Source organism: Staphylococcus sp. IVB6240 (assembly GCF_025558425.1).
Classification (GTDB): Bacteria; Bacillota; Bacilli; order Staphylococcales; family Staphylococcaceae; genus Staphylococcus.
In genome coordinates this window covers 980,418-1,095,760 of record NZ_CP094718.1, presented here as the reverse complement: position 1 = coordinate 1,095,760, position 115,343 = coordinate 980,418, and the positions used below count along the sequence as shown (strand labels likewise).

Here is a 115,343-nt window from a genome sequence, read left to right as displayed (position 1 = left end):
CATAATATTCAACACTTGAGACTGTACAGAAACATCTAATGCACTGACTGGTTCATCCGCAATAATTAGTTTAGGTTTTAAGGCAAGTGCTCTTGCAATACCGACACGTTGACGTTGGCCACCTGAGAACTCATGTGCATATTTATAGTAAGATTGTTCATTTAAACCGACACGTCTTAATAAATCTTTTACTTCGCCTTCAATTTCATTTTGAGACTTTTTATAATAATTTCGAATTGGTTCTCCAACGATGTCGCCAACCATTTGCATTGGATTTAACGATACATATGGATCTTGGAACACCATTTGGAACCCTTTACGTGCTTCTCTTAAAGCTTTCCCTTTTAAATGGGTAATATCTTGATCACAAAAATGAATTTCACCCGACGTGACATCTTGTAATCTTAAAATTGTACGTCCTGCAGATGATTTACCACATCCAGATTCACCTACTAGACCGACAGTTTGTCCTTCCTTAACTGTGAAAGAAATACCATCTACTGCTTTTACTTCTCCAACTTTACGTTTAAAGATCCCACCTTTAATCGGGTAGTATTGCTTTAAGTTTTTCACTTCTAAGACTGGTTTATTCGACATGTGCTGGACCCCCTTCTGCCATTACAGTTTCATCATACAGATGACAAGATACGTAATGAGAATCATCAATATGAATCGTTTTCAAATTTTGTTGTGTACAAACTGGCATCGCATGAGGACAGCGATTGGCAAACTTACATCCTACCTCAGGCATTTCATCCAACCCAGGTACCGTCCCTTTAATTGTTTCTAATTTATCTTGTTTCACATCTAAACGTGGGATCGCCTTAATTAACAATTGTGTATATGGATGTTTTGGCGCATTAAATATATCTTCAACACTGGCACGTTCAACAATCTCTCCAGCATACATAACAGCAACATTATCACACACTTCGGAAATCACACCGAGATCATGAGAGATAAAGATAATCCCCATATCATTTTCTAATTGAATAAATTTTAAAAGCTCTAGAATTTGTGCTTGAACCGTCACGTCCAATGCGGTTGTCGGTTCATCTGCAATTAATAGTTCTGGTGAACAAGAAATTGCCATTGCGATCATGACACGCTGACGCATCCCACCAGACAATTGGTGTGGATAGGAATTAACAACTTCATCTGCACGTGGAATCCCTACTTGTTTCAATAAGGTCACTGCACGTTCTTTCGCTTGAGCTTTATTAATATCCATATGATTAACCATCATTTCAACCATTTGATTTCCAATAGTAAATACTGGATTTAGTGACGTCATTGGCTCTTGGAAGATCATTGCCAATTCATTCCCACGTATTTTGTTGAAGTCATTCATTGAGAGATGATCGATACGTTTTTGTTTAAAGTGAACTTCACCACTATGAATTTCACCAATTTTATCTGGTAAGAGATGCATAATTGACATGCTGAGTACAGATTTCCCAGACCCAGATTCACCAACAATTCCCATGACCTCTCCCTTATTAATTGTTAAGTTAATATTTGAAATTGCATTATATCGTTGACCATTAATTTCAAAACCTGCACATAAGTCTTTCACTTTTAAAAGTTCTTTATCTTTCATAAAAGTGCCCCCTATCCCCTTGTTATTGTGTTGTTAGCGAAAATAAAGGATTGAGCAGTACGATTGCCCAATCCTTTAAACATCTTTCATCTAAGCCATTATTCTTCAACAGTCCATTCATAAATTGGGTTTGTTCCACTAAGAGATACTTCAAAGTTTTTAACTTTACTGCTTACAGCTGTTACATCTTCAAGTTCTACAATCGGAATGACAGGTACATCTTCTGCCATGATTTTTTGCCATTCTAAATATTTTTCTTTACGTTTGTCTTTATCTTCACCAACAACGTCACCGTCAACTGCATCTTCAAGCAATTTGTCAGCTTTTTCATTGTTGTAACGTGATTCATTCCATAAAGCTGTTGATTTATAAAGACCAGATGGATCCGGGTCTGCACCTTGTACCCAAGTTCTTACATAAACTTCCATGCTTTTATCCGCTTTTTCTAAGTCCTCACCGAACTTACCGAATTCAACCATTTCTGTTTTTGTTTTCAAACCAATTTTTTCCCAATAGCCTTTAAGAGCTGATGTACGTGGTTCGAATGTTGGGTTAGAACCAGCATAGTGTTTCAAGTTGATTACGAATGGTTTACCATCCTTATCTTCTCTCCAACCGTCGCCATCTTTATCTTTGTAACCCGCTTCATCTAATAATTTCTTCGCTTTTTTCACATCATATTCATAAGTTGGTACGTCGTCTTTGCCAGCACCACTCCAGTGCGCTGATGGAATTAAGCCGCTTAATGGTTTACCGTAACCGTAGTAGAATGCGTCAATCCACTCTTTACGGTTGATGGCATGTGCCATTGCTTGTCGTAATTTTTTATCTTGATACTTAGGACGTTCTTTTCCAATTGTTTGTGACTTTTTATCATAGTCATTCATTACAAAACCAACAATTGCATAAGACGTAGATGGTGCTTTTAATAATGAAATATTTTCTGCACCATTATCACTTACCTCTTTTGCAACTGGTGCTGATAAACTAGACATATCAATTTCGCCACTTTCTAATGCTTGTGCCATAGATGTTTGTTCAACTACGCGAAGGTTGACTTTATCAAGTTTCGGTTCACCTTGCCAATAATCTTTAAATTTTTCTAATGTGACTGACTCACCGTCTACAATATTTTTAACTTTGTAAGGTCCAATACCGATTGGATTTTTACGAACTTCTGGTGATTTTGCCATATCTTTTACTGGAATATCTTTGAAGATCTTTTCACTAATTACAGCGCCTGTCCAAAGTTTTAATAAGTTATTTGCTTTATTTTCTTTGAATGTTAACTCCATTGTGTAGTCATCAATTTTTTTGATACCTTCAATTGTATCCGCTTCACCTTTATGCTTTGCCTCTGCACCTTTAACATCTTGTACGTAGTCATAGCGTGGACCATCATAGTCAGGATCAGCTAGCGTTTCTAAAGTAAAGATCCAGTCATTAATTGTTAAAGGATTGCCATCATGCCATTTAATACCCTTTTTCATCTTGAATGTATATGTAAGCTTGTCATCCTTCTTTTGCTCCCAAGATACAATTTTAGGTTTGATATTTAATTCGTCATCAAAATCAACTAAAGAATCGTTGAAATAGGCAATAACATCTGAGTCACCCGTTGAGCCTGCAAAAATACTTTGGAAGTCCCCTTGAGGTGGTTCTGCAATTCCGACATTAAGTGTGCCCCCTTTTGCATCACTTTTTTCGGTTTTACTTTCGTTTTTCCCCGAATTTGAATCCCCTTTACCACATGCTGCTAAAACAAAAACCAGACAAATAAACAATATAGAAATAGAACGCCATCGTTTATTCATATTATTCCCACTTTATTTTGTGTCTATTTAATAACAATTATTGTATTAGTCTGATAATTTTGTCAACAAATTATTTAAAATTTTAATAATCTCCTTAAAAATTATAAATACCCGATATTTTCTTTATTATCGAATATAAATAAATTGTAGCAAAACACGTATATTAACTTATTAAAGGTAATATTATTGTATGGATAATAATTTTCATATCACCACTTATTTGAAACAAAATTAAAAAATGGACTGCATCATGATACAGTCCACTTACAAAATATTTTATTTTTCAATTTTTGGATACATACATGAATTTATTTATTTTACTAGGTTTATGAAAAGACAGATTCATATGAATTATTTTCAAAAGCTTTTAGTTCAACGATGCGTTGTTCTAACTCTTCAAAGTTAATAATTCTTGCTTGTCGATGCATTTCTTTGCTTTTGTAGAATAGTATTACAAACATACTAAGATTAGTGGTGAAGAAATCTACGACGGTAGGTAACTTCACTACTTTTTTATTTACTAAAATTTGCCAATAGCGCATTATTTGAGTTTATGGAATAGTAGTAGAGAGAAGTACTCCGAACAGCTCCGAGGGTCAACGAATCCGTATAAAAAACTGGAGAACTTCACTCTCCTTATTAATTCGATTTTAGTATGTTGGGTCCAGTGAGATCGTGTATGGGAAAGTGAAAAAAATAAGGGTCAGTGAAGTTAAAGCTTCTTAGATAAAAAGAATAGGAGTGATTTATATCGAATATTTTGGTATCGATGTAGGGAAAGGGAAAAGCTTTATTGCACATTATTCAAACGAAACTTTTATAGACGAGTTTGAATTAATTCATAATAAAAGCGGCTTTGAAAATCTATTGAATTATGTAAAACAATATGCAGGGATTTATATCCTTCTTGAATCAACAGGTATATATTCCAAACCGCTAGAAAGATTCTGTAATGAAAATTACATCCCTTACAGTATAGTGAATCCGTTAGAGTCTAAGTTAATGACAAATACACTTAGAACATGGAAAACAGATAAATCAGATGCTCATAAGTTGGCAAATCTTGCGAAGCATTATAATAAGCAACCATCTCAAAATATGATAAAAGATATTCACATCAAAATAAGAGAAGTGACAAGATATTATGAAGAACTTTCTAATCAAATGACATACTTAAAAAGTACATTGATTCAGTTATTAGATATGACCTTTCCAGAACTACAAATTTTATTTAAAGACAGATACTCTAAAATCGCGTTGAGAGTTGCGAAGCTATTTCCACATCCAGATTATGTAGATGTTAATAATGTATCAAAATTGAAAGAGCTAATCGCTAATAGTACTAATAAACGATTGTCAGACAAAAAGGTAAATTCATATGTGGAGAAGTTAGTTTCTTATACGAATGAAAGTTATCCATCAGTACCCGCTGATTCATTCTTCGTAGATAAACTCATCTACACAATTGATGATTTACTTAATTCAATGGAAAGACAATTAGCCATTCAAACTCAACTTATTGACTTAGCTCAAACACTTGATGAATTTAAAATATTAACATCTATTCCAGGTATTGGAGAGTTAACTGCAGCTATGGTAATTGGAGAACTAGGTGATATACGTGCTTTCACTTCTCATAAACAGCTGAATGCTTATATTGGTATTGATATAAAAAGATATCAATCAGGAAAAACACATTACAAAGACAAAATAAATAAGCGAGGAAATAAACGTGCAAGGTCATTATTTTACATCATTGTACAAAACATGTTGAAAGTACAAAGACTATATGCCAACCACATTGTTGATTACTATTATAAATTAAAAGAACAGCCTTATGGAAAAGGCCATAAGACTGCAGTTATTGCTTGTGTGAACAAGCTGTTAAAAACTATTCATCACTTAGTTATTAACAATAAAGAATACGATTATCGAATGTCACCGCACTGATAACCTATCTACCATCATAATAACACATTCCAAAAATTTTTTACTAACATAGGTTTATTTAGTGATGCCTTTTTTAGCACTCACTTAAATAAAGTGCTTGACTAATCGTAGGAACAGGAGCTGTAAACAGTGATAATTGTCCAGCAGCTTCTGGAATTTCATTTACCATGATTTGTACACTTTCCATTTCATGTTTTTTGGCCAATGCATCTACTCTTGGAAAATCAGCATGACAAACGCTGCATCCTTCTGACATAACATATAATAATAGTTTATCTTTTTTATCAATTTTATTCATCAAATCATTGTAATTGATCACTTTTTCCATTGTTTACAACTCCTTTTTAGTCTTTTTAGTTTACTACATATATTGCGCTAACACATTTTCTAGGTTAGGTTTTGGATTAAATCCTACTAAACTTTGTACTAATTGACCATCTTTAAAAATCAACAATGTCGGAATGCTTTGAATTTGATATTGAGCAGCTAAGTTTTGTTCTTGATCAACATCTACTTTTCCAATTGTTACTTTACCTTCTAAATCATTGCTCAATTCTTCTAAGACAGGTGATTGCATTTGACAAGGTGGGCACCATGTCGCCCAAAAATCGATAAGTGTGACACCTTTTTCAATTGTTTTATTAAATGTTTTTTCAGTAACTGTTACAGTTGCCATGATTCTCTCTCCTTTAGTTATATATCATATTTTTACTTTTGTTATACTAGTGATCATATGCATTTAAAGCATTGACGCTATGTGATAATGCTGAACCTGCTTTTAATGCTGTTGCAACAATGATTGCTTCAGCGACTTCTTCTTTCGTTGCTTGTGCTTTTTTCGCTGCTTTTGTATGAATATCAATGCAATAAGGACAACCTGTTGTATGTGCGACTGCAATTGCCATCAATTCTTTTTCTTTTGCAGTAAATAATCCTGCTTTCATTGCTTGTTGATCAAATTGCGCAAATGCATTAAAACGTTCACCATCTAATTGACCCATTTCTTTTAGTCTATTGAAATATGATGCTCTATACAGTTCATCATCTTCTATTTCATCATATGCATTGAGCGCATTAACACTATGTGCCATCGCTGAACCTGCTTTTAATGCTGTTGCTACGATGATGACCTCTGCCATTTCTTCTTTAGTACCACCTAATTTTTTAAACGCTTTGACATGATGATCAATACAGTGTGGACAACCTGTTGTATGCGCCACAGCAACGGCAATCGCTTCCTTCAATTTTTCGCTGAGTTTCCCTTCTGATAATGCCTGTTTATCAAATTCTGTAAACTTTCTGTATGATTCAGATGAAAGTTTGCTCATCTCAGCTAATCTTCTAAAATCAGATCTCTTATATAAACTATCATTTTGTAACATTGTCAAAACTCCTTTAATTTTTATTTATAAACTGACCAGTTGGTACAAATTATATATTAATTTTACTTTTTAAACCGTTACATGCTCTTTTTGATCATTTAATGCTTCGATATATGAGATGGCACTTTGTGCTGCAATACTACCGTCACCTGTAGCTGTGACAATTTGACGAAGACCTTTTTCACGTACATCACCAGCAACAAATATCCCTTTAATATTTGTACTCATATCATCGTTGGCAACAATATAGCCCGTTTCATTTGTGATACCTAAGTCTACAAAAGCTTCTGTGTTAGGTTTTGTTCCGATATAAATGAACAAGCCATCAGCATCTACAGTCTGTTCTGATATGTCAACTGTTGAAACAAGTGTTAATGAGCCAACTTTACCATCAATTGCATTAACAGATTTTAAAGTATGATTCCAAATGAAGTCGATTTTTTCATTTTTAAATGCACGGTCTTGAAGGATTTTTTGTGCACGTAATTCATCACGACGATGCACAATAGTTACTTTATCTGCAAATTTTGTTAAATATGTGCCTTCCTCAATTGCAGAATCACCACCACCAATCACATAAACATGTCTATTTTTAAAGAACGCGCCATCACATACAGCACAATAGCTTACACCACGTCCACCAAGTGCTTCTTCACCTGGAACACCCATTTTCTTATGCACAGCACCTGTCGCGATAATAACAGCCTTAGCTTCAACTTTGCTAGATCCCAAGTCAATCACTTTGTAGTCGCCTTTGTCTTCAATACCGCGAATATCTCCATATTGATAATCTGCACCAAACTTTTTCGCATGGTCGAACATTTTATTGGAAAGGTCTGGTCCTGAAATCATTTCAAACCCAGGGAAATTTTCAACTTCTTCTGTATTCACCATTTGTCCACCTGGCATGCCTCGTTCAATCATGACTGTATTCAAATTGGCACGTGAAGCATAAACAGCTGCAGTCATTCCTGCTGGTCCTGCTCCTAAAATTGCTACATCATATCTTACTTGCTCTGTCATTTTATCAAGCCTCCTATTTATCATTTGAAATTAGATTTTACCTACCAGTCGGTACAATTAAGGCAAACAATTACGTGATATACTCATCACGTTAATTGGTATTGCCATTTAATTGTATCAATAGCATTTTTCAAATATTGTGTATCTTGTTTTACTTTCTTCAACATAATGGCACCTTCAATTGTTGAAAAAATAGACTGTGCTTGTTTTTCAGTATCAAAGCTTTTTATATGTTCTTGCTCAGATAAAGCATCTAAGTTTTCTTTAATGGACTGTATCCATTTATCAATGAAGGCTTCTATTTTTTCTCTAAAAACTTCATCGTGTTCACTCATTTCAAGTGCTAAGTTCCCCACAGGACATCCTGCTTTTGACGCCATATCTTCATGGTATTTTAATGACCAATCCAACATCGCATTTAAATTCTCTTTAGGATTTTCACTTGTTTGAAGTCGATTTCTTAAAAGTTGTTCTGTCCATTCTTCAACAATATCATCGATGACAGCTAATCCCATATCTCGCTTTGAAGAAAAGTAATAGTAGAACTGACCTTTTCCAATATCAGCGGCATTTAATATATCGCTAATAGACGTAGCATTGTAACCTTTCGAATGAATGACGTTACGTGCCACTGTTAATATCTCTTGATTCTTCGACATTACATTTAACCTCCTTCAAAACAAAATAATGTAACTTTCCGAAACCTACCGGTTGGTACAAAATGATTTTAACTTAAAGACTTTTATTAGTCAATATTAAAGTCTTATATGAATATGATATTCAACTAAATACCTACCAGTCGGTACAATCAGTATATTAAATTAAAATATTTCAAATGTCAATACTAATGTTTTAACCCTTAAATATAAAAGCTAACACGGGATGATTTGCCCCTGTTAGCTTAAACGCAATTCTCTTATTTATGTGTCGCAATCGCTTCGTGAATATCTTGATTACCACCGATAATTTGGAATTCTTTTCCTTGAATGTCACTTTGTGTTAACACTTCATAAAGTACGCTTGCAACATCTTCACGTGGAATATGAATATCATCAGGGTTTTCAAATTGTGATGCAACTTCAATTTTACCTGTTCCTGGGTCATCCGCCAAAATACCAGGGTGTACAATTGTTGCTTTTAATGCGCTACGACGTAAATAATCATCAGCATAATGTTTTGCAATTACATAAGGTTGCAAGCTGCCACCTTCTTCAATTGCTTCTCGGCGTGAATCCCAAGTAGATACCATGACGAAATAGTCTACTTTTGCTGCCTCACTTGCATGAATTGCTTTCACTGCACCATCTAAATCAACAGCAATTGTTTTGTCAGCGCCAGTATGTCCACCTGAAACTACAGAGAAGACCACTTGATCATAGCCATCAAATTTTGATGCCAATGTTTCAACATTATCTGCCTCAACATCAATCAATGTTGCTTGAATCCCTTCTGCTTCAAGTGCCTTTTTTTGTTCTTCTTTTCGAACACCTGCTGTAAAATCAATATTTTGTGCTTTTAATTGTTGTACTAAATAACGTCCAACGCCACCATTTGCGCCTAATACAAATACGTTACTCATATGAATCCCTCCAATTAATGATAAATCCATACTAATACATTCGGAATTGAATTTCATATGATTTGCTCAAAATTGAATTATATAAAAAACAAGTGAGACATTATAAATTTATATGCTGGGAATTTGATTAACGGTGTTCCAAAAGCAGGATTTTCAGCAGAACTCCCACGATTTCAGCAAAATTTGAAAAGCAATTTTGCGCATCGTTCGGTTCTACTAAAATCCCAAACACTTTTTTCACAACCTCTTTGAATGCTAAGCTTTATATAATTTTCTGTTTAATTGAACAACATCATCATGTGTCATACCTGGTTTAAAATGCTTTCCTACCTCATCTCTTTGTTTTGGCGCTGCCTCTTTGTCTGCTCTTTCTAAAGCATCTCTCAAGTCATTTTCACTTAGTTCAGTACAATAGGCAGGTGTTCCTGGGTGATGTCGCCAAGAATTTTCTAATGAACCATTATCTACCGGATCAAAGCCCACTTCATTGATAATTCCCATCACTGTTGCTTTTTGTTCCGCATCATTACCAGATACAGCCATTCCAATTCGACCAGGCTCATTTTCAGCTTTACCACGTTCTGCAAGTGTATATGCTAATTGATTGTTAAATGCTTTCACGACATCTCTACCAATTTGTTTAGAAACCCAGACACTTTCAGGCATCCCCTCTTCAATTTCTTTCACTTGCGGATCACGGAATGGATAATAGTTTGATGTGTCTACAACAATGACATGTTTCTCTACTTTATCGATAATTGGTTTTAAATTTTCAATTACGAACAATGGTAAAGAGAGAATTAATACATCAATATCTTTCACAACTTCCTCTACTGGTACTGCTTGACCACTGATGTCCTTATCTTTCAAAAAGTCAGTTGAACGGACATCTGCAACTTTCACTGCATGTCCTGCATCGTGTAATTTATGTGACAATGTAGCGCCTATCGGACCGGCACCAATAATACCAAATTTCATAAAAACATCTCCTTAAACTTATATAATCTCATAGTATATCAAGATGTAATATTTTAAAATAAGGCAATTTTTATTGTCTTAGTACTATTTTTAGTACCTTTAATGTTCAAATGCTGCTTGGGTTTCTTCTGAAGGTGTTCCATACGCTTGACCAAAATGATCCATCATTTCAATAATTTTAGTCAATGCTTTTCCTTTTTCAGTCAGACTATACACCACTTTAGGTGGAACTTCTGGGAAAACTTCACGATGAATAATGCCATCTTCTTCTAATTCTCTTAATTGTTTTGTAAGTGATCCTTGTGAAATGCCATGTAAAAAGGATTTTATATCCGTATATCTTTTATTTTCATCCTTAAGAATCCAGACAATGATATTCTTGTAACGCCCAGATAAAATATTTTGTGTGTACGTAATATTATAAATATCTCTATGTTTATTTAACGGACATTCTGTAAATCCGTCTTTACAAATTTTTGTCATGTTATCCCTCCTGTTACCGGAATTGATGAGTAAAATCCATAAAAAAATACGCAAGACATAATGCCTTGCGTACCGATAGAATCCATGAATGCCGTAGTTTATGAGTGCTTGATCATTTTGGCCTGCTATATACAGGTGGGTGTCCTGTTTCTTGTTTAGCACGTCCTCCATTGAGGCGTATGCGCTGCAAGAAAACCAATTAGACTCCCTGATCAAAGAGTGTTAGGTCAAAATATAAAAAGCGAACTTACGAACATCCCAGACGACTATCTTATATACTTATATTAACACATCATCCATTTTTAGCAAGTAAATTGAATCATGTCCTTCAAATTGATGTGTATCAATCTATAATTAATGTTTAATACGTAATGACAATTCGTCTAATTGACGCTCTGAAACCGTACCTGGTGCATCTGTTAATAAGTCTGTTGCTGATGCTGTTTTAGGGAATGCAATCGTATCACGTAAGTTTGTTCTACCTGCTAATAACATCACAAGACGGTCTAAACCTAATGCGATACCACCATGTGGCGGTGCACCAAATTTGAAGGCGTCTAATAAGAAACCAAATTGTTCTTGTGCTGCTTCTTCAGTAAATCCAAGCGCCTTGAACATTTTTTCTTGTAATTCTCCGTCATGAATACGGATTGATCCGCCACCTAGTTCATAACCATTTAAAACGATGTCATAAGCTTGTGCTTGCGCTGTTTCAGGTGCTGTTTCTAACTTCTCAACATCTTCTGGTTTTGGTGATGTGAATGGGTGGTGTGCTGCTACATAACGATGTGCTTCATCGTCATATTCTAATAATGGCCAGTCTGTTACCCATAAGAAGTTCATTGCTTCTGGATCAACTAAACCAAGTTCTTTACCAAGTTTCACACGTAATGCACCTAAACTTTGTGCGACAACATCTTTCGAATCTGCTACGAATAAAACAAGGTCTCCTGCTTTAGCACCTGTTAATTCTTGTAATTGTGCCACATGTGCCTCTTCAAAGAAACGAGCAATTGGACCGTTTAAGCCTTCTTCTACAACTTTAACCCATGCTAATCCTTTCGCACCATAGATATTAACGAACTCTGTTAAACCATCGATGTCTTTACGTGTGTAGTCTTTTGCACCATCTTCTACAACGATTGCTTTTACTTGGCCGCCACCTTCAACAGCACCTTTAAATACTTTGAAGTCCATCGTATGACCTAGTTCAGATACATCGATTAATTCCATACCGAAACGCGTATCTGGCTTGTCACTACCGTAACGTTCCATTGCTTCAGCGTAAGTCATGCGTGGGAATGCTTCTGTTAAAGTGATGCCTTTTACTTCTGAAACAACTTCTTTAAGCATGGCTTCACCTAGTGCCATCACGTCTTCTTGCTCGGCAAAACTCATTTCGATGTCGACTTGTGTAAATTCAGGTTGACGGTCTGCACGTAAGTCTTCATCACGGAAACATTTTGCGATTTGGTAGTATTTGTCAAAACCACTGATCATTAATAATTGCTTAAATAATTGTGGTGATTGTGGTAAGGCATAGAATTCACCATCATGTACACGTGAAGGTACAAGGTAGTCACGTGCGCCTTCTGGTGTTGATTTTGTTAAAACAGGTGTTTCGATGTCATAGAAACCTGCTTGATCTAAATAACGACGAATCGCTTGTGTTGTTTGATGACGCATTTTAAATGTTTCAGCAAATTTTTCGCGTCGTAAGTCTAAGTAACGATATTTTAAGCGGATATTTTCATCGACTGTTAAGTTTTCTTCGTTTAATGCGAATGGTGGTGTTTCTGATTTATTGATGATTTTTAATGTTTTCGCTTGGACTTCTACTTGTCCTGTTTTGATTTTAGGGTTAACCGTTTCTTCATCACGTTTTGTTACTGTTCCTGTTACTTCAACCACATATTCAGAACGAACGCGTTCAGCTACTTCAAGTGCTTCTGCTGAAAAGTCTGGGTTAAAGACAACTTGTACATAACCTTCTCTATCACGTACGTCAACGAAAATTAATCCACCAAGGTCACGTCGATTGTGTACCCATCCTTTTAATGTAATTTCTTGTCCTAATAATTCTTCTGTAACTAATCCACAATAAGTTGTTCTTTGTGTCATTTTTTAAGCTCCTTTAATAATATAACTTGCAATTTCTTCAAATTTTAACGTCTCTGATTGACCTGTTTCCATATTTTTTACAGCAACTTGCTGTTGTTCTAATTCCTGATCACCGATAACAATCGTGTATTTCGCTTGCAGACGATCGGCTTGTTTCATTTGCCCTTTTAATTTACGTGACAAGTAATCTTTATCTACTTTAACACCTGCATGACGTAAATCATTTAACAATTTCACAGCATAATCATCCGCAGCTTCACCCATTGTCGCAATAAATAAATCTAGGTGATTTTCAACTGGCAATTCAATACCTTCTGCTTCAAGTGCTAGTAATAGTCTTTCGATACTTAATGCAAATCCGATACCTGTTTGTTTTGGTCCATCTAAAAGTTCTAATAAACCATTATATCGACCGCCGCCACATAATGTCGTAATGGCACCATCGTAATCTTCACTGTCCATCATTAATTCAAATGCTGTATGTGTGTAATAATCTAAACCACGAACAAGGTTTGGATCTACTTCATATGGAATACCGAGTCGATCTAAATGTGCTTTGACTGACTCAAAATAAGTTTTAGATGTGTCATTTAAATAATCTGTAATAGATGGTGCTGTTTTCATTTCTGGCTGATTTCTATCTACTTTACAGTCCAAAATACGCATTGGGTTTGTGTCGATACGTTTTTGACAATCTGCACAGTAATTATGAATAACAGGCTTGAAATGATCTCGTAATGCTTGTTGATATTCAACACGAGATTCTGCATCTCCAATACTGTTAATGACTAACTTCAAGTTATTCAAACCGAATGATTGGTAAATGTGCATCACTAACGCAAGTACCTCTGCATCGATACTTGGGTCTTCAGCACCAATCGCCTCTACACCAAATTGATTAAATTGACGATAACGTCCTTTTTGTTTACGTTCATAACGGAACATTGGACCATTATAGTAAAGTTTAACTGGTTGGTTTGGTAATCCTTGCATTTTATTTTCGATATAACTACGTACAACAGCCGCTGTACCTTCAGGGCGCAGTGTTAAACTACGATCACCTTTGTCTTTGAATGTGTACATTTCTTTTTGAACGACATCTGTTGAGTCGCCGACACCTCTCGCAAAAAGTTCTGTGCTTTCAAAAATAGGTGTACGAATTTCTTCATAATTGTATCGAGACATTAAGTCATGTAATTTTGATTCAATATAACGCCACTTTGCTGATGATTCCGGTAAAATATCCTGTGTACCACGAGGAATATTGATCATTGATATACATCTCCTTACGTTATTGCTGATTTTACTACAAAACGATTATGTGTTTATTGCTTTGTAAATTTTCCATGCTAATAAAAATACAAAACGTCCCTTATATGCTCACACATATAAGGGACGTTCATTTGCCGTGTTGCCACCCTAATTAAGATGTGAATATTCCATCACATCTCCACTCTATAGCTGATAACGTGTGCAACACGACTTTATTCTCATAAAGTACCTCTTCTTGTGTTCGGAAAGCATGCGTCAATGGTTTATCTTTCAGCCTAGGATAAACTCTCTTTGGTTTACACCACATTTGTTCATACACCATCAAGAATACATACGGTGATTATTATAAAATTCGTATACCATCATAACTGGTTTATGACATATTTTCAAGTTATTAATAAAGGAAATAATTTTTCAAGCCATCTACAATGGCTGTCTCCACAATATAGCGATGATTTTGATCATTCATTAGTATTTCATCAGTGGGATTGCTGACATAACCTAATTCCAATAATACGGCTGGTTTTTTCGTTTGTCGTAATACCTGATAGTTCTCTTGTCTGGCACCACGATCAGATAATAATACTTTTTTCTGGATACTAGCATTTAATGTTTTAGCTAAAGGCGCTTGCTTTTTATAACAATAATAAACTGTAGCACCATTAGCATTTTCAGAAGCAAGTGCATCATTATGAATACTAATAAATGCATCACCCTTCGCTTTACGATCTTCAAGGCTTACATATGTATCATCTTTACGCGTCATAATCACCTGTGCGCCTTCTTTTTCTAACATTTTTTTCAATTCTAGACCAGTTTTTAAAGTGATTTCTTTCTCGTGTGTAACACTTGACGTTTTGCTTGATGCGCCATTATCTTTACCACCGTGCCCTGGATCTAGGACAATTACTTTGCCTTTTAATGGTTTTAAATCTGGATTGACATCTTCTTTAATATCAAGATTCGTATGCCAACCGGCAATCCAACCTTTTTGATGATTTTTTGTAGAGGTTACTTCTAACCACTTGCCAGACCGTGAAATGACCTTGAACTTATCTCCCTCTTCAACATCATAAATAACAGGATATCCTGCATTTGGGCCTGTGCGTACTTCTGCATCTTCAATAAGATGTACTTGCTCATCATGATTATTAGACGTTATTGTCATTGCAGTAGCAAGTATTATGACGAATAACAATGAGATGACAGCAAGATAAACACGCTTAGGATTTAAACGTTTCTGTCTCAGCCATTGATCCAGTTTCCTCATAGAACCTTGCCATTTTCACTTTCATAAATAATCGTAACAGGTCCATCATTTTGGATATCTATTAACATATCTGTTCCGAAGTCACCTGTTTCTACATTTAGGTGATAACTGCGTAATGCATCATTAAACTTTTCATAAAGTGCATTGGCTTCATCTGGTGCCATAGCATTTGTAAATCCAGGTCGATTCCCCTTTTTCACATCAGCATATAAAGTGAATTGTGAAATAGATAGAATCTCCCCTTCAATTTGTTGAATATTTAAGTTTAACTTTCCTGCTTCATCTTCAAAAATTCTTGAATTAGCGATTTTTTTAGCAAGTACTTCTACATCTGCCTCTGTATCTCCATTACCTACGCCTACTAATAAACAGAAACCTTTTGAAATTTCGCGATGAATTGCGGCATTAGTTACTGCAGCAGACTTTACACGTTGAACGACAATTTTCATATTTAGACACTCCTAATTCCAAACTCGAGTCACAGTATAAATATCTCCAAGTTGCTTAATTTTATCAGCAACTTTATAAACTTCATGAACATTTTTAACCATGATACTTAAATTAATGACGGCATTTTTATCTATATCGGATTTACCAGACACTTTTGTCAGATGACTGGATGTACTATTTACAGCTTGAAGCACTTCATTAAGCAATCCGTTGCGGTCATATGCTGTCACTTCAAGATCCACTTGATATTTCTGTGCTGCATTTTTTGATTTTACCCATTCAACATCAATGAGACGCTCATCTTCATTTTGAATGTTTGGACAATCAGTACGATGCACCTTAATACCATGACCTTTTGTAATATAGCCAAGGATTTTATCTCCTGGAATTGGATTACAACATTTTGAAAGTTTAATTAATACGTTATCCAAACCTTCAACATAGACACCAGAATCTGTCGTAATATGGTCTTTAATTGGCACTGACTTCGTGACTTCTTGTGCTTGGTTTAAAGCACGCTGCTTATTCTCAATACGAATACGTTCTGTCAACTTATTAACGATTTGTTGAGATGTCACGCCACCAAAACCTACAGCAGCATATAAATCCGATTCATTCGCAAAGTTATATTTCTCATTCACTATTTTAATATTGGCATCTGTCAGGACTTCTTCAACTTTAAAGCCTTGTTCTTTCAATTCGGCTTCTACCATGAATTTTCCTTTTTCAATATTCGATGAACGATCTTGCTTTTTAAAGAAACTTTTAATTTTACTTTTTGCACTTGATGAACGTACGATCTTCAACCAATCACGACTCGGACCATAGGAATGCTTACTTGTACGAATTTCGACAATATCACCCGTTTGAAGTACATAATCAATAGGTACTATTTTACCATTTACTTTTGCACCAATCATTTTATTCCCAACTTCACTATGAATCGCATAAGCAAAGTCAATAGGTACTGCACCATAAGGTAATTCTATAACATCACTTGCTGGCGTAAATGCATAAACTTTATCACTTTGAAGATCAAATTTCATTGATTCGATAAACTCCTGAGCATCAGAAGACGTATGATCTGTTTCAGCAATATCTTTGAGCCAGTTGAGTTTTTGTTGATAAGTCTCACTGTCTTGTGTTACTTGCTTACCTTCTTTATAAGCCCAATGCGCTGCCACACCGTGTTCAGCAATTTCATGCATTTCAAATGTACGAATCTGAATTTCGAGTGGATCACCATTTGGACCTACAACAGTAGTATGCAGTGATTGATACATATTTTGTTTCGGCATGGCAATATAATCTTTAAATCGTCCTGGCATCGGTTTCCATAATGTATGAACAAGTCCAAGAACGGCATAACAATCCTTAATAGAATGAACAATTACACGGACTGCTAATAAATCAAAAATTTGATCGAATTGTTTTTTCTGCTTAACCATTTTACGGTAGATACTATAAATATGTTTCGGTCGTCCGTTGATTTCACCATCAATGCTCATAATATCCATTTCTTTTCTAATGTTATGAATGGCATTTTCAATATATGCTTCACGTTCACCACGTTTTTTCTTCATTAAGTTAACGATTCTAAAGTACTGAACATTATCAATATAACGCAATGCAATATCTTCAAGTTCCCACTTAATCGTATTAATCCCTAAGCGATGTGCGAGTGGTGCATAGATTTCAAGCGTTTCTTTTGAAATACGGATTTGTTTTTCACGTGGCATCGCACGCAAAGTACGCATATTATGTAGTCTGTCCGCAAGTTTTACTAATATGACACGCACATCTTTTGCAATGGCAATAAATAGTTTACGATGATTTTCAGCTTGTTGCTCTTCTTTTGAGCGATATTTTACTTTTTTTAACTTAGTCACACCATCTACAATTGTCGCGATTTCAACATTGAACATCTCTGCAACGTCGTTAAAAGTATAGGGTGTATCTTCAATGACATCGTGTAGAAAACCCGCCACAATTGTCGGTCCATCGAGACGCATCTCAGTTAAGATACCTGCTACTTGAATTGGATGCATAATATATGGCAAACCATTTTTACGGAATTGCCCCTCGTGTGCCTCATATGCTAAATGGTAGCTCTTAAGTACAAATGCATATTGCTCTTCACTTAAATAAGTTTTTGCTTTATAAAGAACTTCATCAGCACTGTATGGATATTCGTTATTCAAAAGGACACCCCCAACAAAATTAAATATTAATTCTATCATACTACAAGGCCACCAATAATTGAACTATCTAACGCATCTTTTTCATCATTGATTTCAGACACAATCCTTAATAACGTTTGCACTATATTATTGTTTTGATTTGATAAACAAAAAAGGTACTTCAATTTTAAACAACTTTTATAGGTTAACATAATATTAATATAGGGTACTTATATTTTTAATAAAGCTTGCCTGATAATGCGTTTTATTTTCTCAATTTAACCAAAAAAATGGAACAGCCATTATAGCCGCTCCATCTTTCTTCTATTCATCATATGAGATAAGGCTCATCACGTCGTAGCCTTTAATTTTTTCCATACCGTTTAAATACGCAAGTTCAATGATGAATGCGATACCTGCTACGATACCACCTTGTTGTTCAACAAGGTTAATCGCCGCTTCAATCGTACCACCTGTTGCTAATAAGTCATCTGTAATCAGAACGCGTTGTCCAGGTTTAATTGCATCTGCATGCATTGTTAGAACATTGCTACCGTACTCTAAATCATATTCATATCGAATAACTTCTCTAGGTAACTTTCCTTCTTTACGAACGGGTGCAAATCCAATACCCATTGCATAGGCAACTGGGCAACCGATAATAAATCCTCTTGCTTCAGGTCCTACAACGATATCTACATTTTTTTCTTTTGCATACTTCACAATTTGATCTGTTGCATAGCCGTATGCTTCTCCATTGTCCATAATCGTTGTTATATCTTTAAAGCTCACGCCTTTTTGAGGCCAATCTTGTACCTCAGAAACGTATTGTTTTAAATCCATCGATATCCTCCTAATGCGTGCGTGTCAGTGTTGTTTCTATCCATGTTTTAATCGCACTAAATTCATCATATAATAATTGTTTTTCAACTTCTAAACGTTGTAATCGTGCTTGATAAACACGACTTGATTCAATCGGTCGTTTATCTGTTTGTTGCACAGCTTCAATTATACCATCTTTTTGTGTAATGAGACCTAAGTCCAGAAAAACTTTCAGGATAAATTTTAAAATATCCGGTTTAATGTTTAAAAACTGACACAATGCCATCCCATCTTTCGCAAGGTTGATATGGCCTTTTTGCAACAGGGCTTTATAACATTGTTTGAACACTGATAACTGAGGAATGCCTTCAAAATAGATTGACTTCGCATGTTCAAATACGAGATAGATTTGAGAAACCTTTAATTGTTCTACAGATGTTTCTATATCTTCCATCGTTAAAGGTAAATCTCTAAATACACACTTCTCATATTGTTCTGGAATGATTTCTCCATAATAAAATTGATGTTCCGTTTCTTTGTCTCTATTTGGATGAATTAACTGACAAACATCTGATTGATTGTCAAAGTCCGGTAACTTTTTATTTTTACTCCGATAGTCTAATATTTGACGTTCATTACTTCCTATATCCGCTAATATAAATTGTGCAGAGCGATTGCCATTCCACTCATTGATTTGTAATTCACCAATCATATCGACCGATTGGCCTTCCATTAATTCAGATGCAAGCTGTCCATGACTCCAAAAAAGTGCCTGCAACGTTGTGTCTTTGAACGTGACTTTTAGATGGTTTTGTTGTTGTCCTATCGCTTTAGGTTGTTGTATTTGCAGGCCTGATAATTGTACTACTGGTTTTTGGAAGCTCATACCAAATGGCCTTAAACGGTGAATGGCTTGAATATTGTCAACAGTCACATCTTCAATTTTTAATACAGCATCGACCTGTTTCGTCGGTTGTAAGGATCCTTCTTCAAAGTTTTGTTTCATCCAATGATCAAGTGCTTCACGCAACGTATCAACATGTTCGATTTGCATAGTTAGACCTGCAGCCATATGATGGCCACCAAATTTGGTAATATATTCACCTTGCATGCTTAATGCATCAAACATGGACACTTGTTCAATACTTCTGGCTGAACCTTTTGTGTGTCCTTGTGCTTCATCAATATTGAGTACCATTGTTGGTAAGTGATGCGTTTCTACAATACGTGACGCAACAATACCGAGCACCCCTTCATGCCAACCTGATTGTGCAAGGACAAGGAAACGATCACCACGCTTAACATAGGATTCAGCCATTTGCAGTGCTTCTTCTGCAATTGTATTCACAATTTCTTTACGCTCTTGGTTAAAGTGTTCCACCTGTTCCGCTAAAAATAATGCTTCCTCATATTCATCTGCCATTAATAATTCTGCTGCTAAACTTGCATCATCCAATCGGCCTACAGCATTTAATCGTGGTCCAATTAAAAAACCAATCGTTTCTTCTGTAATCGTGTCATCATATTTAGTCTGCTCTAATAAGGCCTTGATAGATGATGGTGTCGATTCATTTAATACTTTTAATCCTTTTTTAACAATCGTTCTGTTTTCATCAGTAAGTGACACTAGGTCTGCCACTGTTCCAATAGCTGCAAGTCCCCAATAAGCATCTGGTAGTGTATCACTGAGAAGTGCTGATGCGACCTTTAACGCGACACCTGCACCACATAAGTAGGAACAAGGATAGTCCGCCTCGGGGTGCATAGGATGAACAATCGCATATGCATTTGGCATGGTTGGTCCGATTTCATGGTGATCTGTCACAATCACATCCACACCTTGTTGTTGTACCAATTCAATTTCATGATGACCTTGAATTCCATTGTCAACAGTAATAATTAAAGAAACACCTTCATCTACAGCATTTTGAAAGGCCGCTTCACTCGGCCCATATCCTTCTGTAAAGCGATTCGGAATGTACCAGCCAACCATTGCACCTAGTTTACGAAGTGTATCCACCATAATCGTCGTGGACGTCACACCATCTGCATCGTAGTCACCATATACAAGTATCGCCTCTTCATTAGCGATTGCTTGACGAATACGATCAACCGCACGTTGCATATCGCTCAGTTGAAGTGCATCGTGAATCACCATCTTGTCTTCTAGTAATGCCGCCAGTTCTGATTCTGTGACGATACCCTTTCCTTCTAGAATCTGTTGCATGATAGGCGTGATATTAAATTTTTGAATCAATGTCCGATCTATTTCTTGATGTTGTTCATTATGACACCATTGAAATTTCGATTTTATCATGATTACATACCTCTTTTCACACACCGTATTATATCTGAAAATAGCACAAATAAAAAGAGAGTGGGACTGAAAGCCTATTTATTATATAAGCTTTGTCGTCCCACCCCGATAATGTGAACAGCAGTGACAGAAATTAAATCATTATTTTTATTCCAATCACATACTACTATTCAATTTTTATTTCGACATTTATTCAATACTACGTCTCATATGATGATTAAACTAATACCTTTTCTTCATTCGTACGTTTACGTTTGTACACAACCAATTTATCATTCTCTGATTTGCGTAATTCACGTTTCTTCAGAATGCCCCAAAGTGGAACAGCTGTAAAGATAGATGAATACACACCAGAAACTAAACCGATTAATAATGCAAGCGAGAAGTTAAAGATACTTGAAGCACCAAAGATTAATAGTGCCACAACAACAACGACAACTGTTAATACAGTGTTAATAGATCGCGTTAAAGTTTGTCGGATAGAACTATTCACAATGTAGTCGATTTGTTCTTCTTTCGTAATCACTTTTACATTTGCTAACATCTCACGTACACGGTCAAACGTAACGATCGTATCGTTAATAGAGTAACCGATAATCGTTAATACCGCTGCAATAAATGTAATATCTACCTCTAAGCGTAATAAACTAAATACAGCGATAATCATAAAAGCATCATGTAATAACGAAATAATAGATGAAATACCCATGCGCCATTCGAAACGCAGTGTGATATAGATAATCATACCGATTGATGCAAGAAGAACAGCTAACATTGCATTCTTCGCTAATTCTTGTCCAATCGTTGGTGATACCGTGTTCACCGACGGATCCGCATTGTATGATTCACTAATCGTGTCTTTCAACTTCAATACTTCTTCTTTTGTCAGATCACGTTTATATTGCATTGAGGCATTTTGATCTTTATTACCACCAATTGACATTTGGTTCGGTTTTAAACCAATATCTTCCATTTTTTTCTCAATTTGTGTCTGTTTCAACGCTTGATCAGATTGGAAGTCTACACGTGTACCTGATGTAAAATCAATCCCCAAGTTCAATTTAAATATTGAGATAATGATAATACCTGCAAGAATGATGATACCACTGAATGCAAATAAAGGTTTGGCTAACTTCATAAAGTCAATTTTGTCATAAGGTGTGTGTAAATCTGGTACATCATAACCTTCGTTAATGTCATGAATGTCTTTCTTCTTAACACCAAATAACCACATTTTCTTCTTGAAGTAGTTTGAGTGTACGAGTAACGATAATAATAGTCGTGTTAAGAATACGGCTGTCACGAAACTCATTAGGATTGCTAATAATAACATTGTCGCGAATCCTTTTACAGAACTTTCACCAAAGAAGAATAAAACTGTTGCTGCCAATACGGTTGTTAAGTTGGCATCCAAAATGGTAATAAATGAACTTTTATTCGCACGTTTATACGCTTGTTTCAAGGTACGACCAATACGAATTTCATCCTTAATACGTTCATACATAATGATGTTCGCATCCACGGCCATCCCAACACCTAATACGAGGGCTGCTAAACCAGGTAATGTCAGCACACCACCGATAAAGTTAAAGGCAACCATTGTTAAATAGATGTAAGTTGTTAATGTAATTACGGCGATCGCGCCCGGAATGTGGTAGAACAATAACATAAAGGCAAAGATAATGCCGATACCTAATACAGAGGCAAAGATCGTTTTATCTAAAGCATCTTGACCAAATTGAGCCCCTACAGATGTTGAATAAATTTCTTTCAAGTCAACTGGTAATGACCCTGAGTTTAGAAGGTCAGCAATTTGTTTTGCCTCAGCAATACCATCTTCTCCTTCAAAACCACCTGAAATTTCAACACTTTCAGAGTTAATCGCTTGTTCTACAGATGCTGCAGAGATGTATTTAGGATCCTCTTTTGTTTTTTCGTCTTGGTAGCTATCTCCTTTTTGGAAGTCTAGCCATACGACCATGACATTCTCATCTTTTTCAGAGATTTCTTGTGTGACACGTGCAAACTTTTTACTGTCTTTTAATTTAAAAGTAACAGCTGGTGCATTCGTGTTTTGTTTAAATTCTTGTTTTGCAGAACCTTGTACTAAGTCTTTACCTGTTAACAAGACTTTATCGTCTGCATCACGAATGGTTAAGTTTGCCTGAGAAGATAAAATTTTACGCGCTTGTGATTGGTCTTTAACACCGGCCAATTGGACACGTATACGGTTTTTATCCTCCACTTGAATTTTTGGTTCTGAGACACCTAATACATTGACACGTCGTTCCAATGTCTTGGCAGTCGATTCGACAGCGGTACTATCAATTTTATCCCCTTTTTGCAATGGGTTAACTTGATAAAGCACCTCGAAACCACCTTGTAGGTCAAGTCCCAGGTTAACGTCTTTGATTACACTTTTGTATGTCGTTGCCATTAACCCAAAGAGCAATGCAACTACAGCAAAAAATGCAACCAACCTACTTGCTTTCTTCACATAAACACCTCTTTTTATTTTGTTTCATAGTTAACACTTTATGTCATATTCTAAGTATCTTGGGATCATCATCATTATTGATATATGAAAAAATCAATAATCAATTTCCTTTTAGCAAAAAGCGCATCATTTTCAGATGACTAAAAGTTAATATCCCACTCTCTTATCAAGTCTAACTATCAATCTTTACTATCATATCAAATTAGGCCGATTTCGTAAAAATTTTATCAAACTTCTTATATAGTGTTAAAAATGATACAAGCTGGAGCAAAATACATTGCCCCAGCTGTGTCTAATTCTACTTTTTATGATGGGTCAACTTGTTTAATCGCTTGTTTTTCAAAAGTAAGTTCTGTACCTTTGCCATTTACAGTAATAACAGCTGTTGTTTCATCTACTGCACGTACAGTTCCTTTGATACCGCCAATTGTTGTGACGCGTTGACCTGATTGTAATTGTTCCACCATTTCACGATGCTCTTTTGCACGTTTTTGCTGAGGACGAATCATGAAGAACCACATGACAACGAACAGCAATATAAGTGGTAATAAACTAATAATCGATGACATAAATCAAACTCCTATCTAGAAATTTTTCGGATTTTCAACATTGAGACCGTATTGTTCGAAAAATTCTTCTTTAAAATCTAGAAGACGATCTTCACGAATCGCTTGTCTAATGTCCTCCATTAATTTTAACAGAAAATGTAAGTTGTGATAAGTAGTAAGGCGTATACCGAATGTTTCATCCGCTTTAATCAAATGACGAAGGTAAGCGCGTGTATAGTTTTTACAAGTATAACAATCACAGTTTTCATCTAATGGTCTAAAATCATCTTTATATTTTGCATTTTTGACAACTAAACGTCCATGTGAAGTCATACATGTCCCATTACGTGCAATACGTGTTGGTAATACACAGTCAAACATATCCATACCACGAATACTACATTCGATTAAGGCATCGGGTGATCCGACACCCATTAAGTAGCGCGGTTTATCTTCAGGCATATATTGTACTGTATGCTCTACCATATCGTACATAACCGGTTTTGGTTCACCAACTGATAGACCACCAATCGCATAACCTGGAAAGTCTAACGCTACAAGTGCTTCAGCAGATTGTTGACGCAGATCTTTGTACTCTCCACCTTGAATGATACCGAAAAGTGCTTGATCTTCTGGACGTTGATGTGCTTTTTTACAACGTTCTGCCCAGCGTGTTGTACGCTCTAATGAATTTTTAACATAATCATATTCAGCTGGCATTGGTGGACATTCATCAAACGCCATAATGATATCTGAGCCTAAGTCATTTTGAATTTTAATGGAATCTTCAGGTGAAAGGAATAGTTTTGAACCGTTTGTATGATGTCGGAATTCTACCCCTTCTTCTGTAATCTTACGTAAATTACTTAAACTGAATACTTGGAAACCGCCAGAGTCAGTTAAAATTGGTCCATCCCAATTCATAAATTTATGTAGACCACCTGCTTGTTTCACGATATCATTCCCTGGTTGTAACCAAAGATGATATGTGTTACCAAGCAAAATTTTAGTATTCATCTGTTTTAATTCTTCAGGGCTCATCGTTTTAACCGTTGCTTTTGTCCCTACTGGCATGAACATCGGTGTTTCAAATGAACCATGTGGTGTGTGAACAATTCCAAGTCGTGCACCTGATTGTTTACACGTCTTAATATGTTCATATGTCACTGCTGGCATAGTGTTCTCTCCTATCATTAAATAATTATCATCGCATCGCCAAAGCTAAAGAAACGATATGATTTTTTCACCGCATGTTGATAAGCATTGAGTACAAATTGACGTGAACTGAATGCGGATACAAGCATCACAAGTGTTGATTTAGGCAAGTGGAAGTTCGTAATCTGTCCATCCACCGCTTTAAATTCAAAGCCAGGATAAATAAAGATGTCTGTCCAACCACTTGTCGCTACAAAAGCATCGTGATCTCGACGAATCGTTTCTAACGTACGTGTTGAAGTCGTTCCTACTGAGATAATACGATGTCCCGATGCTTTAGTCTCATTTAATAACTCTGCCGTTTCTTGAGACATCATGTAGTATTCGCTGTGCATTTCATGATCATCAATATTATCTACACTCACAGGACGGAATGTCCCTAAACCTACATGAAGTGTCACAAATGCAAGATGAACACCCATTTTTTTCACATCTTCTAAGAGTGCATCCGTGAAGTGTAGACCTGCTGTTGGTGCTGCCGCGGAACCTGTTTCTTTAGCATAGACCGTTTGATAACGGTCTTTGTCAGAAAGTCGTTCTTTTATGTACGGTGGTAGTGGCATTTCACCCAACTCATCTAAACGCTCTTGTAGAATCCCCTCATATTCAAGACGCATAATACGGCCACCTTGATCCAAAGTATCAATACAAGTTGCGATAATTTTACCGTCGCCGAAACTTAAAGATTGTCCCACTTTAATACGCTTTGCGGGTTTCAATAACACTTCCCAATCATTGCCTTCTACTTGATTTAACATAAGCATTTCAACTTGGGCATTTGTTTCTTCCTTCACACCGAATAAACGTGCAGGCATGACTTTCGTATCATTTAAAACAAGCGTATCACCTGGTTGGAAGAACTTTAAAATATCTTTAAAATGTAAATCTTCCACTTCGCCAGTTTGTCTATCAAGATGTAATAATCGACTTGTATCACGGTCTTTTAATGGCGTCTGAGCGATTAAAGATTCCGGCAAGTCATAATCAAATTCTTCTATATTCAACGTACAAACTCCTTACTTTTGTGAATAATTGAAATGTTCATAAGCAAATGGTGTCGCTTTTCGTCCGCGTGGTGTGCGCTCAAGAAAACCTTTTTGAATCAGAAATGGCTCATAAACATCCTCTATAGTGACACGTTCTTCGCCAATCGAAACTGCGATCGTATCTAAACCAACAGGGCCACCATTGTATTGCTCGATGATATACGCCATCATTTTATGATCGATATAATCAAGACCTTGATCGTCCACCTGCAGTAGCTGTAGTGCATGTTTCGTTGTCTCAATATAAATCATATCGTCTTCATTAACTTGTTGGAAATCTCGAATACGTTTCAAGAGACGATTCGCAATTCTCGGTGTCCCTCGACTACGCTTTGCAATCTCACGTGCACTTTCTTTATCAATCGCTGTCCCTAAAACGTCTGCCGTTCGCATAATAATATGTTGAAGATCCACTTCATTATAATATTCTAAGCGCAAATGGACACCAAAGCGATCGCGTAAAGGCCCCGTTAAACTACCAGCACGTGTTGTGGCACCTACTAGTGTAAATGGTGGCAGATCAATTCGGATACTGCGTGCCTCTTCACCTTTACCGACAACAATATCTAAGAAAAAGTCTTCCATCGCTGGATACAATACTTCTTCTACAACACTACTCAAGCGATGTATTTCATCAATAAACAACACATCCCCTGGCTGTAAGTTCGTTAGTATTGCTGCCAAATCTCCTGGTCGTTCAATCGACGGCCCGGATACAGTGCGCATATTGACACCCATTTCATTTGCAATGATGTGAGAGAGTGTGGTTTTACCAAGTCCAGGAGGGCCAAACAATAGTACATGATCCAATGGCTCTTCACGTAACTTTGCTGCTTGAATAAACACCTCTAAGTTCGATTTAATCGCTGATTGCCCAATATATTGTCGTAAATATTCAGGTCGTAGCGATAATTCGATATCATCATCAAATGTGTTTTCATGTCCATCCATCATACGGTCTTGTTCCATAACACCCCTCCTAACCAATCAATTGTTTTAATCCGAACTTAACAGCTTCATCAACAGTTTCAAATGTTTCTTTGCGCATGGCCTTTTCTACTTTTTGTAGCTCACGTTTTGAATAGCCAAGTGCATCTAATGCTAATATTGCATCTTTGTAAATGTGTTCATCGTTGCTTGATTCGACAGCAAACAAACCACTGTCAACAGGTGTATCTATGGCAACTTTGCCTTTAAGATCTAATATGATTTGACGCGCTGTCTTTTTACCAATACCAGGAAATTGCGTTAAATACGCATCATCCTCTTGTTCAATCGCACGTTTCACTTGTGCTGGTGAGCTGGCTGCTAAAATCGCGAGTGCTGATTTCGGACCAATACCTGTCACTTTAATTAAACTTAAAAACATCGTCTTTTCTTCTTGATTGCTAAAGCCATATAACAATTGGGCATCTTCTCTCACAATCAGTGAAGTATAGACGATCGCTTCTTGCTGTAATTGACTTTGGAATCGATAAGAGTTAGGTGTGAGTATCTCATATCCAATACCAGATGAAGTTTCTACAATAATATGTGAAGGTTGTAGTTCAGTCACTTTTCCTCGAATATATGCATACATTTTACTCTACTCCTTACGCATTCATTCCAATAATATCTACGTTATAGACATAGTCCATTTGACGTAATTCATTGATGATTTCATAAGCATTTAACGTCGCCTTACTTGCATTCAGTGATAAAGTAATCGATGCTTTATGATCAATCGGCACACTTTGATGAATCGTGAGCACAGATAAATGTAAAGCGGATAATTTTTCCAATACATTCGCTAAAATGCCTACCTTATCATTCACAAATAAGATAATCGTAAATGCTTCTAAATCTTGTTTCATATCTTCTAAAGGGAAAATCGTATCTCTATATTTATAAAAAGCACTACGTGAACAATCATGAAGATCCACAGCTTCTTGTATTGTCATCGTAGGATTCTCCTTAAGAGATGCCTTTACTTTCAAGACTTTTTCAACCACTAATGGTAATACATCTTCTCGAATTAAATAAAATTTAGATTTCATTGGACTGTTCCCCTTATCCGATTGTTATTCTATAAATTCAAATTCTCCGCCAAGAATACGGACAATATCTCCATTTTCTGCACCGCGTTCACGCAATGCATCATCAATGCCCATAGAACGCATTTGACGCGCAAATCGACGCACAGCCGGATCACTGTTAAAGTCTGTCATCTTGAACATACGCTCAATTGCGTTACCGCTCACAACATATGCACCGTCATCATCACGTGTAATCACAAATTTATCTTGAGATGGCGTATGTTTATATAACACACGATTTGTCTCATCAGCTGTTTCTTCTTCATTAAAGTCAATATCTTTTACTTCTTCTAAAGTATTTGCAATGGTATACAATAACTGATCGATATTTTCTCTTGTATATGAAGAAATTGGAATAATTGGTGTATCTGTACCTAACTGTTCTTTAAAAAGTTCCAATTGTTCAGCTGCTTCTGGTATATCCATCTTATTGGCAACGATAATTTGTGGGCGTTCTTCTAAACGTTGCTTGTAAGCCTTTAATTCACGGTTAATTGTTTGATAATCTTCAAATGGATCTCTACCTTCCATACCACTCATATCAATGACATGGACAATAACTTTTGTACGTTCAACGTGACGTAAGAACTGATGACCTAATCCAACACCTTCTGAAGCACCTTCAATCAATCCCGGTAAGTCAGCGAGTACAAAACTACGTTGGTCTGGCGTAACAACGACACCGAGATTTGGTTGAATCGTCGTAAAGTGATATGCCCCAATTTTTGGCTTAGCTTTGGAAACAATTGATAACAGTGTCGACTTACCAACACTTGGGAAGCCAACAAGTCCAACATCTGCAAGAAGTTTCAATTCAAGAACGACTTCTAATTCTTCACCTGGTTCACCATTTTCACTAAAGTCTGGTGCAGGGTTTTTCGGTGTCGCAAAACGTGAATTCCCACGTCCGCCGCGTCCACCTTTTGCAATCACTGCGCGTTGTCCATGTTCCACTAAGTCAGCCAACGTTTGTTCTGTTTCAACGTCTTTTACAATGGTACCTGGTGGCACTTTTAGGATCAGATCTTCAGCATTTTTACCATGCATATTACTACTCTGTCCATTTTCACCTTTTTTTGCTTTGAACTGACGTTGGTACCTAAAATCCATCAACGTTCTTAAGCCTTCATCTACTTCAAATACAACGGACGCACCACGACCGCCATCTCCTCCAGCAGGCCCACCGAATGGGACATACTTTTCACGACGATATGCGGTAATACCATTACCCCCGTCACCAGCTTTTAAAAATATTTTGACTTGATCGACAAACATCACATTCACCTCTTTTACTTTTATTTAATGAGTGATGTGTCATGATAAATATATATGTAAGACACTTTATACTTTAAGGATGAGACATCATCATTTTATACATTGAGATACTGAATATCAGTATTCGAGATACAAAAAGATATTTCTTTCATGCATGTTCTCATTTAACATAGTGTTTAAACCTCTATTTAAGCATGACACACTTTTCTTCTATTTTATGCTAAATTGTCTTGATATAAAAACAAAATCTATTAAAACTCGACCTAATAAATAAACACCAGAAGTTACCTTCTGGTGTTAAATGTCGACAGATTATTCAGCAACTGCGTATACAGATACTTGTTTTTTGTCGCGACCTTTACGTTCAAATTTAACAACGCCGTCGATTTTAGCGAATAATGTATCATCGCCACCACGACCTACGTTTTCACCTGGGTAAATCTTTGTTCCACGTTGGCGGAATAAGATTGAACCACCTGTAACAAATTGTCCGTCAGCACGTTTAGCACCAAGACGTTTTGATTCAGAGTCACGTCCGTTCTTTGTAGAACTTACCCCTTTTTTAGATGCGAAAAATTGTAAGTTTAATTTAAGCATGAGTTACACCTCACTTTAGATTTAATTTAATAAAATCACTATATTCGTCTTCGATTGTTTGTAGTGATACGAGCATCGCTTGTAAAATAAGCTGTGCTTGTTCATTGCTTGTATCAACACTTCTTACATGAAAATAGCCACCATCGTCTGCATAATCAATATCAGGTCTTTCTGATGTTAAGCCCATAATAGCATTAACGCTACCAAAGACAACAGCTGATGCACCCGCACACACAATATCTTGTCCATGCTCTGCAAAGTCAGCGTGACCATCCATCACTAAATCTGTGATTTGACCTGCATCGTTTAACGTGATATCTACATTAATCATATATTAAGCGTTAATTTTTTCGATTGTAAGTTTTGTGTAAGGTTGACGATGACCTTTTTTACGTTTAGAGTCTTTACGACGACGGTATGTGAATACTGTAATTTTTTTACCGCGACCTTGTTTGTTAACTGTCGCTGTAACTGTCGCACTTTCAACTGTTGGCGCGCCAACTTTAACAGCATCTCCACCTACAAAAAGAACTTTGTCAAAAGTGAAAGTGTCACCTTCGTTTACGTCTAACTTCTCAACGTAAATCTCTTGGCCTTCTTCAACTTTGATTTGTTTTCCACCTGTTTCGATAATAGCAAACATACTTTGCACCTCCTAATTTTAAGTCACGCCATATATAGGTGACATTACGTTCTTAAACCTATATTTGAGCGGTTGTATGTAGCTATAAACTACTCAACTATTGCATCATATCACTCTGATTATTTGATGTCAATACTTGTATTCACTTTTGTTTTTCTATCTAAGAAGAAATAAATGAAAATCAGTAATATCGCATTTAAAAAGATCGTAGGCAGTAATCTTAATAAGAAAACTTGTACAAGTTGGAATGAGATAAATCCAAGGATGCTATAGACAGTAGCTACAAACAATTCTAAAAAGACTAATCCTAAAAGTATCATACAATAAACCATTGCATGATCTCTATAAAATGGTTTTAGAAACTTATCAGCAATTAAAATTGAAATAAGATAGCCGAATAAATATAAGCCATAGATTTGCCCGAAATAAACATCCTGCATAATCCCTAATAAAATACCTAAAATTAGTGCGGTACTCGTATTTCGATAGACTGTTAATAAAATAAGGAAAAGGAAAACGACATGTGGAACAATAATAAACTTCAATTGCCCTATTTGTATTGGTGATATAAAAGTGAGCAACGTATCAACGTAGAAACATAACAATGCACCTACGACATATAGAATAGCTTTCCTCACTCTTCAGCGCCCCCATCGTCAGTCATTGTTTTGGGATCTCTCTTCGCAACATAAACGTGCATGATTTGATTGAGATTTGCCCCTGTCTTGATTGAGACTTGCTTTGAAAGGCCATATTGGTCATTCTGTACTTTTTCTACTTCACCAACATATAAACCTTTTGGCAATTGATCACCAAGTCCACTTGTAACGACCTTATCGCCCTTTTCAACCTTATCTTTATTATCAATATCACTGATGATAAGACGATTATTTTTTTCATCAAAATGATCAATCAATCCGAATACTTCATTATCATCGTGCATAACATTAACAGATAGTCGATTCAAACGCCCCTTAGTTGAAACAAGGTTCACCTGTGATGAAAATTGATTCACTTTTGTGACTTGACCGACTAAGCCATCCGTTGTCATCACTGCCATATTAGGCTGAATGCCATCCTTTTGTCCTTTATCAATGATAAGAGAATTAATCCATTGATCAGGTTGACGAGCGATGACTGCAGCTGATACAGGCTTATACTTAGATATGTCTTTCATGTCGAGTTCTTTTTTTAATGCTTTATTCTCTGATTGAAGCCGTTGATTATCAGCTTCTAGTTGTTTCGTTTGATTCGTTTCAGGTTGTTTGTCAGAAATGAAACTTGCAATGGATCCAGTGACTAAATGCATCGGATAAGAAAACACACGCTGTCCGAATGAAGTTGTATCACTGACATACTGTTCAGGAACAGATTGAACATTAGATCGAATGGATAAACCAATCAAACCGATAAATAAAATTAATGCACAAAACAACACAACTAGTTTGTTGTTTCTAAAAAAATTGGACAACCTCAACACCTCAAGTTACATGTATTTGTTTGTATCTATCTATTTTATATCAGTCCATTTGTTAAATAAAGTAGCAAACGTACTTTTATCATATAATTACAATGAATTTCTTCTGTATAAACTTTTTGGAAGTAAAAATTAATATTCATTTTATTTTTATCCTATCAATATAACTAGGACAGGGATAGAAACCCTAAATCATTATATCGCATTGTTTTTGGAACTTCATACTGATTACATAAGATATGTATATCGAGTTTGCCTTCCTTGCACTTGATTTACTTAATAACAAAGGAGTACAACAGACATGTTAACCAAAACCATGTTCTATCGCACTCCCGATTCAAAAATCTATTAAATAATGTAAATGCTGTAAAATTTTTATCGTATTTGTTATATCTCATCACTTTTCAAGATCATCTTCGGTTTGAAACGACGTCTCAGGTAGTAAATCTATTTGATGCCCTAATTGATATAAATCATATTGCAAGTCATGCTCTGTTGTATAAACATGCATCTTATCTTCTCCAAAGCGATATAAGATAAAATGTGTATTTTGTTTAGCAACAAGATACTGATCATCAAATCCCATCCGTTGCAATTCATTGACCTGCATAAATTCATACTTATCAATCCAGTCAAATATATGGCGACTTTGACTTTTCGGAACATTGCGAAATAAATCATTTTCCTCTAGAACATATGTCTCACCAAGTGCAGGAACGGCAAATCCCGATTCATCGACTGGTCGAACACTTTCAATTTGATTAAACGGATTCCATGGTTGATCTTTCACACCTGGAAAAAATTTTAAAGTTGTAACACCTAAAGCGGTGAGTAGTAATAAAAGCACGGATACTTTTATAAGATTTTTAACCAACACACTTCCTCCCCTCAAATCATACGTATCAATGACAAAGCGCCATGCATACCATCTATTATAGCTTACCTTTTATGTATAAGCATCCTACTAAGGTACCAATTCAAACACAGCGCAAGTATGATGTATATTCACGTCATATCCTGTACAATATAATAAAAGGAGGCATATATTATGAGTTGGGTAACCATTTTTCTAACAATATTATTAATTGTACTACTTGTACGTTTCAGCTTAACTTTATTTAAATGGATATTTAAATTTGCAATGTTTTTATTGGTCATATATTTAGGTTATCAATTATTTTTATGGTTCATTCAATACATATAACCTGTTCAAAATGATAAATCCTAATTCATTCAATATCGCTATCATTACAAAATCAATGACATATACTTCTTTAACTCACTTCATAATCACTCATGATTGATGTGTATTTATGATCTCCAATAATAATATGATCTAATACATCTATCCCCATTGCTTCCCCACACGCCACTAAGCGTTGTGTTGTTTTAATATCTGCTTGTGATGGCGTTGGGTCCCCGGATGGGTGATTATGTACGACAATCATCGCATGCGCTGACCATTTTACCGCTTCTTTAAAAACCTCTCTCGGATGAATAATGGCACTATTCAATGTCCCGATAAACACTGTTTTTTGATGAATAATTTGAAGTTTTGTATTCAGCAATAACACGACAAAATGCTCTTGTGTATAACCACTCATTAAATGATACATCTTCTCTGCAATTTGTTCAGGTGATTCAATGGGGTCTGTCATATTTAAGTGTTTTTCTTGTTGCACACGTCCACCTAATTCAAATGCCGCCATTAACGTCAAAGCTTTGTTTATCCCTATTCCTTTAATTGCTGTTAATTCAACAATTGTTAATGCTTTTACCCGCTCTAATGTTTGATATTGACTAAGCAGGTTTGAGGCTAATTGCAGACTAGAACAACCTAGATGGCCTGTGTTAAATAAAATGGCAATTAATTCTGTGTTTGAAAGTGCAGAAGCGCCTTTTGTCATCAGACGTTCTTTTGGCTTTTCTTGTACACACATTTCGTAAATTCGACTCATAAAAGACCTCCTAACATATTTAGAAAAGTTGGATAAAATAAAGACACTATCAGAAAACTTAAATGGAAAGCTGGAACAAGCGGAAAGTATGGTGGCGTGTATATCCGTAACCAATGGAATATAGGTAATAAAAGCATGGCACACGGGAATGTAATCCATAACATGATTAAAATAAATGGCAGTGGTAAAAAGAATGAAAGAATCAAAATGATTTTAAAGTCACCCATTCCAATATACTGATGAAAACAAAAGCTACAGATAAGCAGTATACAAATAAAATAGCACTGACTTTGTGTAGGATGAAGTGGCCAACATGACCATAAAAGGCATATCGTCAATAAGAAAAGAAAACGATGTGGAACGATTAAGTACCGTATATCCTGTAATGATAATACTAATAAGATAAAAGTAATCGTATAAAACAATGTTGTATTTATGTATATCATCTTCATAATTGGTAGCATGATGATCATACCACCCAGTAATTCAGCGATGAATAAATCTTTCTGAATGATGGACCGACAATAACGACATTGTCCTTTTAATACGATATAACTCAAGACCGGTACAAGATCAAAGAAAGAGAGTACATGTTCGCATTCCCGACAACGCGAACGTAACAATAAGTTTTGGAGAGAAAGCGGTTGGATTTCTGCAAATTGCATTAAAAAGCTCATAATGCTACAGCCGAGGAAGAAAAGTAGGACTACAATCAATATTGTCCCCCTTTGAAGTTTTGATTTCTCTTTATTATATTGATATGTCCAACGGCCGTCAAATCGTCATTTATCAAAAAAAGCATCGTATATAACCTTAAAATTTTAAGGTTATATACAATGCTTATTTTTTATCATATTCTATTAATGATAGCCGAGTTTCGTTTTCACTTCACTAATAAAGTATAAACTGCCTGTAATCAACAAGGCATTACCTTCATAGTTTTGAATGAAAGAAACATAGTCGTCCACCATAGATTTTTTATCGCTCTCAATTTCGTTATATAACTTTTCCATTGGGAGCGCCTTTGGAAAATCAAATGTCGTCACATAGATATGTTGAGCGATTTCATCAAAAGCTTGCAACATGTGATGAATTGGTTTTCCATTGATCGCAGAAAATAGAACATCGACTTTTTCTAAACGATAATATTTTTCTATCGTATCAACTAATGCATTCACACTCTCCTGATTATGTGCTCCGTCTAAAATAATGAGCGGATCTGTGGATACACGCTCAATACGACCTGTCCACTTCACGAGTTCAATACCGTCAATCATCTTATTAAAGTCAATGTTGATAAGACCTTGCTCGTTTAATTCAATCAGTGCAGTAATTGCCAATGCTGCGTTTTCTTTTTGGTGCTCTCCCAACATATTCAGTGCGATATTTTCAAGTTCATAGTCTTTATATCGATACGTGAATTCATCATCTTCTGAAACAATGAGAATATCTCGATCAAATTCTAACGCTTTCGCATTCATTTTCTCAGCGGTATCACGGACTAATTTAAGCGCGTCTTCATTTTTAACAGCATATACCACAGGTACCCCTTCTTTAATAATCGCACTTTTATCTCGTGCAATTTCTAAATAAGTATTCCCCAGTATATCTGTGTGATCTAGGCCAATACTCGTTAAAATGCTTAATATCGGACTGATTACATTCGTTGAGTCATTTTTGACACCGAGTCCCGCTTCAACAATGACAAAATCAACGGGATGTATCTCTCCAAAATAGAGATACATCATCATTGTAATAATTTCAAACTCTGTAGCGACTCCAAGCTCAGTTTCTTCATCCATTGCTTCACTTACTGGTTTCACACGACTAACCAGTTCTACAATCTCATCATTCGTAATCGGTGTCCCATTTAAACTAATGCGCTCATTGAATGATTCAATATATGGAGAAGTAAATGTTCCCACTTCATAGTCATTTTTTAATAAAGCATCTCGTAAATAGGCGACTGTAGAACCTTTTCCATTCGTCCCACCTACGTGAATCGCTTGGATATTTTGTTCCGGATTGCCAAGGCGTTGTAGCATCCACTCCATACGTTTAACACCTGGTTTGATGCCAAATTTCGTACGTTCATGAATCCAATATAAGCTATCAAGATAATTCATAGTTTATGCTCCTAAGCTTTTAATTGTTCAATTCGCGCTTTAACACCATCATATTTTTCTTGGTATTTGACCTGTTTGTCACGTTCTTCTTGAATGACTTTTTCAGGTGCTTTTTGAACGAATTTTTCATTAGCAAGTTTTTTATTCACGCGGTCTAATTCTTTTTGCCATTTTTCTAAGTCTTTTTCAAGACGTGCAATTTCTTTATCCATGTCGATAAGACCTTCTAATGGTAAGATTACTTCTCCTGCTGCAACAACTGAAGTCATTGCTTTTTCAGGAATTGTCACTTCTGTATCAATTGTTAATTCACTTGGATTACAGAAACGTTCTAAGTAATCTTTATTATCGATTAATAATTGTTGAATCGTTGGGTTTTTCGCTTGAATAATGATTGGAATTTCTTTTGATAATGGTGTATTCACCTCTAAGCGTGATTGACGAACTGATTTGATAATTTCTACAAGCTGTTCCATCACATCTTTACTTTCAGGGAACATTAATTCATCATTCACTGTTGGCCAAGCGCTTGTAACGATAGACTCACCTTCATGTGGTAAGTTTTGCCAAATGTGTTCTGTTACGAATGGCATGAATGGATGTAATAAACGCATAATGCGATCTAATGTGTAACTCAATACTGAACGTGTTACATTTTTCTGTGCTTCATCATCGCCATTCATTGGAATTTTACTCATCTCAATGTACCAGTCAGAGAATTCATCCCAAATGAAGTTATACAATGCACGGCCGACTTCACCGAATTCATATTTATCACTTAAGTCTGTAACTGTTTCAATTGTTTCATTCAGACGTGTTAAAATCCATTGATCTGCCACAGATAAATTTTGAGTTAAATCAATATCTTCATACTTAAAGTCCTCGCCGATGTTCATTAAACTAAAACGAGCAGCATTCCAAATTTTATTGATAAAGTTCCAAACAGATTCAACTTTTTCTGTTGAATATCTCAAGTCATGTCCTGGTGAAGAACCTGTTGCTAAGAAGTAACGTAAGCTGTCTGCACCATATTGGTCGATAACATCCATTGGATCGACACCATTACCGAGTGATTTACTCATTTTACGACCATCTTCTGCACGTACAAGACCGTGTAGTAATACGTCATTAAATGGTTTTTGACCTGTGAATTCTAAACCTTGGAAAATCATACGCGCTACCCAGAAGAAGATAATGTCGTATCCTGTTACTAATACATTTGTAGGGTAGTAACGTTGATAATCTGCCGCTTCTTCATCTGGCCAATTTAATGTTGAGAATGGCCATAATGCACTTGAGAACCATGTATCAAGTACGTCCTCATCTTGTGTCCAGTTTTCACTATCTTCAGGTGCTTCCATACCTACATATAATTCACCTGTTTCATTGTGATACCATGCTGGAATTTGATGTCCCCACCAAAGTTGACGAGAAATTGTCCAGTCACGAATTTCTTCCATCCAACGATTGAATGTTTTCTCAAAACGACCTGGTACGAATTCAATTCGACCATCTGTTTTTTGATTATCAAGTGCTTGTTGTGCAAGTGGTGCCATCTTAACAAACCATTGTGTTGATAAATATGGCTCAACAACCGCGCCACTACGTTCAGAATGTCCAACTGAGTGCATGTGATCCTCAATTTTAATCACAAGACCTTCTGCTTCTAAATCTTTTACAAGTTGTTTACGGCATTCGAAGCGGTCCATGCCTTCATATTTACCCGCTTTATCGTTCATGCGACCTGATTCATCCATGACAACGATTCGCTCTAATTCATGACGGTTACCAATTTCAAAGTCATTCGGGTCGTGAGCAGGTGTTACTTTCATCGCACCACTACCAAATTCTTTATCAACATAAGCATCTGCCAATACAGGTAGCGTACGACCAACGATTGGTAAAATGACTTCTTTGCCGATAATATCTTGATAACGTTCATCATCTGGGTTTACGACGATTGCAGTATCACCAAGCATTGTCTCAGGACGTGTAGTCGCAATTTCAATATATCCAGTACCATCTGCATATGGATATTTAAAATGATAGAACTTACCGTTAACATCTTCATGAATGACTTCGATATCAGAAAGTGCTGTACGTGCTTCCGGATCCCAGTTAATGATACGTTCACCACGATAAATTAACCCTTTGTTGTACATATCAACGAAGACTTTACGTACTGCTTTACTTAAGCCATCATCTAATGTGAAACGTTCACGAGAATAATCTAAACCTAAACCTAACTTCGCCCATTGTTGACGAATAAATGAAGCATATTCTTCTTTCCATTCCCATGCTTTTTCAAGGAATTTTTCACGACCGATATCATGACGAGAAATACCTTCTTCACGCATTTTTGCTTCTACTTTTGCTTGTGTCGCAATACCAGCATGGTCCATACCTGGTAAATATAATGTATCGTAACCTTGCATACGTTTCATTCTTGTTAAGATATCTTGTAATGTTGTATCCCATGCATGACCTAAATGCAACTTACCTGTTACATTCGGTGGTGGAATAACGATTGTATATGTTGGTTTATCTAAATCACCACTTGGTTTAAAGCGGTTATGATCAAGCCATTCTTGATAGCGGCCTGCTTCTACTTCTTGCGGATTATATTTTTTTTGCATGTCCATTATTAAATCCCTCCATAAAAATAAAAAGAACACCTGTCCTAAAATAGGACGGATGTTCCGTGGTACCACCTATATTCAATAGTTACTTTAATAGTTAAGCTATTGCACTCATATGATTAACGCTCATGACACGCTTTAGCCTACTCAACTCAGCTAAAGAACAAGTGGGCTACCTTCTGATGAAACTCATATGCATTCTCACCAACCATGCACTCTCTATAATGAATTTTCAACATACTCTTCCCAAATAGACATATTCTATTTACCAATATAGTATAATGAATTCATTATGAAGTCAATATAGGAGTTGATCAAATGAATCCATGTGCCTTTGGTACGACAGATCCACTGTATATTCAATACCATGATGAATTTTGGGGAAAGCCCCTTTATGATTCGCAAGCACTATTCGAACTACTCGCATTAGAATCTCAACATGCCGGTTTGTCCTGGCTCACTATCTTAAAGAAAAAAGACGCATATCGCGATGCCTTTTATGATTTTGATCCGTATAAAGTCGCGCAAATGACAGACGATGACATCGATGCGTTAATGGACTTTCCAAATATTATCCACCATCGACAAAAGTTGGCAGCGATTGTGGCTCAAGCACGCGGCTACATCGAGATAGAACGTGAGCATGAGAGCTTTTCAAAATTTTTATGGTCTTTTGTGGACGATACACCCGTTGATTTCCGTTATGAATCAGTGGATCAACGTATCACAGTTAACGACACAGCAAAAGAACTTTCTAAAACTTTAAAAGAATATGGCTTTAAATTTATTGGACCTGTCACGATCTTTTCATTTTTGGAGGCAGCTGGAATGTACAATGCTCATTTACTAAGCTGTCCCCACCGACATGCATAAATTATGATGGCTTTTTAGCTCGATATTTTAAATAAATATCGATAAGTGGTGCAATCAACATCAATATAAAAAAGATACGGAATATATGGAATGAAGAGACGATTGCAACGTCTGCTCCCGTATCCAACGCAACGAGCACAATTTGTGCCATACCACCCGGTGCTGCACCTAGAAATAATGTATTGAGCGGAATTTGATTAACATGTTGTAATATCCATACCATCAATAATGTACCGGTAATCAGTAAGATATTTTGAAACGCGATCGCGATTGCAATTCGCCCTTTTAATTGATCGGTTAATCCAGCAATCTGTACACCTACTCGTACCATATAAATCACTTGTGCTGCAGCAATAATCGGAGTATCAATTGTAAAAACTTTTTCAGTTGTTAAATTCCAAATAATTAATACCACAATCGGTGCGAGCAACATTTTTGTAGGGAAGTTCACCTTTTTCATTAAAAAATATACAAGCGTGATTGCAACTGCTAATATGGCAAGATGTTGTATACCCAATGTATCAGTTAACAACGGAGTATCATTGATATGTACCCCCTTTTGTTGATCCTCTTTAAACATGACGGTTAGTAATGGCACTAAAATCACGACAAAGATAATACGTGACGTTTGTGTTAGGCTGACAACTAAGATATCAGCACGTTTATTTTCTTCTGCCATAACAAGCATTTGACTTAATGCACCTGGTATAACACTGAGTATTGCTGTTTCTTCATTTACTGACGCAATTTTACGGAAACCATAGGACACAATAATAGCCAATGCAAGCGTCAAAACATTTACAATCACAATAGATAACCAATGGCTCTGAATGTCTAAAATAACTTGTCGCGTAAAGCTACTGCCGATTTGTACCCCTAACATGATTAAGCCGAGTTCGCTTAACCAATGTGGCCAGTGAATCTCGCGCTTAAAACCTTTCACAACAATGAGGCTCCCGATAATCGGTCCGAACATCCAAGGTAATATCATATGACAACGCCATAGTACCCAACCACAGATGACTGATACGATTAACACAAGCACATTATTGATGAATATTTGTTTTTGCATCATGTGCCACCCCCAAGCGCTTTTATGTATAATTACATCTTATCAAAAATAAACCTTCAAAAAAATAATGTATTCGCATTAAAAAATGCCATGTCATTTACAAAGCTTTTTGAAATTAGATATCAAATCTCAAATGCTACTTGCTTTAACATGGCACTTAATATTCAATTATTTTGGCACAACTTTACTTAATGCAACGTCAAATGCTGCGATTGTCTTTTCAATATCTTCTTTTGTATGTGAAATAGATAAGAACATTCCTTCAAATTGAGAAGGTGGTAAAAAGATGCCTTGTTCTGTTAATTCACGATACATTTCACCAAATAACTTCAAGTCAGATTGATTTGCCTCTTCAAAGTTCGTAACAGGGCCCTCATTAATAAAGAAACCAATCATAGAACCTGCACGATTCACTGTCAATGGTACATTATGTTTTGCGAAGACTTCTTTTAAGCCCACTTCTAACATATCTCCTAATTCATTGAAGTACGTATAGCTTTCTGGTGTTAATTGACTCAATGTCCAATAACCACTTGTCATTGCGAGTGGGTTACCTGATAGTGTGCCTGCTTGATAAATATCGCCGCTTGGTGCGATGCGATCCATGATTTCTTTTCGACCACCAAACGCACCTACAGGTAAGCCGCCACCGATAACTTTACCAAGACATGTTAAGTCCGGTGTCACATCGAAGTAACCTTGTGCGCCATTATAGCCAACACGGAAACCTGTCATAACTTCATCAAAAATAAGTAATGCATCATTTTCTTTGGTAATGTCTCTGAGTCCTTGTAAGAAGTTATTAATTGGTGGTACAACACCCATATTTCCTGAAACAGGTTCAACAATAACCGCAGCAATATCATCACCAAATTGTTCAAATGCTAATTTAACTGCTTCTAGGTTATTATAAGGGACTGTAATTGTATTTTTAGCAATGCCTTCTGGAACACCCGGTGAGTCTGGTAAACCAAGTGTCGCCACACCTGAACCCGCTTTAATTAAAAGTGAGTCACTATGACCATGATAGTTCCCTTCAAACTTGATGATTTTATTTTTTCCAGTGTATCCTCGTGCTAAACGTAGCGTATCTAACGTTGCTTCCGTACCTGATGATACCATTCTCACTTTCTCAATAGAAGGAACACGTTCAATAACAAGTTCAGCCAATCTATTTTCTTCAAGTGTTGATGCACCAAAGCTTGTGCCACGTTCTAATACGTTATGCAATTCACTGATTACACGTTCATTGCGATGGCCTAGAATGAGAGGCCCCCAGCTTAATACATAGTCAATATATTCATTACCATCGATGTCATAAATACGACTACCTTTCCCACTTTCCATAAAGATGGCAGGTGTATCTACCGCTTTAAATGCACGCACAGGACTGTTTACGCCACCTGGCATTAATTGTTCAGCCTTTTCAAAAGCTTTAATTGATTTGTTATAACGCAATTCGATCTCCTCCTCAGACGATTACTTATCTAAATAGCGACAAATATCTTTCGCAAAGTATGTGATGATCATGTCAGCTCCCGCACGTTTCATAGAAATCATTTGTTCCATAACGATGCGTTCTTCATCAATCCAACCATTTTGTGCAGCTGCTTTAGTCATACTATATTCACCGCTCACGTTATAAGCAATAATAGGAATATTGCTATTGTTACGGACATCACGAATAATATCTAAATAGCTTAATGCTGGTTTTACGATCATCATATCAGCACCTTCAGCCAAATCACTCTCTAATTCACGCATGGCTTCTAAACGATTGGCTGGGTCCATTTGATATGTTTTACGGTCACCAAATGATGGTGTTGATTCTGCAGCATCACGGAACGGACCATAAAAACTTGAAGCATATTTAATGCCATAACTCATGATTGGAATATTTTTGAAACCGGCCTCGTCAAGACCTTCACGAATCGCTGCAACAAAGCCGTCCATCATATTACTTGGTGCAATAATATCAGCGCCTGCTTTAGCTTGAGAAACAGCTGTTTTAACAAGTAATGGTAATGTTTCATCATTATCCACATCATGTGTATGATCATCGATAACACCACAGTGACCATGGTCTGTATATTCACATAGACATGTATCAGCCAAAATTAATAAGTCATCATACAATGATTTTGCAATTTTCGTCGCACGTTGAATCACACCATCATCAATAAAAGCTCCTGTCCCACATGAATCTTTTTCATTTGGAATGCCGAAAAACATCATCGCACTAATACCTAAATCATACGCTGCTTTAATTTCTTCATGTAATAAGTTTAAGCTGATTTGATAAATACCTGGCAGTGACTTAATCTCCTCTTTGACGTCATCACGTTCAACCACAAATATTGGATAGATTAAGTCCTCTTTTCTTAAATGTGTTTCACGCACCATACTTCTCATTGTATGAGATGAGCGCAATCGTCTATGTCTATCAAAGTTCATAATTTAGAACCCCTTTTCTAAAATTTTATCTATCATTGCTTCAAGTGTTTGTGTCTCTGCAACAACACCTTCATAGCCATATTGTGACAAGGTGTGATGCGTTTGCTGTCCAATCACATACCAACTGTTAAACGGTATATGTGGATATGAATCAAAAAGCGCACGCACAGCAGATGAACTAGCAAAAGTGATGGCATCCACTTGGTGTGATAACAACATGTCATATACTTCTTGTACAGCAGATTTATTCACTACGACATCGTATAAATCGATCTTTGTCACTTTTCCATATCGCCGTGACAGCTCTTCAGTCAGCTTAGGTCTCGCTCGTGCACTTGAAGGCAATAAGATCTTAGCTTCCTGTTGTGCATCAAACTGCGCGAGAAGTCCATCTTGAGAGAAGTCGTCAGGGACAAAGTCTACATGTATGCCTTTCAACGCACAATATGCTTTCGTTTTTTCACCAATTGCCGCAATCTTTGCGACTCGAGTTTGTGAAAGATATGGGATGAAATATTCCACCGCATTCTTGGATGAAAAAATAAGCCAATCAAAACTTTCCTCGAGAAGTTGTTTATCAAAAGCGCATAGTACCGTATCAACAAGTGGTATGTGACACACTTCAATACGATGGTCATCATAAGCATTTGTTTGCGTCATTAACACTGTGGGTTTCATCACCAACACCCCTATTTAATGTGATTCATTGAGTGCTTCAATAATATCATAGGCACCTTGATCTTTCAGTTCTTGACTTACACGTTGGCCAACTTCAACTGGATCTGTTCCCATTGCAGTATACTGAAAACGCTGCTTTCCATCTGGCGACATGATTAACCCTGTAAAATGAATTTGATTGTCATCACCTATCACAGCATGGCCACCAATTGGCACTTGGCAACTACCATCCATTTCTTTTAAGAAGGTACGTTCAGCAGTAACACAAGCAGCCACTTCCGCATTATGTACTTTTGCTAATAAGTCAAGTAATTCTGTATCATCTGCACGACATTCAATACCGAGTGCACCTTGACCGATTGCAGGAATCAGTAAGTCGTTATCTAAATACTGTGTTACAATATCTTCTGACCAGCCCATACGTTTCAAGCCTGCAGCTGCCAAGATAATCGCATCATAATCTTCTTCTTGTAATTTTTTAAGACGTGTATCAATGTTACCTCGAATCCATTTGATTTCTAGGTTTGGAAACTGTGCCAAAATTTGTGCACCACGTCTTAATGAACTCGTACCGACAATACTACCATCTGGCAAATCTTTCAGCGCTACGTGATTTTTGGCAATATACGCATCATATGGATTTTCACGATCTGGGATACAACCAAGTGTGAGACCCTCAGGCAATTCACTCGGTACATCTTTTAAAGAATGAATGGCCATATCAATCTCTTTACTGAAAAGTTCATTTTGAATTTCTTTAACGAATAAGCCTTTGCCACCTACTTTAGATAATTGGCGATCAACGATTTGATCTCCTTTTGTTACGATTTCTTTGATTTCAATCTCTAAATCTGGCTGCACTGCTTTTAGACGATCAATAAACTGGCCACTTTGCGTTAAAGCAAGTTGACTTCTTCTTGATCCCACTATAAGTTTTCGCATATTACGAACCTCCGTTGGCATTGTATTATACTCCTGTCCACTGATGGAATGAAGAGAGTTGTGTGACTACAATTAAGTTAATCATACAACATAGAAACAACATAATATTAACATAAATTAAAAACTGCTGCTTAAACCGCTTCGTGATTCTCATAATAATGAAAGCAACATAACTTAAAAAGATTAAAAATGATGAAATCACTTTTAAATCTACAAAAATATGTGTTCCTACTGAAAAGATTCCCCATTGTACACCACAAAGTAAACTGACAAATAATGTAATCACCCCGATAAGCGTACAATAAAAAACAGCTTTTTCTAATGTAGAGACACTACCGATTCTAAAATAATTTTGATTAAAACGTTTCAATCTTAAATTTTGGTACTGCACTAAATAAAGGATCGCATTTACAAAAGCAATCGCAAAGATAACATAACTAAGTAAAGCAAGTGAAATGTGAACCGTTAACAGTTCATTGATCACCTTTAATCGTGCACCTTGATGACTGAATTGATATGGATGAAACGTATGAATCAGCATAAAGATAAAACCAAGCATATTCAGTAAGACAATTCCGATATCGAATTGTCGGAAAACAGCACAAATAAATGTAAAAGTTAAAATGAGCCAGGTCAGGACATAAAAACTTTCAATAATAGACGTTAATGGTAATTGTCCACGCCAAAGAATATACATAGTTAAAGAGATTGTTTGACAAACCCAAACAATCCCTAATAAATAGAAACCTATATTTTGAAGGCGATAATTCTTTTGAAAAACATCGAGCATCAAGCAAATGACGCAGATGAAATATAACAAGACAATCGCCTCATGAAATCTTACAAAAAACGTCTCTACCATAGGCATCACCTATTTCTAAGATTCAAAACCTAATAAACGTTGCTTCAAAATGCGTTTTTTCTTTTCAACAGCTTCCTGTTGATAATTGGTATCAACATCCAAGTCGAATATCTCTTGGAATAACTGCAATTTTGCCGCAGCATGATGGTCGTCACTAATTTCTTTCGCCTGTTTAATAGGCTGTTTTAGCATTTGATTGATAATACTTTTCGTATGTTTGGATACGACTTTACGTTCACGCTCAGATAAGTGTGGTAACTTTCTATCAATACTTGCCATCGTTTCTTGTTGGATTTCCATCGCTTGCTCTCTTAAAGCACGAATCACTGGTACAACACCGAGCATACGTACCCATTCATTATGCTTATTAATTTCATTCGGAATGCGTTCAGCGATGGCTTCAGCAGCCAAACGACGTTCTCGAATATTCGCATCTACAAGACCTTTTAAGTCATCGACATCATAAATAAAGACTTCCATATCATTTGACTCAAATGGCTCAATATCTCTCGGCACAGCAATATCCACTAATACAATTTGTGATGTTTTTTTCGTTACAGCATGTCGCATTTCTAACATGTCTTTTGTAATGACATAATTTTCTGCACTTGTTGAACTGATGACGATATCAGCAGTGGTTAACAGTTCACCTAAGTCAGACATAGGTGCTGCATGCACTTGGTGCTTATCTGCTAAAGCTTGTGCACGTGAATATGTACGGTTAAGTACAGTAATATCAGATACTTGTGCACCTTTAAGATTTAATACAGACAATTCACCCATTTCACCGGCACCAATCACAAGTGCACGCTTTTTGTTCAACTTGCCAAACATTTTTTTCGCCAATTCAACCGCTGCATATGACACACTAATTGCGTTGTCTGCAATATCCGTTTCATGATGTGCTTTTTTACTAAATGTAACAGCCTGTTTAAACAATTCATTAAAAATGGTACCTGTCGTTTGTGCTTCTTGTGCTGTTAAGAAGGCATCACGCATTTGCCCTAAAATCTGCGTTTCGCCTAACACAATAGAATCTAATCCAGACGTTACTCTGAATAAATGTTCAATTGCGTCATCCCCTAGCTTCACTTCAGCTATTTCTTTAATATCATCTATTTCAAAGTTAAATTGTCTTGCTAAAAAGCGTTGAATATAATATCGACCTGTATGAATTTGATCAACAACTGCATAGATCTCCGTTCTGTTACATGTCGATAAAATCACATTTTCTAGAATTGATTTTGTTTCAAACAATGCTTCATGCACACGAATCATATCATTATCTTGAAATGTGAGTTTTTCACGTAATGTCACATCTGCCGTACGATGATTGACACTCACTGCAATAACATACATGAACATGTCCCCCCATAAACTACAATAAAATTATTATAACATAGATAGACCGCTTTCAAATTCGTATTAAACATGATCTCATTGAAAAATATTCTTAACGTTCATCATTTATTCAAAATTTTCATCATCTAATGCAATGTATGCATCAATGCTCGCCCAAATTTCAGGTTGTTTATTCTTTGATAGTGATGAATAACTAATGATATTGTCATTAGCATCTAAATCTAAATCTTGTTTGATACGTTGAATATGTTTTTGTACTTTACCTTTTGGCACTTTGTCTTCTTTTGTCGCTACAATCAGTGTTGGAATCTCAAAGTGTTTTAAATAATCATACATGAGAATATCGTCTTCTGTTGGTGGATGTCTTAAATCGACAAGTTGAATGACAAGCTTCAGTTCTTCACGTGTCGTTAAATACATCTCAATCATTTTACCGAATGCCTCACGTTGTTTTTTACTCACTTTCGCATAGCCATATCCTGGTACATCTACAAAGATGAGTTGCTCATCAATATTATAAAAATTGAGCGTTTGTGTCTTACCTGGTTGTTGCGAAGTACGCGCCATATTTTTACGGCCAATCATACTATTGATGAATGTTGACTTCCCCACATTTGAACGTCCGCTCAATGCAACTTCTGGCAATCCCATTTCCGGGTACTGTTCTTTTTTAACAGCACTGATTATGAGTTCGACATGATTTGGATTAATCTTCATGGTTTCTCTCCTTATAACGTGTATATATTATAAATTCATTTTATCGTTCATCATTATACTTGAACAGCAAAAAAGCTTAAGACATGCGGACACATCATCTTAAGCTTTTCATCAATTATGCAGATGTTTTGCTATCGTTTAATAACTGACCTTCTTCATCATAAAGCTCAGGTGCTGTTTCATTCACAATCGTATCTTTTGTGATGACCACTTTTGTGACATTCTCAGTTGATGGAATGTCGAACATGATATCAATCAACGCTTCCTCAATAATTGAGCGTAAACCACGAGCACCTGTTTTACGTTCGATTGCTTTTTCACTAATCGCTGATAATGCTTCATCTGTAAATTCTAAAGCAACATCATCTAGCTCAAGCATTTTCGTATATTGTTTAACTAATGCATTTTTCGGTTGTGTTAAGATATTTTTCAATGCTGCAATATCTAATGTTTCAAGGTTTGCAACGATCGGCACACGTCCGATAAATTCAGGAATTAATCCAAATGATTGTAAGTCTTCAGGACGAATATGCTCTAATAAGCTTGTTTCGTCATATTTAGAAGCTTCACTGCTTGCGAAACCAATGACTTTTTCTCCTAGACGACGTTTGATGACTTCTTCAATACCATCAAATGCACCACCTAGAATGAATAAGATGTTTGTTGTATCGATTTGAATGAACTCTTGGTTTGGGTGCTTGCGTCCACCTTGTGGCGGTACACTTGCTGTAGTCCCTTCAAGAATTTTTAAAAGTGCTTGTTGAACACCTTCACCAGATACATCACGTGTAATAGACGTATTTTCTGATTTACGCGCAATTTTATCAATCTCATCGACATAGATAATCCCTTTTTCAGCACGATCAATATCAAAATCAGCTGCTTGGATTAAGCGTAGTAAAATATTTTCAACATCTTCACCAACATAACCCGCTTCTGTTAAGCTTGTTGCATCCGCAATTGCAAATGGCACATTTAATGTACGTGCTAATGTTTGTGCTAATAATGTTTTACCGCTACCTGTTGGTCCGATTAATGCGACGTTACTTTTTTGTAATTCGACTTCATCATCTTTTGGACCTAATTGGTTAATACGTTTGTAGTGATTGTATACAGCAACTGCTAATGATTTTTTAGCTTTTTCTTGGCCAATCACATAATTGTTTAATTCTTCCATAATTTCTTTTGGTGTTGGTAACTCAGTGAGTTCTTCTGTTTCTGTTTGATTGAGTTCTTCTTCTACGATTTCAGCACATAACTCAATACATTCATTACAAATGTAAACACCACTACCAGCTACTAATTTTTTAACTTGGTCTTGGTCTTTACCACAGAAAGAACATTTTAAGTTTTCTTCGTCTTCATTGAATTTAAACATATTGTATGACACCCCTATCCTCTACGACTATACTAGAAAGCATTTTATTATGCAACGATGTACCTTTCAAGTTTTTTGCATATAACAATGAAAGCGGGATAGAAATCTATGAAATGATTAGATTTCTTAATCCCGCTTTGGCAAGTTACACTTTTCAAATCACATAATACGATCATCGCAACAAGGTGAGACCCTCGTTTCTTATGCAACAGATGTCACGTTAAGATTATTCTTCTTCGCTATCAGCTGGTGCATCTACTAATTTCGCTTCTGAAATTAATAAGTCTAAAACTTTGCGTACACGTACATCGTTTTTAATTAGATCTGTGTTACCAAGTGTCTTTTTAATATCTTCTACTGAGATACCAAATTGTTCACTCATTTTTTCTAATTCTTTATCAACGTCTTCATCACTTGCTTCAATGTTTTCAGCTTTAGCGATTGCGTCTAATGTTAAGTTTGTTTTAACGCGTTGTTCAGCGTCGTCTTTCATTTGTTCACGCATATCTTCTTCAGATTGACCTGAAATTTCGAAGTATGTTTTCAAGTCTAATCCTTGTTGTTGCATATTTTGTGCAAACTCTTGGATCATGCGATCTTGTTCTTGTCTAATCATTGCTTCTGGAATGTCGATTGTAGCATTGTCAGAAGCTTTAATCACTGCTTCTTCTTTTTGTAAGTTTTCAGCATCGTTTTTCTTCGCTTCTTCTAATTGTTTACGAACGTTCGCTTTGTATGCATCTACGTTTTCAGCATCTGCATCTAATTCACTAGCTAACTCATCATCTAAAGTTGGTACTTCTTTAGCTTTGATTTCGTTGATTTTCACTTTGAATGTTGCAGCTTTTCCTGCTAATTCTGCTGCATGGTATTCTTCAGGGAATGTAACTTCAACGTCTTTTTCTTCTTCAAGTTTTAAGCCTACTAATTGTTCTTCAAATCCAGGAATGAATGAACCTGAACCAACTTCTAAGTCGTATCCTTCAGCTTGTCCACCTTCGAATTGTTCACCATCAACATAACCATCGAAGTCTAAGTTTACAGTGTCGCCTTCTTCAACAGCACCGTCTTCTTTAACAACCATGTCTGCCATTGCTTCAAGGCGTTGTTGAACAGCATCTTCAACCATATCGTCAGTAACTGTCACGTCTTGTTTTTCAATTTCTAAACCTTTGTATTCACCAAGTTCAACTTCTGGCTCAACAGTTACAGTTGCTTCAAAGATGAAGTCTTTACCTTTTTCTAATTGTTTAATGTCAATTTCAGGTTGTGCAACTGGGTTGATACCCGTTTCATCAATTGCATCGCTGTAAGCTGGTTGTAATAAGATGTCAAGCGCATCTTGGTATAAGCTTTCTACGCCAAAACGTTGTTCGAAAATTGGACGTGGTACTTTACCTTTACGGAAACCAGGTACGTTTAAATTTTTAACTACTTTTTTGAATGCTTGGTTTAATGCTTCGTCTACTTTTTTCGCAGGTACAGTTACTTCAAGTAACCCTTCATTACCTTCTTTTTTTTCCCATGTTGCTGTCATGTATAAAAACCTCCATGAAATTCGTTTTAAAATTTTTCAACTTCTTTATTATAACATAGGTAAGATGTGTTTCAAGAGACTTACTATGTATTTAACAATTTAATGAACTCTATGATTGAATCCTGTTTTGAAGTGGTTGATGCTAACCCCATCATTTCTTCAAAATAAGCAAAATAACTATCCATCCATGTTTGATCATCTGCTAATTGCGTGATATCAATTGGATAAACGGCAATATTATGTGCATTGAGATGATGATGTGCTTCTTGAACTAATGAGGGATATGTCTCTTCTAGCTTTGCAATGACTTCTGGCATAATCACCTCTGCAAAATGCGAGGATTCAAAACCAGTCAATTGCTCTGGCACAACGTCTACTTTTTGTCCATATAACTCTAACTGAACGTTTTGATTGTAACGAGCGAAACGTAAATATTCAAGCATTAAAGTTTGTACGGATGTTTTTAATTGCTTGTCTGTCAACAAATAGACAATGGTATCCACAAAATAATAAGCGCTATCGTCCATCATATTGAGCATCAGTTCTGTTTGTTGGCCAGCTGAAAGTTCTGTAAACTGTTGCAGTTGTATATGCATCTCTTCTCGACGATCATCTAACATTTTTTGTGCTTGATCCTTTATAGGTAAGAGCACCATACGAGTCTGATGGGCATTCACATTATCGAGAATTTCCTCTATCACCGTTACAACCGATTGATATTGTCCCAAAGCATACAAACTTCTAACATAAAAAATCATCAATTCATCTTGTGGTTCATAGCCTTGTTCTAATAGAATATGTGCCTCTTCACGTAATTCCAAGTAAGATTTTAATTCCCATAATACGTGACACTTCATCAATGCCAGTTCTTCTGACATTTCAAAATGCTGTTCATAGTCCATAAAACGATCATAAGCGACTTCATATTGCTGCTGATGTATCGCATTTTTAATATCTGAACATAATTTTTGTTTTAACTTTGGAAATGGTATGATTTCCGACATTCACATCACCTAATTCCATTGTTCTAAAATAAGTGCACTCCATGATTCAAACTTTGATAAGTCATTGATATCCTCCAATGATTGCCATTGAATAGATAATGTATCTGTTTCACGAACTTCTACTTGATCTTTTTGAACTTTCACTTTAAAGACAACACCTGTATGGACTTGACCCACTTCATTTGTATCGTCATTAATAAATCCAACATGTTGCAATCCTGATGTATTTTCAACAGACAATCCGACTTCCTCTAATAATTCACGACTTGTATTGTCCTCAATAATAGCCATGACATTATCTTCTCCAGGCACATCATTCATATGGCCGCCCACACCGATCGATGCTAAACCATGTAAACGTGCCTCACCTCCGCCAGATAGACGTTGGTAAACTAAAATATCTTGATCTTCATTTTCTAAAATACAATATGAAATCAATTGTTTATATGAAGGATCTTCTTCCATATCACCACGGCGTTTCACTTCATATTGATCTAATGTATTGAAAATAGCTTTACTTTTTGCATCATCTTCTCTAATAAAGCCATTAAATGCATGACTTTCATTATCAAATAAGATATCTCTCGGGACTACTATAATTTGTTCATCGAATTTTGACATAATTAACTCCTTTAATAGCGATTGTCTTTATCGTATCAAACCTTTAAGACGCAAGCAAAAGTAATCTCATGTATTGCTTCCAAATAAAAAGAGCTGGTTGCTTATTAACTAAACAATCCAACTCTTTATCAAGATTATTTTAAAGCGTCTTTCGCTTTGTTTACTAATTCAGCAAATGCTTTTTCGTCAGCGATTGCGATTTCAGAAAGCATTTTACGGTTGATGTCAATACCAGCTAATTTTAAGCCGTTCATTAAACGTGAGTAGCTCATGTCATGTTGACGAGCAGCTGCGTTAATACGAGTGATCCATAATTTACGGAAGTCACGTTTTCTTTGACGACGGTCACGGAATGAATATTGACCTGATTTCATTACTTGTTGTTTTGCTACTTTATATAAAGTGCTTTTCGCACCGAAGTAACCTTTAGCTAATTTGATTGTCTTTTTACGACGCGCTCTTGTTACTGTTCCACCTTTTACACGTGGCATAATAAATTCCTCCTCATTATCTCTTTAACATGTAGTCTCTACATATTTAGATGTATATATTCGTTCGATTAGTTTTTTTGATTATTTAACGTATGTTAATAATTGTCTTACGCGTTTTGAGTCACTCTTAGACACAAGCGCTGCTTTACGTAATTTACGTTTTTGTTTTGTTGATTTGTTAGCGAATAAGTGAGATGTGTAAGCTCTAGAGCGTTTTAATTTCCCACTTCCAGTTCTTTTAACACGTTTCGCAGCTCCGCGGTGAGTTTTCATTTTAGGCATGATGATTTTCCTCCTATTGTCATTGTTTATTTTTCGTTAATTGGCGCCAACATAAGGAACATTTGGCGACCTTCCATTTTAGGCTTTTGCTCAACAGTTGCAATATCTTTACACTCGTCAGCAAAATTCTCTAAAACGCGTTGGCCGATTTCTTTATGTGTAATGGCACGCCCTCTGAAACGAATAGAAACTTTAACTTTGTCACCTTTTGTTAAGAACTTTCTACCGTTCTTAAGTTTTGTATTGAAGTCATGTTCTTCAATCGTTGGACTTAAGCGGATTTCTTTCACATTGATGACTTTTTGTTTCTTCTTCATTTCTTTTTCTTTTTTCTGCTGCTCGAACTTGTATTTACCGTAATCCATGATACGAGCAACTGGCGGTTTTGCATTAGGGGCAACAACAACGACATCTAAGTTAAGTCGTTCTGCCATTTCCAATGCTTCTTGCTTCGATTTGATACCGAGTTGGTCACCGTTCTGACCAATAACACGTAGCTCTCTAGCGCGAATCTTTTCGTTTACTTGCGTTTGATCCTTAGCTATGGTTGACACCTCCAAAAATTTTACGAATGGTCCAAGCACGAAAAAAAGCGAGGATATAAATCCCCGCTCCTAACGTTAACATGAACAAACTCACATGTTTATATCGTTAACCTGCCAACTGCTTGCTGCGTCGCTACAGGTGAGAAGCGGGTTGCTTCTACTTGGTCCGTTTCGTATTCAACAGATATAATCATACCAAGTTGTTATCTATTAGTCAACATATTTATGAAAGTTTTTTTCGTCCATTGAAACATCTTGGCTCAAGTTCACTTTGTCCAATGGAATTAATTTCGTTTTATATCTTAATTTGTGATATAGGAAAAAGAATAAGAATACTGGAATACCCATATATGTGATAAAGAAACGTTTTGGATCGAATCCGCCACCTTGGATAAAGTCAACGTCTTGTCCAATAATAACGATCACACAGAGTACGAGTGCAAGTAATGGACCGAATGGGAACCATTTTGCTTTGTATTTCAGTTTAGATACATCGTAGTTTTGTGCGTCAAATGCTTTACGGAAGCGATAATGACTAATCGCAATACCTAACCAAGCAATAAAGCCTGTCAAACCACTTGCGGCAACGATGTACTCATAAGCATTACCATTTACTTGTTCTACAATAAAGATCAGAATAACAACAAATGCAGTAGAAAGCATTGCTACCCATGGTGTACCATCTCTATTTGTTCTACTGAATGATTTCGCTGCTAAGCCATCACGACTCATTGAATAAAGCATACGTGTACTTGCATACATCCCAGAGTTACCTGCTGATAATACAGATGTTAAGATGACTGCATTCATGAACGAGGCAGCAAATGCCAGACCTGCATTTTTAAATACAAGTGTAAATGGTGATGTCGCGATATCTTCTCCACCACCCATTAATGCTGGGTGATTGTAAGGAATTAACATACCAATAATGAATATAGCGAATACGTAGAATAAAAGAATACGCCAGAATACTTGTTTGATTGCTTTTGGTACGGCGCGTTCAGGGTTTTCTGATTCTCCTGCTGTAATCCCTACAATCTCAGTTCCTTGGAATGAGAAGCCGGCGATTAAGAATACACCGAATACAGCAAGTAAACTACCACCGAAACCGTCACCTAAAATAGGTCCATCGCCTTGTGTGAATGTATCAAAGCCAACTGCTGTACCACCCATAATACCGAAGATGGTTAATAAACCTACGATAATAAAGACAATGACAGTTGCGACTTTGATAAATGCAAACCAATATTCACTTTCACCATATACTTGAACTGAGAGTAAATTCAATCCAAAAATAATTGCCATGAAAATCAAGCTCCATGCCCATGCTGGTAAAAATTGTAATGGCTCCCAATACTCGATAACGTGAGCGGCAATGGTCACGTCAGCCGCAACTGTGATAACCCAGTTAAACCAATAGTTCCAACCTAAAGCAAATCCAAGCGACGGATCAACAAAGCGTGTCGCATATGTACTAAATGACCCAGTTACAGGTAAGTAAGTTGCCATTTCCCCTAATGATGTCATTAAGAAAAATACCATTAAACCGATAATCGCATAACCGAGTAATGCACCGAGTGGCCCAGCATCATGTACCGCTCCTCCAGATGTCATAAAAAGTCCCGTTCCGATGGCCCCACCGATGGCAATCATCGAGATATGACGATCTTTCAAATGACGTTGTACGCCATTCTCTGTTTGTAATTTTTCGTTACTCATGTTTCCTTCCTTTCTTTCACCTAGAGGTCAATCCAAAAAAACAAATCAATGACTTTACTCCTAATAAAACGAAATAAAGGTTACATCAACGTTGATGTAACCTTTACTTTATCTTCACAAATAAGTAGCACATCACGTTTGTGACAGTCTAGCATCTTTCGACCACTAGCCCAACAAGTTATGTAGATGTTCATAACTCGCTTCGGCATTTTTACCTTTTACTTGTTCAACATACGTATCATCTCTACTTCTGACAAGTGACTCATTAAAAATGCAACCTCTAACTAAATTGGATATTTAATATTTTGAATTACATAATAGTATACAGTATCAATGGAAACTACGCAATGCTATCTTTGTTTTTTTAGACGAATTTCATCAACAAGACGCCATACGAAGTCTTCTGCTTCCATTGTTTCTTGATCTTTAGAACCATATTGACGTACATTGACTTCGTGATTTTCAACTTCTTTGTCACCGACAACAATTTGGTAAGGAATTTTTTTCATTTGTGCTTCACGAATTTTGTAACCCATTTTTTCGTTACGATCGTCAATGTTCACACGCACACCTTGTGATTTTAGTGTATCATGAATTTCACGCGCGTAATCATAATGTAAGTCAACGTTTACCGGAATAATTTCAACTTGCTGTGGCGCTAACCATGTTGGGAATGCCCCTTTTGTTTCTTCAGTTAAGAATGCAACAAAGCGTTCCATTGTAGAAACAACACCACGGTGGATAACAACTGGTTGATGGTGTTCACCATCTTGTCCGATATATGATAGTTCGAATTTTTTCGGTAATAAGAAGTCAAGTTGTGCTGTTGATAATGTTTCTTCTTTGCCCATCGCTGTTTTAACTTGCACGTCTAATTTAGGGCCGTAGAATGCCGCTTCTCCAATTGCCTCTTCATATTCTAAACCGAACTCGTCAACTGCTTCTTTTAACATTGACTCAGCTTCATTCCACATATCGTCGTCATCGAAATATTTCTCTTTATCTTCTGGGTCACGATAGCTTAAACGGAATTTATAATCTTTGAAGCCGAAATCTTCATACACATTAAGAATCATTTCGACAACGCGTTTGAATTCTTCTTTGATTTGGTCTGGACGTACGAAAATATGCGCATCGTTCAATGTCATACCACGAACACGTTGTAAGCCTGATACCGCACCACTTGCTTCATAACGGTGCATTGTACCTAACTCAGCGATTCGGATTGGTAATTCACGATATGAATGCGGTTTGTTCGCATAAACCATCATATGGTGAGGACAGTTCATTGGACGTAATACCATTGCTTCATCCGCATCTAATTGCATTGCTGGGAACATGTCATCTTTGTAGTGATCCCAGTGACCTGATGTTTTGTATAAATCAACATTCGCTAATACTGGTGTATACACATGGTCATAGCCTAATGCCACTTCTTTATCCACAATATAGCGTTCAATTTCACGACGGATTGTCGCACCATTTGGTAACCATAATGGTAAACCAGCACCCACTAATTGATTGTTTGTAAAGAGTTCCATATCTTTACCAATACGACGATGGTCACGTTCTTTACGCTCTTCTAACATTTTTAAGTGTGCTTTTAATTCTTTTTTATCAAAGAAAGCTGTACCGTAAATACGTTGTAACATTTTGTTATTGCTGTCGCCACGCCAGTATGCACCAGCTGTTGATAATAATTTGAATTCTTTAATTTTTGCTGTAGATGGTACGTGTACCCCACGGCATAAGTCAGTGAATTCACCTTGAGAATACAATGTTACATTTTCATCTTCAGGAATGGCATCAATTAATTCTTGCTTGTATGGATCTTCTTTGAAAAAGTCTTTTGCTTCTTCTCTAGAAACAACACGACGTTCAATTTTATGATTTTCATTCACAATTTGTGCCATTGTTTTTTCAATTTTCTCGAAGTCGTCACTTGAGATTTTTTCCGGCATATCAAAGTCATAGTAGAAACCACCATCAATGACTGGACCCACACCAAACTTCACATCACCGTATAAACGTTTTAATGCTTGTGCCATTAAATGCGCTGTAGAGTGTCTTAGCACTTCTAAAGCTTCATCGCTACCCGGTGTAATAATTTCAATGTCGCCATCTACTTCTAGTGCACGTGTTAAATCAACCATCTCACCATTATATTTTCCTGCAACTGCTTTTTTACGCAATCCTGGGCTGATTGATTGTGCAATTTCTTCAGTTGTAATCCCTTTGTCAAACGCCTTGCTATTACCATCTGGAAAACGTACATTAATTTGTCCCATAATCATCCTCCTATTTTCATCCATATTAACGATATTTACCTTTTCAATATGTTTCGATTCAAACGAGTGTATAAATAAAAAGACCCCATCCCCACAAAAGGGACGAGGTCTTCGCGATACCACCCTAAATTCATCACACGAAATGTGCAACATCTCTACATAAGATAACGGTCTTGAGCCGAGTATTCATTACAAATACTATTTATATGAGGGAGTAACATCATGTCGCATTAACTGCACTCTCATCACCGGCAGCTTTCTGTATAATTAAAACATAACATCATATCCTCAAATTCGTTAACATGATTTATTTAATTCTATTATAACGCTATTTTACATTTTTTCAACGGTTTCTATAATTTTCGCCTTCTAATTTATAAGGTTTGGCTAATGTTTTAACACGTTCCATGATTCGTTGTGCCTTCGTCCATTCCACACCATTTTTCGTACGTGCGATATGCGCCTCTAGTTCATCAAAATCTAAATTAGAACTAAAGAACGTTGGCAACTCTTGAATCATACGATAATGCAACACAGGACCTAATACTTCGTCACGTGCCCATGGCGTCATATCCTCTGCACCAATATCATCTAAGATAAGTACTTTAGCAGAACGTATTTGTTCAATTTTTTTCGTAGTTGTACCATCTTTAAAGCCATTTTTTAAGATACGTATAAATTCTGGCACATAAATAATCGTTGTCGGTACATGGCGTTCTTTCAATTCATTGGCAATCGCGCCAAGGATGAATGACTTACCTGTACCTAGCGCGCCATATAAATAAAAGCCTTTTACTGGTTTTTGATCCACAATATCATCAATTAATGTTTTAAATTGCATCGCTAGGTCTAAACGGTTACGACGGTCCATGTAGACATCTTCTAACTTCGCATTTAATGTTTCAGGATGCATGTGGAATGATGTAATCATACTTTGAGATAGTCGCTCTTCGTCATGTCGAATTTTACACGGACAAGGTTTATAACGAATTTTTATACGCTGATGTTCAACATATAATTCTGGAATATGTCCCTTCACAAAGTTCGGACAATTTTCAAACGTGTGATTATCTGTATAATGTTTCTGCTGATCTTTATATTCTTGTAAAATATTTAAATCATTTTCAATCATATCACTTGTTATTTCAGATTGATGCGCCTCTAAAAATGCTTTGACGTCTGGATCGTTAATGACTTGTCGCTTAATTTTTTCAATACGCTTTTGAATGGCATCATTAGCGCCCATAATTTGATCAAATGGCTTCATCATTCATCACCCGCCTTTCTACTCTGTTTAAGTTCTTCCAAGAATGCATTACGATCTCGCTCTAAAGCATCCAAATCTTCATCTTTAGATTTAAATTCTTCAGGGTGTGTCATCCAACGTGGTTTTTCCTCGTAAACAGCACCTTTTGTATAGTAATTTTTTTGAGGTTGACTTTTTTTCTCATGCGCTTTTTCTTCATTCCGTTGAACTTCCATCGCTTTTTGATGCGCTGCTTTGGCATCGACAACCCCACTTTTTTTCCAAGTAGACGCTATGGCATATACATAATTTTCAGGTAAGCTATTATCGATTTTTTGCATAACATATTGCAGTAAAATGTTGATAACGCCAAAACCAAAACCTTCACGTGTCATCAATTCTTCAATCATACGCTTTTGATACAGCGGTGGCTCAGAGCCCCCATAAGACGTTAACATCACGACAGGACTTGTATTATCCATTAAGTGATACCAGTCATCCCAACTTTCAACTGAGATATCTTCATCTTGTTCCTCAGTAGATCCCGATTGCTCTGCTACTGTTTGTAACTTTTGCTTTTGTAGTGCTGGTAATGTTTGTTGGTTCATATTTAAAAAGTGTGCTTGTGCATGTTTTCGTAAGTCCACCATTGATAGCGTTTGATCACTGTTCAATGACTTTAAAATAAGTGTCTTCATCTGATCAGGAGATATACGATAAAGTGTTGCCAGTTGAACAATTAATGTTTTTGTAGGTTCTGTCAAAATTTCTTTACTAATATAGTGCGTCTGCAACATATCTGCTAAAAATTCAAAATCAAATGATACATCTGTCAAATCAACACCATGATAAGTTGATTCTGCTAAATTTTTCTCTGGCCTATAAAATGTCTGTTTCGGCACCTTAAATACATCTGTAAATTTTTTAGTGACATCTGTAAAACCTTCTGTATCCACTGGTTGAAATACAAAATGTGACTTCAATTGATGATAACGTTGCTGTCCAACAACTTGGTAAAAGTAAATAGAAAGCATCGGGTCATTGAAAAACTCATTCGGAGTCGGTGGTGGCAGTAATTCATAAATCAGTTGCGTCGTTTCTTCTGAATGACGGACATACGTACGCATGAGACCAATACCTTCTAATAAATCTGCATGTTCTCTAAAAGTGATCAAATTCATTTTCAACTCTGACATCACTGTATAATGCGTCATCCCCTCTTTCGATGACGTATCAAATTGACTTAAAAAATGATAAATCCCGATGGTTGTTGCACCAATTAAAGGGGTAAAAAGTCGGTTTAATATTTCCTCGTGCAAAGGCTGTTTATGAAATTGTTGAATCACACGAAAACCATCATGTGGACGCAATGGATTGGCCTGCATTGATAATGACATTAACCTTCACTCCGCTTATTTTCTTTTAATATACCCTGCATTGATTCCAGAAGTTGATCGACATCTTTAAACTCTCTATATACAGAAGCAAAACGTACATATGACACTTGATCGACCTTCATTAATAAGTCCATCACATATTCCCCAACATCACGAGATGATACTTCAGCGACACCAGACTCTCGCAATTGCCACTCAACTTGATTTGTAATGGCTTCTAATTGTTCAAAGCGTACTGGACGTTTTTCACATGAACGAACAAGTCCATTAATAATTTTCTCACGATTAAATTGTTCTCTCGTCCCATCTTTTTTAACGACGATCAACGGACTGATTTCTATATGTTCGAAAGTTGTGAAACGCGTGCCACATTGTTCACATTCACGTCTTCTTCTGATGGAGTTTGTATCTTCTGCATGTCTTGAGTCTATGACACGAGATTGTGTATGGTTACATTTTGGACATTTCACGACTTTGTCACCTTCTCATTAAGATTTTTGTTCCATTATACTATAAACCATGCGATATCAAAAGCAACAGGGATAGATCGTATTAAGCTTAGATTTACAGTATCACCGCCAACTTCATAATTATACGTTTATTTTGTAAAAAGTCTTTCTTACATGTTCAACTTTAATGACATGTACTTATCTCTTCCTCTTAAGAAGCCATTTCATCTTTTGCCTTACGTACAATCAGCCTTCAGCATAAAAAAGCTGAAACCTGAATCAACATTCAAGTCTCAGCCTCATATTACTATTTTTATAATAAATTATGCGATTTCTTTTGCGATTAATTGTAGCACTTCTACGACACGGTTAGAGTAACCCCACTCATTGTCATACCATGCTAATACTTTAACTTTATTATCGCCCATTACAATTGTTGATGGTGCATCAATAATTGCTGAATGTGGATTTGTCATAAAGTCATCTGATACAAGCGGTACATCCACCGTTTCAACGATGCCATCTAAGTCATTTTTACGGAATACTTCATTCACTTGTTCTTTTGTCACTGATTGTTTTAAGTCTACAACCAAGTCAACAAGTGATACGTTTTTCGTTGGTACACGTAATGCCATACCGTGTAATTTACCTTCTAATTCAGGTAATACGAGCGCAAGTGCTTTCGCTGCACCAGTTGAAGTTGGAATAATACTTTCAAATGCTGCACGTGCACGACGTAAATCTTTATGAGGGTTGTCTAAGTTCTTTTGATCATTTGTAACAGAGTGAACAGTTGTCATTAATCCATTCACAATACCAAATTCGTCATTTAAGATCTTAGCAACCGGCGCTAAACAGTTTGTTGTACAAGATGCATTACTGAAAATATCATATTTTTCCACATCTAAGTCCTTATCGTTTACACCTTTAACGATTGTTTGAACTTCTCCACCTTTTGATGGACCTGTTAAAATAACCTTTTTTGCACCTGCTTTGATATGCGCAATTGCTTTATCACCATGGTTGAATTTACCTGTCGCTTCAACAACAACATCAATACCTAAATCTTTCCATGGTAAGTTTTCTGGATTACGGTCTGATACAAGTTTAATTTCTTTACCATCCACTTTAATACCATTTTCTGTCGCTTCTACTGGCTTGTTAAAAAGACCATGAGTTGTATCATACTTAATAAGATGAGCAATTGTTTCAGGTGGGTAACTTGCATTTAAAGCTACTAGCTCAATGTCCTCATTATTTAATGCAATACGTAATACCATACGGCCGATACGACCTAATCCATTAATCGCAATCTTTGTCGTCATGTTAAAAAGCACTCCTTAGAAATGTGTTATACTTATATTCATGAGTATAGCATAATACAGAAAAAATGTAACCGTTTTCTTCATTCTTTTTATTTATAATTTATTATTTGATTGTTGAATAATAAATACCAGGTATTCGACATGCTGGATCACAACTGTCGAAAAATCTACATTAAAACACCGCTAAGTTCCTTTATTATTTAGTATGTCCATTCTCAAAAACTGTTAGCCAAATACATAAAAAAGTACACAAGCCTTTTTGACCTGCGTACTTCATCTTATTATTCTTCTTCAGCTGTATAAGGTTCTATATATCCTTTATCAATTAAAAGCTGTTCAACATTTTGTTTCAGTTCGAGCGTTGTATCTAAGTTTTCAATGACCACATCAGCCATTCTACTTTTTTTATCAATAGAAATTTGACTATATACACGTGCTTTTGCATCTTCTAAAGATAACTCATTACGTGCCATTAATCGGTCAACTTGAATAGGTTCTGACGCATAAACGAGCCATACTTCATCTACTGTATCTTCAAGTTTGTTTTCATATAGCAATGGAATATCCATTATCACATGGTGTCCTTCTGCTAAATATTGTTCTTTTTCTACTTCCATCAATTCACGCACGATTGGATGTACAATCGCATTTAATTTTTCACGAAGCCCACTATCATAAAAGATTTGTTCTCCGATATATTGGCGATCCATCTCACCTGACTCAGTGACCGCTTCTTCTCCAAACGCTTCACGCACTTGTTGCAAGCCTTTAGAACCTTTTTCTACTGCTTTTCGTGATGCAATATCCGCATCAACAATTTTAAAGCCATGTGCTGATAACAATTGTGCAACTGTTGATTTACCTGTCGCAATTCCTCCTGTTAATCCGATAACTTTTGGCATAGTTTCCCTCTTTCTAACATTGACAATGTTCACAATAGTGGGTATTTCTACCACCAATGATGGCAGTCGCTATCTCATTCCCACATACAGAACATGTTTTTTGCTTATATACTTTTAAATTATTTTGCATCGTTCCTCGCTGACCATCTGCATGGACATAATCCGAGATACTTGTTCCACCATTTTCTATACCCATTTTTAACACCTTTACAACACTATGAAACACTTTTTGTCGCTGTGCTTCCGAAAGTGTGTGTGAAATGGTATGTGGATCAATGCCTGCATCAAAGAGTGCTTCACAAGCATAAATATTCCCGCAGCCTGCAATCACTCGATGTTCCAATATCATTTGTTTAATCGGCATCTTTTGATATTTTTTATGTGCAAATTGACTAAGATAATGCGCTTCCGCTTTCTCAGTAAAAGGTTCTGGCGCTATTTCCATAATCGATGGATATTCCGATAGTTGTGCGACATTTCTTATTTCACCGAATCGTCGAATATCAGAATAAATGAGTTTCAATCCATTATCCAAATGAAAAATAACGTGCCAGTGCTTACGATAGTTCGGTATGACAATATCTTCTACATTATGTGCCACGAAAAAACCACCTGCCATACCCAGATGTGAAATCAGTGTTCGTTCATCTGCATGATGTTTCAATGTAAATAATAAATATTTACTACGACGTGTCACACTTTGAATTGTATAGCCGATACTGTATTTTTTAAACGCATCTAATGAAATACCTTTAATAATGGTTTCTTTTCCTACATCTTTTCCCGCGATAACTTTATCTGAAAATGTCACATCAATAATTTGTTGACCTGTGACATGTGGTTCAATACCGCGTTTCACATGTTCAACTTCTGGTAATTCTGGCATGGGTCACCCAACCTTCTTTCTATTTTGCATCGTACCATGTCGGTCCAAATTCAGACTCAACACTTAATGGGACATCTAATTCTAATGCATTCACCATAATATCTTCAACAAATTGGCTGAAACGTTCTACTTCATCCTTTGGCACTTCAAAGATTAATTCATCGTGTACTTGTAATAATAATTCTGCTTTAAAGTCTGTTTCTTGAACTGCCTCATGGAAATCCACCATTGCTTTTTTAATAATATCAGCTGCACTACCTTGTATTGGCGAGTTCATTGCTGTACGCTCTGCGAATCCTCGTTTGTTAAAGTTACGACTTGTAATGTCTGGAATGTAACGACGACGATGTAGCAATGTTTCTACATAACCTTGTTGTTTGGCATCTTGCACAATTGTTTCCATGTACGTTTTCACACCTGGGAAATGTGCCAAGTAATCATCGATGAATTTTTGAGCTTCTTTTCGCGTAATACCCAGACTCTGACTTAAACCATAATCACTAATACCATAGACAATACCAAAGTTGACCGCTTTCGCCTGACGTCGCATTAATGACGTCACTTCATCCGCTTCAACATTAAATACTTTCATCGCTGTTGTCGTATGCACATCTTCATTATCAATAAAAGCCTTCTGTAACGTAGGATCCCCTGTAATATGTGCTAAAACTCGCAATTCAATTTGTGAATAGTCTGCTGCTAAGATGACATAATCTTCATGTGTTGATTTAAACGCTTTACGAATTTGACGACCTTCTTCCAAACGAATTGGGATATTTTGTAAATTTGGATCAACAGAAGATAAGCGTCCTGTTTGTGCCAATGTTTGATTAAATCTTGTATGAATACGTTGATCATCCCAAATCACTTTTTGCAATCCTTCAACATACGTTGACTGTAACTTAGACAACGTACGATATGTCAGGATATTTTCAATAATTGGATGTTGTCCTTCTAACTTTTCTAGCACATCCACCGCTGTAGAATAGCCTGTTTTCGTCTTTTTAATCACGGGTAATTCCAGTTTTTCAAAAAGAATGACACCCAATTGTTTCGGTGAATTTAAATTAAACGTCTCTCCTGCTTGTTCATGTATCGTTTCAATTAATTGATCTAAACGTTGTTGAAGATCCGACTCCATCACTTTAAGTGTTTCTTTATCAGTATAAATTCCTGTATATTCCATTTCACTTAATATTTGTGCTAATGGCAATTCCAACTCAGTTAACAAATCAAGTTGCTGATGTGATTCCAGTGTTTCTGTCATTTCTGGTTTTGAGGTTGCGATGGCATCTAATATTGAAGCGATATGCGCATTGAGTACCACATCTTCTGGCACTTTATATGACTTCCCTTTTCCATATATCGCCACATCTTCTTGAACATGTGTATTTTTAAAGCGTGACATCACCGAGCTGACATCATCAATGGTTTGTGACGGATCGATGAGATAACTCGCTAGCATCGCATCAAATGACACATTTTTTAATTTGATTCCTAAACGATTCATCACGATAAATAATTTTTTCGCATCGTAAGTCACTTTAGAAGTATGTGGATTTGATAACCAGTCCACAATAGATGGATGTTCATTAAGTTTGTCAGCTGATACAACCACATAATGTGCGCCATCATAAATACCGAACTTCAAAATGTCATCTTTTAAATAGTTCGCACCTGAAACTTCAACATGAACCGTTGCTTCCTCTAATGCATCAAAATTAATCATTGAAAGATCTGTTGAAACATCAAAAGTCTTTGTTGGTCCATCATCTGACGGAGTACTATCGACTTCATCTAACAACTGACGAAATTCTAACTCTTTAAACAATGTAATTTTATCTGTTTCATCATAGCTATCAGGCAAACGTGTATCTTCTAGTGACACAGCAATCGGACTTTCACGATGAATGGTCGCAAGTTTTTTACTCAATAATGCATCATCTTGATTCGCCAGTAATTTTTCTTTAAGTTTCTTCCCTGATACAGCATCAATATCCTCATATACAGCTTCCACAGAACCGAATTGATTGAGTAACTTGATCGCTGTTTTCTCACCAACGCCTGCTACACCAGGAATGTTATCGGATGCATCTCCCATAAGTCCTTTCATATCAATAATTTGTTTCGGTTCCAAACCTTGATATTTTTCCGCAATAAAGGCAGGTGTATAATGATCTACATCCGTCACGCCTTTTTTCGTGTAGTAAATCGTTACATTATCTGATGCCAACTGTGTTAAATCTCGGTCACCTGTAATAATGATCGTCTGCATACCCGCTTCGTCTGCTTCTCGACTGAGTGTACCGATAATATCATCAGCTTCGTAGTTATCTAATTCATACGTCTTAATCGCATAAGCTGCTAACAATTGTCGAATATATGGGAATTGTTCACTCAGTTCAGAAGGTGTTTTTTGACGACCTCCTTTATATTCTGCATAATCTGCATGTCGAAATGTCGTTTTACCTGCATCAAACGCAACTAGAAAATGTGTGGGTTGTTCTTCTTTCAACACTTTTTCTAAAAGTCGAACGAATCCATAAACAGCATTTGTATGAATACCTGCTTTATTTTGTAGTAGTGGCAACGCATAGAAAGCACGAAAGCTTAAACTATTACCATCAATGAGTATCAGTTTATCCACAGTCTAACCTCCAAGAATAGTAGTGTATTTATTTTATCATAGAATGAGATGAAACCCTATGTCACAACAATTACAATCCAACGATATAAAAAAGCTGATAAGATGAGAACGCCCTTTATGACCTCTCTACCTTATCAGCAATTTGCGATACATATTTGATTAAATTTATTTTTCCTTGAATTGATTCGGTAACACGACTCTAAATAAAGAGCCTTGCCCTTCTTCTGACTCAACTTCAATTTTCCCTTGATATGCTTCTACAATATGTTTCGTAATAGATAAACCTAGTCCTGTCCCGCCCGAATCTCGGCTTCTCGCTTTATCTACGCGATAGAAACGTTCAAAAATACGATACGTTTCATTTGGGTGAATCCCAATCCCCTCATCTTTTACCTCTATAATGTGTTGTTGACTCTCGTTATAAACACATAAAGTAACGGTTTTATGATTCGGCGAATAGTTCACAGCGTTCGTCATTAAATTCACTACCACTTGCGTCATTTTATCTTCATCTGCCATCGCATATACGTCTGGTTGAATATCATCTACCAGTGTAATTTCTTTTGTATCTGCTATGGGTTTGATCATTGATAATGCACGCGTTGCAACGTCAGATAAGTCAATGACATGTTTTTCTAACGTAGGGTTCTGTTCAATTTTTGATAAGTTTAGCAAGTCTTCAACTAAAGACTGAATTCGGTTCGACTCTTTTAATATAATGTCTAAAAACATATCTAGAGAGTCCGGGTCATTCTTTGCACCATCAATTAATGTCTCTGCAAAACCTTTAATTGACGTAATCGGTGTTCTAAGCTCATGCGACACATTGGCAACAAAATCTTTACGTAAATTCTCCAGTTTTTTTAATGCTGTGATATCATGCAAAACGATAACCATCCCTTGTAGACGCTTTTTCTTACGTGTCAAAATAGGAACGCATGCCGCACCAAAGAATTTTTGATGAATATCATTTAAATGGACTTCAATTTGTTCATAAATCCCTTTTTCGATTTTAAAACCTTCAACAATTAATTTTTTCAAGTCGTTACTAAGCACTTCTTCATAATGTTGATGTTCTACATTTTCACCATTATGAAACATATCACTATAAGTTTTATTGGCCACGACGACTTCACCTTTTTTATCAATCATTAAAATGGCACTCGGAATATTTTCTAATGTCGTCAACAATCGATTTCGCTGCATTTTTTGCGCATGATTCAATTTTTCTAATCGTTTTGCCAAAATATTAATAGAGTCATAAAGGTCTTTCGTCTCTTTTACATGACTTTCTGGAATACGGACATGGTAGTTTCCTTCAGAAAGTAAATATGTCGCATATGATACATCATTAATTGGTTTGATATACGTACGATTAATATAGCGGACGATAAAATAAACAACACCGAGCGTCAACATGCCAATTAAAATCAAATATTTCCAAAACTGTAATTGTAACTCACTCACAATGTGATTGTGACCTCGTAAAAATATGGTGCGATCACCTTGTTGCAGACCATATGTGTAGACACCTGTTTGTTTGTGCAATTCGTAAAATGTTGATTGTTGCGCTAAATTTTTTTGAAGCATCTCCTTGTCAGCATTCAGTGATGGGAGCTGTTCTGGTGTACTTTGTTTGACTTGATCACCATCTATAATGAGTGTGTTAACATTAAACTGTCTTGCAAGATTATCTACACGTGCATCATTTCCATCTTGATCAGCCGCTAATATTTGTTGAGCTGACTGGTTACTAAATTTTTTCTGATGATCCATCGTTGTCATTGAAATACTATGATGCACAAAAAAGCCAAGTATAAGAAAACTTACAACAATAACCGTTGTAAGTAACAATAATAATTTATGATAAAATTTAATCATTTATTTCTCTCGCTCCAATTTATAACCGAGCCCTCGGACTGTCTTAATGAGCTGTGGCTTTTTAGGATTATCTTCTAGCTTGTCACGCAAATGACTAATATGAACGTCTACAATTCGAGAATCACCGGCAAATTCATAATTCCATACAGAGTTCAACATATGCTCACGTGTAATTACACGGCCTTGTCGTTCAATCAAATATAGCAATAGTTCAAATTCTTTTGGCGTTAACTCAACTAGTTGTCCTTCTCGATACACTTCAAAATATTCTGGGCGAATGCGTAAAGAACCGATGTAAATATCATCGTCCTCTTCTTGTTGCCATTCGGTTGATGATACACGACGTAATATGGCTTTCACACGTGCCACCACTTCACGTGGTGAGAAAGGTTTTGTCATGTAATCATCTGCGCCGAGTTCCAAACCTAATACACGATCAAAAGCATCATCCTTAGCTGTAAGCATTAATATTGGCACAGAATTTTTATTTGTACGAATCGTTTTACAAACTTCTATGCCATCTTTTTTTGGCAACATGATATCTAACACAATAATATCTGGTTTGACTGTATCAACCATTTCAAGTGCTTCTTCACCATCTTGTGCAACTTCTGTGAGATATCCAGCTTGTTCTAGATTATATTTTAACAATGTCACAATAGAATGCTCATCATCCACAATCAGTACTTTTTGACCCATAAGTGAAGTCCCCTTCCATTTAACTTATACATATTATAACTTTAATCAAACGTTACGTTAAGAAAATTCACTGTGATTTAATCATATCTTAACACGATCTTCATAATATAAATAAATGAATAAAAATAAGGATTAGACAATTTGTATGCCTAATCCCTACTTTAAATAGGTTCTTCATTTTATATGATTATAGATTTTTAATTAATTCATCAGCAAACTCTGAAGTTGACACTTCTGTTGCACCGTCCATTAAGCGAGCGAAGTCATAAGTTACGACTTTAGATGCGATTGTTTTTTCAACAGAAGCTGTAATTAAATCTGCCGCTTCTTGCCAACCTAGGTGTTCTAACATTAATACACCTGAAAGTAATACTGATGAAGGGTTTACTTTATTTAATCCTGCATATTTAGGTGCTGTACCATGTGTTGCTTCAAAGATCGCATGACCTGTTTCGTAGTTGATGTTTGCACCTGGTGCGATACCAATACCACCTACTTGTGCAGCTAATGCATCTGAAATGTAGTCACCATTTAAGTTCATTGTTGCCACAACATCATGTTCAGCAGGACGTGTTAAGATTTGTTGTAAGAAGATGTCTGCGATAGAATCTTTCACAATGATTTTACCTTCTTGTTCTGCTTTTTCTTGAGCAGCATTTGCAGCATCTTTACCTTCTGATTCTACAAGGCGATCATATTGTTGCCATGTGAATACTTTATCACCAAATTCTGCTTCAGCTAAGTCGTAACCCCATTGTTTGAAAGCACCTTCTGTAAATTTCATGATGTTACCTTTGTGAACAAGTGTTACAGACTTACGGTTATTATCTAAAGCATATTGGATCGCTGCACGAACTAAACGTTCTGTACCTTCTTTAGAAACTGGTTTAATACCGATACCTGATGATTCTGGGAAACGAATGTTTTTAGCACCCATTTCATTTTGTAAGAAGTCGATGATTTTTTTCACTTCATCAGAACCTTCTTTGAACTCGATACCCGCATAAATATCTTCAGTATTTTCACGGAAGATGACCATATCCGTATCTTCTGGACGTTTAACAGGTGATGGTACCCCTTGGAACCAACGTACTGGACGTAAGCATGTAAATAAGTCTAACTCTTGACGTAATGCAACATTTAGAGAACGAATACCTCCGCCGATTGGTGTTGTTAACGGTCCTTTAATTGCGATTAAGTATGACTTGATTGTGTCTAAAGTTTCAGCTGGTAACCATTCGCCTGTTTCATCAAATGCTTTTTGACCTGCTAATACTTCTTTCCAAGCGATTTCTTTCTTACCGTCATACGCTTTCTTCACCGCTTCATCAATCACACGGCTTGCTGCTTGCCAGATATCTGGTCCAATACCGTCCCCAATAATAAATGGGATAATTGGTTGATCCGGTACTTGTAATCCACTGTCTGTTTTAACGATTTTTTCACTCATTGTTAAATAACCTCCAAAAAGTAGTTTAATTGTTTAGTTTGAAAATATTTTAGCGATTTTCGATTGGTTCATACTTACGTTTTGTTTCACCAACATAGTTCGCACGTGGACGGATAATGCGGTTATTTGCAAGTTGTTCAATGATATGTGCAGTCCATCCAGAAGTACGGCTCACTGCAAAGATTGGTGTAAACAAGTCATGGTCGATACCCATGCTGTGATAAACAGTCGCACTATAGAAGTCAACGTTTGGTAAAAGTCCTTTTTCTTCTTTAATAATGTCAGCAATTTTCACAGACATTTCGAAAAGTTCTTTTTGACCTGTTTCTTCTGTAATTTTACGACTCATTTCTTTTAAGTATTTGGCACGTGGATCGCCATTTTTGTATACACGGTGACCAAAGCCCATAATTTTTTGTTTGTTTGCAAATGCATTTTCTAAATACGCATCCACTTTGTCAATTGAACCAATTTCAAATAACATGCGCATTACTTGCTCATTTGCACCACCATGTAATGGTCCTTTAAGAGAACCGATAGCCGCTGTTACACCAGAATACATATCAGATAATGAAGACACCGTACAACGTGCTGTAAATGCTGAAGCGTTCAATTCATGGTCAGCATGTAAGATAAGTGCCTTGTTAAAACCTTCAACTTCTACATCTGTTGGTTTTTCACCACGTAACATGTATAAGAAGTTAGCTGCATAGCTTAATGATGGGTCAGGCTTAACTGGCTCTTTACCTTCACGAACACGTGAGAAAGATGTCACTAAAGAAGCCACTTTCGCTTGAATACGAATCGCACGCTCTCTGATCGCTTCTTCATCATTTTGATCTGCATTCTCATCAAAATGTGCAAGATAAGATAATGAAGTACGTAGCGCCGTCATTGGGTGTACTTGATCAGTTGTGTACTCCTCAAAATGGCTGTACATACGTGGATTCAAAGTCATATATTTATATAACTTTTCTTTTAATTCTTTCAGTTCTTGCTCGTTTGGCAAACGATAATTCCATAGCAAGAACATCACTTCTTCAAATAATGCATTTTCAGCTAAATCATCAATATCATACCCCGCATATGTTAATTGACTATCAATGATCGAACTAATTTTTGTTTCGGCTGCAATAACCCCTTCTAAACCTCTGATTAATTCTGCCATAGTAATTTCCCCTTTACTGTATATTCGCTCTAATGTAACGGCTTTCATAAACATATTATATCTAATTTTAGCAAATTTGTGAACAACTTAAGAACTAACATCTTCAGAATTATCTAATAATATTGTCTATTATGAACCTTATATGCCTTGCAAACGGGATATTATCAGGTTTTCTATATGTTTTCATACACGATCCAATCACATTTTGTACGCCTTTTCATTTATTTATCATAAACTATAATTAAATATGATATTAATAAAATATGCTTTTTTAGCTGTTCAAAATATTATAAAGTAATACCAAAAAAGCAGTTGTAAAACCATTTTATATAGGGTTACAACTGCTTAATATTAAAATACATTGTTTCAATTATAGAACGTTTGCATATCCTTCAAATACTTTACCTTGTGCAGCATCTACTGTGACAAATACGTTATCAGGAATAACTGATGTAACATCTTGTACACCTACGATTGTTGGCAATGATTTTTCTAAACCAATAATCGCACTTGGTGACGTTAAGCCGCCTTCTTCAGTAACTAATGCTGCTACACCATCTAAGTAAGGTACAATCGCATCATCCACTGAAGGTGTGACGATAATGGCACCATCAAGATTTTTACCTTCTAATTCTGATGCATCGTTAACAACGACTGTACGACCAACTGCTGATGTACGTCCGATACCTTGTCCACTTGCTAAATCCTCACCAATCAAGTGAAGTTTCATTAAGTTAGTTGTACCTGACTCACCTGTAGGGACACCTGCAGTGATGATAATTAAATCACCATTTACAACACGTTCTGTTTCAACAGCTGTTGCAACTGCATTGTTCAACATTTCATCTGTTGTGTAAATACCTTCACGGATCACTGGGTAAACACCCCAAATTAATGAACATTGTCTCGCAGTTGTTGCTCTTGGTGTCACTGCAATAATATCTGATTTTGGACGATATTTAGAAATCGTACGTGCTGTATGACCACTTTCAGTAGCAGCAACGATCGCTTTTACATTCAAGTTAAGTGCTGTATGCGCTGTTGACACACCAATGGCATTAACAAGTGATGTTTCAACAAGTTTTGTACGATCAGATAGTAATTTTTTGTAGTCTTGTGCTTGCTCTGCTGCAAGTGCGATGTTATTCATCGCGATAACTGCTTCTTCAGGGTAAGCCCCAGCAGCTGTTTCACCTGATAACATAACCGCATCAGTACCGTCATAGATCGCATTAGCAACGTCAGATGCTTCCGCACGTGTCGCACGTGGATTACGTTGCATAGAGTCTAACATTTGTGTCGCTGTAATAACTGGTTTTCCAAGTTTATTACATTTACGGATCAATTCTTTTTGAACAACTGGTACTGCTTCTGGTGGAATTTCTACACCCATGTCACCACGTGCAATCATTAAACCATCAGATACTTCTAAAATTTCATCGATGTTATCGATACCTTCTTGGTTTTCAATCTTAGGAATAATGGTGATATTGCTGTTATTTTCTTCTTCTAAAATACGACGAATTTCTAAAACGTCACTTGCACGACGAACGAAGCTTGCTGCGATGAAGTCAACATCTTGTTCAATACCGAAGCGAATATCCGCTGCGTCTTTTTCAGTGATACCTGGTAGGTTTACGCTCACACCTGGTAAATTAACACCTTTTTTATTTTTAAGTTCACCAGTGTTTAAAACGGTACAATGTACTTCACCAGCTGCTTTATCAATTTCTTTAACAACAAGTTCAACTAACCCATCGTCAAGTAGGATATATGATCCAATTTCGATATCATCGATTAACTGTGGATATGTTACTGAGAATTTTTCTTCAGTTCCTTCTACTTCTTGCATGCTTACTGTGACGTCAGTCCCTTTTTGTAGCATGATTAAGCCATTTTTCATATCATGTGTACGAATTTCTGGACCTTTTGTATCAAGCAAGATACCGATGTTTTTATTTAATTTTTTTGCGACTTTACGAATTGTTGCGATACGTGCAGCATGTTCTTCATGTGAACCATGAGAGAAGTTTAAACGCGCAACATTCATACCTGCTGTCATTAATTTTTGTAACATCTCTTCAGATTCAGATGCTGGCCCGATCGTACATACAATTTTTGTCTTTTTCATTAAGATTGCCTCCTAGAGTTATATCGATAGTTCTTTTGTTAATTCAAGCATACGTTGATTAATTTTTCTTTCTTCAGTCGGATTGAAGATAGTATCAAATTCCGTAGCAGTCATGTGGTTTTCTTTAATACCTACACCTTTTGATGTTTCGCCTTGCATCAATAATTCTACTGCATAGCCACCTAAACGAGATGCAAGCACTCGGTCTTCACCTGTTGGGCTACCACCACGTTGAATGTGTCCTAGCACAGATACACGTGCATCTACATTGATATATTTCGTTAATTCTTTCGCACATTCTTCGCCAGACATACAGCCTTCAGCAACAATAATAATTGAGTGTTTTTTACCACGATCAATACCGTGTTGAATTTTCTCAGCGATATCTTTAATATCCACTTTTACTTCAGGAATAATAATTGTTTCTGCACCAACAGCAAGTCCTGACCATAATGCCAAGTCCCCACAGTCACGTCCCATTACTTCAATGATAAATGTACGTGCGTGACTTGATGCTGTATCACGGATACGGTCAACAGAATCAATAATTGTATTAAGTGCTGTATCAAAACCAATTGTAAAATCAGTACCGTTAATATCATTATCAATTGTTCCTGGAATACCGATTGTTTGAATTTCTTTACATTCTTCACTAATGCGTTGTGCACCACGGTAACTACCGTCTCCACCGATAACAACAAGACCTTCAATTCCGCGTTTTAATAAGTTTTGAATCCCCTTTTCACGTACTTCTGGATCTTTAAATTCTGGACAACGTGCTGAATATAAGAATGTACCACCACGTTGAATTGTATCGCCAACAGAGCCTAATTCAAGTTTGTGAATATCATCGTTAATCAATCCAAGATAACCTTGGTAAACACCGTAAACTTCGATATCATGATAGATCGCTTTACGGACAACTGCTCTGACTGCTGCGTTCATACCTGGTGAATCTCCACCGCTTGTTAAAACTGCAATTTTTTTCATGTAGACATACCCTTTCTTGCTTAATTCTTATGTTAAAAATAACACAAATCAATTTTGCATTCCATTAATATTAGAACGTCAAAAGAATGAAAACGGTTTAAAACGATAATTTCATAAATTTGACACGAAAAACCTGATTACTGTTAATATTTGCATCAATTTTGCTTAGTAAACATTGCCTTATTCCACTGTAACATATATTTAAATTGTATGATTTGAAGCACTCATTAAGAACCTAAAAAAACAGCTATTGTGCTATTTCTTAACACAATAACTGTTGATTTTCTATGATTCAATGTATGTACCAATATGTCTATATTTTTGAAATCTATCTTCTCGTATTTCTTTTGGACTTAAGTGATTGAAGTCCGCCATTTGACGCTCGATTGCTGATTTAATACAACTTGCTTGTGTCTCCACATCATGATGTGCGCCACCCAGTGGTTCTTTGATAACTTCATCTGCTACTTGTAACTCGAGCAAATCATATGCAGTGATTTTCATCGTTTCTGCTGCGATTTTGGCAAAACTGCTATCTTTCCATAGAATACCCGCAGCCCCTTCTGGAGAAATCACAGAGTATGTACTGTTTTCAAGCATGAGTAAACGATTGGCAACACCCAAACCAAGCGCGCCACCGCTTCCTCCTTCTCCAATGACAATCGCAATGACTGGAACCGTTAATGCAGCCATTTCAACAAGGTTTCTTGCAATGGATTCACTTTGACCACGCTCTTCAGCAGCTTTTCCTGGATATGCACCCTTTGTATCAATAAATGTAATAATCGGTCGTTGGAACTTCTCTGCTTGTTTCATGAGTCGCAACGCTTTTCGATAACCTTCTGGATGCGCCATACCAAAGTTACGATAAATATTGTCCTTTGTATCTTTACCACGTTGCTGTCCAATAACAGTCACCGGCACACCGTTCAAATAGGCTAAACCACCAATCATTGATGGATCATCTCTAAAATTACGATCACCATGCAGCTCTATAAAGCGATCAAAAATATATGGGATATAGTCCAGCAAGGTTGGTCGTTCTGGCAAACGCGCCAGTTGCACACGATCCCATGATTTTAATGATGTATATACTTTTTCTTTTTCATTCTTTAGTGCCGCTTCTAACATCTCTATTTCATCGGAAAGATCGACATCGTTTTTGATTTGTGTCTCTTCTAATGATTGAATTTTCTTTTGGATGGCTTCAATTGATTTTTCAAATTCTAACATTATTTTTTCACCTCACGATGCATCTCAAACAGTGTCGAAAGAGTTTCTTTCATTTTACTGCGATGCACGACTTTGTCTAATTGACCATGTGCGAGTAAAAATTCTGCTGTTTGGAAGTCGTCCGGTAATTTTTCATTGATTGTTTGCTCGATGACACGACGACCAGCAAAACCAATTAATGCTTTTGGTTCTGCTAGATTGATATCGCCCACTGATGCAAAACTTGCAGACACACCACCCGTCGTTGGATGTGTCATATAAGAAATAAATAATAATCCTGCTTCTGAGTGGCGTTCTAACGAAACAGATGTTTTCGCCATCTGCATCAGTGAAATAATCCCCTCTTGCATACGGGCACCACCAGAAGCGGTAAACAAAACAAATGGTAAACGGTGTTCTGTACAATAATCCACAATGCGACAAATTTTTTCACCGACAACAGACCCCATGCTTCCCATTCGGAATCTAGGATCCATCACACCAACACCAAAAGGCATGTCATTTAATTTTGCTATACCTGTTACAACTGCTTCATTCAATCCTGTTTTCTTTTGATCTTTTTCAACTTTTTCTTCATAACCTGGAAATTCCAATGGATTTGCAGAGGTCATACCTTGGTCAAACTCTTCAAAACTACCTTCATCTACTAAGGCTTCTATACGTCCATATGCTGAGAGTTGAATGTGATGATCACAGTTAAAACAAACATTTAAGTTTTCTGTGAGTTCTTTCGTGTACATAATTTTTTTACAGTTAGGACACTTCGTCATAATGCCATCTGGGACATCATTTTGCTTTGAATCTTGAACCGTTACATACTTTTTCTTTTTCGAATTTCGATTAAAAAAGTCTTTAAACATATTATAACCTCCACAACTCGGTGAAAATGGAATATGTAATACATTTAAGCTATGTATTTTTACGCAATTCCCATGTCACCATTAGGTACTACATGTACGTTGTTTCGTACATGGAACCTGTTCATTTATTTCAGAATATATGATTATCGTTTTAATTTATTGATTCTCTTTTAACTCAGAAAGTTCAATTGTTTTGCGATATACATCTTCTGGATCCACTTCAATTCGCGCAACACCTGATTCCATCGCAGCGCGTGCTACTTCTCTTGCGACAGATGGTGCCACACGATAATCGAATGGGCCTGGAATAACGTAGTCTGCATGACGTTCATCTTCTTCTATGAGGTTGGCAATTGCTTCTACAGCAGCACGCTTCATATCTTCATTAATATGTGTGGCACGTACATCAAGTGCCCCACGGAAAATCCCTGGAAACGCTAAAACATTATTAATTTGGTTTGGAAAATCTGAGCGACCTGTACCAATGACTTTCGCACCCGCAGCTTTTGCTTTATCTGGTGTAATTTCTGGGTTCGGGTTAGCCATCGCAAAAATAATCGGATCTTTTGCCATGGATTGAACCATTTCTTCACTTAATGCATTGGCTACAGATACACCAACAAAGACATCTGCATCTTGGATAACATCCACTAATTTGCCTTCTACTTTATCTTTATTCGTCCATTTTGCCACGGTTTCCTTTGTTGGGTTCATACCATGTGGACGTCCTTCGTAAACGGCACCCTGTGAATCACACATAATCATATTTCGTACACCATATGAAGACAATAACTTAACAATGGCAATACCGGCTGCACCTGCACCATTTAGTACGACTTTAATATCTGACATTTCTTTACCAACAATGCGCAGAGCATTCACTAAACCAGCAACTGTTACAATCGCTGTTCCATGTTGGTCATCATGAAATACAGGAATTTTCGTTTCTTTTTTAAGTCTTTCTTCAATTTCAAAACAACGCGGCGCTGAGATGTCTTCAAGATTGACGCCACCAAAGTTAGGCTCTAACAGTTTGACAGTTCGAATGATTTCTTCTGTATCCGTTGTCGCTAATGATAAGGGGATACCATCAACACCTGAGAAACTTTTAAACAACACGGCTTTCCCTTCCATGACAGGAATACTTGCTTCTGGTCCAATGTTGCCAAGACCTAACACAGCTGTCCCATCCGAAATAACAGCAACTGTATTGCTTTTCATTGTATAGTCATAAACTTTATTAGGGCTTTCATGGATATCCTTACATGGCTCTGCAACACCAGGTGAATAAGCTAGACTTAACTCTTCTTTATTCGTTACCTTCACTTTAGGACTTACAGCTAGCTTTCCATGATTTTCTAAGTGCATCTGTAATGCATCATCTCTTAAAGACATCTCGTATCATCTCCATTTTACTTATCTTTGGGGTAAACTTTCTTGAAACGTATGTAATCGCTCTAAAAGCTAAAATGAGGCGCTCCCAATACGTTTATAAATGATTATCTTACTATAGCACAACTCGGTTTGATATCGCCACAATCAACCTGAGCGCTATGATTTAATAAATTCATACTTTAGAAAACCGATTGTCATTGTTTGAAAAGCATGAATTTCAACAGAATGGGGAGCACTACAGAAAACATAAGATTTTCGCCATTGTGCCCCAGTAAAGTTGATTAGATATGTGGAAAGTCTTCAGAGGCATAAGCACATATCAATCAACTAAGACACACCATTCGACAAAATTAAAAATCCATTTTGTTCATTGTCTCAATCATTCTCACTTACTAAACGCATCTCCCACAATCTCATGTCACATTAAAACCATATGCCATACAATCTTCACAACCATCATCTAATTATGACTAAAAAGAATTGTCAAACTTTCCGCCGTAACTTTTTCGTCACAATTTCTATATCATTATAATAAACGGATATGGTTTGGTTCAAATAATTGTATAAAAGCGTTTAATTGTTGTTGGTCATTTTCAATCCATCCTACCTGTGACATTTGATTCGTCTGCTCATCGAATATCATGACTGGAATGCCAGATTGGGACACATTTGTTAAATAATGTTGCTTTATTTCATCAGACAAATGATGGCGAATTACAATCTGTCGAATTCGCTGTAACTTCTCTGATTCAAATTGATTTAAAGGTAAAAGTTGATTCACAATGATTTGATGTTGCTGTTGACGTCGTTCAAACTTTCCAAATATGACATAAGGTTCTTGCGCCTCTAACTTAAATGATAGTTGCTGGTACACATTTGGGAATACGACAGCTTCAATCGTGTGCTGACCGTCATTCAATGTGAGAAAAGCCATCTGTTGTCCTTTTGATTTTGTTCGAATAATTCGAAGGCGTTCAATCATCACAAGTATTGGTTGATTCACCGCTTGTTTATGTATGCGATGAATACCTAAATATTGTTTTTTCAAGAATAGCTTTTCAATCGGATGCATCGATACATAGAAACCTAAATATTCTTTTTCATACGCACTTAATTGTTCATCCGGCATTTCGACTGTTTCATGATATTCTTTTTTCACAGTAACAAAGTCTTGAATGAGTGATTGATCCACTTCAGAGCTTGTATCCGCAATATGATCAATTGACTGTAATAAAGTCGCTCTATTTTTGCCAAAACAATCTAACGCTCCAGCGAATATAAGTGATTCCAACAATCGTCTCGTCTTTACTCGATTAGGAATGCGATCACAAAAATCAAAGAAGTCTTTATAGGGACCATTTTCAATGCGTTCACCGATAATCGCTTGAACACTTTGATATCCCACACCTTTGATCGCACCAAGCGAAATATACATACCTTCTTGCGTCGCAACGTAACGCCACTGACTTTTATTGATATTAGGAGCATGAATATTGATTTGATGCTGTTTTGCTTCTTGAATAAATTGTGCTGTTTTCTCTTCATTATTGATCACATTTGTTAAAATATTAGCATAAAAATACGGCGCAAAGTGCACTTTTAGATAAGACATAATGTAGGCAATTTTTGAATAACTGACTGCATGTGCACGTGGGAAACCATAATTCGCAAACTTAAGAATTAAATCGAAAATCTGTCCACTTAATTCACTCGCATAACCTTTTTTCGCTGCACCATCTATAAAATGTTGACGTTCATTTTCAAGGACTGAACGATTTTTCTTACTCATCGCACGTCTTAAAATATCTGCTTCGCCGTAACTAAATCCGGCGAACTGACTAGCAATTTGCATAATTTGTTCTTGATAAATAATTACGCCATACGTCCGTGATAAGATAGGCTCCAAGTCTGGATGTAAATATTGGACTTGAGTTGGATCATGACGACGGGTAATGTACGTTGGAATTTCATCCATTGGACCTGGACGATAAAGTGACGTAACAGCAACAATGTCTTCAAAATGTTCTGGTTGCAATCGCTTCAGAACATCTCTTACGCCTTTAGATTCAAGTTGGAAAATACCAGTCGTTTCTCCTCTTGATAACATTTCAAAAACTGCTTGATCATCAAATGGAATTTTTTCAATATCAATATGAATCCCTCTATCACGTGCTACTTGCTTAATAATTTGATGAATAATCGTTAAGTTCTTTAGGCCTAAAAAGTCAATTTTTAATAGCCCTATCTGTTCCGCTTCCGTCATCGTCCACTGTGTAAGCAAGCCTGTATCCCCTTCTGTTAAAGGGATAGACTCGTATAATGGACGGTCATTGACAATCACACCCGCCGCATGGGTCGACGTGTTACGTGGCAATCCTTCAAGTTGGCAACAAAGTTCATACCACTTTTCATGCAAGTGATTGCGATTCACAAACGTTTGAAATGGCTCAAATTGGTAAGCTTCTGCTAAAGTCGGCTTGCCACTCATTGAAATGAGTTTTGACGCCTCATTCAGTGTTGATTCATCAAAGCCGATCACTCGCCCCACATCTCGCGCTACTGCTTTGGCGAGTAAATGTCCGAATGTAATAATACCGGAAACCCGATAATCACCGTATTTCTCTTGAACATAGCGAATCACTTTTTCACGTTGTGTGTCCTCAAAGTCAATATCAATATCCGGCATCGTCACACGCTCAGGATTTAAGAAACGTTCGAATAACAGATCATAACGCAAAGGATCAATGGTTGTAATATTTAAGAGATAACTCACAAGTGATCCTGCCGACGACCCACGCCCTGGTCCTACCATAATGCCATTGTTTTTGGCGTAACCAATTAAATCACTAACGATCAAGAAATAATCGGCATAGCCCATATTTGTTATGACATCAAACTCATAACGCAGTCGTTTTTCATAGGCTTCCGTTTTCAACTGACGTTCAGCCAATGATGTTGTCAGCTTTTGCCATAAATAATCGTTGGCCGTTTCTCCATTAGGTGTTTTAAACTCTGGTAACAATGATTGATGATATTGAAGATGAGCGTCGCAAAGTGCAGCGATTTCCTCCGTTTGAGACAACATGCTTTCTGATATATGGCGCTCGTTCAACGTGTGTACATCAATAATATGTTTTGCTGTTTCATTCTGTTGTTCAATTAAATTGACTTTCGTATTATCACGGATAGCTGCTAATGTTTTAAGTGCTTCTTTATCTTGTGGATTCGCACAGTAAGCCGCACGTGCCCACACTTGAGGATAACGCTCTGAATGAGTGGATGTTTCTTCAATATACACCGAAGTCGAAGCAGGCATATTCGACAACCAAGCCATTGTGTCTTCATGCATATTTTTAAAAATAACAACGGTATCTTCTACATAACTTGGTAATTCTGTAAGATCCACTTCTGTTAAATGCTGTACTTTAATATCGGAAGAGAGTTTGAATAAGCGCTGTAATCCATGGTTATTTTTAGCGATGACAATGGCTTCTCGCTGTGTTAAATGGTCGGTCACATGAATCGTCATACCTAGTAATGCTTTTATACCCGCTTCTTGGCAGGCGTTATAGAATTGTGGTATGCCGTACATGACATTTAAATCGGTTAATGCAACTGCTGTGTAGCCAGCCTCTTTTGCACGTGCAATGGCATCCTTTACAGTCAACGTTGAATTCAACAAATCATATGCTGAATGAATATTCAAATGTGCAACCATTTTATTCACCTCTCTTAATCTATTATGCAGACATTTGTGCTTTGGCTCTCAATTTATCCGCCAACTGTTCAAATGCATCCCAGTTATCTATAGATACACCAGACGCATTTGGATGACCACCGCCACCAAAGTCTGCTGCAACATCATTAATCACAACGCCTTTAGAACGAATACGACAACGAATATCTTCTCCTTCATCTACGGCAAACACCCATACTTTTAAACCTTTTAAATCAGCAATAGTATTTACAAATAATGACGCTTCTGATGCACTCACATTGAACTGTGTTAACACATCATGTGTAATTTTTACATAACAAAAGCCGCTCTCTTCAAGGTTAAAGTTTTGTAGTACATATCCTTGGAATGGCATTAAGTGTGGATCTTTTTCGCCAAGTTGGTTTAACAGTGCTGTATGTTCGATATTGAACTTTAATAATTCACTTGCAACTGCCATTGTACGAGGTGATGTATTATTGAATAAAAAGCGACCCGTATCACCTACAATACCTAAATATAATGCAGATGCGATAGATGCATTCATCAGTGACAATCCCTCAGTTGCCTCAATCATGTTAAAAATGATTTCACTTGTCGAAGAAGCTTCAGTATCGACATAATTAATGTCACCATATTGGTCAACGGGCGGATGATGATCTATTTTAATCAATGTTTGCCCATTCGCAAAACGGTCATCATCGACACGTGGTGAATTCGCCGTATCACAGACAATCACAAGCGCATCTTGATACGTTTCATCATTAATATCATCAAGTGTCCCCATAAAAGCTAAAGAAGGTTCCATGTCACCTACAGCATAGATATTTTTATCAGGATACTTCGCTTGTAAAAAACGCTTCAAACCAAATTGTGATCCAAATGCATCAGGATCTGGTCGCACATGGCGATGGATAATAATTGTGTCGAATGCCTCAATTTTCGAGATAATTTGTTCAAAAATATTCATTATATTTCCTCCTAGTGATCTAACAATTGGCACATAATCAATGCTTTTGCGACAGGTGCTTGATTACTCTGCATCGTCACTTCTATCTTCGCAAAGTTTCTTCCCATGTCTAGAATTTGATAATGTACTTCTATTTCATTTTCAATTTGTACTGTTTTAATGTAAAAAATATTTAAGCTTTCAATCATTACTTCAACTTTTTTATATTTTCGCATCACAGATCGGATTGTTTCTTCAATAATCGCAACAGACACCGACTTGCTCAATGTACCGAATTGGTTTGAAAGTTGAGGTGTGATTTCTACAAAAATTTGATGATTTCTAATTTCAATATGCTTTGCGACTTGATCATTGATCGTTTCGCCCACCTGAGGCTGTCTTCCAACTACTTGCATCGCTTTTAATACGTCTTCACGTGTAATCACGCCGAGCAGTTGCTTGTCAGCACCTGTCACCGGTAAGAGCTCAATACCTTCCCAAATCATAATATGTGCACAACTTGCTACAGTCGTATGCATTTGAACGCTAATCGGTGGTTTCGTCATCACTTGAGATAGCACTTCCATCGTATCTCTGTTAATAATATCCTTCGTTGTGATCAAACCTGTCAGTCTTACATGTTCATCAACCACTGGAAATCGAGAATGACCACTTTCTCTCGATTTTTCACGCACATCTTGCACAGTTAACGTTTCTAATATATACGATGTTTCTTCAATTGGAATGACGATATCTTCTACAACCATGATTTCTTTTTTAATCATCTTATTATACATCGCACGGTTAATCATATTCGCAACCATAAACGTGTCGTAGTTAGATGAAATAATAGGTAATTCCTTTTCATCTGCCATTCGTTTTATTTCACTCGATGTATCAAATCCTCCCGTAATTAAAACGGCACTCCCCTTTTCTAATGCAGCCTTTTGTACATCTAATCTATTTCCAACAATGAGTAATGTATTTTTAGATACGAAATGGACAACATTATCTAATTCCATCGCGCCAATCGCAAATTTAGTCAGCGTTTTAAATTGCCCCGAACGTCCGCCGATAATTTGTCCATCTATGATTTTTGCGATTTCACCAAATGTGAGATTATCCAAATGTTGACGTGCTTTTCGTTCAATACGGACCGTTCCAACACGATCAATTGTCGCAACGAGCCCACGCTGCCCTGCATCTTTGATCGCACGATAAGCTGTTCCTTCAGATACATCTAAATATTTTGCTATTTTGCGCACCGAGATTTTTTGACCCACTGTCAAATTTTCAATGTGCTTTATAATTTGTTCATGCTTCGTCATGACGTTATTCACACCTCTTTATTTTGCACAAAGCCATAGTTAAATTTATGGATTGTGATTGGGCTCTTTACCATACACTCATGATGTTTTAAACCCTATGAATACAAACAGATACTTATGATGAGAAACTATATTTTTACAATAGTTTAAGGAATATTCCATTTTATATCACTTGTTTACATTTTTATAAATCGAAATTTGTATACACCTTATCTATTATAACTTTATTTACTGCTTCTTTGCACGTGTATAAGCTAAAGCTATCATGTATCATTCTTAGAAATTTCCTGGAATGCATGGCATTTTAATAGGAGATTGTTTACACTAGTAATAGGGAGGTTGATTGAGATGCACAAAAATATACTACTCGCAGTCGACGCAGATTTAAAAAATGCAAAAGCACTACAAGAAGTTGTAAAACTTTCAGGAGATGACACAACTGTAACGTTATTAAACGTTATCGGTGAACAAGATGCTCAAGCGTCTGTCAAAATGGGAACACATATTAATGAACTAGAAGCTATCCGTCATGAAAAGATGGCACCTACGCGTGAGACATTAGAGTCTAACGGTATCTCATACGAAGAAATTTTAGAACGTGGCAACCCGAAAGATAAAATCGTCACATATGCGAATAGTGGAAAGTATGACATTGTTGTTTTAAGTAACCGTAAAGCTGAAGCAAATAAAAAGTTTGTTTTAGGCAGTGTAAGTCATAAAGTTGCTAAACGTGCAAAAATCCCTGTATTAATCGTAAAATAATTAACAAAGTGAGCCTATCATTTCGTATGACGACAGGCTCACTTTTTCCATTTATTTATTAAATTTGTACTGCTTCACCTGGTTTTAAAATTTGTACCTCACCATGTGTTACAGCCGCTTTAAAGTCTTCTGGATTTTGTTCAATCAATGGGAATGTATCGAAATGAATCGGTACAGTCACTTTAGGTTGGATAAATTGATTAATCGCATAACTTGCATCCTCAATACCCATTGTAAAATTATCACCGATTGGAATAAAGCAGACATCAACCGGATGACGATCAGCAATCAATTTCATATCGCTAAATAATGCTGTGTCACCAGTGTGATAAATTGTTTTACCTTCTAACTCTAAAATCACACCCATTGGCATACCAAGATACACGGGTACACCATTCTCATCTAGTAAACTTGAACTATGGAAAGCTTGGACAAACTTCAACTTACCGAAATCAAATGTCCATTGACCACCAATATTCATTGGATGTACATTTTCAATCCCTTTTGCTGTTGAAAGATAGTTAGCAATTTCAGCTGTAGAAATCACTGTCGCACCTGTTCTTTTCGCAAGAGACAATGTATCTCCAAAGTGATCTTCATGACCATGTGTTAAAACAATATAATCCACTTCTAACGTTTCTGCATCTAAATCACTTAAGTCATTTCCAGAAATAAACGGGTCAATAATCCCCTTTTTCCCATTTGCTTCAAAATAAACTGTTGATTGTCCGTGAAATGATAACTTCATTGTGACATCCTCCTTTTATTCTCGTTATTTTTACTATACCACGTGTGTTCCTTCAATACACATCGTTGACTATTTGAATTTTTAAAAAAACTCACTTACAATAAATATGATATTACAAAGGAGGATTATCATGACAAAAATAGAAAAATTAACACAAACACTCCGCGAACAGCAAGCTGATGCCGCATGGGTTTCTGATCCTATCAACATCTTCTATCTTACTGGTTTCAAGAGTGAACCACATGAACGCTTATTTGCACTACTCATTACAAAGGAAGGCACACAAACATTATTCGTACCACAGTTGGATGTTGAGGAAGTAAAAGCATCGCCATACGAAGGGGAAATTATTGGCTATCTTGATACTGAAAATCCTTATGCAAAACATTCAGCACAATGTCCTAAAATGTTAATTGAAGAAACACATTTAACAGTGAAACGTGCACGTGAACTTGAAACAGAATTTGGTGTTAAAAACTTTGAGTCTTTAGATTTAACATTAAAACAATTAAGAAATGTAAAAACTGAAGATGAAATCGTACAAATGCGTCGTGCAGGTGAACTTGCCGATAAATGTGTAGAAATTGGTGTTGCCTACTTAAAACCAGGTGTGACAGAACGTGAAGTTGTGAATCATATCGAAAATGAAATCAAAAAACACGGTGTGAGTGAAATGAGCTTTAACACAATGGTATTATTTGGTGATCATGCTGCTGCACCACATGGTACACCGGGTGATCGTACTTTACAAAATGATGAATATGTCCTCTTTGATTTAGGTGTGATCTATAACCATTATTGCAGTGATATCACACGTACCATTGCATTTGGAAATCCTAGCAAGGAAGCAAATCGTATTTATGAAGTTGTAAAAGAAGCGGAGCAAGCAGCCATCGATGCAATTAAACCAGGTGTGACAATCCGTACACTTGATGAAATCGCACGTGATATTATTGAAGAAGCGGGATATGGAGAATACTTCCCTCACCGTCTCGGTCATGGTTTAGGCCTTGAAGCACATGAATATCAAGATGTTTCTAATACCAACGAAAACCTCCTTGAAGAAGGTATGGTTATTACAATTGAACCAGGTATTTACGTACCAAAAGTTGCTGGTGTCCGTATAGAAGACGACATTTTAGTAACAGCAGATGGCTATGAAAGTCTATCAAGCTATCCAAAATAATATTTTATGATAATTTATTAAAATCCTGCTTTGATCACACTGTTTAACAGTTTCTCAGAGCAGGATTTTTTATTTCATAGTGATATGATTCTACCTTTTAAGAAAACACATCGGATTTTATATCCATTTTTCAAAATAACATACCAAAAAAGCCCCACAGCTTTTAAAACTGTAGGACTATTAAAACTTAAAGATTATGATAATACTTCAGTCACTGGTGTGTATTCACGATCAAATGTTTCAGCAACCGCTTTGTTTGTTACTAAACCATTGAATGTGTTTAAACCATGTGATAAAGGTACGTTATCATTTAATGCTTGTTTGTAGCCTTTATTAGCAAGTTGTAATGCATATGGTAAAGTTGCATTACTTAAGCCGATTGTAGAAGTACGTGGTACCGCACCTGGCATGTTAGCCACCGCATAATGAACAACACCATGTTTGATGTATGTTGGATCATCATGTGTTGTAATTTTGTCTGTTGTTTCGAAAATACCACCTTGGTCAATCGCAATATCAACGATAACTGAACCTGGTTTCATTTGTTTAATCATATCTTCAGAAACAAGTGTCGGTGCTTTAGCTCCTGGAATTAATACAGCACCAATAACAAGATCACTTTGTTTAACGTTTTCTTCAATATTTAATGGGTTTGACATAATTGTATGCACACGACCATCAAATAAATCTTCTAATTCTTGTAAACGTTTTGCATTTACATCAAGAATTGTAACATCTGCACCTAAACCAAGTGCAATCTTAGCAGCGTTTGTACCTGCTTGACCACCACCGATGATTGTTACTTTTCCTTTTCGAACGCCTGGAATACCGCCTAATAAGATACCCATTCCACCGTTGAATCTTTGTAAAAATTGTGCACCAATTTGTGCTGACATACGCCCTGCCACTTCACTCATTGGTGTTAATAATGGTAATGAACGGTCAGCTAATTGAACTGTTTCATAAGCAATTGAGATTACTTTTTTCTCAACTAATGCTTCAGTTAACGCTGGTTCATTTGCTAAGTGTAAATATGTGAATAATACAAGACCTTCTCTGAAGAAGCCATATTCTTCTTCTAAAGGTTCTTTAACTTTGATCACCATATCTACATCCCATGCCTCAGCAGCAGTATCCACAATTTGCGCACCTACTTCGACATAATGATTGTCTTCAAAGTAAGATCCCTCACCTGCGCTCTTCTCAACAAGAACTGTGTGTCCTGCTTCTACTAGGGCATGCACCCCACTCGGTGATAAACTCACACGGTTTTCATTATTTTTAATCTCTTTAGGAATTCCAATTTTCATACTCCTACACCTCCAACTCAATAATAACGCATGCGTATTGTAAGCGCAATCATAACGATCCCATTTTTTATAAAATTATGGTATAATAAAAGTGAAATAAGAAAGGGGTTTTTGCTATGCTAATGTACAAAAACATTTTAATCGCAGTCGATGGATCTCATGAAGCAGAATGGGCATTCAACAAAGCCGTTGCCGTTGCAAAACGTAACAACGCTAAGCTGACTATCATCAATGTCATCGATTCAAGAACTTACACATCATTTGAAGTATACGATTCACACTTCACAGAAAAATCAAGAACATTCGCTGAGAAATTATTAGACGGTTACAAAAAAGTAGCAACTGACGAAGGTGTCACTGACGTAGAAACTCGTCTTGAGTTCGGTTCACCTAAGTCATTAATCCCTAAAATGGCAAGCGAAGAACAACTTGATGTAGACTTGATAATGTGTGGTACATCAGGTCTAAATGCTGTTGAACGTTTTATCGTAGGTTCTGTATCTGAAGCAATTGTTCGTCATGCAACTTGCGACGTATTAGTTGTACGTACTGAACAAATCCCAGAAAACTTCGAACCAAAAGTAGCAACTGAAGATTTTTTAAAGGACTTCAACATTTAATTGGGAGAGACCAACTTGCTCATTTCTGAGCAGTTGGTTTTTTTGATTTAGCAAGATTATTATTTAATTGCTTTTTAATACGAATGTTCTGTTGGGATATTGTGCAAATATCGTAATGACTTTGACAACCTCCTTTACTTTTCTAACGTCCTTTTCGTCGATAGATTTCTAAAAATTATATGCAAAAATTACTGAAAATTTTATATAATAAAACTGAAAAAATAATAGATTATCAGTTTAATGCTCCGTTGAAATATCTATTAAACAATCCCTAAATGAAAGGATATGTTATTTTGAAAAAATTATTAGTTTTTATGTTAACCTGTACACTCATATTAGCAGCATGTAACCATGAAGATAATCAGGCAAAAGACAAAGAATCTGAGAAAAAAGTAGAAAAAACAAAACAACAAACAAAAAAGAAATCTGAAACTCCAGAAACAAACAATGAAGAAGAACAAAACACTATGCCTTCAACTCAACAAAATACATATGACTCTATTGACAATAATATTGAGCCTATGCAACAAACTAATCAAAATGTTCAACATCAAGTTGTACAAGAACAGCAACAACAAATATCACAACCTCAACAAACTTATAAAAGACAAAAGGTAGATTTAAATAGTCAACCCCCTTCTGGATTCAGTACAGAAGGCTTATCAGAAGAGGCACAACAGCAAATAAATGATTTAGGAATACAAAAAGATTTTTATGGTTTATCTCAATATGAATTTAATGATAGGTTTTCAGATATTATTAATAATGATATACAGTAGGTTTGACAATTTTATAGTTAACACGTCTTATTTTATAACCTTTTAAACATCTCCAACTACGTTAAAAATGCATCTTAATACGTCAAGATAAAATCCTACTTGCTTAGCAAGGATTAATAAATTTTAAGGTGTTTACTATATAATTATATTTCATTAGGGGGTAATTTAAAGTGGCTTTATTTAAAAATGATCCTTTTAAATCACATGAGAAAACTGTAAAAAAAGCAAATAAAATTATAAACAATCAAAACTTAAATCAAACTACAGAGGAAATATCTATAGATAAATATTTTAAAAAACGTCACATGACCGAATTTTCAAATGAAATGTTGCCTATTGTAACAAATTTAAAAAATAGACAGATGTATAGTAACGGTACTAAATGGTTTAATGCCTTTATGCATGGAGGAAACGATAGTGGTACAGTTCTAACAGTGAGCTTTCTAAACGATTTAGTTGACCAAAATTACGCTATATTGCACGAACTTGACCAGCATAATAAAAATTTCAAAAGAATAGTTGAACAAAATGATGAAATTATTGAATTATTAAAAGTTATCGCAAAAAAATAATTTGATTTATGTTTAACTAAAATGTGTACCCTTCTATGGATTATTATTGCTTGTACATACGCCATATGTTACAGTTAAATTATAAAAGGGGCATGCGTCTACATGCCCCACTGAGCCCGTTAAAAAGACGGTGGCTTTCATTATTTTTGAACCATCTAATTACTCGCCAAAGTATTGATTAGATGGTTATTTTTTATGGTTGTTTTGATTCATCATTACTATGCTAATAATTGTTAGTACAACCATCAGCATTTCAAAATCTGTCATGCTATTCCTTCCTAGGAGCAACATCTATAACCATAGGCATCACCCCTTTTTCAAGAGATTAGCCACCATCTATCCAACTTGCTCACTCACTATATTACCATAGTTACTTTCTGACGTATCATTTAAAATGATACGTCAGAAAGTAAAGTAAATATCGTACTAATGTAGTCATCAATAATGTATTTAAGTTCTACAAAATTCCTAACTTTGGAATATTATTGCTTGTACATACTCTATATGTTACAGTTAAATTATAAAAGGGACATGCGCCTGCATGCCCCACTGAGCCCGTTAAAAAGACGGTAGCCAAATTGTCAGTATTTCAAAAAATAACCATCAGCCGGCTAAAGTTGGATGGTTATTTTTTATGGTTGTTTTGACTTATCATTACTAAGCCTATGATTGATATTACAATCATCAGCATTTCATAATCCGTCATGCTATTCCTTCCCAGAAGCAACATCTATAACCATAGGCATCACCCCTCTTTTAAGAGATTAGCCACCATCTATCCAACTTGCCCATTCACTATATTATCATAATTACTTTCTGATGTATCTACTAATATAGTATGAACAACAAAATAAATACAGTATCTATATAGTTGTCTACGTTGAATTATCATTCTATACAGTTCGCTAATTATATATTTTTTTCAACATCAAAAATCTTTCATTTTATAAATATCTCGAATATATGATGCTAATGAGATAGGAACTTGTTCATAATCCAAATCTAACTTAAAGGGCTGCTTACAATGATGTAAAAAGCTGAGACCTGTGTATAAATCACATGGGTTAAAAAGCATAATATCTTTCATTGCATAATTAGAAATGGTCGGATTTAACTCGAATTTTTCATGATATTGAATTAAAAACTGCTTCAAACTCTTCTGAATGTCCTCTTTCGAAAAGTTAATAGGTGCATCCCATTCAAGTGTTTCAATAAGAGATTCTGTTAACATTTGTTGATCATTTATTAAATAATTCATTCCTTCAAGTGTATCAGATAGAAAAAAGGAAACACCTGTCAACACAATGATAGGGACTTCAAGTGATTTAAGATACGTATTTAACTGAACTTGTTCTTTAGGACTTAAGTTTGACTCTGGATACATATAAATGATTAATGTTTTATTACTCGAAACTTCGTTCATCTCATTGATAAGTATAGGCAAAATACGCAATATGCGATTGAGACGTCGAGAATATTGATGATCCTCCCTATACGAAAACATCAACTGTTTCATGAATAATTTGTCATTGTATGGCTTAATTTCAAGTGGTAAATGATGGTTCACTTTCATTAACAAATCTTCTAACAATGCATTAATGGACTGATAATACCCTTCAACTTCAAAATCATTTTTTAAATTACGTGACAAACTTTTATAAAGTAATGATGATGAAGCGAGTCCATGTTCATTTTCGATCATTTCATTACTAATCAAAAAAGCCGTAAAAGTTTGAGATGTGATCTGCTCGTCTTCATTTAAATCAATAATTTTTGTTTCAAAACCTTGTGGCTTTCTTTTTTGGAAATACTGAAAAATTTGCATGAGCCAGGTCTCTTCTATAGTCTCATACTCGTTAAATATAGAAGTATAATAGCTCATATTTAATGTAATTGCATCACGATCTCCTTGAATAATTTGCCAAGTTGTCCCTTCCATAAACCACCTCAAAATATGATTGTTCTGTTGTCACCGAGTATTGCAATATTTTTATCTTCAGTACCTAATAAAATTTGCATTTTTTCATATTGTTTTTCTGTAATAACCAGTGCACGTACATGTCCGTCTTGTGGTAAAAATTGTTTAATCGCTCTTATCGTATAATTTGCAGCATCTTTATTTGCAACACTTTTTATATAAATGGAATATTGCATCATAAGAAAACCTTCTTCCAATAACCTCTTTCGAAACTTACTATAAATACGCCTTTGTGTTTTTGTTTCTACGGGTAAATCAAACATTAAAATAACGCGCATAAATCTATAACTCATAAAACTCGTATTTATGTAAGTCTGGAAATTTTAGGCAATCGAGGTTTCCTGTTTTAAAATAATCAATAATAGATTGCACCATAATTTCTATAGCACGAATCACAGTTTGTAACTTTCCATCTATATAAATTTTAGCATGTATTAAATTAACAAGTTGCAGTCGATAATCACGTGTTAAATATTCTTCTGGTGGACACTTTAACAAAAATAAATCAACGACTGGTCTAAAAGGTTCTAAAAAATCAGATGCTAAATTAAAATGATTTCGTCCACCGATATGATGAATGCCCATTGCTGGAATCAAGCCTTTCGCGACAATTGTACGTGCGATTGCTGCATTCAGAATGGTATATCCATAATTGAGCACTGCATTTTCAACCAATGTCTCATCATCACGTGTAAAATCTTTGAAAAAGCTATTAAAATAGTACTTCGCTGCTTGACCTTCAATATTCTGTCGATCTTTGAGCAACACATTTTCTTTCAAACTTATCATTTTTTCAATTCTTTCAGGTACAATTGCATTATATTTCATACAATGAATTTGATTATGAATTTTTTGTTTAACAATTTCACGCTATAACATTTCTTTATTAGCTTCATCCCACATCAACTGATTTTTCATTTGTGAATATTGATTAAAGTGGCCTGATATCGGATGTATGACACATTCAGGTAAATGTTTCTGGTTACAAAAAATAACTAGTATATTATGGTTTGATAAAGCAACAATCAGTCGCGAAGTCAAAGAAATCGTCAAATCTTCAATAACCAAAGCATAAATATCATTCAAGGGGACTTTATACTCGTCGTCCCCTTTTTTAATTTTCAAACTGTCTAGATGCAATGAGAGTTTATCAACGTCTGAAATATATACAACACGCCATCCCATAGCACTTATCCTTTTTTAAATACAAGCTGTGGTGCTTTTGGTCTTTGTTGCTTGTACATATTTCCTAAAATATCAGTGTGGTATTTTTCAATGTTACTTATTTTGTTACCAATAGTTGGTAATAAACGTCTAGATTCTTTTACATTGTTACTCTTAACATAATCTGTTTGTCTAATATGAATTTTATCAACTTCAATCCGGTTAGTTTTATTATTATTCACACCAATAACTCTATATCTATTTCCATTAATTGCAATAATATCGTTTGTATAGAAACTTCCAATAAAAATATCATTTCCAAAAATTTTCTTTTCATTTTTCAGATGATTATAATATGTTTGGTCAATTACATAATAATTTTTTTTATTTTCCAAATCAATATATGGAATACTAATCATTTTAAATCCTTTTTCGCCCTTATAGATATCAAATCTAAAAGAACTTTTTGAAAGCTGAACTACTTTATTTTTAGTCGAATTATATTTTTTAGTTATATCTAAATGTTCACCCAATCTATCACCGTAGTATTTCAACTTACGAACAGCTGGACCATTGCCTTTTTTAGCATATTTTGTTAAATAGTGTCCTGTTTCTTCATAATACTTTGCGAGTGGGTTTTTCTCATCGCTATATTGTTCCATAATAGTAGCTAATTTTTTAAAAGTTTGTGTATCGTGATGATACATTAAAAAGTTTTCTGGATTCTTATTATAAAGCTTTTTCACTTTGTCATTAGACTTATCATACAGATTTTTCAAAGTATTAATCACATAAGTTTCGTCATTCTTTGTTCTTGTTGAATATATTGTGTCATTTATTAATTGACGATTTGGTTTTTTATCGACACGATGTGAAAATTTGGTGATATTATAATTTTTTATATCTTCAATTTGATGGTAACCACCAAATACTTCTTCATACTGGTCTTCACTTTTTACCGCTGACGTGTTTTCAGCAACAGCCAATTCCGAAACATCTTTAAGTTCTTTTAATAATTTATGTTCTTTAAAAAGAAAATCTGCTTTTGCGATTATAAGCGCATCTTCTGCATGGTGTTTATATCCTTCATTACGGTCTTTCTTGAAGCGCCATCTTTTACGTAAAAAGTCAGTAAAGCTACCGTTGATTGTCTTAACTTTTACATCAAGGTTATTAATACTGAAATAAGCTTTTAGCAACGTTGTCAATTCTCTTGTTGTGTAACGTGTGTCTACGAGATTTCTATTGACAAACTCTTTCTGAATATCATATTTATTAATATCTCTTTCTTCCAATAGATATTCTCGTTTTTTCCTACTCATTCTATCTTTATTCTTTGCAAGATTTAACACATGTTGCTTAAATTCTGCATAACTAATATCTGCATCAGATGATGTTAAATATTGATATGGTGTGCGATTATTTTTCTTTGCATTTTGATTACTACGCACTAACACTTTATTATGCATTGAATCATCAAATGACACTGATCTTGGAATGATATGGTCTACTTCGTAATTTTTAGGATTACGTAATAAATCCTCAAGTGGAATGGCTTTTAGTGAATATAAACATTTTCCTTCCTGTGCATCATGTAACTTGATTTTTTGAATCAGTCTTTTTGCATTTTCATTCCCATATTCTTTAATAATTTCTTCAATTTGTTTTCTTGTTTTTTCATTCTTCTTTTGAATGTCATTTAAATACTTACGTTGTTCAGCTGAATTAGACTCTCTTGCTAATTCGATAATAATATCTTTTGGTAAACCATACTTTTTAATAATCGCGTTAACGACACCAATTGCTTGTTTAAAAGATCTTTTAACAACTGGTGATAATATCGCATCTTCAATCATATTAGTTGGAATATTTTTCAACCCTTCTAGTTCAAACTTTTTAGGACGTATATTTAAGTATGTGAAAATTTCCATTTGGTTCTTTTGAGAATGCCATAATTCATCAATAACCATGTTCATGCATTTAAGCGATAAACGATGAGTCCCTGTATAACCAGTAAACTCAGCAATTGCATGTTTATCACTTTCACTTAGTAAGTGCTCCAGTTGTCCGAGTTCTTCAATAATTGAATCTTTATCTTGATAAATCGTTAATATCTCTGCTATTTGATCCATTAAAGAAATATCTTCTAAAATAGACTGATCTTTTACAGCATTTTTTAAATCATGAAATAATTTAAAGTTTGTAAATTGTGGTTTTCCTGACTTAGTAATACGATATCCAGAAATATCAATTTCATCTACACCAATTTCTTTAGCAATTTGTTTTAACGTTGGATTTTTCTTTTGTTTAAATACATTTTCAATAATATGATACTTTTCAAAATACTCTAGTTTGTTATTTTCATCTCTTGAAATCGTTAAATTATTCAAATCATTAAGCGCATTAAATAAATCAGCTGTATACGCATATTTCACACTTCGTAATTCTTCTGGAAAATATGTACAATGTCCCATCATAAGTTGATACCATTTCTTTATATCGGCATCCCAACCATATGGACTTCCTTTCCCTGGCCCTTCAAAATATTCACGACGCGTTTCTACTAGTGTTATATATTTATTTATAAAATCATCATCAATCTCTGAATGAAATTGTTTTTGCGTATCTAACAGTTTTTTGACTTCACGAATAATATCTTTTGTATGGAATCTATTTTCAACGCCTCGAACTTTACCCTCAGTGTCTAAGCGCTCTTTTTGAAGTTCACATACATATCGATCTTCAAGTGCTTTTGCATTTTTATTAAGTTGATCTTTAGTTGATAGACTGCCTGAAGACGAATCATCATCACTCATTGCAATATTAACATTATGGATTCCACGACGTTTGGCGATATGTAATAAAGCTACTGCTAGTTCATCTTTAGATAATGCTTCAGTTAAACCTTTAACTCTTATATCATATGGCTTATTATTAACCGGCTGTTCTTCTGAAATAATTTTATATTCTGACAATAAATCTTTAATTCGGTCTAAACGATGTATACGCCTTCTCATTAAACGCCTTGCACCACGTTTTGCTCGTCGACCTAAGTTGTTATCTGCATTAGCTTCAGGAAATAAACGAACACCTGCGTCTATAATTTTCTGAGTCTTAAAATCGATTAACCCATAGCCTACTGAGCCAATCCCAATATCAAGACCTAAAATATATTGATATGACATAGCATAACCTCCTAATTCAAATACAATTTAATTATAAGTGAATTATCTGATTTTTAAAATATCATCTTAAATTTAGACGGGATTTAATTTTTATAGATTACAATAATAAATAATGATTTTAGAAATCATAAACAAAAAAATCCCACCTATTTAATAGATGGGATAAACACGACATATAGTCTTGTTTTAGTAGATTCTGTAATTTTTAGGTATAAGTATAGGCCGTCGCCTATACTTATACCATACCAACTTATTTAAAAATCGTCAAGATATTCTTTAATAATTCTCAATAAATTTTTAAGGATAGTATATAATTCTATACCAAAAATCAAACCTTAACATATTAAAATAATTAAGGATTCAAAGTGCAAAGCCACTTATTCTCAAAAAGCACATAAAAATATAATAATATGCACTAGAGATTACAGGCGAACTTATGAATTAAGTAAGTTACAGAGTACTAAAACATGTGGATACTATAATCGAATGAATAGAAAGTCTCACTTATACCTAAAATTACAGAGTACTAAAACTTACAGCCATCGTTTTATGACCTAGTCTTTGTTTCACTTATACCTAAAATTACAGAGTACTAAAACGTAAAGCGTGGACGTGGTGAAGCCATTGGTGTTTCACTTATACCTAAAATTACAGAGTACTAAAACCTTCGTCATCTATCACAATCTCTTGTATCAGTTTCACTTATACCTAAAATTACAGAGTACTAAAACGCTGCACGTATGCGTATTCTTCTAGACGAGTTTCACTTATACCTAAAATTACAGAGTACTAAAACCACTATCTGCTGTAATCTTCTCTTTAGAATAGTTTCACTTATACCTAAAATTACAGAGTACTAAAACCTCTAGCGTCATTATACCCTAGATTTTTTAATTAATCAGCAAATACTTTAAATTCTATTTATAGATCTAGCCAAAATAATTTTCATTTTATTTTCCATCTATGATACTTACTAGATCAGTTTCTTAAAAATTATTTTAATTTTGCTCAATCAACCTTCATCTTCTGTTATTTCTTCCCTTATTTCATAACATTTCTTATTCTCTCAGGAATCATTACAACCCTAGCATCTATGTCAACAGGTGCAGCAGTCATATCTATACACTCTTCCCAGTATTCTATGTGTTTTTTATCAATCCAATGCTCAGAATCCGAAACATCTTGACCATTTTCCCCTTCAATTGAATACCAATATAAATATTCGACTCCATCAAGTGTTTCTTTAAAAATTGTTTCAACAAACATTTTTTCGTTTTCAAGCGTAATCAAAACATCTTTCATATGCTCATTCAAAAAATTCAACCATTCTTCAACTTTGTCCGTTTTTCCATCTTTCACTTTATATCTCGTTAATTCTGTTTTCATTAAAATCCCCTTCTACCCCTATATTTTCATTCCATCTTTCTTTCCAACTATATGTACTGAATCTTTAAGAAATATAAATGCCCATAAGTTGACCAACTATTATTGTAAACAACCAATTTGAAAAGTAAAAAACCCTCAAGACCTATAGCCTCAAGGGTTTCAAATATTAGTATTGTTTCATGTATTGTTCAATTTCCCATTTCGAAACTTGCGTACGGTAGTAATCCCACTCAATTGATTTAGAGTTAATGAATTGGTTGTAGATGTGCTCACCTAGTGCATCTTTTACCACTTCATTTTCACGCATTGCTTTTAATGCTGTGTAAAGTGTTGATGGTAAATCTTCAATACCTACCGCTTCACGTTCTTCACGGTTCATTTCATAGATGTTTTGGTTAACTGGTTTTGGTACTTCTAATTTATTTTTAATACCATCTAAACCAGCTTGTAAAATCGTTGCAAGCGCCATATATGGGTTTGCTGCTGGGTCGACTGAACGGATTTCTACACGTGTTGACAAGCCACGTGAAGTTGGGACACGTACTAATGGTGAACGGTTTTTACCACTCCAAGCGATATAACTTGGAGCTTCGTAACCTGGAACTAAACGTTTGTATGAGTTAACAAGTGGGTTACATACTGCTGTATAACCACGTGCATTTTTCATACATCCTGCAATAAAGTGATATGCATCTTTTGTTAATTGCATTTCGCCATTTTCATCATAGAAAGCATTTTCTTTGCCTTTGAATAATGACACGTTAAAGTGCATACCGCTTCCGTTTACACCGAATAATGGTTTTGGCATAAATGTTGCATGTAAGTTGTGTTTACGCGCAATTGTTTTAACAACCAATTTGAATGTTTGGATGTTGTCACAAGCTGTGATGGCATCTGCATATTTGAAGTCAATTTCGTGTTGTCCTGGTGCAACCTCATGGTGAGATGCTTCAATATCAAAGCCCATGTCTTCTAATTCAAGTACAATGTCACGACGGCAGTTTTCACCTAAGTCTGTTGGTGCTAAGTCGAAGTAACCACCATGGTCATTTAATTCCATTGTTGGTTCGCCTTTTTCATCAAGTTTGAATAAGAAGAATTCTGGTTCAGGCCCTAGATTAAAGCTTGTGTAACCAAGGTCTTCCATTTCTTTTAAGACGCGTTTTAAGTTACTACGAGGATCTCCTGCGAATGGTTTGTGTTCTGTTGTATAAACGTCACAAATTAAACGTGCAACTTTGCCTTTTCCTGCTGTCCATGGGAAGATTACCCAAGTATCAAGGTCTGGATATAGGTACATATCTGACTCTTCAATACGAACAAATCCTTCAATAGAAGAACCATCAAACATCATTTCATTGTTTAAAACTTTTTCCAATTGACTCACAGGTACTTCAACATTTTTGATTGTGCCTAGAATATCCGTGAATTGTAATCGTAAATAACGAACATCTTGTTCCTCGGCAAATCTTCTAATGTCATCTTTCGTAAACTTTTGCTTTGTCATTGCATTCTGTCCCCCAGTAAGAATTATTTAAAAAAGCGCGATAAGTCGCCACGATTCAGTGGAATGGATTCATGTTGTGGTTTTTGCGTCGTATCCACGATCATTTGTTTTCTTAGACGCTCTTCTTCATCATTTAATGTACTGCCATCTTCTGCTAACATAATTTGCTTAATCCCTTTCATGTTAAATCCCTTTTCCAATAGATGTTTAATAGAAAGTAGAATTTCAACATCATTTAATGAAAAAAGTCGTTTGCTTCCATCTGTGCGAAAGGGATGGATCAGTTCATGTGTTTCATAGTAACGAATTTGTCTCGGTGTGAGCTCCGTTAACTGACTAACAACACGCATCGGAAACACTGGCATATTACGTCGAATTGTATCATTGCTCATCTATGCCATCTCCTTGAACTTTTGAACTGTCTTAACATTAGCACAAATTTTTCTGCATTTCAAAAATATGTAAGAAAACCTTACATGAAATTTAACCTTTAATGTTATACGTTTTAAAGATATTGGTCTCATTGACTTTTCACACATACAAAAACCCCCACCTTTCATAAGATGGAGGTTAAAATCTAAATGGAAATAAGTCCTTCGTTTAACATTTTTTCAACGGCACGTGTCACGGCAATTTTAACATGTTCGTATGTTAAACCACCTTGAACGTATACTTCATATGGTGCACGGATTGGACCATCTGCAGTCAATTCAATTGATGCACCTTGAATAAATGTTCCTGCTGCCATGATCACATCGTCTTCATACCCTGGCATATAGCTTGGTTCAGGGCTGAAGTGTGCATTGACAGGTGAAGCAGCTTGAATGCTCTGGCAGAATTGAATCATCTGTTCTGCACTATTAAATGAAACAGTTTGAATTAAATCCGTTCTTGGTGCATCGTAACTTGGTGTTGTCTGCATATTACAACGTTCCAACAACAGACTTGTAAATAAGGCGCCTTTTAAACTTTGACTTACCACATGTGGACTCATAAAGAAACCTTGATACATTTCGTGCAATGCATTCAATGAAGCGCCTGCTTCCTTACCGATACCAGGTGCCGTTAAGCGATAGCCACAACGTTCTACAAGATCTTTGCGGCCTGCAATGTATCCGCCGATTTTCGCAAGTCCTCCACCTGGGTTTTTAATCAGTGATCCTGCAATTAAATCTGCTCCTACTTCAATTGGTTCACGTGTTTCCACAAACTCACCATAACAGTTATCTACAAACACAATCAATTCTGGATGGACAGCTTTAATTTGTGAAATAGCCTTTTCAATTTCATCTACTGTAATAGATGGTCGTTGATCATAACCTTTTGAACGTTGTATCGCGATGACTTTTGTTTTAGGCGTCACAGCTTCTAATACGGCTTTGACATCTATTGAACCTTGATTCAGTGGTACTTCTTGATATTCAACGCCATATTCTTTTAAGCTCTCAATCCCAGAACCATTGACCCCGATTACTTCAAGTAACGTGTCATAAGGACTGCCAGTGATATACATCAGTGCATCTCCAGGTTTCAACAAACTTTGCAGTGCTACCGTAATTGCGTGTGTTCCTGAGATAATTTGCAGTCGTACCAATGCATCCTCTGCTTTAAATGTTTCAGCATATACCGCTTCTAAATGATCTCGACCAAAATCGTCATAACCGTATCCCGTTGAACCTTGTAAATCTGTTTCTGTAATTTTAACTTTATGAAAAGCATCTAGCACTTTTGCTTGATTGTCATAAGCGCGCTTCTCTATTTCTTTAAAATATGGTGTGAGTGTTTCTTCTACTTCTGTAATCAATTGTGATAAGTCTTTCATGTTCTCGCTACTTTCTATATTTTTTATATCCTTCAACTCTATAATTGTTTGTCGTTTCATCAAACTCAAGATACGTTACAAGGGTGTGTTGCTTCAAGTCATACAACTGTTTCGCTTCATGACTCGGTACTTCAATTTGATAATACGTCATCTGTTCTTTCATTTGAGAAATCAATATGGATTTTACTTTTTCAATATCATCTTCATTTTTTGAGGATACGAATACCATTGGTTTGTTTGTCACTGGACGTGGACCACTGTGTAGGTCTCGCTTATTAAACAAGACGATTTGTGGAATGTTATCCATATCTAATGTCTTGATCAAGTCATTTACAGTATCATATTGCGATTTATAATCTGGATGACTTGCATCGACAACATGTAATAACATATCGGCACGTTTCGCTTCTTCTAATGTTGATTTGAATGCTTCAATAAGTGTTGTTGGCAATTTTTGAATAAATCCAACTGTATCTGATATCACTACTTCAAATCCTTCATTCAATTTCAATTGACGTGTTTTTGGATCCAAGGTCGCAAATAGCTGGTCTTTTTCGTAAGTACCAGCCTCCGTTAATGTATTAAACCAAGACGATTTCCCAGCATTCGTATAACCGACCAGTGCGATTTGAAAGATATCTTGTTGGTCACGCTTTTGACGATAGCGTTCTCGATGTGCTGAAACTTCTTCCAACTTTCGCCTGATTTCTGTCATACGCGTTCGAATATGACGACGATCCGTTTCTAACTTCGTCTCACCAGGGCCTCTTGTCCCAATTCCTCCCCCGAGACGTGACAAGCTCTTACCATGCCCCATCAAACGTGGTAGTAAGTAATCCAATTGTGCATATTCAACTTGTAGCTGCCCTTCTCGACTCTTCGCTCTCAAGGCAAATATTTCTAATATCAACTGTGTTCGATCAATAATTTTAATGCCTAGCCTTTGATTTAAGTTTTTCGATTGGGCTGTTGTTAACTCATCATTTGCGACTAACACGTCGATTTCATGAAATTCAATAAAATCTTCTATTTCTTGTAGTTTCCCTTTTCCGACATAATAACGTTGATCTACAAAGTTTTTACGTTGTGAAAAATCACCTTTAACATCAAGTTCACATGTATTCGCCAATGCCTCTAACTCTTGCATTGTACTATCAAAATCATATTCTGATTGATAGAGGTCCACCCCTATCAATACTGCTTTTTCACGTACCTTTTTTGTCGAGATTGGTTTTTGTTTTTGCATGCTTATCACCATATATTCTTTAGACATAATACACATTATTGTATCACAGAGTGCCTATTAAGACTATGCACTCGGAATGTGCTATATTATTTATAAAGGAGTGGTCGTTATGAGTTTATACGATATCGAAGTAACTAAAACAGATGGTACAACTTATCCACTTGAAAAATATAAAGGTGAGGTTTTACTCATTGTCAATACAGCAAGCGAGTGTGGCTTCACATCACAATTTGGTGGATTAGAAGAATTATATCAAACATACAAAGACCAAGGATTTACAGTACTCGGTTTTCCTTGTAACCAATTCGGTAAACAAGAACCAGGGACAGGACAAGAAGCCGAAACAAACTGTAAATTAAACTATGGCGTCACTTTCCCAATGCATGAAAAAATTGATGTAAATGGCGAAAATGCACACCCACTATTTAAACACTTGAAAGAACAACAATCTGGTGTATTAGGAGAAAATATTAAATGGAACTTTACAAAATTCTTAATCGATCGTAACGGTGAAGTTGTACACCGCTATTCTCCACAAAAAACACCTGAAAAGTTAAAAGGTGCCATTGAAAAGATATTATAATCATACAAAAACAAGCGTGTCACACGATGTGAAGCGCTTGTTTTTTAATAGAATCACATCTCAAAAAAATGCTCATGATTTCGATTCATTAAAAAAAGCACCACACGCTCAAATGGTGTGATGCTCCGAATCATGACACAATGTTCAATGATAAATCCTCTTTTTAGCAGAATTTCGACTTAACCAATATATTGGTGTTGAGGTCGGTTCAAAGTTATTGTGCTCCCTCTACAAACGTACTAATTGCATGCTTATAGATTAAATGATGTCGATCTTGTGAGAGAAAGTCAATGACATACTTATCATAGTCGTGCAGTTTTCCACGCAATTGGAAACCGTTCGTCAAAAAGACTGTCAGTTCCTTCTCCTCATTCTTGAAAGTTTCAAGGTACTCATCTTGAATGTTTCTTTTCTCAACCATTTTACGATCTCCTTTTGTTTATTTGGGTTGTGAGCTCAGATAACATTGAAGTAAGTGACATCTTCTCTCTATCTAACCAGTGAACATCTAATTTGTTTTTGAACCAGGTCATCTGCCTTTTTGCATAGTTGCGTGAATGTTGTTTCAACTGTTCAGTTGCAATCTCAACATCCATATTATTTGTTATGACAGGAATCATTTCTTTATATCCTATGGCTTGCATACTCTGACACGATAAAAAACCTTGATCAATCAGTTCTTGCACTTCATCCAATAAACCTTGAGACAACATGATATCGACGCGTTTGTTTATTCTTTGATATAATGTTTCGCGCGACATTTCTATCCCTGCTATTAATGTATCATAATTTTCTGTTAACTGGGTACTTTTCTTGCGATTACTCATAAGTTTTTTTGTTTTAAAATAATACGCGATGGCACGTTCTACTCTTTGACGATTATTTGGGTGAATCGCTTCTTGAGATACTGGATCAAACGTCCCTAAGTAATCGTGAAGTGCTTCATTTGAATAGGATGATAATTTAACCATTTTCTCTTCTACAAGTTTTGCTTGCTCAGGTGTTACTTGCTCATCATCAAATTGATAGTCATATAATACGGACTGTATGTAAAGGCCTGTACCACCTGCAATGATAGGTACTTTGCCACGAGCAGTAATTTCCTCAATCAAGGGTTTGACGCGTTTTTGAAAGTCAAAGGCTGAGAATGGTTCATCTGGATTCAAAATATCAATTAAATGGTGTGGCACACCTGCCATTTCCTCTTCGGTTATTTTGGCTGTACCGATATCCATTCCTTTATAAACTTGCATGGAATCTCCACTGATAACCTCACCATCTACTGCTTTGGCTAATTCAATACTTAAGGCTGTTTTGCCACTTGCAGTAGGACCTACGATAACAACGACAAAAGGTTTTGATTCACTCATTCTTTTCACTCACTTCTCGTTTTTGTATGATTTGACGACTTATCCATTCTAGCATATGTTTCCATACAGTCTCATAGTCATGGTCAAAAAGGACTTCATGACGTTTATGAGGATAAAGTTGAACAGTAATGTGTTGGACGCCACCCTTTTTGAGTTGGCTAGCAAGACGTCGAACGCCTTTGCCATTTTCACCAAATGGATCATCTTTACCTGAAATTAATAAAACAGGCATCTGTGTATTCATGCGTTGAATAATGTTTACTTTCCCTGTATGCATCATACTTTTTGTCACACTATAAACCAGTTGATTGGACACGTTGAACCCAGAATAAGGATCTGCCATGAATTTATCTACTTCTTGTTCATCCGTACTCAACCAATCACTCGGTGTTCTTGATGGTTTAAACTGTTTGTTGAAGCGACCTGTCACAATATGATTCACCCAGTTTAATCTCTTTTTTCTTCCAAAAATGAGTGTAATCAGTTTTAAAAATATTTTTGCCAGATTCCCTTGCCACTTCGCATAGTAACCCGTTCCACTCAGAATAAGACCTTGAAATGTATTGGGATAAGTCACAGCAAATTGACGTGCAATAATAGAGCCCATTGAGTGCCCTAATACGATACAAGGCAATGTTGTATCAAGATTTCCACGTAAAGTGGTTTGTACTTCATATGCATCAGATACCACTTGTTCCATTGAGTCATAATGACCACGAATGCCTTCAATGTCTACACCATGGCCTCGATGATTATGGCGAATCACATGATAGCCACGATCATTTAGTTTCTCAACAAGTGGTGTATAACGATTCATATGTTCTGCCATGCCATGAAAAATATGTACGATACCCACTGCATCTCGACTTGTTCTATCAAGTTTCGTTTCTAACATGACCCCATCCGACATGGTCATCTTCATTGATTCATGTTTCATAGCCTTTTCATCCTTTCCGTCTAAGTTGTTACTTTAACTTTACCATATGGCAATACTTGAAGGGAGTATAACACCTTAAAATAAATGATAAAATTTATTTAATGAAAAAAATGACGTTTAAGAATTGAATAGAAACACGTATTTTCTAGGGACAAATATCCGTAAATTTATGTAATAGTTTACAGATATTAGCTATTTTATCTAACAAAAAGACCATTAGTAATGGTGTATTCCCAACTAATGGTCTTTTCTCTATTATTTAATGATACACATTGAGGAATCCTATATGGATATTAAGCTTCAGCTGGTTGATGTTGACCAAATCGTGCTTCATCAATTGCTTTTTCAAGCTCTGCTTTGTAGCGTGCTTTTGTTGGTTCATCATAGCCAACAAGATCAGCAAGAATGTCTGTGACGATGTCTTTGTATTGAATAACTGAATCAATATTGAAGTAGATATCGCCTGTACGACGCACGAAGAAGTCAGTTGGTTTTACAACTAATTCATGTTGTACGCCATAGACAAGTTCTACATAAACATCTAATGGTAATCCTGTGTTTTGATATTGCGCGATTTGTGCAATTTCAAAGATTTGATCCACGTTTGAACCATAGCGACGTGCAAAGAATTCAGCAAGTTCTGGATCTAGGTTAAACTTACGTGCTGCTTCTACTTTTTCTTGTACGAAGTTTTCGAAGTTGGCACTTCCACCGACGTCACCGCCAGAAATTGTAATATGTTTTGTATCTACGTCTTTGAATTTATCGCCATATTCTTGTTTAAGACGTTTTTCAACGAGATCCATAATATCAGCAGCCATATGACGGTAACCTGTTAACTTACCTCCCGCAATTGTTAGGAGACCTGATTTACCTTCCCAAACTTCATCTTTACGTGAAATCTCTGAAGGATCTTTACCTTCTTCAAGAATCAATGGACGGACACCAGCCCAAGTTGATTCGATATCACTATCAGACACATCTACTGTTGGGAACATGTAGTTGATTGCATCAATTAAATAATCTCGATCTTCTTGGTTTACTTGTGGATTTGATTTGTCATTGTCATAGAATGTATCTGTTGTACCCACATATGCTTTACCATCACGTGGAATTGCGAAGATCATACGACCATCATGTTCTGTATCAAAATATACCGCTTGTTGTAATGGGAATTTTGATTGGTCGATAACCACGTGTACCCCTTTTGTGAGGCGAAGTTGTTTATTGTTTTTAGAGTAGTCTGCACGACGTACTTCATCTACCCATGGACCTGTTGCATTGACAACTTTTTTCGCATGAATTTCAAATGAATCATTTTCTAAAACATCAGTCACAGCAACACCCGTTACTTTTTCTTTATTGTTATATAAGAAGTTTGTAACTTTTGCGTAGTTAATAATGTCAGCACCTTGTTCTGCTGCTTTTTTCATTACTTCGATTGTTAAGCGGGCGTCATCTGTACGATATTCAACATAGTATCCGCCACCTTTTAAACCTTCTTGTTTCACTAATGGTTCTTTGTCCATTGTCTGTTGTTTACTTAACATTTTTTACGTTCTGACTTTTTAACACCAGCAAGTCGATCGTACATGCCTAAACCGATAGATGTTGAGAACTTACCAAATGTACCACCTTTATGCATTGGTAATAACATCCATTCTGGTGTTGTTACGTGTGGTCCATTTTCATATACAATTGCACGTTCTTTACCAGTTTCAGCAACAACGCCCACTTGTAATTGTTTTAAGTAACGTAAACCACCGTGTACAAGTTTTGTTGAACGAGAACTTGTCCCTTGTGCGAAGTCTTGCATTTCAACAAGTGCCACTTTCATACCACGTGCTGATGCATCTAGCGCGATACCTGCCCCTGTAATACCGCCACCGACAACGACTAGATCATACATACCTTGTTTCATATTTTCTTTAACTACGTGACGTTTTATTGTAGATAAACCCATCTTAAACTACCTCCTAATTGTACTAAAAAAGGAGAGACTTCTCCTACAGACTTATTTAAAGTTGTACGAAAAATCTCTCCAAATCTCGAGTGCTTCTATTAACTTAACGCTAATATAACATAATTATTCAGCATCGTCTAACTTGAATACTTGTGTTGCTTCAACCGCTTTCTTCCATCCTTTGTATAGACGTTCGCGTTTCTCATCTGACATTTCAGGTTTGAATGCTTTTTCAAGTTTCCAATGGTTGCTAACATGAGATTGGTCTTTCCAGAAGCCAGTTGCAATACCTGCAAGATAAGCAGCACCTAATGCTGTTGTTTCTGCGACCTCTGGACGTTCAACATCAATATTCAATAAGTCAGCTTGGAATTGCATCAAGAAGTTATTTTGAACAGCACCGCCATCGACACGTAAACTGTTTACATCAATACCAGAATCTTGTGCCATTGCTTCAATCACATCTCGCGTTTGGTAACATAATGATTCAAGCGTAGCACGAATGAAGTGCTCTTTCTTTGTACCACGTGTTAAACCAAAGATAGCACCACGTGCTTCTGAATCCCAATATGGTGTACCGAGACCAACGAATGCAGGAACAACATAAACACCTTCAGTATCTTCTACGCGTTTTGCATAGTCTTCTGATTGTGGTGCTGATTGAATCATGCGTAAACCGTCACGTAACCATTGGATAGCAGATCCTGATACGAAGATTGAACCTTCTAAGGCATAATGTACTTTACCGTCGATTCCGTAAGCGATTGTTGTCAATAGACCGTGCTCTGACAACACCGCTTCTTCACCCGTATTCATCAACATAAAGCCACCTGTACCATACGTGTTCTTCACATCGCCACGCTCAAAACATGCTTGACCAAATAGTGCCGCTTGTTGGTCACCCGCAATACCTGCGATTGGTACGTTTTGTCCAAAGAAATGATAATCTTTTGTTTCACAGTATACTTCACTTGAAGGACGTACATCCGGTAACATTTGTTTAGGGACATTTAAGATCTCTAGTAATTCATCATCCCATTCAAGATCATGGATGTTGTACATTAACGTACGACTTGCATTTGAATAGTCTGTAACGTGTGCTTTACCACCTGAAAGTTTCCAAACAAGCCATGAATCAACGGTACCGAATAATAAATCACCATTTTCAGCTTTTTCACGTGCACCGTCTACATTATCAAGAATCCATTTTACTTTTGTTCCTGAGAAGTAAGGGTCTAATAATAAGCCTGTTTTCTTACGGAATAATGGTTCATGACCCGCATTCTTCAATTCTTCACAAATAGATTGCGTTTGGCGTGATTGCCAGACAATCGCATGATAGACAGGACGTCCTGTATTTTTATCCCATACTACTGTTGTTTCACGTTGGTTCGTAATACCGATACCTGCTACTTCTGATGGTGAAATATCATTTTCATTTAACACTGCTGCCATCACTGAAATGACAGAAGTCCAAATTTCATTTGCATCGTGCTCTACCCAACCTGATTTTGGAAAGTGTTGTTTAAATTCTCGTTGTGAAATACCACGAATCTCTCCATTTTCATCGAATAAAATCGCTCTTGAACTCGTTGTTCCTTGGTCGATTGCTAAAATATATTTTCCCATAATATGATGCCTCCCTGACGCATTCGTTTTACGCTATTTTTATTGTAATATTAAATTTCTCCAATATCATCGCGTGAAGATTTTTTGTTCATAATTTGTCCAAGTACCAATGTACAAGCCACTAATACAATTGATACGATGGACCATACATTAAATACATTTTCAAATACAAGTAAGTAAATAGCTGCCCCTAGCATACCACCTGCAATTGGTCCTAAAATTGGAACAATCGCATATGACCAGTCACTGTTACCTTTATTATGAATAGGTAAAATAGCATGTGCAATACGTGGACCTAAGTCACGTGCTGGGTTAATGGCATACCCAGTTGGACCACCAAGGCTGACACCAATCGCGACGATTAATGCACCAACGATAAGTGGATTTAAACCGTCTGTAAATTTGTTTGCACCAATGAATAATAATCCTGCAACAAGCACGGCTGTTCCAATAATCTCTGCTAAGAAGTTAGCCATATAGTTACGGATACCAGGCGCCGTTGAGAAGACACCTAACTTAGCACCTTGATCATCTGTAGCACGCCAATGTGGTAAATATGTTAACCATGTTAATGCCGCACCAACAATACCACCTAATAACTGTGCAATAAGGTAACCAGGTACTTGATGCCATGGGAAATCACCTGTCATCGCAAAAGCAATGGTTACTGCTGGGTTCAAGTGTGCGCCTGAGAATTGTCCCACTGCGTAGACACCGAGTGTTACGGCAAGTCCCCAACCGACTGCGATAACAATCCAGTCTGCTGCCTCACCTTTCGACTTTCTTAATACAACATTGGCAACAACACCACCACCCATGAGAAGTAAGAGGGCTGTCCCAAAAAATTCTGCTAAATAAATATTCATTCTCTTTTCCTCCTTAGAAAAAAAGAGACAACTACAACACGCACTATCCCAAATAGACATAATACGAACGCAGAAATCTCTCAGTCTCTTTTCTTATATTAACTTGTTATTTATCATACAATCATATGAAAACGCTGTCTAATCAAAAATATTAATTTGTGAAAAATTGCTGAGGTTATAAGAGAAGCGTTTAGAATTCGAGCAGAATCAAAGCAACGAGCAAAAATCGCTTTTTGATTTTGTCGAATTACGACATTCTGCTGAGAATTCTGATTCTCGAACACTGATATAATGACGTTGAGACAAAAGTGTCTCTCGTATTCTTAGAGCACAAATTGATTATATTTCATTATGAATAAATATAAAAATTCTACCAAAGATCTCGATTACTTGTCGTGACTTGTGATGCACCATGATTAATTGCACGTTGCACTTCCTCTTCTGTGCTAATCAAACCACCTGCAATAACACGAGCACCTGTCTCTTTTTGAATTTGTTGTATCACTTTATCAGCAATTCCCGGTAACACTTCTACATAGTCGGGTTCAAGGCGCTGGATCAGGTCGATGCTACGCTCTAGCGCATGGCTATCAATAATAAATACACGAAAAATCGTTGCGACACCGAGTGCTTTTGCTTTTTTAATGACTTTCATTTTTGTTGAAACAATGCCTTTAGGTTTATAAGTCTGAATTATATATTCACATGCAAATTCATCGTGACTCATCCCTTTAATCAAATCAATATGCATATAAGGTTTGAGCTGATGCTGTTGCATAAATTGCATCACACCTTGTAGATGACCAATATGTGTATCTAATAAGACACACGTTTCATAATCTGTTTTTGCTAGTTTTTCTAGATCTTTCATAGATCGGATGGCTGGTAAAATATAAGGTTTCACTCGTAATTTCCTTTCAAATCTATCTATTGAACACGTTTAAACAAGCGTTCTAATTCATAGTTGGTAAAGTTAATGATGATTGGACGTCCATGCGGACACGTAAACGGATCTTCCATCTCTCTCAATTGATTAATCAATGACGTCATATCTTCTTTTGTTAAATAATGATTGGCTTTAATCGATTTTTTACAGCTCATCATAATAGCTGCCTCTTCTCGGAACTTCGCAATATTCATCGTTTTATGAGCCAGTACATATTCAATCAAATCTTTAATAATTTCTTCAACTTCTTCTGGTGGAAACCATATCGGATAACTATTCACAATATAGTCATGACCCCCAAATGGCTCTAGGAAAATACCTACTTTCTCTAGTTCATCACGAAATTGTTCAATCGTCAGTTGTTCATCTTTAGAAAAGTTAAATGTTAGAGGAATCAATAAGTTTTGATTTTCATTCGTTACTTCACCAATTTTGTCACGGAAGTATTCATATTTGATCCGTTCTTGCGCTGCGTGCTGATCAATCAAATACATCCCTGTATCATTTTGCGCTACAATATATGTCCCATGCACTTGTCCCACAACTTCCATGTACGGCACGCGTGGTGCTGATGTTTCAGATGTCTGTGTTTCATATTGCGTTGTCTTCGTCTCAACAACTTTTTCTGTTGCGACCACATCTGATTGTGATGTTGGCTTAGGTTCTGATGATGATACAACCTCTTCATCATCTGGCAACCAGTTGTATTCAGGTTGATCAGATACGGTTGAAATGGGTTCTGATGTCGCATTCATATTTGCTAGCACTTCTCGTTTTTCGACATCGTACGTCTCTGGTGCTTCCTCAACAGTTGATGGAGGCTCGTCTTCATTAATGACTTCATGCGTTACTGTATTTTGGGACTTTAATGAATCTGTATCTGTCTGCTGACGTTGTTCAAATGCCAATTTTTGTTGTTCAAACTTTTCTAGCACTTTTTTAGGTTGATGCTTATTCAAATCATTTTTAGGAATAAGTATTTTATCTTTAAACGCTTCTTGAATTTTTTCAACAATTAATCCATACAATTGATCTTCTTTTGATAAACGGACTTCAAGTTTTGTTGGATGAACATTGACATCTACTAAGATCGGATCCATTTTGATATTGAGATAGACAATTGGATAACGGCCAATCGTTAGCAGTGTATGATAACCTTCCACAACTGCTTTATTTAAAACGAAATTCTTAATATAACGACCATTTATAAATAATGAAATATAGTGACGATTACTACGAGAATGTTCAGGTTTCGCTATATATCCTTCAATTTCATAGTCACTTGTTTCACCTGTAATATGGAGTAAATCACGGGCTACCTTCATACCATAGATTTCAGCCATCACTTCATTTGTGCGTCCAGATCCATTTGTCTGAAGTATTTTTTTGCCATCACTCATGAGTGACATGCGTATATCTGGATGACTCATGGCCATTCGATTCATAATATCTGTAATCTTACCAAGTTCTGTATATAAACTCTTAATATATTTCAGTCTGGCTGGTGTATTGTAAAACAAGCCACTTACTAAAATATCAGTTCCTTGACGTGCTTTGGCAGGTTTTTGTGAAAGAATGGCGCCCTCTTCAGCATAAACCTCATAACCATCAACGCCATCTGTTGAGGTTTTTAGTGTTACTTTGGCAACGGATGAAATACTTGCTAAAGCTTCACCACGAAAACCTAATGTCCGGATATGGAAGAGGTCGTCATCATCGTATAACTTACTTGTTGCGTGTCGATGAAATACAAGTGGTAAGTCACCCTCACCAATACCTGAGCCATTATCGACAACACGTATTGATGATACACCCGCTTCTTGTACTTCTACATTGATTTCCGTGGCCCCTGCATCAATGCTATTTTCCAGTAATTCCTTCACAACAGAACTTGGACGTTCAACGACCTCACCTGCTGCAATTTTATTGGCAAGTGACGTCTGTAAAGCTTTTATTTTTCCCATACTGTCACCTTCTAATTTAATCGATTTTGCAATTCACTCAGTTTTACTAATGCATCTAATGGTGTCATTTGTGAAATGTTTAATTTCTTAATTTCTTGCTCAATTTCACTCGGTTCATTCGGATCAAATAAATCAAATGTTGGTTGTTCAAACTTTGTTTCATTCACTTTAGAACTTTGTTCAGAATTAACAGTTTGTCTTTCATCTATTTCAGTTGTGATTTCCTCGTTATCTACGCTTGTATCAGCCACTGTCGCCGGTTTTTCATGAGATTCAAAAGCTTCTAAAATGACTTTTGCACGTTCAATGACAGGTTCTGGCAAGTCTGCTAATTGTGCCACTTGAATACCATAACTATTCGCAACGGCACCTTCCTTCACTTTGTGTAAGAAGATCAGTTCACCTTTATATTCATTTGCAGCTACATGAACATTTTTCAAGCATGGTAATGACTGATCTAACTCTGTCAATTCATGATAATGTGTAGAGAACAATGTTTTAGCTTGAGAGGTTTTAGCCACATATTCAATCATCGCTTGTGCCAATGATAAACCATCATATGTTGATGTTCCACGTCCAATTTCATCAAAAATAATCAAGCTATCTTTTGTTGCATAACGCAGTGCTTTTTGTGCTTCCAACATCTCAACCATAAAGGTACTCTTACCAGAAACAAGGTCATCCGCTGCTCCAATACGTGTGAAAATTTGGTCGAAAATAGGGAGTTGTGCTGACTTACATGGAACAAAGGCCCCCATTTGTGCCATGATACTGATGATAGCAACTTGTCTCATATACGTGGACTTACCTGACATGTTCGGTCCAGTGATCAGATAAATATATGTCTCATCATCTAAATGGCAGTCATTCGGTACATAGTCATTGTAATCCATTACACGTTCTACCACTGGGTGACGAGAATCAACAAGTGATAATGTGCGATCAGCACTAAACGTTGGACGTACATAGTTATATTGTTGTGCAATTTCTGCAAAGCTTTGTAAACAGTCCAATTCTGAAATAATCTTCGCTTGTTGTTGCAAACGCTCTGTAAATTGTTTGACATATTGTCGCAATTCAGTGAACAAACGGTACTCTAATTCAATTGCTTTGTCTTGCGCACCGAGAATCATACTTTCTTTCTCTTTTAGTTCATCTGTAATAAAACGTTCTGCATTGGAAAGCGTTTGTTTACGTTCATAGTCATATGCCTCTGGATCAAATTGCGTAAGATTTGCACGTGTAATTTCAATATAATAACCAAATACTTTATTGAAACTAATTTTTAGAGATTTGATACCTGTGCGTTCACGTTCTTTCGCTTGAAGTTCTGCCAGCCATTGCTTCCCATTACGTGATGCATCTAAATAACCATCTAGTTCTTCATTGAATCCAGATTTGAATAGACCCCCTTCTTTCACAGAGAGTGGTGGTTCATTAACCAAACTTTTTTCTAGAACAGCCAATAAATCTTCTAATGGTTCTAATGCATTAAAGTGTGCAATCGCTTCATGATCGATTGTCTGTAATAATGCTTTAATTGCAGGAATTTGTGCAATAGAATGTTTTAACTGCACAAGGTCTTTCGCATTAACATTCCCAAAGCTTACACGTCCCACAAGGCGTTCAATGTCATAAACTTCTGTGAGATAATCTCTAAGCGTTGAACGTTCAATGAAATAATTTAAAAATTGGGTCACTGCTTCATGACGTTTTTCAATTTCTGCTTGTTGGATTAAAGGCCGATCAATCCACTGTTTCAGACGTCTTGCCCCCATCGGTGTTTTTGTTTTATCCATCAACCACAACAATGTTCCCTTTTTTGACTTGAGACGAATACTCTCTGTCAACTCAAGGTTACGTTTTGCGTAGAAATCCATTTTCATATAGTCTAATGCACGATAAACTGTTGCAGGTTCAATATGTGACATGTCGCGTTTTTGCGTATCGTATACATAATCTAACAATATTTGGACAGCTTGATGCATTTTTGGATGATCTAGTTGA

99 protein-coding genes, 1 other RNA gene, 2 pseudogenes, 1 riboswitch and 3 other annotated features (2 of these 106 cut by a window edge) are annotated in these 115,343 nt (G+C 36.1%); of the genes and pseudogenes, 8 read left to right on the top strand and 94 right to left on the bottom strand.

Features of this window, described 5'->3' with window-relative positions:
- The 4 genes from MUA88_RS05330 to MUA88_RS05315 all read right to left on the bottom strand — a co-directional run.
- Positions 1 to 597: the 5' portion of an ABC transporter ATP-binding protein gene (locus MUA88_RS05330; RefSeq protein WP_262605926.1), read on the bottom strand. 393 nt of this gene lie to the left of the window's left edge; the window shows 597 of its 990 coding nt (coding positions 1-597); it begins with the start codon at positions 595 to 597; its stop codon lies off the left edge, out of view.
- Complete coding sequence (locus MUA88_RS05325; RefSeq protein WP_262605068.1) at positions 587 to 1,600, bottom strand: ABC transporter ATP-binding protein; 1,014 nt, start codon at positions 1,598 to 1,600, stop codon at positions 587 to 589. The genes MUA88_RS05330 and MUA88_RS05325 overlap by 11 nt, the downstream gene beginning before the upstream one ends.
- A 98-nt stretch (positions 1,601 to 1,698) precedes the next feature.
- Positions 1,699 to 3,414: an oligopeptide ABC transporter substrate-binding protein gene (gene opp4A / locus MUA88_RS05320; RefSeq protein ID WP_262605925.1), complete on the bottom strand. Its 1,716-nt coding sequence runs from the start codon at positions 3,412 to 3,414 to the stop codon at positions 1,699 to 1,701.
- Between the two features lie 326 nt (positions 3,415 to 3,740).
- Positions 3,741 to 3,956 (bottom strand): hypothetical protein, encoded by a 216-nt coding sequence (locus tag MUA88_RS05315; protein WP_262605924.1) that lies wholly within the window; start codon positions 3,954 to 3,956, stop codon positions 3,741 to 3,743.
- A gap of 199 nt (positions 3,957 to 4,155) precedes the next feature.
- On the opposite strand from MUA88_RS05315, the gene MUA88_RS05310 reads away from it, so the two are divergent.
- On the top strand, positions 4,156 to 5,364 hold the full coding sequence (locus MUA88_RS05310; protein WP_262604648.1) for an IS110 family RNA-guided transposase: 1,209 nt from the start codon (positions 4,156 to 4,158) through the stop codon (positions 5,362 to 5,364).
- A 73-nt stretch (positions 5,365 to 5,437) separates the two neighbouring features.
- Here MUA88_RS05310 and MUA88_RS05305 read toward each other — a convergent pair whose 3' ends face one another.
- The 34 genes from MUA88_RS05305 to MUA88_RS05145 all read right to left on the bottom strand — a co-directional run bounded on the left by MUA88_RS05305 (position 5,438) and on the right by MUA88_RS05145 (position 39,340).
- Positions 5,438 to 5,692, bottom strand: a complete 255-nt coding sequence (locus MUA88_RS05305) for a thioredoxin family protein (RefSeq protein ID WP_262605923.1) — start codon at positions 5,690 to 5,692, stop codon at positions 5,438 to 5,440.
- A 33-nt stretch (positions 5,693 to 5,725) separates the two neighbouring features.
- Complete coding sequence (gene trxA / locus MUA88_RS05300) at positions 5,726 to 6,040, bottom strand: thioredoxin (RefSeq protein WP_262605922.1); 315 nt, start codon at positions 6,038 to 6,040, stop codon at positions 5,726 to 5,728.
- 46 nt (positions 6,041 to 6,086) lie between these two features.
- A complete protein-coding gene (locus tag MUA88_RS05295) occupies positions 6,087 to 6,746 on the bottom strand; it encodes a carboxymuconolactone decarboxylase family protein (protein ID WP_262605065.1) in 660 nt (219 codons plus the stop codon).
- 69 nt (positions 6,747 to 6,815) lie between these two features.
- Positions 6,816 to 7,793 (bottom strand): thioredoxin-disulfide reductase, encoded by a 978-nt coding sequence (gene trxB / locus MUA88_RS05290; RefSeq protein WP_262605064.1) that lies wholly within the window; start codon positions 7,791 to 7,793, stop codon positions 6,816 to 6,818.
- A gap of 62 nt (positions 7,794 to 7,855) precedes the next feature.
- Positions 7,856 to 8,428, bottom strand: coding sequence for a TetR/AcrR family transcriptional regulator (locus MUA88_RS05285; RefSeq protein ID WP_262605063.1), 573 nt, complete (start codon positions 8,426 to 8,428; stop codon positions 7,856 to 7,858).
- 257 nt (positions 8,429 to 8,685) lie between these two features.
- Positions 8,686 to 9,348, bottom strand: a complete 663-nt coding sequence (locus MUA88_RS05280) for an SDR family oxidoreductase (protein WP_262605921.1) — start codon at positions 9,346 to 9,348, stop codon at positions 8,686 to 8,688.
- A 255-nt stretch (positions 9,349 to 9,603) separates the two neighbouring features.
- Complete coding sequence (locus MUA88_RS05275; RefSeq protein WP_262605061.1) at positions 9,604 to 10,326, bottom strand: NADPH-dependent F420 reductase; 723 nt, start codon at positions 10,324 to 10,326, stop codon at positions 9,604 to 9,606.
- Positions 10,327 to 10,425: 99 nt separating this feature from the next.
- On the bottom strand, positions 10,426 to 10,809 hold the full coding sequence (locus MUA88_RS05270; RefSeq protein WP_262605060.1) for a winged helix-turn-helix transcriptional regulator: 384 nt from the start codon (positions 10,807 to 10,809) through the stop codon (positions 10,426 to 10,428).
- Positions 10,810 to 10,884: 75 nt separating this feature from the next.
- Positions 10,885 to 11,077, bottom strand: a non-coding RNA gene (ssrS, locus tag MUA88_RS05265) — 6S RNA.
- A gap of 86 nt (positions 11,078 to 11,163) precedes the next feature.
- Entirely contained in the window at positions 11,164 to 12,930 is a 1,767-nt protein-coding gene (gene aspS, locus MUA88_RS05260; RefSeq protein ID WP_262605059.1) for an aspartate--tRNA ligase, read from the bottom strand.
- A 3-nt stretch (positions 12,931 to 12,933) separates the two neighbouring features.
- Complete coding sequence (gene hisS, locus MUA88_RS05255) at positions 12,934 to 14,202, bottom strand: histidine--tRNA ligase (RefSeq protein ID WP_262605058.1); 1,269 nt, start codon at positions 14,200 to 14,202, stop codon at positions 12,934 to 12,936.
- Positions 14,203 to 14,596: 394 nt separating this feature from the next.
- The gene (locus MUA88_RS05250) at positions 14,597 to 15,472 is read right to left on the bottom strand and encodes an N-acetylmuramoyl-L-alanine amidase family protein (protein WP_262605057.1); all 876 of its coding nucleotides are present in this window, start codon (positions 15,470 to 15,472) and stop codon (positions 14,597 to 14,599) included.
- Positions 15,469 to 15,921: a D-aminoacyl-tRNA deacylase gene (gene dtd, locus MUA88_RS05245; protein WP_262605056.1), complete on the bottom strand. Its 453-nt coding sequence runs from the start codon at positions 15,919 to 15,921 to the stop codon at positions 15,469 to 15,471. Before dtd ends, MUA88_RS05250 begins: the two co-directional genes overlap by 4 nt.
- 12 nt (positions 15,922 to 15,933) lie before the next feature.
- On the bottom strand, positions 15,934 to 18,123 hold the full coding sequence (locus MUA88_RS05240; protein ID WP_262605055.1) for a RelA/SpoT family protein: 2,190 nt from the start codon (positions 18,121 to 18,123) through the stop codon (positions 15,934 to 15,936).
- 303 nt (positions 18,124 to 18,426) lie between these two features.
- On the bottom strand, positions 18,427 to 18,945 hold the full coding sequence (locus MUA88_RS05235) for an adenine phosphoribosyltransferase (RefSeq protein WP_262605920.1): 519 nt from the start codon (positions 18,943 to 18,945) through the stop codon (positions 18,427 to 18,429).
- 10 nt (positions 18,946 to 18,955) lie between these two features.
- Positions 18,956 to 21,241, bottom strand: coding sequence for a single-stranded-DNA-specific exonuclease RecJ (recJ, locus tag MUA88_RS05230; protein WP_262605053.1), 2,286 nt, complete (start codon positions 21,239 to 21,241; stop codon positions 18,956 to 18,958).
- 217 nt (positions 21,242 to 21,458) lie between these two features.
- Positions 21,459 to 23,738 carry a protein translocase subunit SecDF gene (gene secDF, locus MUA88_RS05225; RefSeq protein ID WP_262605919.1) on the bottom strand — a complete coding sequence of 760 codons (2,280 nt, stop codon included), beginning with the start codon at positions 23,736 to 23,738 and terminating at the stop codon, positions 21,459 to 21,461.
- 305 nt (positions 23,739 to 24,043) lie between these two features.
- Positions 24,044 to 24,307, bottom strand: coding sequence for a preprotein translocase subunit YajC (gene yajC / locus MUA88_RS05220; RefSeq protein ID WP_095116606.1), 264 nt, complete (start codon positions 24,305 to 24,307; stop codon positions 24,044 to 24,046).
- A gap of 15 nt (positions 24,308 to 24,322) precedes the next feature.
- Complete coding sequence (tgt, locus tag MUA88_RS05215) at positions 24,323 to 25,462, bottom strand: tRNA guanosine(34) transglycosylase Tgt (protein WP_262605051.1); 1,140 nt, start codon at positions 25,460 to 25,462, stop codon at positions 24,323 to 24,325.
- A 17-nt stretch (positions 25,463 to 25,479) separates the two neighbouring features.
- Positions 25,480 to 26,505, bottom strand: a complete 1,026-nt coding sequence (gene queA / locus MUA88_RS05210) for a tRNA preQ1(34) S-adenosylmethionine ribosyltransferase-isomerase QueA (protein WP_262605918.1) — start codon at positions 26,503 to 26,505, stop codon at positions 25,480 to 25,482.
- 12 nt (positions 26,506 to 26,517) lie between these two features.
- The gene (ruvB, locus tag MUA88_RS05205; protein WP_262605917.1) at positions 26,518 to 27,516 is read right to left on the bottom strand and encodes a Holliday junction branch migration DNA helicase RuvB; all 999 of its coding nucleotides are present in this window, start codon (positions 27,514 to 27,516) and stop codon (positions 26,518 to 26,520) included.
- 10 nt (positions 27,517 to 27,526) lie between these two features.
- Positions 27,527 to 28,126: a Holliday junction branch migration protein RuvA gene (gene ruvA / locus MUA88_RS05200; protein WP_262605048.1), complete on the bottom strand. Its 600-nt coding sequence runs from the start codon at positions 28,124 to 28,126 to the stop codon at positions 27,527 to 27,529.
- A 13-nt stretch (positions 28,127 to 28,139) separates the two neighbouring features.
- Positions 28,140 to 28,583 (bottom strand): ACT domain-containing protein, encoded by a 444-nt coding sequence (locus MUA88_RS05195; protein ID WP_262605916.1) that lies wholly within the window; start codon positions 28,581 to 28,583, stop codon positions 28,140 to 28,142.
- Between the two features lie 24 nt (positions 28,584 to 28,607).
- Positions 28,608 to 29,897 carry a GTPase ObgE gene (obgE, locus tag MUA88_RS05190; RefSeq protein WP_262605046.1) on the bottom strand — a complete coding sequence of 430 codons (1,290 nt, stop codon included), beginning with the start codon at positions 29,895 to 29,897 and terminating at the stop codon, positions 28,608 to 28,610.
- A 312-nt stretch (positions 29,898 to 30,209) separates the two neighbouring features.
- Positions 30,210 to 30,494 carry a 50S ribosomal protein L27 gene (gene rpmA / locus MUA88_RS05185; protein WP_014613716.1) on the bottom strand — a complete coding sequence of 95 codons (285 nt, stop codon included), beginning with the start codon at positions 30,492 to 30,494 and terminating at the stop codon, positions 30,210 to 30,212.
- A gap of 10 nt (positions 30,495 to 30,504) precedes the next feature.
- Positions 30,505 to 30,825, bottom strand: a complete 321-nt coding sequence (locus MUA88_RS05180; protein WP_262605045.1) for a ribosomal-processing cysteine protease Prp — start codon at positions 30,823 to 30,825, stop codon at positions 30,505 to 30,507.
- A 3-nt stretch (positions 30,826 to 30,828) separates the two neighbouring features.
- Positions 30,829 to 31,137, bottom strand: a complete 309-nt coding sequence (rplU, locus tag MUA88_RS05175; protein WP_262605044.1) for a 50S ribosomal protein L21 — start codon at positions 31,135 to 31,137, stop codon at positions 30,829 to 30,831.
- 11 nt (positions 31,138 to 31,148) lie between these two features.
- Positions 31,149 to 31,221 (bottom strand) — a sequence feature (ribosomal protein L21 leader region).
- Between the two features lie 35 nt (positions 31,222 to 31,256).
- Positions 31,257 to 31,775 carry a rod shape-determining protein MreD gene (gene mreD / locus MUA88_RS05170; RefSeq protein WP_262605915.1) on the bottom strand — a complete coding sequence of 173 codons (519 nt, stop codon included), beginning with the start codon at positions 31,773 to 31,775 and terminating at the stop codon, positions 31,257 to 31,259.
- Entirely contained in the window at positions 31,772 to 32,608 is an 837-nt protein-coding gene (gene mreC / locus MUA88_RS05165) for a rod shape-determining protein MreC (protein WP_262605042.1), read from the bottom strand. Before mreC ends, mreD begins: the two co-directional genes overlap by 4 nt.
- 403 nt (positions 32,609 to 33,011) lie before the next feature.
- Positions 33,012 to 33,488 (bottom strand): DUF4930 family protein, encoded by a 477-nt coding sequence (locus tag MUA88_RS05160; protein ID WP_262605914.1) that lies wholly within the window; start codon positions 33,486 to 33,488, stop codon positions 33,012 to 33,014.
- Positions 33,489 to 33,888: 400 nt separating this feature from the next.
- Positions 33,889 to 34,572, bottom strand: coding sequence for a RadC family protein (radC, locus tag MUA88_RS05155; protein WP_262605040.1), 684 nt, complete (start codon positions 34,570 to 34,572; stop codon positions 33,889 to 33,891).
- Positions 34,569 to 35,288, bottom strand: a complete 720-nt coding sequence (locus MUA88_RS10945) for a prepilin peptidase (RefSeq protein WP_481906565.1) — start codon at positions 35,286 to 35,288, stop codon at positions 34,569 to 34,571. The genes radC and MUA88_RS10945 overlap by 4 nt, the downstream gene beginning before the upstream one ends.
- Positions 35,289 to 35,432: 144 nt before the next feature.
- Positions 35,433 to 36,698, bottom strand: coding sequence for a bifunctional folylpolyglutamate synthase/dihydrofolate synthase (locus tag MUA88_RS05150; RefSeq protein WP_262605913.1), 1,266 nt, complete (start codon positions 36,696 to 36,698; stop codon positions 35,433 to 35,435).
- An 11-nt stretch (positions 36,699 to 36,709) separates the two neighbouring features.
- Positions 36,710 to 39,340 carry a valine--tRNA ligase gene (locus tag MUA88_RS05145; protein WP_262605912.1) on the bottom strand — a complete coding sequence of 877 codons (2,631 nt, stop codon included), beginning with the start codon at positions 39,338 to 39,340 and terminating at the stop codon, positions 36,710 to 36,712.
- Positions 39,341 to 39,381: 41 nt separating this feature from the next.
- Positions 39,382 to 39,601: a binding site (T-box leader), on the bottom strand.
- Between the two features lie 54 nt (positions 39,602 to 39,655).
- Between MUA88_RS05145 and MUA88_RS05140 the strand changes: the two genes are divergently transcribed.
- Positions 39,656 to 40,210, top strand: coding sequence for a DNA-3-methyladenine glycosylase I (locus MUA88_RS05140; protein ID WP_262605911.1), 555 nt, complete (start codon positions 39,656 to 39,658; stop codon positions 40,208 to 40,210).
- Position 40,211: 1 nt separating this feature from the next.
- Here MUA88_RS05140 and MUA88_RS05135 read toward each other — a convergent pair whose 3' ends face one another.
- The 36 genes from MUA88_RS05135 to MUA88_RS04960 all read right to left on the bottom strand — a co-directional run bounded on the left by MUA88_RS05135 (position 40,212) and on the right by MUA88_RS04960 (position 84,813).
- Complete coding sequence (locus MUA88_RS05135; protein ID WP_262605910.1) at positions 40,212 to 41,285, bottom strand: AbrB family transcriptional regulator; 1,074 nt, start codon at positions 41,283 to 41,285, stop codon at positions 40,212 to 40,214.
- A 165-nt stretch (positions 41,286 to 41,450) separates the two neighbouring features.
- Positions 41,451 to 42,740 (bottom strand): glutamate-1-semialdehyde 2,1-aminomutase, encoded by a 1,290-nt coding sequence (gene hemL / locus MUA88_RS05130; RefSeq protein WP_262605909.1) that lies wholly within the window; start codon positions 42,738 to 42,740, stop codon positions 41,451 to 41,453.
- 21 nt (positions 42,741 to 42,761) lie between these two features.
- On the bottom strand, positions 42,762 to 43,736 hold the full coding sequence (hemB, locus tag MUA88_RS05125) for a porphobilinogen synthase (RefSeq protein WP_262605034.1): 975 nt from the start codon (positions 43,734 to 43,736) through the stop codon (positions 42,762 to 42,764).
- Between the two features lie 3 nt (positions 43,737 to 43,739).
- Positions 43,740 to 44,414 (bottom strand): uroporphyrinogen-III synthase, encoded by a 675-nt coding sequence (locus MUA88_RS05120; protein WP_262605033.1) that lies wholly within the window; start codon positions 44,412 to 44,414, stop codon positions 43,740 to 43,742.
- Between the two features lie 15 nt (positions 44,415 to 44,429).
- Positions 44,430 to 45,356, bottom strand: coding sequence for a hydroxymethylbilane synthase (gene hemC / locus MUA88_RS05115; protein ID WP_262605032.1), 927 nt, complete (start codon positions 45,354 to 45,356; stop codon positions 44,430 to 44,432).
- 25 nt (positions 45,357 to 45,381) lie between these two features.
- Entirely contained in the window at positions 45,382 to 46,053 is a 672-nt protein-coding gene (gene ccsA / locus MUA88_RS05110) for a cytochrome c biogenesis protein CcsA (RefSeq protein ID WP_262605908.1), read from the bottom strand.
- 180 nt (positions 46,054 to 46,233) lie between these two features.
- Complete coding sequence (gene hemA, locus MUA88_RS05105; RefSeq protein ID WP_262605030.1) at positions 46,234 to 47,577, bottom strand: glutamyl-tRNA reductase; 1,344 nt, start codon at positions 47,575 to 47,577, stop codon at positions 46,234 to 46,236.
- 108 nt (positions 47,578 to 47,685) lie between these two features.
- Positions 47,686 to 48,297: a ribosome biogenesis GTP-binding protein YihA/YsxC gene (gene yihA / locus MUA88_RS05100; RefSeq protein WP_262605907.1), complete on the bottom strand. Its 612-nt coding sequence runs from the start codon at positions 48,295 to 48,297 to the stop codon at positions 47,686 to 47,688.
- A gap of 115 nt (positions 48,298 to 48,412) precedes the next feature.
- The gene (clpX, locus tag MUA88_RS05095; RefSeq protein WP_262605906.1) at positions 48,413 to 49,675 is read right to left on the bottom strand and encodes an ATP-dependent Clp protease ATP-binding subunit ClpX; all 1,263 of its coding nucleotides are present in this window, start codon (positions 49,673 to 49,675) and stop codon (positions 48,413 to 48,415) included.
- Between the two features lie 226 nt (positions 49,676 to 49,901).
- A complete protein-coding gene (gene tig, locus MUA88_RS05090; protein WP_262605027.1) occupies positions 49,902 to 51,212 on the bottom strand; it encodes a trigger factor in 1,311 nt (436 codons plus the stop codon).
- A gap of 83 nt (positions 51,213 to 51,295) precedes the next feature.
- Positions 51,296 to 52,216: a hypothetical protein gene (locus MUA88_RS05085; protein ID WP_262605026.1), complete on the bottom strand. Its 921-nt coding sequence runs from the start codon at positions 52,214 to 52,216 to the stop codon at positions 51,296 to 51,298.
- 9 nt (positions 52,217 to 52,225) lie between these two features.
- Positions 52,226 to 52,837, bottom strand: coding sequence for an NUDIX domain-containing protein (locus tag MUA88_RS05080; RefSeq protein ID WP_262605025.1), 612 nt, complete (start codon positions 52,835 to 52,837; stop codon positions 52,226 to 52,228).
- Positions 52,838 to 52,971: 134 nt separating this feature from the next.
- A complete protein-coding gene (rplT, locus tag MUA88_RS05075; protein WP_095116548.1) occupies positions 52,972 to 53,328 on the bottom strand; it encodes a 50S ribosomal protein L20 in 357 nt (118 codons plus the stop codon).
- An 81-nt stretch (positions 53,329 to 53,409) separates the two neighbouring features.
- The gene (gene rpmI, locus MUA88_RS05070; RefSeq protein ID WP_095116545.1) at positions 53,410 to 53,610 is read right to left on the bottom strand and encodes a 50S ribosomal protein L35; all 201 of its coding nucleotides are present in this window, start codon (positions 53,608 to 53,610) and stop codon (positions 53,410 to 53,412) included.
- Positions 53,611 to 53,636: 26 nt separating this feature from the next.
- The gene (gene infC / locus MUA88_RS05065) at positions 53,637 to 54,164 is read right to left on the bottom strand and encodes a translation initiation factor IF-3 (RefSeq protein ID WP_095118126.1); all 528 of its coding nucleotides are present in this window, start codon (positions 54,162 to 54,164) and stop codon (positions 53,637 to 53,639) included.
- A gap of 24 nt (positions 54,165 to 54,188) precedes the next feature.
- Positions 54,189 to 54,324: a sequence feature (ribosomal protein L20 leader region), on the bottom strand.
- A 41-nt stretch (positions 54,325 to 54,365) separates the two neighbouring features.
- The gene (locus tag MUA88_RS05060; RefSeq protein ID WP_262605024.1) at positions 54,366 to 55,874 is read right to left on the bottom strand and encodes an amino acid permease; all 1,509 of its coding nucleotides are present in this window, start codon (positions 55,872 to 55,874) and stop codon (positions 54,366 to 54,368) included.
- Positions 55,875 to 55,991: 117 nt separating this feature from the next.
- Positions 55,992 to 56,165: riboswitch (Lysine riboswitch) on the bottom strand.
- 59 nt (positions 56,166 to 56,224) lie between these two features.
- On the bottom strand, positions 56,225 to 58,162 hold the full coding sequence (thrS, locus tag MUA88_RS05055; protein ID WP_262605023.1) for a threonine--tRNA ligase: 1,938 nt from the start codon (positions 58,160 to 58,162) through the stop codon (positions 56,225 to 56,227).
- A 343-nt stretch (positions 58,163 to 58,505) separates the two neighbouring features.
- The gene (dnaI, locus tag MUA88_RS05050; protein ID WP_262605120.1) at positions 58,506 to 59,429 is read right to left on the bottom strand and encodes a primosomal protein DnaI; all 924 of its coding nucleotides are present in this window, start codon (positions 59,427 to 59,429) and stop codon (positions 58,506 to 58,508) included.
- Positions 59,429 to 60,805, bottom strand: coding sequence for a replicative helicase loading/DNA remodeling protein DnaB (gene dnaB / locus MUA88_RS05045; RefSeq protein WP_262605022.1), 1,377 nt, complete (start codon positions 60,803 to 60,805; stop codon positions 59,429 to 59,431). The genes dnaI and dnaB overlap by 1 nt, the downstream gene beginning before the upstream one ends.
- Complete coding sequence (gene nrdR / locus MUA88_RS05040) at positions 60,805 to 61,275, bottom strand: transcriptional regulator NrdR (RefSeq protein WP_262605021.1); 471 nt, start codon at positions 61,273 to 61,275, stop codon at positions 60,805 to 60,807. Before nrdR ends, dnaB begins: the two co-directional genes overlap by 1 nt.
- Before the next feature lie 302 nt (positions 61,276 to 61,577).
- The gene (locus MUA88_RS05035; protein ID WP_262605020.1) at positions 61,578 to 62,579 is read right to left on the bottom strand and encodes a glyceraldehyde-3-phosphate dehydrogenase; all 1,002 of its coding nucleotides are present in this window, start codon (positions 62,577 to 62,579) and stop codon (positions 61,578 to 61,580) included.
- Positions 62,580 to 62,860: 281 nt separating this feature from the next.
- A complete protein-coding gene (gene coaE / locus MUA88_RS05030) occupies positions 62,861 to 63,481 on the bottom strand; it encodes a dephospho-CoA kinase (protein WP_262605019.1) in 621 nt (206 codons plus the stop codon).
- A gap of 13 nt (positions 63,482 to 63,494) precedes the next feature.
- Entirely contained in the window at positions 63,495 to 64,367 is an 873-nt protein-coding gene (gene mutM, locus MUA88_RS05025) for a bifunctional DNA-formamidopyrimidine glycosylase/DNA-(apurinic or apyrimidinic site) lyase (RefSeq protein WP_262605905.1), read from the bottom strand.
- A gap of 19 nt (positions 64,368 to 64,386) precedes the next feature.
- Entirely contained in the window at positions 64,387 to 67,014 is a 2,628-nt protein-coding gene (polA, locus tag MUA88_RS05020) for a DNA polymerase I (protein ID WP_262605904.1), read from the bottom strand.
- A gap of 165 nt (positions 67,015 to 67,179) precedes the next feature.
- Positions 67,180 to 68,895 carry a two-component system histidine kinase PnpS gene (gene pnpS, locus MUA88_RS05015; RefSeq protein WP_262605903.1) on the bottom strand — a complete coding sequence of 572 codons (1,716 nt, stop codon included), beginning with the start codon at positions 68,893 to 68,895 and terminating at the stop codon, positions 67,180 to 67,182.
- Positions 68,896 to 69,594, bottom strand: coding sequence for a response regulator transcription factor (locus MUA88_RS05010; RefSeq protein WP_262605015.1), 699 nt, complete (start codon positions 69,592 to 69,594; stop codon positions 68,896 to 68,898).
- Positions 69,595 to 69,781: 187 nt separating this feature from the next.
- Entirely contained in the window at positions 69,782 to 71,044 is a 1,263-nt protein-coding gene (gene icd, locus MUA88_RS05005; RefSeq protein WP_262605014.1) for an NADP-dependent isocitrate dehydrogenase, read from the bottom strand.
- Positions 71,045 to 71,093: 49 nt separating this feature from the next.
- The gene (locus MUA88_RS05000; protein ID WP_262605902.1) at positions 71,094 to 72,212 is read right to left on the bottom strand and encodes a citrate synthase; all 1,119 of its coding nucleotides are present in this window, start codon (positions 72,210 to 72,212) and stop codon (positions 71,094 to 71,096) included.
- Positions 72,213 to 72,582: 370 nt separating this feature from the next.
- Entirely contained in the window at positions 72,583 to 74,343 is a 1,761-nt protein-coding gene (gene pyk, locus MUA88_RS04995; protein ID WP_262605012.1) for a pyruvate kinase, read from the bottom strand.
- Positions 74,344 to 74,361: 18 nt separating this feature from the next.
- Positions 74,362 to 75,333 (bottom strand): 6-phosphofructokinase, encoded by a 972-nt coding sequence (gene pfkA, locus MUA88_RS04990; protein ID WP_262605901.1) that lies wholly within the window; start codon positions 75,331 to 75,333, stop codon positions 74,362 to 74,364.
- A gap of 285 nt (positions 75,334 to 75,618) precedes the next feature.
- Positions 75,619 to 76,566 (bottom strand): acetyl-CoA carboxylase carboxyltransferase subunit alpha, encoded by a 948-nt coding sequence (locus MUA88_RS04985; protein ID WP_262605900.1) that lies wholly within the window; start codon positions 76,564 to 76,566, stop codon positions 75,619 to 75,621.
- Positions 76,566 to 77,426, bottom strand: a complete 861-nt coding sequence (gene accD / locus MUA88_RS04980; protein ID WP_262605009.1) for an acetyl-CoA carboxylase, carboxyltransferase subunit beta — start codon at positions 77,424 to 77,426, stop codon at positions 76,566 to 76,568. Before accD ends, MUA88_RS04985 begins: the two co-directional genes overlap by 1 nt.
- Before the next feature lie 156 nt (positions 77,427 to 77,582).
- Positions 77,583 to 78,821: an NADP-dependent malic enzyme gene (ystJ, locus tag MUA88_RS04975; RefSeq protein WP_262605899.1), complete on the bottom strand. Its 1,239-nt coding sequence runs from the start codon at positions 78,819 to 78,821 to the stop codon at positions 77,583 to 77,585.
- Positions 78,822 to 79,347: 526 nt separating this feature from the next.
- Positions 79,348 to 82,539, bottom strand: coding sequence for a DNA polymerase III subunit alpha (locus MUA88_RS04970; protein ID WP_262605898.1), 3,192 nt, complete (start codon positions 82,537 to 82,539; stop codon positions 79,348 to 79,350).
- 22 nt (positions 82,540 to 82,561) lie between these two features.
- Positions 82,562 to 83,506: a DHH family phosphoesterase gene (locus MUA88_RS04965; protein ID WP_276580971.1), complete on the bottom strand. Its 945-nt coding sequence runs from the start codon at positions 83,504 to 83,506 to the stop codon at positions 82,562 to 82,564.
- An 11-nt stretch (positions 83,507 to 83,517) separates the two neighbouring features.
- Positions 83,518 to 84,813, bottom strand: a complete 1,296-nt coding sequence (locus tag MUA88_RS04960; RefSeq protein ID WP_262605006.1) for a DRTGG domain-containing protein — start codon at positions 84,811 to 84,813, stop codon at positions 83,518 to 83,520.
- Positions 84,814 to 85,161: 348 nt separating this feature from the next.
- On the opposite strand from MUA88_RS04960, the gene MUA88_RS04955 reads away from it, so the two are divergent.
- Positions 85,162 to 85,575, top strand: a complete 414-nt coding sequence (locus tag MUA88_RS04955) for a universal stress protein (RefSeq protein ID WP_262605005.1) — start codon at positions 85,162 to 85,164, stop codon at positions 85,573 to 85,575.
- Between the two features lie 58 nt (positions 85,576 to 85,633).
- On the opposite strand, the gene MUA88_RS04950 is transcribed toward MUA88_RS04955, so the two are convergent.
- A complete protein-coding gene (locus MUA88_RS04950; RefSeq protein ID WP_262605004.1) occupies positions 85,634 to 86,323 on the bottom strand; it encodes a metal-dependent hydrolase in 690 nt (229 codons plus the stop codon).
- A gap of 130 nt (positions 86,324 to 86,453) precedes the next feature.
- Between MUA88_RS04950 and MUA88_RS04945 the strand changes: the two genes are divergently transcribed.
- Positions 86,454 to 87,509 carry a M24 family metallopeptidase gene (locus tag MUA88_RS04945; protein WP_262605897.1) on the top strand — a complete coding sequence of 352 codons (1,056 nt, stop codon included), beginning with the start codon at positions 86,454 to 86,456 and terminating at the stop codon, positions 87,507 to 87,509.
- Positions 87,510 to 87,703: 194 nt separating this feature from the next.
- On the opposite strand, the gene ald is transcribed toward MUA88_RS04945, so the two are convergent.
- Positions 87,704 to 88,819 carry an alanine dehydrogenase gene (gene ald, locus MUA88_RS04940; protein WP_262605002.1) on the bottom strand — a complete coding sequence of 372 codons (1,116 nt, stop codon included), beginning with the start codon at positions 88,817 to 88,819 and terminating at the stop codon, positions 87,704 to 87,706.
- Positions 88,820 to 88,935: 116 nt separating this feature from the next.
- On the opposite strand from ald, the gene MUA88_RS04935 reads away from it, so the two are divergent.
- From MUA88_RS04935 to MUA88_RS04925, 3 genes are all read left to right on the top strand, one after another.
- Entirely contained in the window at positions 88,936 to 89,439 is a 504-nt protein-coding gene (locus MUA88_RS04935; protein WP_262605001.1) for a universal stress protein, read from the top strand.
- A gap of 293 nt (positions 89,440 to 89,732) precedes the next feature.
- Entirely contained in the window at positions 89,733 to 90,218 is a 486-nt protein-coding gene (locus MUA88_RS04930) for a hypothetical protein (RefSeq protein WP_262605000.1), read from the top strand.
- Positions 90,219 to 90,388: 170 nt separating this feature from the next.
- Complete coding sequence (locus MUA88_RS04925; protein ID WP_262604999.1) at positions 90,389 to 90,790, top strand: hypothetical protein; 402 nt, start codon at positions 90,389 to 90,391, stop codon at positions 90,788 to 90,790.
- Between the two features lie 928 nt (positions 90,791 to 91,718).
- On the opposite strand, the gene MUA88_RS04920 is transcribed toward MUA88_RS04925, so the two are convergent.
- The 9 genes and pseudogenes from MUA88_RS04920 to hflX all read right to left on the bottom strand — a co-directional run bounded on the left by MUA88_RS04920 (position 91,719) and on the right by hflX (position 103,078).
- Positions 91,719 to 92,729: a hypothetical protein gene (locus MUA88_RS04920; protein WP_262604998.1), complete on the bottom strand. Its 1,011-nt coding sequence runs from the start codon at positions 92,727 to 92,729 to the stop codon at positions 91,719 to 91,721.
- Between the two features lie 8 nt (positions 92,730 to 92,737).
- Positions 92,738 to 93,046, bottom strand: a complete 309-nt coding sequence (cas2, locus tag MUA88_RS04915) for a CRISPR-associated endonuclease Cas2 (protein WP_262604997.1) — start codon at positions 93,044 to 93,046, stop codon at positions 92,738 to 92,740.
- 4 nt (positions 93,047 to 93,050) lie between these two features.
- Positions 93,051 to 93,953 (bottom strand): annotated as a pseudogene (cas1, locus tag MUA88_RS04910) (type II CRISPR-associated endonuclease Cas1).
- A gap of 5 nt (positions 93,954 to 93,958) precedes the next feature.
- Positions 93,959 to 97,117 carry a type II CRISPR RNA-guided endonuclease Cas9 gene (gene cas9 / locus MUA88_RS04905; protein ID WP_262605896.1) on the bottom strand — a complete coding sequence of 1,053 codons (3,159 nt, stop codon included), beginning with the start codon at positions 97,115 to 97,117 and terminating at the stop codon, positions 93,959 to 93,961.
- A gap of 1,041 nt (positions 97,118 to 98,158) precedes the next feature.
- The gene (locus MUA88_RS04900) at positions 98,159 to 98,503 is read right to left on the bottom strand and encodes a DUF6176 family protein (RefSeq protein ID WP_262604993.1); all 345 of its coding nucleotides are present in this window, start codon (positions 98,501 to 98,503) and stop codon (positions 98,159 to 98,161) included.
- A gap of 166 nt (positions 98,504 to 98,669) precedes the next feature.
- Positions 98,670 to 100,010, bottom strand: a complete 1,341-nt coding sequence (gene glnA / locus MUA88_RS04895; protein WP_262604992.1) for a type I glutamate--ammonia ligase — start codon at positions 100,008 to 100,010, stop codon at positions 98,670 to 98,672.
- Positions 100,011 to 100,033: 23 nt separating this feature from the next.
- Positions 100,034 to 100,402 carry a MerR family transcriptional regulator gene (locus MUA88_RS04890; protein ID WP_262604991.1) on the bottom strand — a complete coding sequence of 123 codons (369 nt, stop codon included), beginning with the start codon at positions 100,400 to 100,402 and terminating at the stop codon, positions 100,034 to 100,036.
- A gap of 185 nt (positions 100,403 to 100,587) precedes the next feature.
- Positions 100,588 to 101,832, bottom strand: coding sequence for a methionine gamma-lyase family protein (locus MUA88_RS04885; protein ID WP_262604990.1), 1,245 nt, complete (start codon positions 101,830 to 101,832; stop codon positions 100,588 to 100,590).
- Positions 101,833 to 101,839: 7 nt separating this feature from the next.
- Positions 101,840 to 103,078 (bottom strand): GTPase HflX, encoded by a 1,239-nt coding sequence (hflX, locus tag MUA88_RS04880; RefSeq protein ID WP_262605895.1) that lies wholly within the window; start codon positions 103,076 to 103,078, stop codon positions 101,840 to 101,842.
- A 109-nt stretch (positions 103,079 to 103,187) separates the two neighbouring features.
- Between hflX and MUA88_RS04875 the strand changes: the two genes are divergently transcribed.
- Entirely contained in the window at positions 103,188 to 103,661 is a 474-nt protein-coding gene (locus MUA88_RS04875; RefSeq protein WP_262604989.1) for a glutathione peroxidase, read from the top strand.
- Between the two features lie 214 nt (positions 103,662 to 103,875).
- Here the strand turns inward: MUA88_RS04875 and hfq are convergent, their stop codons facing one another.
- The 9 genes and pseudogenes from hfq to mutS all read right to left on the bottom strand — a co-directional run.
- Positions 103,876 to 104,082: an RNA chaperone Hfq gene (gene hfq, locus MUA88_RS04870; RefSeq protein ID WP_262604988.1), complete on the bottom strand. Its 207-nt coding sequence runs from the start codon at positions 104,080 to 104,082 to the stop codon at positions 103,876 to 103,878.
- Position 104,083: 1 nt separating this feature from the next.
- Positions 104,084 to 105,031: a tRNA (adenosine(37)-N6)-dimethylallyltransferase MiaA gene (miaA, locus tag MUA88_RS04865; RefSeq protein ID WP_262605894.1), complete on the bottom strand. Its 948-nt coding sequence runs from the start codon at positions 105,029 to 105,031 to the stop codon at positions 104,084 to 104,086.
- The gene (locus MUA88_RS04860; RefSeq protein ID WP_262604986.1) at positions 105,024 to 105,968 is read right to left on the bottom strand and encodes an alpha/beta fold hydrolase; all 945 of its coding nucleotides are present in this window, start codon (positions 105,966 to 105,968) and stop codon (positions 105,024 to 105,026) included. Before MUA88_RS04860 ends, miaA begins: the two co-directional genes overlap by 8 nt.
- A 293-nt stretch (positions 105,969 to 106,261) precedes the next feature.
- Positions 106,262 to 107,931, bottom strand: a pseudogene (locus tag MUA88_RS04855) (glycerol-3-phosphate dehydrogenase/oxidase).
- A gap of 123 nt (positions 107,932 to 108,054) precedes the next feature.
- On the bottom strand, positions 108,055 to 109,560 hold the full coding sequence (gene glpK / locus MUA88_RS04850) for a glycerol kinase GlpK (RefSeq protein WP_262604984.1): 1,506 nt from the start codon (positions 109,558 to 109,560) through the stop codon (positions 108,055 to 108,057).
- A 50-nt stretch (positions 109,561 to 109,610) separates the two neighbouring features.
- On the bottom strand, positions 109,611 to 110,426 hold the full coding sequence (locus MUA88_RS04845; protein ID WP_262604983.1) for an MIP/aquaporin family protein: 816 nt from the start codon (positions 110,424 to 110,426) through the stop codon (positions 109,611 to 109,613).
- A gap of 370 nt (positions 110,427 to 110,796) precedes the next feature.
- Positions 110,797 to 111,330 carry a glycerol-3-phosphate responsive antiterminator gene (locus MUA88_RS04840; RefSeq protein ID WP_262604982.1) on the bottom strand — a complete coding sequence of 178 codons (534 nt, stop codon included), beginning with the start codon at positions 111,328 to 111,330 and terminating at the stop codon, positions 110,797 to 110,799.
- A gap of 23 nt (positions 111,331 to 111,353) precedes the next feature.
- Positions 111,354 to 113,336: a DNA mismatch repair endonuclease MutL gene (mutL, locus tag MUA88_RS04835; RefSeq protein ID WP_262605893.1), complete on the bottom strand. Its 1,983-nt coding sequence runs from the start codon at positions 113,334 to 113,336 to the stop codon at positions 111,354 to 111,356.
- Positions 113,337 to 113,347: 11 nt separating this feature from the next.
- Positions 113,348 to 115,343, bottom strand: the 3' portion of a protein-coding gene (mutS, locus tag MUA88_RS04830; RefSeq protein ID WP_481906609.1) for a DNA mismatch repair protein MutS. 596 nt of this gene lie beyond the right edge of the window; the window shows 1,996 of its 2,592 coding nt (coding positions 597-2,592); the start codon falls outside the window, past its right edge — the gene reads right to left on this strand; its stop codon occupies positions 113,348 to 113,350.

Coding starts and splice junctions, on each gene's coding strand:
- MUA88_RS05325 (WP_262605068.1), bottom strand. CDS start 1,600: ATGAAAGATAAAGAACTTTTAAAAGTGAAAGACTTATGTGCAGGTTTT.
- opp4A (WP_262605925.1), bottom strand. CDS start 3,414: ATGAATAAACGATGGCGTTCTATTTCTATATTGTTTATTTGTCTGGTT.
- MUA88_RS05315 (WP_262605924.1), bottom strand. CDS start 3,956: ATGCGCTATTGGCAAATTTTAGTAAATAAAAAAGTAGTGAAGTTACCT.
- MUA88_RS05305 (WP_262605923.1), bottom strand. CDS start 5,692: ATGGAAAAAGTGATCAATTACAATGATTTGATGAATAAAATTGATAAA.
- trxA (WP_262605922.1), bottom strand. CDS start 6,040: ATGGCAACTGTAACAGTTACTGAAAAAACATTTAATAAAACAATTGAA.
- MUA88_RS05295 (WP_262605065.1), bottom strand. CDS start 6,746: ATGTTACAAAATGATAGTTTATATAAGAGATCTGATTTTAGAAGATTA.
- trxB (WP_262605064.1), bottom strand. CDS start 7,793: ATGATAAATAGGAGGCTTGATAAAATGACAGAGCAAGTAAGATATGAT.
- MUA88_RS05285 (WP_262605063.1), bottom strand. CDS start 8,428: ATGTCGAAGAATCAAGAGATATTAACAGTGGCACGTAACGTCATTCAT.
- MUA88_RS05280 (WP_262605921.1), bottom strand. CDS start 9,348: ATGAGTAACGTATTTGTATTAGGCGCAAATGGTGGCGTTGGACGTTAT.
- MUA88_RS05275 (WP_262605061.1), bottom strand. CDS start 10,326: ATGAAATTTGGTATTATTGGTGCCGGTCCGATAGGCGCTACATTGTCA.
- MUA88_RS05270 (WP_262605060.1), bottom strand. CDS start 10,809: ATGACAAAAATTTGTAAAGACGGATTTACAGAATGTCCGTTAAATAAA.
- aspS (WP_262605059.1), bottom strand. CDS start 12,930: ATGACACAAAGAACAACTTATTGTGGATTAGTTACAGAAGAATTATTA.
- hisS (WP_262605058.1), bottom strand. CDS start 14,202: ATGATCAATATTCCTCGTGGTACACAGGATATTTTACCGGAATCATCA.
- MUA88_RS05250 (WP_262605057.1), bottom strand. CDS start 15,472: ATGAGGAAACTGGATCAATGGCTGAGACAGAAACGTTTAAATCCTAAG.
- dtd (WP_262605056.1), bottom strand. CDS start 15,921: ATGAAAATTGTCGTTCAACGTGTAAAGTCTGCTGCAGTAACTAATGCC.
- MUA88_RS05235 (WP_262605920.1), bottom strand. CDS start 18,945: ATGGATTTAAAACAATACGTTTCTGAGGTACAAGATTGGCCTCAAAAA.
- recJ (WP_262605053.1), bottom strand. CDS start 21,241: ATGATAAAATCGAAATTTCAATGGTGTCATAATGAACAACATCAAGAA.
- yajC (WP_095116606.1), bottom strand. CDS start 24,307: ATGTCATCGATTATTAGTTTATTACCACTTATATTGCTGTTCGTTGTC.
- tgt (WP_262605051.1), bottom strand. CDS start 25,462: ATGCCAGCAGTGACATATGAACATATTAAGACGTGTAAACAATCAGGT.
- ruvB (WP_262605917.1), bottom strand. CDS start 27,516: ATGGAACAAGACCGTATGATGGATGGACATGAAAACACATTTGATGAT.
- ruvA (WP_262605048.1), bottom strand. CDS start 28,126: ATGTATGCATATATTCGAGGAAAAGTGACTGAACTACAACCTTCACAT.
- MUA88_RS05195 (WP_262605916.1), bottom strand. CDS start 28,583: ATGAAATCTAAATTTTATTTAATTCGAGAAGATGTATTACCATTAGTG.
- obgE (WP_262605046.1), bottom strand. CDS start 29,897: ATGTTTGTCGATCAAGTCAAAATATTTTTAAAAGCTGGTGACGGGGGT.
- rpmA (WP_014613716.1), bottom strand. CDS start 30,494: ATGCTTAAATTAAACTTACAATTTTTCGCATCTAAAAAAGGGGTAAGT.
- MUA88_RS05180 (WP_262605045.1), bottom strand. CDS start 30,825: ATGATTAATGTAGATATCACGTTAAACGATGCAGGTCAAATCACAGAT.
- rplU (WP_262605044.1), bottom strand. CDS start 31,137: ATGTTTGCTATTATCGAAACAGGTGGAAAACAAATCAAAGTTGAAGAA.
- radC (WP_262605040.1), bottom strand. CDS start 34,572: ATGAGTCGAATTTACGAAATGTGTGTACAAGAAAAGCCAAAAGAACGT.
- MUA88_RS05150 (WP_262605913.1), bottom strand. CDS start 36,698: ATGAATTATCTTGATAGCTTATATTGGATTCATGAACGTACGAAATTT.
- MUA88_RS05145 (WP_262605912.1), bottom strand. CDS start 39,340: ATGGACATGCAAAAAAAATATAATCCGCAAGAAGTAGAAGCAGGCCGC.
- MUA88_RS05140 (WP_262605911.1), top strand. CDS start 39,656: ATGAATCCATGTGCCTTTGGTACGACAGATCCACTGTATATTCAATAC.
- MUA88_RS05135 (WP_262605910.1), bottom strand. CDS start 41,285: ATGATGCAAAAACAAATATTCATCAATAATGTGCTTGTGTTAATCGTA.
- hemB (WP_262605034.1), bottom strand. CDS start 43,736: ATGAACTTTGATAGACATAGACGATTGCGCTCATCTCATACAATGAGA.
- MUA88_RS05120 (WP_262605033.1), bottom strand. CDS start 44,414: ATGAAACCCACAGTGTTAATGACGCAAACAAATGCTTATGATGACCAT.
- hemC (WP_262605032.1), bottom strand. CDS start 45,356: ATGCGAAAACTTATAGTGGGATCAAGAAGAAGTCAACTTGCTTTAACG.
- ccsA (WP_262605908.1), bottom strand. CDS start 46,053: ATGTATATTCTTTGGCGTGGACAATTACCATTAACGTCTATTATTGAA.
- hemA (WP_262605030.1), bottom strand. CDS start 47,577: ATGTATGTTATTGCAGTGAGTGTCAATCATCGTACGGCAGATGTGACA.
- yihA (WP_262605907.1), bottom strand. CDS start 48,297: ATGAAGATTAATCCAAATCATGTCGAACTCATAATCAGTGCTGTTAAA.
- clpX (WP_262605906.1), bottom strand. CDS start 49,675: ATGTTTAAATTCAATGAAGACGAAGAAAACTTAAAATGTTCTTTCTGT.
- tig (WP_262605027.1), bottom strand. CDS start 51,212: ATGACAGCAACATGGGAAAAAAAAGAAGGTAATGAAGGGTTACTTGAA.
- MUA88_RS05085 (WP_262605026.1), bottom strand. CDS start 52,216: ATGTCGGAAATCATACCATTTCCAAAGTTAAAACAAAAATTATGTTCA.
- MUA88_RS05080 (WP_262605025.1), bottom strand. CDS start 52,837: ATGTCAAAATTCGATGAACAAATTATAGTAGTCCCGAGAGATATCTTA.
- rplT (WP_095116548.1), bottom strand. CDS start 53,328: ATGCCACGTGTAAAAGGTGGAACAGTAACAAGAGCGCGTCGTAAAAAG.
- rpmI (WP_095116545.1), bottom strand. CDS start 53,610: ATGCCTAAAATGAAAACTCACCGCGGAGCTGCGAAACGTGTTAAAAGA.
- MUA88_RS05060 (WP_262605024.1), bottom strand. CDS start 55,874: ATGAGTAACGAAAAATTACAAACAGAGAATGGCGTACAACGTCATTTG.
- thrS (WP_262605023.1), bottom strand. CDS start 58,162: ATGGGACAAATTAATGTACGTTTTCCAGATGGTAATAGCAAGGCGTTT.
- dnaI (WP_262605120.1), bottom strand. CDS start 59,429: ATGAAGCCATTTGATCAAATTATGGGCGCTAATGATGCCATTCAAAAG.
- dnaB (WP_262605022.1), bottom strand. CDS start 60,805: ATGTCATTATCAATGCAGGCCAATCCATTGCGTCCACATGATGGTTTT.
- MUA88_RS05035 (WP_262605020.1), bottom strand. CDS start 62,579: ATGACGACAAAGATTGCGATTAATGGATTAGGTCGTATCGGCCGTATG.
- coaE (WP_262605019.1), bottom strand. CDS start 63,481: ATGCCAAAAGTTATCGGATTAACAGGAGGAATTGCGACAGGTAAATCA.
- mutM (WP_262605905.1), bottom strand. CDS start 64,367: ATGCCAGAATTACCAGAAGTTGAACATGTGAAACGCGGTATTGAACCA.
- pnpS (WP_262605903.1), bottom strand. CDS start 68,895: ATGATTAAATTTTATCATAAATTATTATTGTTACTTACAACGGTTATT.
- MUA88_RS05010 (WP_262605015.1), bottom strand. CDS start 69,594: ATGGGTCAAAAAGTACTGATTGTGGATGATGAGCATTCTATTGTGACA.
- icd (WP_262605014.1), bottom strand. CDS start 71,044: ATGAGTGAAAAAATCGTTAAAACAGACAGTGGATTACAAGTACCGGAT.
- MUA88_RS05000 (WP_262605902.1), bottom strand. CDS start 72,212: ATGGCAGAATTAATCAGAGGTTTAGAAGGGGTTATTGCAGCCGAAACA.
- pyk (WP_262605012.1), bottom strand. CDS start 74,343: ATGAAAAAGACAAAAATTGTATGTACGATCGGGCCAGCATCTGAATCT.
- pfkA (WP_262605901.1), bottom strand. CDS start 75,333: ATGAAAAAAATTGCAGTTTTAACAAGCGGTGGAGATTCACCAGGTATG.
- MUA88_RS04985 (WP_262605900.1), bottom strand. CDS start 76,566: ATGTTAGAATTTGAAAAATCAATTGAAGCCATCCAAAAGAAAATTCAA.
- accD (WP_262605009.1), bottom strand. CDS start 77,426: ATGTTTAAAGACTTTTTTAATCGAAATTCGAAAAAGAAAAAGTATGTA.
- ystJ (WP_262605899.1), bottom strand. CDS start 78,821: ATGTCTTTAAGAGATGATGCATTACAGATGCACTTAGAAAATCATGGA.
- MUA88_RS04970 (WP_262605898.1), bottom strand. CDS start 82,539: ATGGTTGCACATTTGAATATTCATTCAGCATATGATTTGTTGAATTCA.
- MUA88_RS04965 (WP_276580971.1), bottom strand. CDS start 83,506: ATGAATATTTTTGAACAAATTATCTCGAAAATTGAGGCATTCGACACA.
- MUA88_RS04960 (WP_262605006.1), bottom strand. CDS start 84,813: ATGACGAAGCATGAACAAATTATAAAGCACATTGAAAATTTGACAGTG.
- MUA88_RS04955 (WP_262605005.1), top strand. CDS start 85,162: ATGCACAAAAATATACTACTCGCAGTCGACGCAGATTTAAAAAATGCA.
- MUA88_RS04950 (WP_262605004.1), bottom strand. CDS start 86,323: ATGAAGTTATCATTTCACGGACAATCAACAGTTTATTTTGAAGCAAAT.
- MUA88_RS04945 (WP_262605897.1), top strand. CDS start 86,454: ATGACAAAAATAGAAAAATTAACACAAACACTCCGCGAACAGCAAGCT.
- ald (WP_262605002.1), bottom strand. CDS start 88,819: ATGAAAATTGGAATTCCTAAAGAGATTAAAAATAATGAAAACCGTGTG.
- MUA88_RS04935 (WP_262605001.1), top strand. CDS start 88,936: ATGCTAATGTACAAAAACATTTTAATCGCAGTCGATGGATCTCATGAA.
- MUA88_RS04920 (WP_262604998.1), bottom strand. CDS start 92,729: ATGGAAGGGACAACTTGGCAAATTATTCAAGGAGATCGTGATGCAATT.
- cas2 (WP_262604997.1), bottom strand. CDS start 93,046: ATGCGCGTTATTTTAATGTTTGATTTACCCGTAGAAACAAAAACACAA.
- cas9 (WP_262605896.1), bottom strand. CDS start 97,117: ATGTCATATCAATATATTTTAGGTCTTGATATTGGGATTGGCTCAGTA.
- MUA88_RS04900 (WP_262604993.1), bottom strand. CDS start 98,503: ATGAAAACAGAATTAACGAGATATAAAGTGAAAGATGGAAAAACGGAC.
- glnA (WP_262604992.1), bottom strand. CDS start 100,010: ATGACAAAGCAAAAGTTTACGAAAGATGACATTAGAAGATTTGCCGAG.
- MUA88_RS04890 (WP_262604991.1), bottom strand. CDS start 100,402: ATGAGCAATGATACAATTCGACGTAATATGCCAGTGTTTCCGATGCGT.
- MUA88_RS04885 (WP_262604990.1), bottom strand. CDS start 101,832: ATGAAAGACTTATCACAATTGATTACAGAAGTAGAAGAAACACTCACA.
- hflX (WP_262605895.1), bottom strand. CDS start 103,078: ATGCAAAAACAAAAACCAATCTCGACAAAAAAGGTACGTGAAAAAGCA.
- MUA88_RS04875 (WP_262604989.1), top strand. CDS start 103,188: ATGAGTTTATACGATATCGAAGTAACTAAAACAGATGGTACAACTTAT.
- hfq (WP_262604988.1), bottom strand. CDS start 104,082: ATGGTTGAGAAAAGAAACATTCAAGATGAGTACCTTGAAACTTTCAAG.
- miaA (WP_262605894.1), bottom strand. CDS start 105,031: ATGAGTGAATCAAAACCTTTTGTCGTTGTTATCGTAGGTCCTACTGCA.
- MUA88_RS04860 (WP_262604986.1), bottom strand. CDS start 105,968: ATGAAACATGAATCAATGAAGATGACCATGTCGGATGGGGTCATGTTA.
- glpK (WP_262604984.1), bottom strand. CDS start 109,560: ATGGGAAAATATATTTTAGCAATCGACCAAGGAACAACGAGTTCAAGA.
- MUA88_RS04845 (WP_262604983.1), bottom strand. CDS start 110,426: ATGAATATTTATTTAGCAGAATTTTTTGGGACAGCCCTCTTACTTCTC.
- mutL (WP_262605893.1), bottom strand. CDS start 113,336: ATGGGAAAAATAAAAGCTTTACAGACGTCACTTGCCAATAAAATTGCA.